Below are 81535 nucleotides of genomic sequence, written 5' to 3'. Positions count from 1 at the left end.
AGCACCAGTCTGAGCGCTTAAACCGCGCAGAACCGAATTGATCATCGCTTCCTTAGATAACAATATAATTCCGTCTCAATTAGGTGATGTTATATATGTTTCAAGTAAAAGTTCGCATAAAAAATCTACCCCCACTATAGATGAGCTTTTTGAGATAGGTACTTCTTCCTTAAAGTTTTCTCCTACTTCATATAATATTATGAAAAAAGCTTTTTTGTATAAATCATTAGAGTGGGCATACGAGGAAGAGGTTAGAGTTGTTAAGAGTCTTAATGATGTTGTAACTAAAGGTGATGAGTCATATGAGTCCCAAGGCTCATGGAGTATATTAGAAAATAGGGGGCAAAAGATATACTGCTATAAGCTCGTTGAAAATTCAATCAAGGAGGTTTATTTGGGGCGTAATGTTTATGAAAATGTGAGTAAATATAAATCAGTTTCTTGCCATGAGCTGAATAGTATAATTAAAAGTTGGAAAGATGCTGGAATGAATGTGTATGCATGCGATGTGAGTAGAGATAGCTGGTCAATTTCAAAGAAAGAGTGGTCGCCAAAGCATTAATCCGAGGTTTTTCTTGCATTTATTTGGTTGTTGTTTCTGGTAGTATTAATTATTCTTCCAAGTATAATTGCATTAGAAATACTCCCCATCTTTTCAGTAGAGGTACTGTCAGGATGGGTGCCTTCCAGCCAGAGCATGCCGTCTGGCTGTATCGCGCGGATACGCTTGATGATACGGCCGAAGTGGGGGTGCTGTGCCACCACGATATCGCCGATGCGATAGCGCGATTTCCAGCGTTTCAGCGTCACGACATAATCTCCCGGCGCAAGGCCGGGAGACATGCTGAGTCCATTGACGCGATAGAGTCCGATGGGCATCCGTTCACTCTTGATCAATTCATTCTTCATCAGTTCTTTGGCGCGTCATGTCGTTGCCTCAATCCATTACGATAAACTCGACATGGGCGGCTAACATGACGCCAAAAGAGATGAAACTGCGCTTTACCGCATTGCCTGAGACTGACTTGTGGATGGCCTTGAGCCCTTTGCCCCCTCAAGATACGAGAGCGGTATTGTCATGAGAAATGGCGGGGCTGCTGACGCAACGGCGAAGACTCCGCCACGCTACCTTCGCAGAGGGGTATCAGTCGCCAATTGCAGATACTGAGGGTGATATGGTTCATGCCAGCAGGTCATGCCCTTCGGGGATTGGAAGGGTGCAGGCGCAGCAATCAAGGAAAGAATGGGGAAGGCGGTAAAGCCGCCAGGCAAGAAATTCATGGCAGGAAATTCATGGCGGGGCATGCATGGCTGGGAATGCACATTCATGATCTGTGTCAGGCGCAGCATGAAGATTGATGCAGTGTCTTGCGATGCAGTGCATCGGTGTTCAGAGTCCGAGGTATGATGCAATGCAAGAGCGAATATCGAGCACAGGAATCCATTTCATGTGGCTCGCAACAAGGAGAGAACAATGGCACTGAAGATTCTGGTCTTTCTGGGGTCGGTGCGGACCAGCACACCCCCCGCACCTGCACGTCTTGGGGAAAGGGTCGCCAGGTGCTGCGTCGCACAGCTCGAGGAAAGTGGCCATGAGGCGGTGCTGATCGATCCACTCGATTACGATCTGGCAGACCCCTTCAAGCCGCTGTTCTCCTATGCGCAGCGCAATGCCCCCCAGGACTTGCTCAATCTCGCCCAGCAGATCGAAGCGGCGGATGGTTACGTGATGGTCAGCCCCGAGTACAACCATTCCATGAGTCCGGCGCTGGCCAATCTCCTGAATCACTTCGGCAGCTCGCTTTACTCCTACAAGCCCTCGGTGATCGCGACCTATTCCGCAGGACAGTGGGGCGGGGTACGCGCAGCGGTCAACATGCGCACCTTCCTCTCGGAGCTGGGCTGCTTGCCGGTCTCGGCGATGATTCACGTGCCTCGGGCGCAGGAAGTGCTCAATGAAGATGGCGGCTACGCCGAGAATCAGGATGCCCAAGAATGGGGCGGCTATCTCGAGCGCGCCTTCGAACAACTTGCCTGGTGGGCGAATGCCGCCAGGCGTTATCACGAGAGCGAAGACGGTGAGAAGCGCCCCGGCGCCTTCACGCGCAGCCCCTCTCAGCGCAACGCGCCTTGAAGGGGCGATAGCGTTCCACGCCTCGATAAATGGGTGACGCAGCAAAAAGGGACTGCCTGAGCAGTCCCTTTTTGCATATTCCTTCAAGGTTCTCGCAAATTCAATCCGTCAGTGCTTTCACGTCAGCGCCGCGCCACCATCACTGCGCGGGTCGTGGGCCGCCTCGACCTGACCGTCCGGGTGGCGCATCACGGCGCCGGCGTGCCCCAGGGTGTCGCTGAAGGCCTCATCGAGGACTTCCACTTCATGGCCCATGGCTGCGAGTGTCTGAGCCATCTCACCCGCGAGGCGCGATTCGAGCTTGAGGCTGGTGCTGACATCGCCCCAGGTGCGACCGAGCAGCCAGCGTGGTGCGCTGATCGCGGCCTGCAATGACATGCCGTGGCGGGCGATGCGCGTGAAGACAGCCGCCTGAGTCTGCGGTTGGCCTTCACCGCCCATGGTGCCGAAGGCCATCACACGGCCATCATCGAAGCAGGCCAGTGATGGATTGAGGGTATGGAAGGGCTTGCGGCCCGGTGCCAGGCTGCGCAGTCTGTCCGGTGCCAGATCGAACGCCAGCCCACGGTTCTGCCACATCACGCCGCTGCTCGGCAGCACCATGCCACTGCCGAACTCCCAATAGACGCTCTGGATGAAGCTGACGGTGGTGCCGTCACTGTCCGTCGCGCCCATCCAGATGGTGTCGCCTTCGGCGGGCTCGTGCGGCCAGCCCAGCGCGGACTGCATGTCGATCATCTCGGCCTGGCGGGCGAGGGCCTCCGGAGAAAGCTGTGCCTGTTGCGTGGCGATGCTGCCTTCGAGGCTATCCTCGAGCGCCCCCTCGATGCATTCCGGCGAGGTAATCAGGCTGTCGCGTACCAGGAAGGCGCGCTTGGTGGCTTCGATCAGCGCATGCAGGTGACGCGGTGTGTTGCCGTCCGCCTCGCTGATGCCGTGCGTCGCGCTCAATGCATCGTAGAGCCCCAGAATCATCAGCGTCGCGAGGCCCTGGGTCGGGGCGGGCAGGTTGTATACCTCACTGTCGCGCAGGCGGACCTTGAGCGGCGTGACGCGCTGGGCGCGATAGCCGTTGAGGTCTGCCAGGCGCAGTGGACTGCCGGCGGCTTCCAGCTCCTGTGCCATGCGGGTCGCAAGTTCACCACGATAGAAGTCATCGAGTCCGGCATCTGCCAGACGCGAGAGCGTTGCGGCCAGCGCCGGCTGACGCAGTCGCGCGCCTTCTTCCAGCGCGATCGGCTCACCTGACTCACTCTGACCCAGATAGCGCTCAGCGAAGCCGGGCTGCTGCGAGAGCACGGCCAGGTGTTTTTCGCTGAGTGCCTTCTGGCTGGCGCTGACGGCCACGCCATCATTGGCATGCCGGATGGCATGGCTCAACAATGTCGAGAGCGGCAGGGGCGAGCGCTCATCCGCCGAGGTCTCGGCAGAGAAGGCCAGCGCCTCCTGCCAGCCGCCGATGGTGCCGGCCACCGTCAAGGCCGACAGCGGCCCGCGGGTCGGGATGCTGCTGCCGTTGGCGAGGGGAGCAGCCCCCTCACTGTCAGCTGCATAGCCATGGCCGTGCTCGGCATAGAACTCGCGGCTGGCAAGCCCTGCCGCCGGGCCACAGGCATCGATCGCCAGTGGCGCCAGCCCCGGGCGCTTGATCAGCCAGAAGCCATCACCGCCGATGCCGTTCATGTGGGGGTAGACCACCGCGATGGTTGCTGCCATCGCGACCATCGCCTCGATGGCGTTGCCACCATCGCGCAGGATATCGCGGCCCGCTTGCGCCGCCAGATGATGGGGCGCGGCGCAGGCGCCGCCAAAACCACGTCGGGTATGAATCATGGCGTCTTGCTCCTGAGGATTCCGTTGTTGTTATTGAGCGTCCAGTGCGGCTCAGCTACCGGTGAACAGGTCGTAGAACATGCGCAGTGCCGTGAACATCAGGAAGATGGCGAAGACCTTCTTGAGCTTGGCGGCGTCCATCGCGTGGGCCAGCTTCGCACCGATCGGAGCACACAGCATGGTCGCCGGCACGATGGCGGCGAAGCCGAGCAGATTGACGTAGCCGATGGAGCCCGGCAGCAGGTTCGGTTCGCCGATGCCATTGAGCAGGAAGCTGGCGGTGCCCGGCAGGCTGATGACCAGACCCAGCGCCGCGCCCGTGCCGACGGCCAGGTGCATCGGGGTGCCCAGGGTGCTCAGGGTCGGCACGCTCAGGGTGCCGCCGCCGATGCCCATCAGCGTCGAGACGCCACCGATGAAGGTGCCCAGTGCGCCACTGCCCAGCGGGCCCGGCAGGCCAGTGCCCAGCACGGTGGACTGACGGCGGAACATGTTGAGCGCGACCAGGAAGGCCACGGTGGCAAACAGCCCCATCAGTACCGCACCGCTGAACAGGTTGGACAGCAGGCCGCCGATGATGACGCCGATGATCACGCCCGGCAGCAGGCGCTTGAGAATTGCCGGGTCAAGATTGCCCTTGGCGTAATGCGCCCTGGCCGACATGATCGAGGTGGGAATGATGGTCGCCAGTGAAGTGCCGACGGCCTGGTGCATGCGCACCGCTTCATCGACGCCCAGCAGGCTGAAGAGGTGAAAGAGCACGGGCACGATGACGATGCCGCCGCCGACCCCCAGCAGGCCGGCCATCACGCCGGCAATCATGCCGGTGACGATCAGTGCGGCGATCAGGCCGAGAATCCAGTGCAGTGGATAGGCTGAGAACAGTTCCATGGTGTTTCCTTGTCGTCCCCGTATGGCGCGGGGTGGTTCATTGCTGATGAAGGTTGCCGATGAACGCCATCGGCAGTCGATGCATGTCCCTGGAGCGCTGGCGGGTGTGCTGTCTCCAGGGGAGGCGAGCCGGTGGGCAGGCCACAAGACATTACGCGTTGCTGAATTACCTTTCCAATGGCCTTTGCGCTGAATCCCTCGTCAAGAGTCCCGAAACGCGCCGGTACATGGATTGCCGGCTTACCAACCGATCGCCTCCGGCAGCCAGGTAGCGAGCCCCGGGAAGCAGAACAGCAGCACGACTGCCGCAGCCTGCAGGCCGACGAAGGGCAGCACACCGAGATACAGATGGCGGGTGGTGACTTCGGGGGGAGCGACGCCCTTGAGGAAGAACAACGCCCAGCCAAAGGGCGGCGTCAGGAAGGACATCTGCAGATTCATCGCCACCAGCACGCCCAGCCACACCATGTCGGTGCCATAGCCGATGAAGACCGGCAGAAACATCGGCAGCGCGATATAGCTGATCTCGATCCACTCGAGGAAAAAGCCGAGCACGAACAGTATCACCATCAGGAAGATCAGCGCGCCCAGCTCGCCGCCCGGCAGCAGGTTGAACAGATCATGCACCATGTTCTCGCCGCCAAGGCCGCGGAAGGCCAGCGAGAAGGGCTGCGCGCACAGCAGGATGAAATAGACCATGGCGGTGATGGTCAGGGTCGAATGCAGACAGGCCTTGAGCATGGTGAAGTTGAGACGCCGCGCCAGCAGCGCGATCAGCATGCTGCCCAAGGCCCCCATCGAGGCCGCTTCGGTGGGAGCGGCCACGCCGCCCAGGATCGAACCGAGCACCGCGAACACCAGCATCAGCGGCGGGATCACGCTACGCGCCAGATCACGCAGCAATTCCTTCAGGCCACCGGCAGCGGCGCGCTCCTCTTCCGGGATGGCCGGGACGAGGTCCGGCTTCCACCAGCCCAGCACCAGCAGATAGACGATATAGATGACGGCGATGGCCAGCCCCGGTACGAAGGCGGCGGCAAACAGGGTGCCGACGGATTCGCCGAGAATTTCCGAGAGCAGGATCAGCACCAGACTCGGCGGAATGATCTGCCCCAGGGTGCCGGAGGCGCAGATGGTGGCCGAGGCCACGCCCGGGTGGTAGCCGCGACGCAGCAGGGTCGGCAGCGTCAGCATGCCGACGGTGACCACCGTCGCGCCGACGATGCCGGTGGAGGCGCCCATCAGCACGCCGACCAGGATGATCGCGATGCCCATGCCGCCATTCACGCCGCCCATGGCGCGCCCGATGGTCTCGAGCATGTCCTCGGCGACCCGCGATTTCTCGAGCATGACCCCCATGAAGACGAACAAGGGGATCGCCAGCAGGGTGTAGTTGGTGACCACGCCATACAGACGGGCCGGCATCAGACTGAACAGCAGCGGGCCAAAGCCCGCAAGCCCCGCCACGAAACCAGCCACGGCCAGGGAAATCGCGACCGGAATGCCGATCAGCATCAGGACCAGGAAACCGCCGATCATGGCCAGCGCGATCCACTCGTTCGGGCTCATGGCGTCACCTCGCGTTCCAGATCACCGTCGACGGGTTTGCCCGTCAGCACCAGCAGCGCGCGCAGGCAATCTGCCACGCCCTGCAGCGCAAGCGCGGCGAATCCGAGGGGAATGAAGGCCTTGAGCAGATAGCGATAGGGCAGGCCGCCGGGGTCGGGCGAGCCTTCCATCAGCTGCCAGGACTGCTCGGTGTAGCTCAGGCCCAGCCAGGCGATGGCGGCGCCGATGGCGATGGTCATCAGCGCACCGATCAGATCCACCAGCGCGCGGCCCTTGAGGGAGAAACGGTCGTAGAAGACATCGACGCGAACGTCGGCGCGATGCTTGAGGGCGTAGGAGATGCCCAGCAGCGCGATGGGAGAAATCAGGTGCCACTCGAATTCCTGGAGTGGCACGGGGCTGATGCTGAAGAAGTAACGCAGCAGCACGTTGCTGGCGACCAGCAACACGAGCGCCAACAGCGAGTAACGGGCGATGACGCCCAGTCGCTCGATGATGCCCTCGAGAAAATGGATGACGTACAGCATGGCATGGCCTCATGAACGCCACGACGGGACAGGTCGTGGCGTTGGACAGGGAAGCAGCAAGACGGAAAAAGGCGTTTGCGCTCGGGGCTTGTACCTTGAGTTCGCCCCCGCAGCGCAGCGAAGGGCGAGTTCATCGGGCGACGGGTCTGAACGCGAGACGTGAGACGTGAGTCGACAGGTGCGAGCCGCGAGACCCGAGACACCAGGCGTCAGAGCGCCAGGAAGGTCTTCTCGCTGACGGCGGCCCATTCCTTGTGCTGGTCGCGGAAGGCCATGAAGGACTCGTGGACGCGCGCGGTGTCCGGATCGGCCGCCGCCATGTCGGTCAGCGTCTTCTCGGTGACTTCCTTGAGACGCGCTACTACCGCCTCCGGCAGCGGCTGGGCGGTGACGCCTTCGTTGTCGACCAGGTCATTGAGCGCCTCGGCATTCACCGATTCGCACCAGGCCTGGCTCTCGACGTTGCACGCCTGGGCGGCGGCCTTGACGATGGCCTGCAGGTCTTCGGGCAGGCCCTCCCAGGCCGCCTTGTTGATCATCAGCTCGGTGACGTTGGTCGGCTCGTGCCAGCCGGTGGTGTAGTAGTACTTGGCGGCCTTCTGCAGCCCCAGACGGCGATCCTGATAGGGGCCGACGAACTCGGCGGCATCGATGACGCCGCGTTCCAGCGCCGGGAAGATCTCTCCGCCGGGCAACAGACGCACGGCCACGCCCAGTTCGGCGTAGACCTTGCCGGCCAGCCCCGGGATACGCATCTTCAGGCCCTTCAAGTCCTCGACCGTATTGATCGGCTTGCGGAACCAGCCGGTCATCTGCACGCCGGTATTGCCCATCGGGAAGGCGATCAGCCCCTTGGGGGCGTAGAGCTCATGCCACAGCTCCAGGCCGCCACCGTGATACAGCCAGGCATTCATGCCCTGGGTATTCATGCCGAAGGGCACGGTAGTGAAGTACTGGGCGGCGGGAATCTTGCCGGCCCAGAAGTAGGCATTGCCGGCGTTCATCTCCACCACGCCACTGGCGACGGCATTGAAGCCCTCCAGGGCCGGAATCAGCTCACCGGCCGCGAAGTGCTGGATCTTCATGCGCCCGCCCGACATGGCCTCCACCTTGCGGCAGAAGTCGGTCGGACTGCCCGGGCCCTCGACATAGAAGGGCGAGCCAGGACCGTAGGCATTGGTCATCTTCCATTGATAGGTCTTGTTGGATTCCGCGCGCACGATGGCGGGCGCACCCATCACGAGTCCAGCGGTTGAGGTTGCCAGTGCGGCACCCAGGAACTTGCGACGATCGAATGTCATGGGAGGATCTCCTGCGGACGGATGACCAGTAATGCCCTTGCGACAGACTGCTTTGAATGCTCTGTGTGAAAGAGTCTTCTGTCTCAAGGGGGGCGCCTGTACGGCATGCCGACATTGAGGCCGGCGATCTTGTTGTGTAGGTGTTTCTGCATGTTCTTGAGTAGCGTTGCCTGTCATTTGTCAGCCAGAAGGCTGCCATTTGTCAGTGGGCTACGTGGAAGACATTGCAAGGCGTGTGCCATTTGGCGCGCAGGGAGATTTATTCTTTATTTTCAATCGATTGCATGGAAATTCTGGGCGTTGTGTTTCGCTGATAGAGCGTGAGCGCGCCCCTGGCGTTGCCCAAGTGAGGCCGTGGCAGCGCTGATTGGCAAAGTTCAGGGCCTGACAAATGTCAGAAGATGACGCCTGGCGCGGCATTTGTTCACCGATAGCGACGGGGAGGGTGACATCTGGCTCACGAATGTGGGGTAGGGATGATCAATTGTCATGCTCGCGACCTGATGGTGCGTGCGATCGATCATGGTGCACCTGGATAGGGGCGCTCAGAATCGGTCAATCAGAGCAGGTCAATAAGACTCGGTACGCCCACATCGAGTCTTCATGCGAGGCGCCATAGACGACAGTCTGAGTGGCTGGTGGCATCATGCGGCTTTGTCCTGATGGAGCGTTAGATGTCACCTCATGAGCCTGAAGAGCCCGCCACCCGCTCGGAGTCTTCGCCTGCCGCCGCATCCACCTGCGTGACGAAGACTGCCGGGCCTCGCCTGCCCGCCACGCCCGGGGCACCAGGAGGGGCTCAGGTGCCGCGCATCCTGCTGGTCGCCATCCTGGTGGTGATGGCGGTGCTTGCCTGGTGGGAGATGCCGCAGCAGTGGGCGCTGGATTTCCTCGACGCCACTCTGGGTCAGGCGTTCAGTGCCTTCGCCATCGCCAAGGGCCTGAACGCGACCATCTCGGTACTGCAGTCCTCGACCATCGATCTGCAGGTCTTTCAGGTCTCGCCCGGGGAAGCGCTGGACCCCGCCAATGACATGATCGAGCGCTTTTCGTGGGTGATGTTCGCGGCGACCGGCTCGCTGGCGCTACAGAAGCTGCTGCTGGGCATCTCCGGCTCGCTGATCATCAAGGCCTTCGCCAGCGGTGCCTGCCTGCTGGCGGCTCTCGGGCTACTTACCGGCAGTCGCCAATCGGTCGATGGGATGCATCCCCGCCAGCGCTGGTGGCAGGTGGCTATCCTGCGCGTGGCCCTGTGGGGCATCGCACTGCGCTTCGCGGTGCTGAGTGTCGCGCTGGCCAGCGGCGCCGCGGGTCAGGCCTTTCTCGATGACAGTCGCGATACCCAGATGGCGCAGTTGAGCGTGACGCAGCAGCAGCTGGCGGAAGTCGCCGACAAGCAGGTAGGTGGCGCGCACGAGGAGCGCAGCTGGTGGCAGCAGTTCAAGGGCAGCATGGAAGGCTGGGTCGGCGGGCCGATCACCAGTGTCACCCAGGGCTTTGATGCGATGACCGACAAGGTGATCGACCTGACCATGCTGTTCATCACCCAGACGGTACTGTTCCCGCTGGGCTTTCTGTGGGTCGCGCTACGGCTGCTGCGCGGGCTGGCAAGGTTGCAGTGATGCTTGCAGTGACGCTTGCAGTGATATGTGAGGTGACAAGTGAAATGACAGCCCCGGCGCCGTCCGGTGCTGCGGCGTCAGAGGCAGAGACAGAGGCAGAGACAGAGGCAGAGACAAAGACAAAGAGAGACAGAGATGTCATAGCCGCGCGCCACCACGCCGATGCTTCACGCGCGTCATCAGCGACTTGCAGTCGACGGAGAGAATCTCGTCGCGATTGAAGATATGCGCGCGCACGAAGGCATCGAAGGCCTCGTAGCTGTCGGTGAGGGTGTGGATGTGCAGGCTTTTCAGGTCGCTCATGATATAGAGGCTGACCACCTCGACGCAGGCGGAAAGCTCCTCGGCGATGCGTTCGATGGCGCTGGGAGCGACGGTCAGGTCCACGAAGGTGGAGATGCCCTTGCCGAGCTTGTCGGGGTTGATGACGGCGGTGAACTGTTCGATCACGCCGCTCTCGACCAGCGCCTGGACGCGGCTGCGCGCATGGGCACGCGAAATGCCGAGCTTGCGGGCGATATCGGCGTAGGACATGCGACCGTCCTTGATCAGCAGGTTGAGCAGCTCACTGTCGGTGCGGTTGAGGTTCATGGGCCAGGGTCTCGACGGTCTTTGTTGTAGTGGTGCGCATGTCGTATCAAACCTGTGCGATCCGCACTTGTATAGTCCGACTGCAGCCCTGGCGAGGATATTCCGGCTCTGGAAATGACAACGGGACGCCAAGGCGTCCCGTTGTCATGTGCATGTTTAGAGCAGAAGCCTCAAGCGTCACTGATAGACGATCTCGCCCTGGGGCGCGTATGCCGTGACGTCGATCGGGCTCTGCTCGGCAAGATAGGCCTTGAGCACATCGGCATCGACGAAGCCGGTATCCAGGTAACCCGGCAGGTCAGTGACCTTCGGATAGCCATCCCCGCCGGCGGCATTGAAGCTCGGGACGGTGAAGCGATACTGGGCGTCCATGGCCAATGGCTGGCCCTGAATCATCACGTCGGAGACGCTGCCTTCTGCGCGATTGACGCGCAGGCTGACGCCGGCGAACTGGGCATAGGCGCCGGAGTCCACCGGTTGGGTGGCCACCGCCTCGAGATACTCGAGCACCTCGCTACCTGACATGGTCACGACCCCCACGGTGTTGCCGAAGGGCAGCACGGTCAGCACATCCTTGTAGGTGATCTCGCCCGCGGGCAGCGAGGCGCGTACGCCACCTGAGTTCATCACGCCGAAGTCGGCCTTGCCGGCCTGCATGGCGGCGGTGGCGATCAGACGTCCCAGGTTGGTCTGGGCAAAGCGCACCACGTCGCGATCGCCTTCCAGCTTGCCGTTGCTCTGCGCGACCGTGACGTTGAGCTGCGCCTGACCCTTTTCCTGATAGGGGCGCAGGAATTCGCGCAGCTCGCTGTCTTCGGCAATTTCCTCCGCGACCAGCACCTTCCTGCGCTCGCCATTCTCCTCGACGGTCTTCTTGAGATTCACCGGAATCAGCTGATAGTTGACCATGGTCAGCTCGCCATTGCGGAACTCGTAATCGGCGCGTCCCACGTACTTGCCCCATTCATGCGCCTGCACGATGTAGGTGCCGTTCTGGCGGTCCGGCTGGCAATCATCGCCGGGTGCAAAGTCCGCCATCCGGTTGGCACCCTCCATGCAGACCGGCTCCTGGGAGTGGCCACCGACGATCATGTCCAGTTCGCCGTAGGGCAGATAGCGCGCCAGCGAGACATCGCCCGGCGCATTGATGCCATGCTCGGCATTCTGATAGTGGCCCATGTGGGTGACGGCGAAGATCAGGTCCGGCTGCTCATGCTCGTTGAGCTCCTCGATGGCCTTGCGCGCCTCTTCCTTGGGGTCACGGAAGTCGAGATCGCTGAAGTATTCGGGGTTGCCGATACGCACGGTGTCTTCGGTGGTCAGGCCGATCACCGCGATCTGGATGCCATGCTCATCGAAGATCTTCCAGGGCGCGAACAGGCGCTCGCCGCTGGTCTTGTCGTAGATATTGGCGGCCAGCATCGGGAAGTCGGCCCAGTCGCGCTGCTTTAGCAGCACCGCCAGCGGGTTGTCGAATTCATGGTTGCCCACCGCCATGGCGTCGTAGCCGATGCGGTTCATGCCCTTGAAGTCGGGTTCGGCCTGCTGGAGATCGGATTCCGGCACGCCGGTATTGATGTCGCCACCCGACAACAGCAGCACGCTGCCACCTGCGGATTCCACCTCGGCGCGGATGCGGTCGACCAGCGTCTTGCGCGCCGACATGCCGTATTCGCCATCACTGCTCTGCCAGAAGCGGCCGTGGTGGTCGTTGGTGTGCAGCACCGTCAGGTGATAGGTGGTGTCGGCCTGCCATTCATGGCCCGCCTGGCTGGCACAGGCACTCAGCGTACTGAGCAGTGCAGCCCCCAGCAGGGCCTTCAGCGCCATGCGCGAGCGGGTAGGCGCGCACAAGCCCGGCGCATTTGATGAGATGAGTCGAGTATTCAGCATGAGCGATACGTTCCTTGTGTCTGGCTCCGGTGCGCAATGGCGCGTTCAAATCTGTGAGTGCTGATTGTCAGGGTGCTGATTGCAAGAGTGTTGATGGTAAAACTGCTTGAAGGGTGGGGACGGCATGAACAACCCCATGCAGTCTGCCTCATTGCTGTGGAGATTGGACGACCGACGCCCGAAGTGCGAGGCTGGCGCCGCTTGTGAGCGTCATCGACTGGCATGAAGAGGGAGACCGACATGAAAAAACCGGCCAATGATGCGCCGGTCTTTTCATGTCTCATCGCTGCGCCTGCGGGTCAGGCGTGTTCCTGGTCCGCGCTGATGCTGTCGGTGGACTCACGCTCACTCGCTTTTGGGTTGAACACCTCGGCGTCTTCCATCTTCGGCAGCAGCAGCTCGGCGATGATGGCGGTCAGGCCGCCCATGGTGATCGGCGAGCGCAGCGCATCGGCGAAGGCGCCCGGAATGGCGTTCAGCACATCCGGCACCATGCCGACGCCAAGCCCCAGCCCCAGGGCCAGCGCGATGATCATCATCTCGCGACGCCCGATGGGCTGCGCCATCAGGATGCGGATGCCGGACACCGCGATCAGCGCGAACATCAGCGTGGTGGTGGCACCGAGCACCGGGCGCGGCATCTGGGTCAGCAGGGTGGCGATGAAGGGCGACAGGCCCAGCAGCAGCAGGAAGCCGGCCACGTAGCGGCCCACATGGCGGCTGGCGATGCCGGTCAGCTGGATCACGCCGGTGTTCTGGCTGAAGGTGGTGTTGGGGAAGGTGCCGGCCAGCGCGCCGAGTGCGGAATTCAGGCCATCGCCCAGCACGCCGCCGCGCAGACGCTTCTGGTGTAGCTCATCATCCACGGCGAGACCCGAGGCGCGTGCGCTGCCGGTGAGGTCACCGACCGTCTCGATGGCGGTGATCATGAAGATGAAGGCCACCGGCAGGAAGGCGGCCAGCGAGAAATCGAAGCCTGTATTCAGGGTCGCCGGATGCGGCAGGGCCAGCAGGGCGGCATCGGCCAGCTGCGGTGCATCATAGAGGCCACCGATGGCGGCGATGATGCAGCCGACGGCCATGCCGATGAAGATGGAGGCGATTCTCAGCCACGGATGACGCGAGACCTGACAGGCCAGCACCGTGATCAGCACACAACCGGCCAGTGCCAGATTGGCGGGCGCACCGAAGTCCTCGGCGCCGAAGCCGCCGCCGATGTCCGTCATGCCCACCTGGATCAGGCTCAGGCCGATCAGCATCACCACCACGCCGGTGACCACGGGCGTGATGACCCGCTTGAGCCACGGCAGCACCGTGCCCAGCGCCATCTCGATCAGGCTGCCGGCCAGGCAGGTGCCGAACAGCACCGCCAGTACCTGTTCGTCACTGGCATTCTGCGAACGAGCGATCAATCCGGCGGTGATCAGCGCGGACACGAAGCTGAAACTGGTGCCCTGGATGCTCAACAGCCCTGAGCCGAACGGGCCGATGCGCTGGGACTGGATCCAGGTGGCGACCCCGGAGACCACCAGTGCCATCGACAGCAGGCTGGCGGTGTAGGCATCGAGGCCCAGCGCGCTGGTGATGATCAATGTCGGTGCAATGATACCGGCCAGACTGGCCAGCAGATGCTGGGCGCCGGCGAGGGCCGAGATGGGGACCGACGGGCAGCTTTCGAGGCCGAGCAGTGGTTCGTCGATCCCCTTGGAATCGGAAGAGGATTGGCTCATGTGACGCTCCTTGTTCTGCTCGCGGTGCAATGGCGGAAATGGTGTCGGGCACTGGATTGTTCAGCGCGGGCAGCCAATTATAAGCAAGATGTGAACCAAGTTCAGTGCTCGTATCGATTTTTCCATCACTTGTTGCGTGTCCCGCGGCCAGGCCAGGGGATGAGCAGGCCAGGCCCGTGTGCCACAAACGCAAGATCCCCGCCGGGCGTGATGCCCGGCGGGGATCTGTCTTTGCTCTCGCGGCGCCTTGTCTGAGCGAAAGTACGCCCAGCGGCTCAGGGCGTCAGCAGGCGCTGGATATTGAGGCTGATCTCACCTTCGCCGAAGGTGCTCAGGAAGCCCTGGAAGTGCTCGGTGGCCACGTGGGCTTCGATGGCGTCTTCATCCCACCATTCTTCCAGTACCACGAAGTCGCCTTCCGGTACTGGCTCACCTTCCGCGACGTTCTTGTCGATCGCGAAGAATTCGTACTGCAGGCAGCCCTTGTCGGACTGGCTCTTCTCGACCAGTTCGGCGAGAGCATCGCGTGCCTTGTCCTGCTGGTCGGCGGGGAAGGTCAGTGTCGCGATAAGCTTGATGGACATGGCATGAATCCTGTCGTGGGCGTAAGAAGTGGACGTAACGGATGGGCGAAATAAATCAGGCACGCAAGCCGGCCATCGCCGCCGGGAATGCACTGCGCTGGTCTGCCTCGAAAAGGTGGCATGTCCGCCATCGGGATGCAATGCGGCGGGCACGGGCAGCGACTTGCCCCCCCCGTGCCCGCCGTTGGCCCGCAAGGCGGACACGTCGATGTCTTGCGGACAGCTGCTGTGAACAGATCTTCAGAATCCGCTCTTGAGCGCCAGCTGCTGAGAGCCCGGCCTTGAGAGCGAGCTTTACAGGCGAGTGAAGATCTCGTCTGCCGGCAGACGGGACTTGGGCAGCTCGGCATTGAAATCGTCAGCGGCGCGGTAACCCAGGCTCACGGCGACCAGGGCGTTGAAGCCTTTCTCGCGCAGGCCGAATTCCGCATCCAGTGCCACCGGGTCGATGCCTTCCAGCGGCACCGCATCGATGTTCAGGCTGGAGGCGGCATACAGCAGGCTGCCGTAGTTGAGATAAACCTGCTTGTCCATCCAGTGCTGCAGGTCCTTGAGGTCATGACGGTGCAGGTCGATGAACAGACGACGCGCGCCGTCCATCATCGCGCTGAACTCGTCATCCTTCTTGAAGCGGCCATCAGACGCTTCGGTGTCCAGCAGGTGGTTCAGGTAGTCGTCGTCCAGGGTGGAGCGAGTGCAGAACAGCACGACGTGAGACGCATCGGTGATCTTCGGCGAGTTAAAGGCGTACTTGTCATCGGTACCGGCGCGCGCGAAGCGCTGCTTGGCATCGTCGGATTCCAGCACCAGGAAGTGCCACGGCTGGGAATTGACGCTGGAGGCGCTCAGGCGCATCACGTTTTCCAGTTCCTGCCAGTCGGCGGCGCTGATCTTGCGTGCCGGATCGAAGGCCTTGGTGGAATAACGACGTTGCATGATGGCGGTGGGAGTCATGATGATGGTCCTCGTAGTGGCAGGCCAGTCGCTGAGCGTCCATGACCTTGTGAGAAGCCTTGTGGAAAGACTTGTAGAAGAAGATGTCGCCATCATAGCGAGTGGATTCAGCGTTGAGTATCCGCGTTGCGCGCATCTTTAAGATGAAAAAATGGCACCAATCCCGAGAATTGGTGCCATATGTCAATTACTTGTCATCGCTGTGATGCTTTCATGGCATTAATGCTGCGGCAGGCTCTCTGGATGGCGTCTCAGAAGAAGCACTCAGCATCAGGCCGTGCAGCTTGCGGCACTGGCCCGCCACATGGACTTCGCGTATCACGCGGTCGTCGCCCAGCATCATCAATGCGAACAGCACCTCCTGCAGCGATACCTGGCTGGACTGACCCCAGCGCGTGCGCCGTGCCAGCAAGGGCGTGGCAGCGGGGTCGAGCACGATGACATCGGCTTCCATGCCCGGACGCAGGTTGCCGACCTTGTCTTGCAGACGCATGGCCCGCGCATTGCCCAGCGTCAGTTGATAGAAGCCCTGCCAGGGTGTCAGCGGTTGATTGGCGCGTGACTCAAGCCCCGCCACATCATGGGCGACAGCGCCGTGAAGCTGGCCGATCTGATAGGCGGCCTTGAGGCTCTCCAGCTGACACAGGCTGGAGCCACCGCCGACATCGGTGGCGATGCTGATGTTCATGCCCACGGCGCGGGCACTGGCGCGATCGAAGAGTCCGCTGCCGAGAAACAGGTTGGAGGTCGGGCAGAAGGCGATGCTGGCGCCCTGATCCGCGATGCGCTGACGCATGCCATCGTCCAGGTGGATACCGTGGGCGAAGGTGGTGCGCTCATGGCTCAGGCCGACATCCTCATAGACCGCCAGATAATCCCGAGCGTCGGGGAACAGCTCGGCGACCCACTTCACCTCATCGAGATTCTCGGCCAGGTGGGTCTGCAGGTGCAGGTCCGGCTGGCTCTTGAGCAGTTGGCCGGCAGCCTTCAGCTGCTCGGGCGTGGAGGTCGGCGCGAAGCGCGGCGTCAGCACATAGCCGAGGCGGTCACGCCCGTGCCAGTCGGCGATCAGGCGCTCATCGTCCTTGAGCGCGGTGACCCCGGAGTCCAGCAGAGCGGGCGGGGCATTGCGGTCCATCATCACGCGCCCGGCGTGTACGCGCATGTCGCGCGCCCGGGCAGCCCGGAACAGGGCATCGGCACTGGTGGCATGTGAGGTGGCGAACACCTGGGCGCTGGTCGAGCCATGACACAGCAGCGCATCGAGGAAGGCATCGGCGACCTCGGCGGCATGTGCGGGGTCGGCGAAACGCTGCTCGGCGGGGAAGGTGTAGGTATTCAGCCAGTCGATCAGGCAGTGGCCGTAGCTTGCGATGATATCCAGCTGCGGGAAGTGCACATGGGTATCGATGAAGCCCGGCATCATCAGGCCTTCGACGTTACGCGGCGGAGACAGGCGCATCAGCTCGCCCACGGCCTCATGTCGGACAAGCGAGCGATGATCCCCCACGGCGACCACATGGCCTGCATGCATCACCAGCAGCGCATCGGTGTAGTGTTCGACGGCGCGTGCCAGGGTCGCCGCCATGTCAGAGGCTCGGCTGTTGCTGTTTCCTTGATTGCTATCTTGCTTATCGTTGCCATCGCTCGAGACCGCCTCACTCAGCATGGCGTCTGCAGGGTCGGCGACGAAATGCAGCAGCGCTCCGCGCAGTAGGCTGACGCAGGAAGCGTCCTTGGCGGCCGCGCGCAGGGCAGCCGTCAGGCGCTGCTCATCCAGGTGGCAGGCCGCAGTGTGCGACGTGTCTTGGTCAGTCATCATTCGGCCTTCTGTGTCGTTTCTGTCTGGTGCATCGCGTCAGGAGCAAAATGGGCGCGCAGCTGGCGGGCACCCTGACGCGTCAGCCCATGGCTGTCCAGTGACGTGCCCTGGGCTGACGTGCCTTGGAGAGACGCGCCATGTCCGGTGGCCTTGTCGGGCGAGTTCACGGCCGCTTCGTCACTGCGCCGCGCCTCGATCTGCAGCAGTTCCGCGACGACGCCAATCGCGATTTCCTCAGGGCGTTTGCCGGGAATGCCGGGCACGCCAATCGGACAGCGAACGCGGGCGATCTGATGCTCCTCGAGATCGCTGCGCAGGCGCTGGCGAAAGCGCGCCCACTTGCTGCTGGAACCGATCAGCCCCAGCGAGGCCAGGTCATCACGTGGTGCGAGCGCGGCGATCAGCGCCTGGTCCTCGACATGGTCATGGGTCAATACCAGCACATGGCTGCCCGCCATCACGGGCAGTGATTCACTGGCGGGCGCGGCTTTCGCGGTCGGCAGGTCAGTCAGGATATTGAACGCCTGACGTTCTACACGACCCTCGCAACCCGCGGGAGTCGTGGCGGCCGTGAGCTGCTCGGGGCGTGAGTCCCGCCAGTCGATCTGCCAGCCCAGCGGTGCCAGCAGCGTGACGATCGCCTGCCCGACATGGCCGGCGCCGAACAGGGCCAGCCGTGGCGCAAGTGCCGGGTACAGCTCGATCAGCACCTGCACATGGCCGCCACAGCATTGCTGGGCATGCTGGCCGAGCGCGATCTCCTCGAGCAGGCAGCCAGATTGTCCCCGGGCCAGCATCCCGCGAGCGCGCTCCACCACCAGCTGCTCCAGCCGACCGCCGCCGAGGCTGTCGTGCAGCGTATCGGGGGTGATCAGCATCTTGCTGCCGGCACCACGCGGGGCAGAGCCCGCCACCGTCACCACGGTGGCCAGTGCATGCGCCGTCAATGCTGCCTGGGCCTCGGCGAGCGCCTGATACCAGCGGCCGGTCGCGGCACTCTTTGCATTCATGACGGCACTCTTGTCGACATTCATGACGGCACCTGCGTTGGCTCTGCGCCAGCAGTGTCGTGCTGCTCCTGCCAGTCACGCTGTTCGCGCGCCGCCAGCATCACGCGCTCCGGCGTGGCCGGGGTATCCAGGCGCACCGCGCGGCGATAGTCGGTCAGCGAGGCCAGCGCATCGCGCAACGCCGCCCACACGCTGATGGCGAGCATGAAGGGCGGCTCGCCGACCGCCTTGGAGCGATAGATGCTGGCGGCCGAGTTGGGATGTCCCTCCAGCAGGCGCACCTTGAGCGCGCCAGCCGGCACGTCACTGATCGCCGGAATCTTGTAGGTCGCCGGGCCATCGGTGAGCAGCCGGCCATCCTCGTTCCACTTGAGCTCCTCCGTCGTCAGCCAGCCCATTCCCTGCACGAAGCCGCCCTCGATCTGGCCGATGTCGATGGCCGGATTGAGCGAATCACCGACATCGTGCAGGATCTCGGCGCTTTCCAGGCGGTATTCACCACTCAGCGTATCGACGACCACTTCGCACAGCGCCGCGCCGAAGGCGTAGTAGTAGAAGGGGTGACCGGTGCCGCTGGCGCGATCGTAATGGATATCCGGGGTGGCATAGAAGCCCTTATCGGACAGTGAGATGCGTTCCAGGTATGCCGCCTGGATCAGCTCGCCCCAGGTCATCAGTACACCGCTCGGGCCATGCAGCTCGCCATCCGTGAGGCTCAGGCTGACGCGTGGCTGGGCGAGATGCTCGGCGGCGAAGTCGAGCAGGCGCATCTTGAGGCGCAGGCAGGCATCACGCGTCGCCATGCCGTTGAGGTCCGCGCCGGAGCTTGCCGCCGTCGGCGAGGTGTTGGGCACTTTGTCGGTGCGGGTGGCGGTGATGCGTACCTTGTCCACGCTCAGCCCCAGTTCACGCGCCGCGACCTGGGTGATCTTGGTGTGCAGGCCCTGGCCCATCTCGGTGCCGCCGTGATTCACCTGCACGCTGCCATCGGTGTAGACATGCACCAGGGCGCCTGCCTGATTGAGGTGCTTGGCGGTGAAGGAGATGCCGAACTTGACCGGTGTCAGCGCCAGCCCCTTCCTGACCACCGGATTGGCGGCATTGAAGGCGCGTATCTCGGCGCGGCGCGCCCAGTAGCGGCCACTGTCCTCGAGCTGATCGATCAGGGTCGCCAACAGCGGGTGCTGATTGACGTGTTGGCCATAGTGCGTGGTCTCACGGCCCTCGCAGTAGAGATTGCGCTTGCGGATCTCCAGCGGGTCACGCCCCAGACGCCGGGCGATATCCTCCATCGCGGACTCGACCGCCAACATGCCCTGAGGGCCGCCAAAACCGCGGAAGGCGGTATTGGACGCCACATTGGTGCGTGCGCGAATGCCGCGCACGTGGGCATTGCCGAGGTAGTAGGCATTGTCGGCATGGAACATGGCGCGATCGACGATGGCATCCGAAAGATCCGGCGAGTGGCCGCAGTCGCCGGTCAGCTCGATGATGGCGGACTCGATGCGCCCGCTGTCATCGACACCGAATTCATAGCGGTGGTGGAAAGGGTGGCGCTTGCCGGTCAGGCGCATGTCATCTGCGCGTGCCAGCCGCAGGCGTGCCGCGCGGCCCGTGCGCCGAGCGATCATCGCGGCCAGACAGGCCACCGGTGCGGCCTGGGTTTCCTTGCCGCCGAAGCCGCCCCCCATGCGGCGGGTCTCCACCGTGATGGCGTGGAAGGGCACGCCGAGCACTTCGGCGATCAGCTTCTGGACTTCGCTGGGGTGCTGGGAGGAGCTGTGCACCAGCATCTCGTCATCTTCGCCGGGCAAGGCCAGTGCGGCTTGACTCTCCAGATAGAAGTGTTCCTGGCCGCCGCTTTCCAGCTCACCGCTCAATTGCCAGGCGGATTTGGCGAGTTTGTTGCTGATGCTGTCGAGATCGCCGGCGCGACCATTGGCAAGCCGTGCCTGGGTGTGGGTCGGGCGCACCAGATCACCGCGGTTGGCCGCCTCGCGCGGGTCGAGGCACACCGGCAGGGGCGTGGTGGCGACCTTGGCCAGTCGCGCCGCCTGACGTGCCGCGCGCTCGCTGTCGGCGGCGACCACGAACAGTGCCTGACCATGATGGCTGATGATGTCACTGACCAGCAGCGGGTCGCCGGGGAAGACCGGCCCCACATCGCTGTGACCGGGGATGTCGGCGGCGCTGAGCACGCAGACCACGCCGGGGGCACGGCGCACCGCTTCGAGATCCAGCGCATCCAGAGTGGCGTGCGCGACCTCGCTCATGCCGATGGCCAGATGCAGCGTGCCGGTGGGCAGTGGCAGGTCATCCACATAACGCGCCGAGCCGCTGACATGGCGCTGGGCGCTTTCATGCTGACGTGACTGGAGAACGGGGGCGGCCGGCGCGGCGCTGGCGTCGGACTCAAGACTGTGCAAGGTACGCATCGAGGCTCTCCAGTGGCGTGAGGGAAGTCGTGGTCTGACGCTCATTCAGGATGCGCTGGGCCACGCGGGGAATCAGATGGCTGGCGGCCAGCAGGCGATACTCGCGTGAGCCGCGCACGTCACTGAGCGGTGAGAAATCGGCCTGCACGGCCTGCTCGATCTGCTGGCGAGTCTGCGCCGTCAGCCTGGCGGGAGTGAGAGATTCCAGCGCTTGCAGCGTCAGCAGTGCTTCCAGGTGCGGGGCGCGGGCCGGAACCCCGGCCATGCCGCCGAAGGCCACGCGCCAGTGCTGGGCGCGCCCGCTGGCGTCACGCCGCCAGGCGAAGACGCCGAGCAGGGTGGAGATGTCATCGTCACGCCGCTTGGACAGCTTGTGTACCGCCAGCCGCTGGTTGGGCAGCGGGCGCGGCAGGAAGACCGAGTGGATGATCTCGTCCGGCATCAGCTGGGTACGCTTGTAGTCGAGGAAGTAGTCCTCGAGCTTCAGGATGCGCTCGTTGTCCTGGCTCATCAGCTGGATATAGGCGTCCAGCGCGATCAGCAGCGGCGGCATGTCACCGATGGGCGAGGCATTGCCGATATTGCCGCCCAGGGTGCCACGATGGCGGATCTGTTCACTGCCCAGTCGCGTGAGCAGCTCCGCGCCATCCGGGTAATGCTCCCGCAGCAGCGGCATCAGCTGGTGATAGCTGACCGCTGCCCCGATCCACCAGCCTGCCTGACCGGCGTGCTCGCCTTCCTCTATCTTGCCAAGCGCCGCGACCTGGGTGGTGTCGATCAAGGCCGGGAAGTCGCGCAGGCGCTGGGTGTGCTCCAGCATCAGGTCCGTGCCACCGGCGATCAGCGTGGCATCCGAGCGCTCGGCGCGCAGCGCCAGCAGGGCCTGCAAGGTGACTGGCCGATAGAAACGCCCGGTGTCTCGCTCGTCATCAGGGGCGGTGTCGTGCGCTTCCGCTGTGCTATCGCCAGCGTCCTGCAGGCAGGCTGGCCCGAATTCGCCTTGCAGCAGACGGTGAGCGGCCTCGCGGATCGGGCGATAACCGGTGCAGCGACACAGATTGCCGCCCAGTGCATGGTCGATCATGGTGTCGCGTTGCCGGGCATCGATCACTTCGCCCTGATCGATCTGGCGCTGATGACGGGCATGCAGCACCGCAAGGCTCATGGCGATGCCCGGGGTGCAGAAGCCACATTGGCTGGCGTGTGTGCTGACCAATGCCTGCTGCACCGCCGAGAGGGTTGGCGCCTGGCTGGCATCCGCCAGACCCTCGACGGTGATCAAGTCACAGCCGGCCAGCTGGTGGGCGGGCATCAGGCAGGCGTTGGCGGTGCTCACATTGTGGCCCGGCCCCTGCAAGGCAATGGTGCAGGCGCCGCAGTCGCCGGAGGCACAGCCTTCCTTGGTGCCGTCTTGCCCAAGTGAGGTGCGCAGCACTTCGAGTACGCTCGTTCCCGGTGCAGGTGTGGGCAGTCGGCACGCGCGCCCGTTCAAGGTGAAGTCGATCATGCGGGCATCCTGTCAGGTCGTATTGTCATTGTGGTGCCTTGTTGCGTACAGCGTACTTCCAACGCTCAAGTCCTCTGTTCTACGCTGCCGGCGGGCTGGGGCTGTCTTGCCAGCGGGCCTGTTCTATCCAGGCGACGAGCGTTGATCTGCAGGCTGTTGTCTCTATCAATGTAACAGGTCGTATTGTGATTCCTGCAAGAATCTGACCAAATGGTCAGTGCATGTTGTGGTATTTTGTTCGCCGGTGTCTCAACGGGCTGTTTTCACTGCTGTTCCAACGCCACGTGATAGTCGCTTGACCAGAGCCTCCTGCTTGCGCACATCGTCGCTGACTGGCGAGTGAGACAGACAGGGGACTGTCGCCAAGAGACTCGAATGCTTTTTTCTGACCTGATGAGTGATGCCGATGCCCGCGGATTCTCCTTCTTCCCTTTACGCTGAAGTCCGTCGTACCCGTAGCGCGGAATTGAGCGTGCCGCCTGCCAGCTCTCCGCGTGAGCAAGCCGAGAGCCGTATTCTCGAGGCCGCCGAATGCGTATTCGCCTGTCACGGTTATCGCGGCAGCACCTTGAAGCAGATTGCGGAAGTGGCCGAGTTGCCCAAGGCCAATCTGCTCTATTATTTCGGCTCCAAGGAGAAGCTCTACGTTCACCTGCTGGAGCAGACCCTGACGCGCTGGAATGCTTCGCTCGAGGATATCTCGCCCGATGACGAGCCACGTGAGGTGCTGGAGGCGCTGGTGCGCGTCAAGCTCAAGCTGGCACGCCAGGCACCGCAGGCCTCGCGTCTGTTCGCGGCGGAGGTGATCAGTGGGGCGCCTTTCCTGCGCGATTATCTCAGTGGCGACCTGCGCGACTGGGTGCAGGCGCGCTGCGATGTCATGAAGGCCTGGATGGCCGCGGGCAAACTGCGCGAGGCGGAGCCGATGTGGGTGATCTACCTCATCTGGTCCACCACTCAGCATTACGCGGATTTCGCCGCCCAGATCGATCAGCTGGGGGGAGCGCCGCAGAGCGATGAAGACTGGGAGCAGCTGGCGGATTTCGTGGCCAGCACGCTATGTGATGGTCTGTGCCCGCGACAGCCATGAGCGGCATGAGCGGCATGAGCGCTTGAGCCGGCGGATTCGGCGCTCTGTCGGTCGCCTGTTTCAGCTGTCTGTTGTCAGTACCTCGCCGCACAGCAAAAAGCCCGCCCCGGTATCCGGGGCGGGCTTTTTTGGTTCTTGAGTCTAGAGTCGTTCTTGCGTCGCTCGCTCTTGCGTCATTCTGGAAATGTGAAGGATAAGGCCATCAGGCGATCAGCTTGCCATCTCCAAGGGCATGCCAGCATCGCGATCCAGCACTGCTTCTTCCTCTTGCTTGGTCCCCGACAACTCGGCTTTCTCCAATTGAGAGATGTCACAGTGTTGATGCATCTGCCAGCCATCGCGGGCATCGTCGGCAAGATAGATCAGCGCGGCATCGGCGCTTGCCCACAGCCGCGCGAGGTCACGTTGGTGGCGGGTGCGGTTGGCCAGCGGCAGCGCATCGGCGGTGACTACCACCACCGGCGCCTTGCGCAGCCAGCGCGGCGCATGACTCGGCCAGCTGTGATGCACGGCGTCCAGCCAGGGCGCCTGGGGATGGCCGGGCGATGACTGCCAGCGCCAGCCACGCCCGACCTCGGTGATCCCGCGCGCCGTCCAGATCAGGCTGCGCCGCGGCAGCTGCGCCTCCAGGCTTTTCAGCAACGCATCGTCGCTATCCGTCAGCGGCTGGATGGCTCCTGACATCATGCTCAGGTACTCGCCAGCGTGCTGGCCGGCGGTCAGTTCCAGCTTGATGCGAGGCGCCGGGGCGAGGGCGATGCTGTTCTCCAGCGGTATGTGCATGCCGCATTCCATGCCGATGGTATAGACGCTCATGCCAGCATTCCTCGACGCGTCATGCTCTGACGCAGCAGGGTGTGGTGGCGGTGCATCGCCTCCCAGTCAGCGTGAGCCTTGTGGTTGATGTCAGGATTGAAGACGGCTTTCTGCTGCGCGATGGGCGATGCTGTCGGAGTCGGTGTCTCGGCTGAGGCCTGGGCCGCCACGGCCGAGGCGGCAATGTCGGCCTGGCTGCGCGTGTCATGGGCCGGTGAAGGCGTCGTGGGGGCCGTCGTTGTCTTCAGGCTCAGCGGCGGTGCCTCGTAGCCCATCGCCATCACGCCCAGCAATTGAGCGGACTGGGCATTGGCGACATCCTGTGTGGCGCTGCTAGAGCGGGGCAAGAGGGTGAATGTCTGTGTCGTGACCTTGGCTGTCATGGCTCGGCAGGTATCGAGGAGGGCAGTCATCGTTGAGGTGGCCATGAGAATGCTCCTTGCGCATCGCGAGCGCTTTATCGGGAATATTGCAGTCCGGCAAGGGTCGTTGGCGTTACTGCGCGGCGTATGACCTGTCGGCTGGCTAGTCTTGATCAAGCGGCTTGCGTGCCGATTTGTTGTGATGAACAGTAAAAACAGGCGCTTGTGTCTGTCGCGCGGTGCGGATGGTTGGCGTCGTGCAGCGCTTGAGGGCGTCAGAGGCGTTCAGGATGAAGAAAAAGCGCTCATCTCGAGGGTTACGCCTTTCGTCTATGCACTGTCAGTCAGCACCTGGCCCAGGCTTTGCACTGTCTTGATGCAATCGTTGATGCAATCGTTGCTCTGCGCTCACGCAGAATCTTTTCAGGAGTGTGTCTTCATGCCACGAGCGCCCATAGATCACAGCGCGCCCCCCGAGGATGACGTGTCCGGTAAATCCCGGGCAGTGCACCCGGATGGGGAAGCGCCTGCCCCCGATGCCGATGCCAGCGTCAATCTTGCTACCAGTCTCGCTCGCCATGCCGCAAGCCAGGGCACCAGGAGCCTGAGCCTGCATCAGCGTCTGACCCGTTCGCTTGAGGAGCTCACACCGAATGAGCAGCGCATCGCGCGCTTTCTGCTCGCGCATCAGGATGAACTGGCGCTATACAACGCCGCGGAACTGTCACGCCTGACCGACGTCTCCAAGGCGACGGTCAGCCGCCTGTTCCGCCGTCTTGGCTATCAGGACTTCCGTGAGGCGCGGGACCAGGCGCGTAGTCTGCGTCATTCGGGTGTGCCGGTGGCGGCAGCGCCGACGGCAGACCATCACCAGCGCCACTATGAGCAGGAGTGTCGCAACCTGCGTCAGGCACTGGCGGCGCTGGACATGCTCGATATGGAGGCCTTGAGCGGCGCTCTGGCCAAGGCCGAGCGGCTGCAGATCATCGGCTTTCGCAATGCTTATCCACTCGCGCTGCACCTGCGCCAGCAGTTGCTGCAGTTGCGCGAGCAGGTGGCGGTGTTGCCGCAACCCGGCCAATCACTCGGCGAGGAGATCGCACGCCTGGGCGTCGATGACGCCGTGGTGGTATTCGCCATGCGCCGGCGACCGCATGGGCTGGCACGATTGCTTGAATGGCTGGGGCAGGCGCCATGTACGGTGCTGCTGGTCTGCGATGACAGCCTGAGCACCATCCCCGCCGGTATCGAGCATGTCCTGCGCTGCCCGTTGGACAGCGTCAGCGCCTTCGACAGCTACGCCGCAGCCATGAGCCAGATCAATCTGCTGGCCACGCGCCTGCTGCATGACGACCTCGTCGGCGGGCGCAGTCAGATACGCCGCGTGACGGATACCTTCGATGCGCTGGAGGAACTGGGCGACGGCTGATCGTCCAGCTTGAAGTGCTCCTGCCTTTCCTTCCTCTCTATCTATCTCCCTGTGGGCCGCCAGTCTTGCTTCTGATCTGTGCGGCGGCCCGATTCGACCCGGCGCGCTCTGCGCACCCGCAGGGCGCATATGCCTCCCTGACTGCACCATCTGCTGCCATGTCGCTGATGTCGGCGCCCTGATCTCGCCGCCAGGCGAGGGCGTCATCCGCGATTTCGCCTCCCGCAGGCGTGTGTCTCTTCTTATCGTAGCTACTCATTTCTTCTCGCTGTTTTGCTTTCAGGCCTGTTCTCGATCCTGTGCTGAGGCGCGTGCTCAAGTGCGTTCGCAAGCCCATGCACAGGCGTGTGAGCTGCTGGTGACTCTGCGCTGCCTGCAACTCGATCACCTTGTTGAGCACCTGGCGGAAGTGCTTTGGCACACCTGTTGCAAAGATTGATAAGGGAATCACTCGTTTCATTGGTCAGGTTCTGAAGACGAATGCGACAAGGAGTCAATGGACCTGACTCGGCGAGACACTCGGCAAGACGATCAACAACAACCAACAACAATCCACTGCCGCAAGGCACCAGGTGAATGACGAGTCGTCCTCGCATCAGCGCCTGGCATTGACGGATACCGGAGTCGACCGATGAGCAAGCGTCACGAGAGCAAGGCCCAGCAGCGCGCCACACGGACAGGCAACAAGCAGCGTCTTGGCAACTGGGTCCGCAAGGGAATATTGCTGGCCCTGTGGGGCACGTTGGCGTCCACCGCCCTGAGTGCACACGCGGATGCACTGAGTGACATCACCGATAGCGGGGTGCTGAAAGTGGCGGTGCCACAGGACTTCCCGCCCTTCGGCTCGGTCGGCCCGGACCTCAAGCCGCGTGGCTACGATATCGACATGGCGCGCTATCTGGCAGACGAGATGGACGTGAAGCTTGAGCTGGTGCCGGTCACCTCGGCCAATCGCATCCCTTACCTGCAGACCCGCAAGGTCGATCTGGTGATCTCGAGCCTGGGCAAGAATCCCGAGCGTGAGAAGGCGATCGATTTCTCCGATGCCTATGCGCCGTTCTTCCTCGGCGTGTTCGGCGAGAAGGGCAGTGAGGTGGACTCCGCGCAAGGACTGAGCGAGAAGACCATCGGCGTGACACGTGGCTCGGTGGAAGACATGGAACTCAGCAAGGTGGCACCGGAATCGACCACCGTGAAGCGCTTCGAAGACAACAACACGACCTTGTCGGCATTTCTGTCAGGCCAGGTCGAGATGATCGCCACCGGCAATCTCGTCACCGCCGCCATCGCCGAACGCAATCCTGCCCGCGTGCCGGTCAGCGTGCTGCCGCTCAAGAATTCTCCCTGCTATGTGGGCATGCGGCATGACACGCCGGCGCTCAAGGCGCGCGTGAATGAGCTGATCGCCCAGGGAATCGAGGATGGCACGCTCAATACGCTCTCCGAGATCTGGTTCAAGGCGCCACTGCCGTCACTGGATGCCTGACTCGAGACGTCACACGTCTGATCCCTTTGCCCGTGAGGCTTGATCGATGAATTATCTCCCGGATTTCCCGCGCCTGTTGCCGTATTTGCCCGACCTGATGGCCGGGCTGATGACGACGGTCTGGCTGACGGCGCTGACCACCACGCTGGGGATACTCGGCGCGGTGATGTGTGTCTGGCAGCGCCATCGTGCGCCGACCAGCATCTTCAGCCGGCTGCTGGGCATGCTGGTGGAGCTGCTGCGCAACACGCCTTTCATCGTCCAGCTGTTCTTCATCTTCTTCGGTCTGCCGGCGCTGGGACTGTCACTCAGTGTCGAGATGGCCGCTGTGATCGCGATGACACTCAACCTGGCGGCCTACAGCAGTGAAATCCTGCGTGCCGGGGTCGATGCCACCGGTCGCGGCCAGTGGGAAGCCGGGCGGGCACTGGGGCTTACCCGCTGGCAGAGCTATCGCCATGTGGTGCTGATGCCGGCGCTGGAACGCATGTATCCGGCGCTGACCAGCCAGTGCGTGATCGTGATGCTGGGCTCCGCCGTGGTCTCCCAGATCAGCGTGGCGGATCTGACCTTCGCGGCCAACTTCATCCAGTCACGTACCTTCCTGAGCTTCGAGAGCTACGTGGTGACGGCAGGCATGTACCTGCTGTTGGCCATCGCGATGCGCGCCTTGCTCAACCGCATCGGGCGTCGCCTGTTCGGCTTTCGCCACCTGACGCCCGCCCCGCGCAGCTGTCTGTCTTCCCATGTCCTGAAAGAGGCCCACTCATGATCGACTTCACGCTGTGGGACATTCTGCGCAACCTGTTGCTGGCGGCGCGCTGGACACTGGCGCTATCCCTGATCGCCTTCATCGGCGGCAGTCTGGTCGGGCTGGCGCTGACCTTTCTGCGCCTGACCCGCTGGCCGGGGGCGGCGCTCTTCTGTCGTCTCTATACCGAGCTGTTCCAGGGCACGCCGCTGTTGATGCAGCTGTTCCTGGCCTTCTTCGGCGTGGCGGTCTTCGGGCTGGATGTCTCGGCCTGGACGGCGGCGGCCGTGGCGCTGACGCTGTTCAGCAGTGCCTTCCTGCATGACATCTGGCGGGGCTGTGTCGAGGCGGTGCCCAAGGGGCAGTGGGAAGGGGCGCGGGTGCTGGGGCTCGGCTACCTGAAGACCATGCGTCACATCATCCTGCCGCAGGCGCTGCGCATGGCCATCGCGCCGACCGTCGGCTTCTCGGTGCAGATCATCAAGGGCACCGCGCTTGCCTCGGTGATCGGCTTCGTCGAGCTGACCAAGGCCGGCACCATGCTCAACAACGCCACCCTGGAACCCTTCACCGTCTTCGCGCTGGTCGCGTTGCTGTATTTCGCCATGTGCTATCCGCTGTCGCGGCTGGCTCGCCACCTGGAGGCACGTCTCAATGTCACTGCTCGCTGAAGTCTCTGCGCTGGATAGCGCCTCATCCGACGCTGCTGTCTCCGAGAAGGCCGCCGTCACCGAGAGCGCTCCCGTCTCCGACAGCGCCCTTGATACCGAGAGCGCCAAGGCACCGCTGGTCAGCCTGTCGGCGCTGACCAAGTCCTTCGGTGACGTGGCGGTCCTCAAGGGGATCGATCTCGAGGTGCGTCCGGGTGAGGTGGTGTCGATCATCGGGCTCAGCGGTTCCGGCAAGAGCACCTTGCTGCGCTGTATCAATCAGCTTGAACAGCATGACGGCGGCGCCATTCATGTCGCCGGCAAGCTGCTGGACGGTAGCGAGATGGACGCCGCCGCCCTGGCGCAGGATGTCGGCATGGTGTTCCAGAGCTTCAATCTGTTTCCCCACAAGCGCGTCGGCGAGAACGTGATGCTGGCACCGATGCTGGTCAAGGGTGTCGCCCGCGATATCGCCGAGCGCGAGGCCCGCGAGATGCTGGCCAAGGTCGGGCTGGGGGAGAAATTCGATGCCTGGCCGAGTCAGCTCTCCGGTGGTCAGCAGCAGCGGGTGGCGATCGCGCGCGCCCTGGCGATGCACCCCAAGGTGCTGCTGTGCGATGAGATCACCTCGGCTCTGGACCCGGAACTGGTTGGCGATGTGCTCAAGGTGCTGGAACAGCTCAAACGTGAGGGCATGACGCTGATTCTGGTCACCCATGAGATGAATTTCGCCCGTGATGTGGGCGATCGCGTGATCTTCATGCACCAGGGGCGTGTGCATGAGTCGGGCGACCCCGCGACACTGTTCGCCAATCCGGCCACGGAAGAGCTGCGCCAGTTCCTCGGCGCGGTGCTATGAGTGCAGCGTCTTGAGCGTGCAGCGGTGGACCACATCATGAGTCGAAAGGAGTCGCTCCCAGTGGACAAGCGTATCTATGTAGCGCCGGCACGTTTCTCGGGGCCGCGGGGTCAGGGGTGGCAGGAAGAAGGCCCGCTGAATGGCCAGCGACTGGTGGTCAAGGACCTGTTCGCGATCAAGGGCGAGCGCATCGGCCAGGGCAACCCTGACCTGCTGGCCAGCGCCCCCATCGAGCGGCAGACGGCGCCTGCTGTCCTCGCGCTTCAGCAGGCGGGGGCCGATTATCGTGCCCGTACCACCACCGATGAGCTGGCCTACAGCCTCAATGGCACCAATGCGCATTTCGGCACGCCGCAGAACCCTCGCGCGCCGCTGAGGTTGCCGGGCGGCTCGAGCGTGGGCTCTGCGGTGGCGGTGGCGCGCGGTGAGGCGGAGGTCGGACTGGGCACCGATACCGGCGGCTCCATCCGCGTGCCGTCCAGTTACTGCGGGCTTTATGGGCTGCGCCCGACCCATGGTCGTATCAGCATGACCGGGCTCAAGCCGCTGGCGCCGCGCTTCGACACCGTCGGCTGGATGACGCGGGATCTGGGGACGCTGACGCAGGTCAGTGAGGTGCTGATGCCGGCGGCGACAGCCACTCGACTGCCGGCGCGCATCATCCTGCTGGTGCCGGAAGGGCTCGCCGCTGGGCCTTATCAGCGCCTGCTCGGGTCGCTGTCTCGGCGCCTTGAGTCACTCGGCTTTCAGTGCGAGCGGCGCATGCTGAGTCAGACCTTCATGGCGCGCGCCAGTGAAGCCTTCCGGATTCTGCAGGGCTGCGAGATTCGGCGTACTCACCAGGCGTGGTTGAGTACGCCGGAGCAGGGGCCCGAATCGCGCTGGCCGCGCCTCAACCCGGATATCGCGGCGCGTCTCAAATGGTGCATGACGCTCAGCGATAGCGACGAGCAGGCAGCAGAAGCCAAGGCGGATACCGTTCGCCGCTGGTTTCGCCAGCAGCTGGCAGCCAGTCAGCCGGCCAGCCAGGCAGCCAGTCATCAGGAAGGCAGCGAGGCACCAGCGGAGGCTGGCAGTCGCGCGCTTCACGCCCAGGCCGAAGCTACCAGCGAGGCGGTCTTCATGTTGCCCACCACGCCGGGCGCCTCACCGCTGCTGGGTGCAAGCCTTGAGGTAATGGAGGCCTATCGTCATCGCCTGATGGGACTCACCGCACTGGCGGGCTTGAACGGTGCGCCGCAGCTGAGTCTGCCGTGGCTTGCCGACTCGGCGGCACGTCTGCCACAGGAAGCCGCGCCCCCGCCCTGGGGCGTGTCATTGCTGGGCCTGCCGGGACGTGATGAGAGTCTGCTGGCACTGGCCAGCATGTTGGAAAACTGACCTGCATGTTGGAAGACTGATCTGCATGTTGGAAAACTGACCAGCGCTGCCTTGCATGTGCGATTGCAGACATTGTCTGGAGTTGAACAGAAACGCCGCATCCCGAAAGGGCTGCGGCGTTTCTGATGCTGGCACTTGGGATTGAGGTGATGGTTCGTCAGCTGGCGGGGGTATAGGGATGCTCGCGTTGCCAGTGCTCGGCGATATCGATGCGTCGCGTGATCCATACATTGTCGTGGGACTGGATGTAATCGAGGAAGCGTTTCAGCGCCGCGAAGCGTCCCGGGCGGCCGGCGATCCGACAGTGCAGCCCGACGGAGAGCATCTTGGGCGCCGTGTCGCCCTCGGCATAGAGCACATCAAAGGCATCGCGCAGGTACTGGAAGAAATCCTCGCCGCTATTGAAGCCCTGGGCGCTGGCGAAGCGCATGTCATTGGTGTCCAGGGTATAGGGCACGACGAGATGCGGCACCTGTTCACCATTGGCGGTAGTCACCTCCATCCACAGCGGCAGGTCATCGCCGTAGTAATCGCTGTCGTAGGTGAAACCGCCGTGTTCCACCACCAGTCGGCGGGTATTGGGGCTGTCGCGCCCGGTGTACCAGCCCTGTGGCGCATGACCGACCAGCTCGCGATAGCTTTCCACCGCGCGTTCCAGGTGGGCGCGCTCATGGGCCTCATCCATGTGCTGATAATGAATCCAGCGCCAGCCATGACTGGCGATCTCGTGACCATCCTCCAGGAAACGCGCCACCAGATCCGGATGGCGCGCCAGCGCCATGCCGACGCCGAAGACGGTCAGCGGCAACTCGCGGCGCTTGAATTCATCCAGAATCCGCCACACGCCACTGCGCGAGCCATATTCGTAGATCGACTCCATGCTCATGTGCCGCGCGGGGTAGGCCTCGGCACCGATGATCTCGGAGAGAAACTTCTCGCTCTCGCTATCGCCGTGCAGCAGGCAGTTCTCGCCGCCTTCCTCGTAGTTGAGCACGAACTGGACCGCGATCTTCGCGCCACCCGGCCAGTTGGCATGCGGTGGCGTGTCGGCATAACCGATCAGGTCACGCGGATACTCATCGCCCCACAGGGCATTGTCGGTGTCTGGCATCGTGCGGCTTCCTTGCGGGTGGATAACGAAGACAAGAGCGTAATGAAGAGCGAAGACAAGAGCGAAATGAAGTGCGAAATGAAGACCCAATCACATCTCCATTGATGTGCAGGCTTTGTGCCATCACGGCGCATCGTGGCGGCGTCACGCTTGCAGCCCGCATCAATTCGTCGGTGACCACCAGCGTGGCAGCAACCGTGCGACTTCCGGGCGCATGAAGCGGTCATCGATCAAGTGGATCACGCCCTGATCCTGCTCGCTGCGAATCACTCGGCCGGCAGCCTGCACCACTCTGGTGAGCCCCGGGTACAGATAGGTGCAGTCATCGGCATTCAAGGGCTGGATGACCGGGTACGGTGCGCGCGTATCGTCGTGTGGGTCGCCTTCAGCCTGTTCCGGCTGGCTACGCCGCTGTGCGTCGTTGTCGAGCCACGTGGCAAGACGCTGCTTGAGTGCTTCATTCTCGGGACTGAAACCGGCCAGTCCGAGGGTGGCGATGAAGGCCCCGATCAGACGCGAGCCGGGCAGATCGATCCCTTCGCCGAAGGCGCCACCCAGCACCGCGAAGCCGATGCCTTGTCCCTCGGGCGTGAAGCGCTGAATGAAGCCGGTGCGCTCCGCTTCCGTCATGGCGCGGGTCTGGCGCCATTGGGGAATCTCCGGCGCCAGCTGTTGCAGGGTGCTGGCGACCTGTTCCAGATAGGCGAAGCTCGAGAAGAACGCCAGATAGTTGCCCGGGCGTTGCCGGTATTGGCGCGCCATCAACTCGGCGATCGGCCGGCAGGAGGCGTCGCGATCCCGCAGGCGTGTCGAGAGCCGATGACGACTGACCTGCACCTGGGCCGCGCTGAACGGGGAATTGACACTCAGCCAGACGGCATCGTCCGCCAGACCCAGCAGGCGATGGTGATAGGCCGGTGGGTTGAGTGTGGCCGAGAACAACAGGATGGCGTGACTGGCGCGCAGGCGGGGTGCCAGCCACGGCGCCGGACTGACGCAGCGCAGTCGCGGCTGGATCTGGCGCACGCTGCGCCCGCGGGCCTTGTGTGGCCGGGCTGACGCGTCAGCTTCTGTTCCTGCATCCGATGCTGCGCCGGAACTCGAGCTTGAATCGCTGGCAAGCGACGCCTGCCGCGCAGGGGGCGTGGCGGAGAGTTCGACCTCGAACAGCGAGTGATCGCCAAAGCCTTCGGCGAGTCGCGCCAGGGTCAGTGCCGCAAAGTAGGCCTCCATCATCTCGACATCGGGTTCCACGCGGCGCCTGGCCGTGGAAGAGGCCGAGCCGGAGACTGTCGTTGCAGTGCCTGTATCGGTAGCACTCGGAGCAGCAGAGGGGGCATCGCTTGCGATCAGGCCCAGCTGTTCGGGGGCTTGTGTGGCTGTCGCTGGCTGTTGCCTGGCCGCAGCAGGGTTTGCGGCCTTGTCAGGCTCCGCCAACCAGTCGCCCATCGCGCCGGTCCATTGGCTCAAGGCCTTGAGGAAGTCGCCGGGTAGCGCCTCCAGTGCAAGGCGCTGCGCCTTGTGGCCTGCGTCCTTGCTATCGACCTTGCTTGCCTGTGTCTCGCCGTCAGCACCCTGCTGGAGCTGCTCCAGCGCTCGCCATTGCCGAGCCAGTGCGCGTGAAGCCGAGCGCAGCGGGGCCGGATGGCCCTTGCGGCTCAACTGCTTGAGCAGGAAGTGGAACTGGCGGGCGTCGAGCTCGGTGCTGTACATGCCGCGGGCGCGCTCGATGAGGTTGTGGCTCTCATCGACCAGCACCACCGTGCGCCAATCATTGGCCTGGCTCAGGGCGAACAGCAGCGCATGACTGTCGAAGTAGTGGTTATGGTCGCCGATGATGACATCCGCCCAGCGCGAGAGCTCCTGGGCGAGAAAGTAGGGGCAGATGTCGTGGGCCAGGGCGTGGCGGCGTGTCGTCGCCAGATTCAGGAGGCGTTGGTCGGCGAGCGCGGCGTCGCGTGCCGCGGGCAGGCGATCATAGAACCCGCGCGCCAGCGGGCAGGACTCGCCATGACAGGCGAGGGACGGGTGCTCGCAGGTCTTGCTGCGCGCGCCCAGTTCCAGAATGCGCAGCGGTGTCGCCGGTGTCTTTTTCTGCCCCTCGCTGTCGTCAGCGGCTGGTGCCAAGGTGGCCAGCGCGTCGAGTGCCAGCGCGCGGCCCGGGGTGCGGGCGGTGAGGTAGAAGAGTCTGTCCGTGCCGCTTGCGGGCATCGCGCGCAGTGCCGGATACAGCGTGGCCAGGGTCTTGCCGGTACCGGTCGGCGCCTCGGCGAGCAGCTCGCGGCCGGTCATCACCGCCTTGTAGGCATGCTCGGCCAGTTGGCGTTGACCGGGGCGCCAGCTCGGCCACGGAAAGGCCAGGCGGCTCAGCGCGCTGTCGCGGGCACTGCGATGGGCCAGCTCATTGGCGGCGAACTCGCTGAAGCGTGCCGCCAGACGTGCCAGCTCCGCCTCCAGCGCCTCACGGCTCCACCAGGCTTCCAGACGCTGCTCATCAGGCTGTGCCTTGCGGCTTTTGGGGTCAGCCTGGTCAGTCTGCTCGTTCTGCTCGTTCTGCTCATCATGCTCGCTCTTGGTGCCCCTGGGCGCATCCGCCGCGATGTCCAGATAGACCAGCGCGAGCGTGATACCTTCGAGGTCCCGGCTGCGACACATCAGTGCGCCGTAGACGCGTGCCTGGGCCCAATGCAGGGCGCGATGGTGCGCGGGCTGGCGGGAGAGGTCGCCGCGATGGGTCTTGATCTCCTCGAGGCAGTTGCGCTTGGGATCATAGCCATCGGCGCGCCCACGGATGGTCAAATTGCCGATGTCACCGCTGAGCGAGATCTCGCTTTCATAGTCCTTGCCGCGTCGGCGCACGATACGCTGATGACCACGGATGCCCTGCTGGGCGGTAGGCGATGGCGTGAAGCGCAGGTCCAGATCGCCCTCGCGCGCGGCAAAGGCACACAGTTCGCGTACTGCGATCTGGTAGCGTGCGGGCTCAGCGTGGGTCTCGTCCGCCTTGATCATGATGCAGGAGGTGCCTTGTGCCGGGAGCATTCGTCCGCTGAGGCCTCGGTCGCGCTCAGCCATTCGACTCGACATTCCAGCGCCGGAATCGCATGGCGTGCGAACAGGGCCAGCCATTGACGCTGGTTGTCCTGCAGACGGTCGGTGGGCGCCTTGACCTCGATCAGCCGATAACGGTCGCTGCTGTGCTCGGGGAAGAACTGGATCAGGTCCGGCAGGCCAGCGCGATGTTCACGAGGGTTGGCCAGCAGGTGGCGGAAACAGGCTTCCAGATGCGCGGGCGGAATGCAGTCCAGTGCGTGGTTCAGCAGTTCCTCGCTCAATAGCTCCCAGTGCACGAAGGGTGCCTGAATGCCCTGTTTCTGCTGATGGCGTTCACGGATCACCGTCCGGTAGCTTTCGTCCTTCAGGCGCGCGAAGCAGGCCTCGAAAGCGGCCTGGCGATGGCTGACGAAATCAGGGCGATAGAGGTCCGCCGGGCCGGTGTGGAAGGCGTGGAAGAAGGCCCCCGGCAAGGGGGCGAACAGCACCTCCCAGCACAGCAGGGTGAAGAGCGCGGGAATCAGGCCATTCTCGACATAGAAGACCGGTGCCTCGGGCGTGGCCAACGCATGGGCGGCCGCGCGCTCGACCCCGTGGATACCGTCAGCCGCCGAGGTGGCAAGGTCGGGCACCGTGAGGGCGATCTGTGGCGTGGTCGGCGCCCTGGCGCGTCTGGGCGCGGGCAATCCGAGGCCACGGCACAGACGCGGCAGGGCGCGTTCGAGTGCCAGCTGCTCGTCCAGCGTGATCTCGGCGCGCGCCAACCGCTCGCTGGCCAGCGCGTGAGCTGCGCTGATATCGCCCGACAGCTCCAGTGCTCTCACCCGGCGCGGCATGGCACGCGGGGCATATGCGGAATCCTCGAGACAGGCGTACTGGCGGGCAGCCGCCTGATGCCAGCCCTGACGCTCGGCGTCGCGGGCCAGCGAGAAGCGCAGCCGGTCACGCCGCTGCGCCAGCCAGGCATTGGCACGATCATCAATAGCACGCCCGCCAGTGGCATGAGCGTCAGTGAGCTGATGAGTCGCGGACGGCTCACTGTGGAGCTCGTTTGCCGCTGCAGGCGCCGTCGCATCCAGCGCCGCGACAATGCGCTGCCAGTGCCGCTCAAGTTCAGCGTTCGCCGTGCGGTCCAGCCGCTCGCTGGCTTGCTGCCAGTCCTCACGCAGTTGCTCCAGCGCCAGATAGCGATCCACCTCCCAGCGATGGGTGAAGGCGCGAGAGGCCGGCGACAGGGCGACCGTCTCGCAACGCAGCAGGCCCAGCTCGCTGAGTACGAAGTCCGACAGATTCTGGCGCAGGTTGCCGAAGAACATCAGGCTCAGGCGTCGCGACAGCTCACCCAGCCCGACACTCAAGGTGTCGGCTGCGGGGTCGTTCAACCAGGCTGGCAGTGGCCGTGGCGTGACGTCACCCAGCAGCTCGCTGATGGCATCATGCATGCGGCGCTTGGGCGTGCTTCTGGGCAGCTCGGCAAAGGCTGCCCGGAGGCGCGGCAAGGTCACCAGCGCCAGCATCTCGTCCAGACTCAGGTCGGCATTGTGGCGGCACAGGCCGTCAGGCGTGGCACTGTCGGCGAGCGGTGTGATCAATGGCTGGCATGCGGCCTCGATCGCACCGATCTCGGGATAATGCAGCTGCGAGCGTTCGAAATGATCGCCCTTGCGCATCAGCAGTCGCACCAGCAAGGCCCGCGAGGCATCCGGCAGGCGAGTGATGGCGTCCACCGTGGCACGCTCCGCCTCTGTCAGCAGATCGGCGTGACACTGGCAGACCCAGTCGATCAGGGTGTCGAAGTTGGCCAGGTAGTAGCGCGGATTGTCGAGGGGAGCGGCTTGCATGGCGACCTGTCGAAGTGGCGGGCAGTGCGGCAGTTTGCCCGAAAGCATGGGGTTATATACAGTATATGGCCATCTGTCGCGCTGCAATCTCTTGCAAAGCCTGTCACGAGTCACCACCTGACTGTCATCCAGTGGTAAAATCGTTTCATCTGCATGTCTTGAAAGCTTCATGACACGACAGGTGGGCAGGCGTGACAGCGCGTCGACCGCGATTCCTCCCCTCGGAGGCATTTCCGCGATGGTTCAGGACGGACCATCGATCATCATTCAAGCAGGGCAGGAAGGCAGTCCATGTTTCTTGATCAGTTTCACCGGGTCGAAGATGGCCGCGTGCGGATCACCGCCGAGCAGGCAAGTCGTTTCGCCAAGCAGATGGCGGGGGATTACAACCCCATTCATGACCCGGACGCGCGACGCTTCTGTGTGCCCGGCGACCTGCTGTTCTCCCTGTTGCTGGCGAAATTCGGTCTGTCGCAGTGCATGACCATCCGTTTCTGCGGCATGGTCGGCAACGATGTGCCCTTGATCTTCGAAGCGCTGGACGCCCCCGACGAGAATGGCGTGTCCCTGCTGGTGCGCGATGAAGCCGGCAAGGTCTACCTGACGGTCGAGCGCAGCGGCGATACCACCCATGACGAGGAAGTGGTCGCCAATTTCACTCGCCAGTATATCGCCTTCTCCGGGCGCAACTTCCCGCACTTCCTGCAGCCGTTGATGCTGGAGAAGGGCGTGATGTTCAACCCGGCCCGCCCGCTGGTGATCTACGACAGCATGGGCTTCTGTTTCGAGCGCCTGGATATCGCCGACCTGCACCTCGACTTCGTGGGGTCCTCGCTCGAGGTCAACGGCAAGCGCGGCGATACCCTGCTCGAGTTCAGCATCCATGATGGCGAGCAGTGCATCGGCAGTGGTTCCAAGAAGCTGGTCGTCAGTGGGCTGCGGGATTACTGCGCCGAGACCATGGATGCGTTCGTGGAGTCCTTCGAGGCGCTCAAGCGCGAAGCCGAAGCCTGAGGTAGCCGGTCAGTCTGAGGCTTGTTGCCAGACGCCCCGCGCATGAGTCGCCAGTCATGAAGATGCCCGCCAGAGAATTCTCTGGCGGGCATCTTGGCATCTGAATGTCACAACGCTTAATGTCACAACGCTTGTGAAGCATCGCTGGGTGTCGCCGGTTGTCATTGACCGCCAACTGGCTGGCTCACCGTGTGACCCTCTAACCGTGCTCAGTGCTTGATGCTGATCGGCGCCAGTGCATCGCCCTGGGGGGTGATGCGCCCGATGATGGCGCTGGCGTGATAGCCAGCGGCCTTGAGCGCGGCCAGACAGGCCTCGGCTTCCCCGGGCGGCACACTGGCCAGCAGGCCACCGGCCGTCTGCGGATCGAACAGCAGCGGATAGCGCGGATGATCGATGACGCCGGCTTGGTCCTTCAGGGCACGCTTGAGGCGCAGATTGGCCGGTTGCAGCGAGCTGACCACGCCGCGGGCGACACAGTCCTCGGCGCCGTCGAGCACCGGCAGGGCATCGATCTCGAGCTCGGCATCCACGCCGCTGGCGCGGGTCATCTCGACCAGATGGCCGAGCAGACCGAAGCCAGTGACATCGGTGGAGGCGCTCGCCTGATGCGTGCTCAGAATATCCGCCGCGCGCTGACTGGATTGCTGCATGCTGTCCAGCGCGGCGTCGATCCAGCGGCCGCGGGCTTCCAGGCGTGCGTGCGCTGCCAACAGCGTGCCGGTGCCGATGGCCTTGGTAAGCAACAGCACATCACCCGGCTGCATGCCGCCCTTGCAGGTGACGCCGGCCAGGCTCTCCTCCACCAGACCATTGAGCGCGAAGCCCAGTGCCAGCTCCTGACCTTCGCCGGTATGGCCGCCGACCAGACTGCAGCCCGCCTCGTTGAGCACCTCGGTCGCGCCTTGCATCAGCTCGCGTACCAGCGGCTCGACCTTGCGCTCGACCCCCTGTGGCACCGTGGCCACCGCCGTCGCCGTATGCGGCGTCGCGCCCATGGCGTAGAGATCGCCCAGCGCGTGATTGGCGGCGATGCGCCCGAACAGATAGGGGTCATCGATGAAGGCGCGGAAGAAGTCGACGCTGTGCACCAGCGCCTGTCCTTCGGGCACGCGCACGATGGCGGCATCATCCGGGGCATGCAGCCCGACCAGCACGTCCGGGTTCTCGCGCGGGGCCAGACTCTGCAGCGCTCGCGACAGCACGCTGGCGCCGACCTTGGCCCCGCAGCCGCCGCAGCGCATCGCCAGTGCGGACAGGGCCTGGTGTGCCTCCTGCTCATCCAGCTCGGCTGTCAGGTGCGGATGCAGCTTGCCAACGCGTCCCCTGAGTGCCTGCCAGGCAGCGCTGATGCGCTGGTGCAACCCGGAAAGGTCGCCGGCATTCGCGGCGTCCTGCATGCTGGGCAGTTCATTGAAGCGAGCCATGAACTGGCGGTCGATATGGTCCTTCCAGCGCCACAGCCACGGGCGCAGACGCGGCGCGACCAGCCCCAGCTTGCCGCGTGAGGCGATGGCATCGCGATCCCCGGTGCTGATCAGCGCCAGCCAGCGCGACTGCGGCACATGGTCCTTGAGTGGCTCGCCGCGCACGGCCCGTCGCAGATTGTCGGCCAGCGGCCGGGCCTGGCGCACGGCAAACACGCCGGCCTTCTCGCGGGGATGGTTGAGCTGATGTGCGATATCGCCCGCGGCGAAGATGGCGTCATCCTCAAGTGTCTGCAGGCTATCGCGAACCTTGAGGAAGCCATCCTCGTCCAGGCTCAGTCCGGTCTTCTCCAGCCAGCGCGCACCACCGGCCCGTGTTACCCAGATGGCCTCATCGGCCTGATGGCAGGCACCGCTGGCACTGATCAGCTGGCGCTGGGCGGTCGAGGATGCGCGTTCGACGGCCGTGATCTCCTCACCGAAATGCACCTGGATACCGCGCTCGTGCAGGGTAGTGGCAAGCGCCTCACTGACCGTGTGCGCATGGGTGGGCAACAGACGCTGACCGCGGGTGATCAGCGTCAGGTTCGGCGCGAGCGCATCGGGCAACTCGGTGGCAAGGCGCTGCTGGATGGCCAGCAGCAGTTCGACACCGCCGGCACCGCCGCCGACCAGCACGATATCGAGCGGACGCTCGGCGCTCCTGGCGCGCTCGAGCAGACTCAGCCAGCGCTGCTGGAAGGTGCTGATCGGCTTGACCGCCACCACGGGGGCGTCTGCGGCTTCAGGGTCACCGATACCATCGATGTGGGACAGGCGAGGCGTGGAGCCGATATTGATCGACAGCAGGTCGTAGTCCACCGCCGGGCGCTCGGCGCAGATCACGCGGCGCTCGCGGCGGTCGATGTCGATCACCTGATCGCGATAGAAGCGGGCGCCGGCGAACTGACACAGCCGGCGCAGGTCGATATGCACATCGTCGAACGTATAATGACCGGCGACGTAGCCCGGCAACATGCCGGAATAGGGCGTGTCGGTGTCGCGACAGATGACGGTCAGGCGGACACCGGGCTCTGGCTGCATGGCAAAGCGCATCAGCACGCCGACGTGGCTGTGCCCACCGCCGATCAGGACGATATCACGCACGATAGGCGCTTTGACTGGCATGGAAGCGGACGGCATCGTGAATCTCGATAGTCAGTAGAGTTGGGAAACAGGAGCAGGGTATGCAGAGCCAGGGCGCGCCAGATGAGACCGGCGACAGGATTCGCAAAAGCAGGAGTCTAGCAACTTGAACTTTCTCGGTCATGCACGCCTGAGTCTGGCGGGCAGCGATAACTTCCTGTTTGGCAACCTGATTGCCGATGGCGTGCGCGGCAGTGACCTGAGCGGCTGGTCGCCGGAGGTAGAGGCGGGCATCCGCTTTCACCGCCGCTGTGACGCGGTGATCGACGCTCATCCCGAGACACGCTGGTTGTTGACCCAGGTGCCGCCTTCGTCGCGACGTGTCGCCGGTATCGCCTTCGACATGATGTGGGATCACCTGCTGGCCGCCGAGATGCACGATGACGATATCGACCGCCTCTATCGCCTGCTGGCGCGTGAGGAGGTGCCGTCGCGCCTGTCGAGCCTGATCGAATGGATCCAGGTGCGCGATGCACTCAGGCGCTATCAGGAGCTGGAGTTCACGCTCGCGACCATTGCCAGCATCGGCGAGCGTATGACGGCCAGACGCCGCTTGCGCCAGACAAGTGATACTCGCAATGGAAGGCATACGCACAAGGTGGGCAATTTGGATGCAGGCACCAATCCGCTGGCGGACATGACGCCGTGGCTGGCGGATAACCGCGCGATGCTCGAGGACAGCTTCGCGCGGTTGTGGCCGGACATGTTGGCATTGCGCCAGCCGGCCTAAGTAGACGTGTTTTTGTCAATCAGCGCTGAAGGGGGCGGGCATTCTCTCCGCCTTGCCATTCATGGTAGGCGTCGATCTGTGCTTGGGAGGCTTCGATCGGCGTCTGCATGACAAACCAGGTGACGGGCTCAGAGCATGGCGGGGTGGTAAGCGAGCCGGAGTACTGCCAGCCGGCATGTTCGCGTGGCAGCAGCAGGTTGGCAGACAGGCCGCTTGTCAGGGTCTCGGAGAGGCCGCGCTGGGGCAGACGGCTCAACAGGCGGCTGAGGGCCAGGTTGTCATGCCCTTCCTCGACCAGTACGGCCAGCACGGCCAGCTTGCCTTCCGGCGTGCTGTGCACCAGATGAATTTCCATGGCGGCACGCTTGCCGTCGATGGCGTGCTCTGACGGCACATGCAGGTGCACCTGCGACAGGGTGTACTGGGTGCCATCCAGCGTCATGGTATTGCCGCTGGCCCCTTCGATCTGCAGGGTGTGGCCCGTATCGCGCGTGACGAGCAGCGGCGAATGGTAGTCGAGTTTCGGGCCCGCTTCATTCAGCGTGCGTGACTGGCTGTCGATATCGATCGGCGACTGCTGGCTGCCGACCGAGCACTCGGCATAGCCCGGGGTGAGCTCTCCCCAATGCTCGGGGCCATTGGCTCCGGCGTTGGTGTCATCCGCGGATTCACTCGCATAGCTCCATTCGGTGACCGACGTGCCCGGCGCAGGCGACGTGGCAATGTCATCGGCGAGTGCCGGCAAGGATGACGACGTGGTGGCAAGCAGCACAGCCATGGCAAGTGGGCGTAACAGCGCGTGGGGCGACGAGGAAGAGGCTGGCATTGAGTTGTCCTTGCTCAAGAGTCCGTAACCGATCAGTGTCCTGAGCCGCCGTAGGCAGTCAGAACTCAGATGAATGAAGGCAGTCAGTGTGCCGGACTCAGGGGCGAGGTCAAGATGACGCTGGAGTGTCACTAGGGTGTCGCATTCCAGCGTCAGTTGTCGTGACAGTTATCGCGTCAGTAGTCACGACAGTTGTAAAGACAGTTGTCAAAACAGGGAGGGGGGAGCGGTGTCAGCGCTCGAGCCACAGGCATTCCACGCTGTCGCCGTGGTTGAGCTGTGCATGGGGCGGAATCACGGCCAGTGCCTGAGCACCGGCGCAGGAGGAGAGTACCGCCGAGTTCTGGTCCGGGAAGGCATGTGCCTCAAGCTGTCCATCACTGCCGGTGGCCAAGGTGACACGCAGATGGTCCTGACGGATGGCGGTGCGGGCTGAGAAGGCCGCGCGTACCGTGAGACGTTTCAGCTCGCGCAATGCAGAGCAGTCGGTCATCTCGCCCAGTAGCGGACGAAGGAACAACCAGCCACCGACCCAGCTGGAGACCGGATTGCCCGGCAGCCCCACGACACGCACCGTGTCACCCCGGGGGCTGTTGATACTCCCCAGCGCCAGCGGTTTACCCGGTTTGATGGCCAGGCGCCACAGATCCAGACTGCCGAGCGCCTCGATGGCGGGGCGGACGTGGTCTTCCTCGCCGACGCTGACCCCACCGCAGGTGACGATCAGGTCAGCCTGTTGCGCCGCCGAAGCGAGAGCATCACGGGTGGCCTCGAAGGTATCGGCCACATTGAGTGGCGCCAGCACCACCTCAGCCCCGAAGTTGCTGAGCATCTGGCTGAGCATCACGCGATTGGAATTGTAGATCTGGCCGGGCTTGAGCGGCTGGCCGGGTTCGATCAGTTCATCGCCGGTCGCGAACAAGGCCACTCGTACCTTGCGGCGCACCAGCACGTGACTTGCCCCCTGGCCACACAGCAGGCCCAGCGCGGCAGCGTCCAGTCGTGTGCCCGCCGCGAGCAATCGATTGCCCTTGCTGACATCCCGGCCTTGAACGCGAATGTTGTCGCCGCGGGTGCGAGGCCCGGGCAGCCAGGCCAGAGTGGTGCCACCTTCGCCTTCACGCAGTGTCACCTCTTCCTGCATGACCACCACGTCACCGCCGTCTGGGATTTCCGCTCCGGTGAACAGGCGCGCACAACTCGCCACGGCCAGCGGCGTGGCAGGCTGGCCTGCCGCGATACGCTGACTGATCGGCAGCCAGGCACCGTCACCGATGTCCGCCACCCGGGCGCAGTAACCATCCATCTGGGAGTTGTCGGCAGGCGGCACGTCAAGCTCGGCATGCACGTCCTCGGCGAGCACACGTCCGGCGGCGTCACTGACTGCCACGCGCTCGGCTGGCATCAGCGGGCAGCTGTCACGTAGCGCTGCGAGTGCACTGGCCAGGGGCGCCAGCCCCTTGGCGCCGGCAGGCACGGCGTCGCAGCCACATTCTGCCGCCGCGGAAGGCGACGGCTGGGAATGCGGGTCTTTACTGGCGTCAGTGGGCATGGGTTCCGCGCTCCGGAATCACCAGGTTGGCGAAGTTGCAGGGGCGGTGACGGCTGTCGAGCTGCTCCTTGAGGATGCCGTTCCAGGCCGTCTTGCAGGCGCCGGTGGAGCCGGGCAGACAGAACACCACGGTACGGTTGGCCAGCCCTCCCAGACAGCGGCTCTGGATCGTCGAGCTGCCGACTTCCTGGTGTGAAAGCTGACGGAAGAGTTCGCCGAAGCCCTGGATTTCCTTGTCGAGCAGCACGCGAATGGCTTCCGGTGTGGAATCACGCCCGGTGAAGCCTGTGCCGCCCGTCGTCAGGATGACCTGCACGGCCGGGTCCGCGATCCACTCGCTGACCACGGCGCGCAGTTGGTAGACGTCATCGGGCACGATGCGCTTTTCATGCAGGCTGTGGCCAGCCGCCGTCAGGTTGTCGACCAGGGCGTCGCCGGAGCGGTCATTCTCTGCGGTGCGTGTATCCGAGACGGTCAATACCGCGATGGTGAGGCCGATCTGTTCGTCATTGCCGCTCATGATCAGTCCTTCTTGCCTTGTTGACGTGCCTCGAGCGCTGCCAGCTGCTCAGGTGTCGCCTTGGCCTGGTGATGTGTCTTCCACTCGGAATAGGGCATGCCGTAGACATGCTCGCGCGCCGCATCGTAATCGAAGCTCACGCCGCGCTCCTCGCCAGCGGCCATCAGCCACTTGGACAGGCAGTTGCGGCAGAAGTCGGCGAGGATCATCAGATCGATATTCTGGACATCCTTGTTGTCATCCAGATGCTTGAGCAGACGACGGAACGCGGCCGCTTCCAGCTCGGTGCGGGTCTGTTCGTCCAGTTGGCTCAGGTCTTGTACGGCTTGAGGGGTCGGGTCGCTCATCGAATTCTCCTGAGAAGGCGCAGCCAAGCGCCAGCCTTCATGCTGTCGGGGTGCCTGGTGGGCCCAGGCGGGATATCTGAAACTTTACGCAACTAATGCAGAGCTGTGAACCAGTGCTGCACGCCTGTGGTTTGGTCTGTGGTTTGGCAGACGGATTGGCAGGCGGGTTGGCCGGTGGAACGCCAGTGGGTGGCAGAGTCGCGAAAGAGTGTGCGCGGGCAAGCGAGAGAGCAGGCGCTGGCAAGCGAAAACGCCCGGCAGGCGAACCTGACCGGGCGTATCTTCACTCATCCAGCGGATGTCTGACGCCGCGCTAATTCGGACGTTGCTGACGTGCCAGGCTATCGTCAGGTGCCGTGGCGGGGTCTGCTGCCGGGTCTGCCGCTTCGGCCTGCTTGACCTCGTCGTACCACAGATTGTGGTGCTGCTTGGCCCAAGTCTCATCGACGTAACCGGTCTTCATGCCCTCGAAGGCACCCTCGGTACCAGCGGTGCCGATATAGATGTGGCCGAAGGACACCGCGATCAGCATCAGCGAGGCGATGCCGTGGAAGACATTGGCCCACTGCATGTTGTCACGCGTCTGGCCGAAGATCGGGAAGTCCAGTACCAGCCCGCTGGCAATCACTACCAGGCCGACCGTCGCCAGAATCCAGTACCAGGCCTTTTCTCCACCATTGGCGAAGCCGGCGTCCGGATGCTTGCCCTTCATCATGCCGCCACCCTGACGGAACCAGTCAAGGTCATGCTTTTTGGGAAGATTGAGCTTCAGCCACTTGGCCAGCACCAGGATCAGCATGATCGAGAACAGGGGCCCCACATAGTTGTGGATCACCTTGGTCGCCATGATCATGTTGGCCCAGAACACATCCCCGAATACATTGCGGAACACGAACTTGCCCCACAGCAGATTGATGCCGGTGATGGCCAGCGTCAGGAACAGCGTCGCCAGCGTCCAGTGCATGGCGCGCTCCAGTGCCGTCCAGCGCAGCATCAGCTTGCCGCTGCGCGGATGGTCCAGATTGTTGCGTCCCACCAGCAGGTAGAAGATCACCAGCACGGCCAGCATGCCACCCAGTGCGATCAGGCCGCCCGGTGAGATCCAGCGATTGCGGATCTGACGCCAGGTCTCGCCGCTCTGGTTGATCAGGCTGTAGTTGGAGTCATGTCGGCTGTCTATGGAGTTGCCCCCATTCTTGACCTGCCGCCAGGTATCGGCGTCCACCGTGCCGACCGCCTGACCGATCTCGCCGTCAGGGTTCGCGGCCAGTGCCTGAGGAGCCAGCCAGAGACTGGCCAGCATCAGGCACAGGAACATGGCGACCACGGTCAACCGTGAAGCTGTAAAGTGCGCGCGCATGTCGCCTCCTTACCCCTTGCGGGCTGCGTCGTAGGCCAGGTGGTCCGCCTGCTGAACGCTGCTGGTGGTCAGGTTGGCAGAGGTTTCCGGATGGCTGGCCTTGTCGACCGGCGACCAGGCGCCGTCTTCATGGCCCCGATAGACCACACGCTGACGGAAGATGTCGGAGACGGTCTCGGCATCGCCGGCCAGCAGGGCCTTGGTGGAGCACATCTCGGCGCACAGCGGCAGCTTGCCTTCGCTGATGCGGTTGGCACCGTACTTCTCGAACTCTTCTTCCGGGCTCTCGGCCGGGCCACCGGCGCAGAAGGTGCACTTGTCCATCTTGCCGCGCTCGCCGAAGGCGCCTTGCTGCGGGAACTGCGGGGCGCCGAACGGGCAGGCGTACAGGCAGTAGCCGCAGCCGATGCAGATGTCCTTGTCGTGCAGGACGATACCGTCATCGGTCTTGTAGAAGCAGTCGGTGGGGCAGACCGCCATGCACGGCGCGTCATCGCAATGCATGCACGCCACCGAGATGGAGACTTCACTCGGCTTGCCGTCGTCCAGGGTCACCACGCGGCGACGCTGAACGCCCCATTCGGTCTCGTTGGCGTTCTTGCAGGCTGTCACGCAGCCATTGCACTCGATGCAGCGCTCTGCATCACACAAAAATTTCATCTGGGCCATGGTGCTTCTCCTTCACGGCCTGTCGCCGGGTTCCTCGGTCAACAGGCCGGATGATTCTGGTAACGGATACGTCCGATCGTGTCTTGCGCTGCGTCCGGGCCGCGTCATCGGGACGCGGCCGTCACTCGAGTCAGGCGAGGCTGACGCGGCTGACGCGGCACAAGGTGACCTTGGTTTCCTGCATCAGGGTCACGGGGTCGTAGCCGTAGGTGGTCGCGGTATTGGCCGATTCACCGAGCACATAGGGCACGGTACCTTCCGGATAGCGGGACTCGAGGGATTCGCCCTCGTAATGCCCACCGAAGTGGAAGGGCATGAAGACGACATCCGGGCCGACACGCTCGGTGACCATCGCCATCACCTTGACGCGGCCGCCCTCGGCGCCCTCGACCCAGACCATGTCGCCGTCCTTGATGCCCTGGTCATTGGCCAGTGCCGGATTGATCTCGACGAACATCTCCTGCTGCAGCTCGGCCAGCCACGGAATGGAACGTGTCTCTTCGCCACCCCCTTCGTATTCCACCAGGCGGCCCGAGGTCAGGGTGATCGGGTACTTGGCGCTGACGTCCTTCTCCTGGATGGAGGCGTAGAGCGTCGGCAGGCGATAGATGGACTCGGAATCCGGCCAGGTCGGGTAGTCCTTCACCAGGTCGCGACGCGCGGTATACAGCGGCTCGCGGTGCTTGGGGATCGGGTCCGGGAAGGTCCACACCAGGGCACGCGCCTTGGCGTTGCCATACGGCATGCAGCCATGCTTGATGCACACGCGCTGGATGCCGCCAGAGAGATCGGTCTTCCAGTTCTTGCCTTCCGCCGCCTGCTTTTCCTCGGCCGTCAGGTCATCCCACCAGCCCAGCTGCTTGAGCAGCTTGTCGGTGAATTCCGGATAGCCATCCTCGATCTCGGCGCCCTTGGACCAGGAGCCTTCCGCGAGGATGTTGGTGCCGTTGTGCTCCACGCCATAACGCGCGCGGAAGTTGCCGCCACCCTCGGCCACCGTCTTGGAGGTGTCATACAGGATGGGCGAGCCCGGGTGACCCATCTCCGGCGTGCCCCAGCACGGCCAGGGCAGGCCGTAGAAGTCGCCGTTGGCCGGGCCGCCACGGGCCTTGAGCGTCTCGAAGTCGAAGGTGTGCCAGTTCTGCTGGTGAGCCTTCAGGCGTTCAGGGCTCTGGGCGGTGTAACCCACCGTCCACATGCCGGCATTGAACTCGCGCGTGATGTCCTCGACGACGGGCACGCTGCCCTCGACCTTGATGTTGCGGAACAGCTCGTCGGCGAAGCCCAGCTTGCGAGACAGCAGGTACATGATCTCGTGGTCAGGCTTGGACTCGAACATCGGCTCGATGACCTGATCGCGCCACTGCAGGGAGCGGCTTGAGTTGGTCACGCTGCCGGTGGTCTCGAACTGGGTCGCGGCCGGCAGCAGGTAGACGCCGTCGGTACGGTCGTGCATGACGGCGGCGATGGTCGGGTAGGGGTCGACCACCACCATCATGTCCAGCTTGGCCATCGCCTTCTTCATCTCCGGCCCGCGGGTCTGGGAGTTGACGGCATGACCCCAGTAGAACATCGCCTTGAGCGCGGTGCGCTGGGAGATGCGGTCCGGGTTCTCGAGCACGCCATCGACCCAGCGCGAGACGGTGATGCCGTTGGTGTGCATCGGCTTGCCGTCGTGATATTCGGTCTGGTCGTAGCGGTTCTGGATCCATTCGTAATCGACGTTCCAGACCTTGGACCAGTGCTTCCACGCGCCTTCTGAGAGGCCGTAGTAGCCCGGCAGGGAGTGGGACATCAGGCCCAGATCCGTGGCGCCCTGGACGTTGTCGTGGCCACGGAAGATGTTGGCGCCGCCACCGGACTTGCCGATGTTGCCCAGCGCCAGTTCCAGGATGCAGTAGGCGCGGGTGTTGTTGTTGCCGGTGGTGTGCTGGGTGCCGCCCATGCACCACACGACGCTGCCCGGACGGTTCTGGGACAGCCGGCGCGCGACGTCGAGCATGTCGGCCTCGGCTACGCCGGTGATGCGCTCGACTTCCGCCGGCGGGAACTTGGCGACTTCGGCACGCACTTCATCCATGCCGTAGACACGCTGCTGGATGTAGGCCTCATCTTCCCAGCCGTTCTCGAAGATGTGCCACAGCAGGCCCCAGATGTAGGCGACATCGGTACCCGGACGCAGGCGCACGTACTTGTTGGCCTTGGCGGCGGTCCGCGTGAAGCGCGGATCGACGACGATGATCTCGGCGTTGGAGCGCTCCTTGGCCAGCAGGATGTGCTGCATGGCCACCGGATGCGCTTCGGACGGGTTGGAACCGATGAACAGGATCGAACGACAGTTGTGCATGTCGTTGAAGGAGTTGGTCATCGCCCCGTAGCCCCAGGTATTCGCGACCCCGGCCACCGTGGTGGAGTGGCAGATACGCGCCTGGTGATCGACGTTGTTGGTGCCGAACAGGGCCGCGAACTTGCGCATCAGGTAGGCCTGTTCATTGCTGAACTTGGCCGAGCCCAGCCAGTAGATGCTATCGGGGCCGTGCTCCTTGGTGAGCTCGAGCACCTTGTCGCCGACTTCCTCGATGGCCTGCTCCCAGGAGAGCTTCTTCCACTTGCCACCTTCGAGCTTCATCGGGTACTTGAGGCGACGGTCAGAGTGACCATGCTCACGCAGCGATGCGCCCTTGGCGCAGTGCGCGCCACGGTTGAAGGGGTGATCGAAGGCGGGTTCCTGCTTGGTCCAGACACCTTCCTGGACCTCGGCATAGACGCCGCAGCCCACGGAGCAGTGTGAGCAGATGGTGCGCTTCGTCTCGACCGGCGCATCAGACACTTCGGTCTTGGCTTCGGCGCGTTTCATCATCGGGGCGGCCATGAAGCTCGCGGCGGCAAGGCCGCCGGTGGCGACACCGCTGCGTTTCAGGAACTGGCGGCGGTTGATGCCGAGTCCTGAGGTCTCTTTGGCAGAGGGGGTGGGGGTCAGTCGCATGACATCATCTCTCCTCGTCACCCGAATCATTGCCCGGGCCGCGTGAGCGGGTCAGGGGGCAATGTCGGGAGCGGCGGTCTTTCAGATCAGGGGCAGTCCTGATCCGTGCCGACTTGTCACTGTCGATGGCGGGCGGAAACCTCTCCGCGCTGCCCGTTGTTCAGGCCGCTGGCCGCGCGCATGGCGCAGGCTCGGGGCACTGTCTGTCTAGCATTCAGTCACGCAGCGTGGCGTAGAAGGCCTTGACGTGATCACTCTCGCGATAGTTGTCACTGCCCTTGTCCTTGACGGGGGCCTCTGGCGCGGCCTGGTCCGGAATCACGGCACCGGCCAATGACCCTGCTGCGGCAACCCCTACGGTGCTGGCGCCCAGTACACGCAGGAATTTGCGGCGCCCCTGGCGCGCCTGGTTATGGCTGTCTTTTGCGTCATCAGTCTTCATGCTGATCTCCTGTCGGCAATGCTGCTGGGTGATGCGAGATGGATAGCGTTGCAGTCTCGAATGTTGCTTCACGTCATGCGTGACATCAGTGTCTTGCGTCGGGCGCCACACTGGCTGGCGTGACGAGCTGGACGGCCTCGGCCGTCACCTGCACGCCAGAGTTGTTTTCGGTCGCCGCATGCAGCGGGATCGAGTCACCGAGGTTCAGGCGCTCTGCCCGCAGGAAGGCCTGCCCCAGGTAGCCGACGGCGGCATAGAAGGGGCTCTCGCGTCCCGCGAGGTCGGCGCAGCAGCGCTCGCCCCAGCTGGCCACATGGCGGCGGAAGAAATTGACCTGCTCGCCGGGCACCTCATCGATCAGCATGGCCATCACCTCGCACAGTGCGCCGAGGTGATCCTCGGGCTCATGCACATCGCTCTGGCGTTCGAAGCCGAGACGTTTCAGGTCCTGGCGCAGGGCGACCAGCGGCATTTCCATCAGCGAGCCGGTGAGGTACCAGCTGGCGTAGGGCACTACCTCGCCCTGCACCACGCCTACCAGGCTCTGGAAGAAGTCGTCTTCCAGACGGCGCGAGTCGCTGACGCGGGCGGCCAATGACAGCGACGCCAGCGCGCGCGGCAGTTGTTGCTCGGCGGCCCCGGGCAGGCTGATTGCGTCATGGTCGAGTTCGGCCAGAAAGTCGATCAGTTCCGCATCCGGTGCCGCGCGCAATAGCCGCGCCAGCAGCCGGTAGAGGTCGGCGCGCAATGCCTGCTGTTCTTCACTATGGCTTATCAGAGAGTCGGCCGCAGTGGTGTCAGGTGCACGATCGTCAGTCCCACCTGCTGCAAAGTCGTCGGGAGTCGACGTGGGTGATGTCATTGGCTCAAACCTTGAGTTGGGCATCGGGATTGCGTGCCATTTCGTGCCAGATGTCCTTGACGCGGCAATCGCTGCACATCTTCAGGCGCAGTGCGCCATCGCCCTGGAAGTAGGCATGCGAGGCCAGTTTGGTCTGCATCGCCGTGATGGTGGCGGTGGAGCCGAACGGCGTGCCGCAGCTGATGCAGGGGAAGGGCACATCCTGCTTGATCAGCTGCGGTTCGCGCCGCACGTCGGGCTGCGGGGCAAAGCCAGGCGTCAGGGTGATGACCTGCTCTGGGCATGCCTGCTCGCACAGGCCACACTGCACGCAGTCACCTTGAGTGAAGGATAGTGCAGGCGACGTGCGATTGGCCGAGAGGGCGCTGGTCGGGCAGACGGCGACGCAGCCCTGACACAGCGTGCAGTTGTCGCTGTCGACGTTCACCACGCCGAAGGGCGCGCCTGTCGGCACGGCGACGCTGTCCTGCGCCAGGTCCGCGACCGACAGGGTCGCCAGGTGATCGAGCACCCGATTGAGGCGTTCGCGCTTGCCGGGGCGTGCCTGCGGCTGACCCAGCAGCCAGTCACGGGCGATCGGCTGGCTGGGCTGCTGCTCTTCTTCACTGTCCGCGCCCGGTGCCAGAGCGACACACAGCGGCGTGATCAGGGGTAGGGCTTCAGTCTCGTAGCTATCCATTTGTGGCAGGGGGGATGGCAAAGAGACGAAGCGAATGCGCGGCTCGCCACTGTCCGCATTGGCAAGCCCCATGCTGTCGAGCAGGGTCAGTGCCAGGCGACGTTCGCTATCGAGCTGCTGGTGCTGGCCTGCGGGCAGGTCGTGGGGCAGTTCGACGATGACCTGCGTCGCGCCGAGTGCGAGAGCGGCCAGCCACTCGTCGTGCCCGGTGGCGGAGATTTCCTCGAGGGTGATATCGAGGCAGCGCTCTTGGTCGACACTCGCCAGGGCAGTCTGCGAGGCAGGGGATTGCTCCAGGCGATAGCGCAGCAGCGGGTAGAGGCCACCGCCATCCTGATAGCGCTCCAGCAGGCGCTGGATCTGCTCCATGCGCTGCTCGGCCGGGGGCTGGGTGAAGCTCAGCGCGCCGGTCGGGCAGGCGCTGACGCAGCTGGCCGCGCCGTGGCACAGGTAAGGGTCGATCTCGATATGCGCATTGCGACGACCGGCCACCGAGAAGATGGCATCGGCGCTGCACGACGACAGGCAACGCGTACAGCCGATATTGCCGGCACTGGAGTGCGCGCAGGTATCGAGATTGACGGTCACGTAATTCGGTTTGTCGAAGTTGCCGATCAGACCCGCGAACTGCATGGCCCAGGCGGTCAGCTGTGACAGTGATTCCTGAGAGGCCTCAGCATCGGCGACCAGCTGATCCAGCTCGGCGATGACGTCCGCGCCGGCTTGCAGATAGCCGGGCGGTGGCAGTTCCGCCTGGTTGAGCGGCTGGCTGGACAGGTCGGCGATCAGGTCGAAATGGGTCGCGCTGCCAGCACCTTGCGGCACCAGCGCGGCAGCCAGATTGACGCCATCACTGGCAAGGCTGAACTGGCCGAGGTGACCGCTCAGCGCGAGCATGTCACGCGGGGCACTGTGCACAGGCAGCGACTCACTGGCGGCGAGATGCTGTTCATCCATCGTCACCAGCGCACTGTTGTCCTGCTCACTGATCAATAGTGCCAGCGGCAGCTGAGCGGTGGCCGGCAGGCGGGACAGCAGACTCGCCAGTGCTCGCACTCGTGCTTCGCTGCCGATGATCACGGTGCGTCCCTGACTGTGATAGCGGATGGGGGCGCTACCGGCATCCGTCGCCAACAGCGGCAGACTTGAGGCAGGCGAGCCACCCATGGCGGATGACAGGGCGCGTTGGCGTGCTTGTTGATTGAGGGCGCGCTGAGCGCTCTCGAGGCTTGAGCTGAGCATCCTCATCCTTATTCGGTCGTGGCGGACCTTGCATGCAAGCTGCCGTCAGGTGGCAGGCGGATGATGCAGGTCCCGGTCGTCGCTGATTCTCGCGGTCTCTCGCGGTCAGAGCCGGGTCGGCGATCGACAGTCGTTCAGTGGGGGATTCATGACAGGCCAACCATCTTTGCATGCTGTTGATGACATTGCCGTTTTCACGCCCGGCGAGAAGAGGGGCGCGGTCAGGTCGCGCAGGCACTCATCAGCGCAGGCGGTTGACGCCAGTCATCATCTTCAAGGGTTGGCATGTCATGCTGAATCTTGCATGTGCGTTGCAGTCAGTGCGCCTTGATGAGGCGCGTCAGGGTGACCCATGAGGCATCAGGATGACCTCGGTCAGACGTATCCGGCTTACTCGTGGGTCATAATGACGCATGTTGATTGTGCGGCGCGTCATCCTGACGCCTTGGCGCTGGAGGCGTCTGTGGGGCCAGCCCCGGCTCACGGCTTGTGGCGGACGCCGCCGACATCATCTGACGCGGGAGCTGGCTCGCGCGAGTCTTCTGCTCGTATCGCTTGCGGGTCAGGCGACTCGACTATCTCGTCGCTGGGCGTCGCGTGTGACTCGCCCACTGGCGCCTCACCGTCAGGCGCCTGCTCAGCGATCTGGTCGTCTGTCTCCTGCGCCGTATCCGCCTGGGGTGTCTCGCTTGCCTCACCGAGCTTTTCCAGGCCTTCTTCGACCTTGCGGGTCCAGCTGCGCAGCGTGTCGGCGACACCTTCGGCGAGCGGGCGCATCTGGGAGAAGTCCTGGTCGTAGTCATCCAGCCCATCGCGCACCGAGTGCTCGCCCCCCATGAAGATGCGTCGCAGCGCACGCTGGCGTAGCGCCGGGTCCACGCCGCTCTGCATGAAGGCGCTGATGTCGGCGTCTGGGGTCAGGGTGTCCGGGGCTGGCAGCTCGATGACTGGCACTTCAGCGTTGTCAGCGTCTGCTGCCTGCTGATCGCTCTCGGCGGTTGCCTGCTCTGCTGCCTGCTCTGCTGCCGAGGAGGGGCTATCGCCGCTCAGGGATTCGTGCTGCGAGCCGCGCGCTGCAGGGGTGTCAGCGCTACTTTCAGAGGCGACTCCCACCTGTGACGGCGGAAGGCTGTCGGCTTTACTCACCTCGGTGCTGTCCGGCTGTGACAGTTGGTCTTCACGGCGGCTGTCGCCTTGCTTGCGGCGTGACCAGCGCGAGAACAGGCCTTCATGGGCAGGGCTTGCGTTGTCGTCGTGCTGGCTCATGACGTGCTTTCCGTACCATCACCGGGCTGATGAGTCTTGTTGGGCGTCACGGCGTGCTGCTCTGCCTGACTGGCGCGCCCGGCGCCCTTGCGTTTCTTCTTCTTGCCTTCGTCGAGTCGTTCGCCGTGACGCGCGAGGTAGGCTTCCAGCCACACCATCAAGGCCGGGGGCATCGGCACATCCAGCACCAGCTGGTCGCCATCCATCCAATGCGATGCTACCTCCTGACAGGCCGTCACCACGCGGGGCTGCATGCCGTCGGCTTCACGCTCATCGCATTGGACGAACAGGCGCGGCTGCTCGCAGCGCAGGTTGTAGCGGTAATCGGTGCGCTCGGTGAGGTGAAGCTGCAGCGGCAGGATGCGGCGATGCGCTACTTCATCAGCGGCGGCAGGCTCCGCTACGTGCGATTCCGTCTCTGGCGTTGCAGAGGGCGAGAGGTCGGCAATCCGCCAGGTGTCGATGCTGAAACGCCCCAGTTTCTGCGTGGTGGGCGCCAGGGTGACGCTCAACCAGCGGGTGTCGTCACTGCGGGGAGGGATGGATTCAGACATGGCTTCCTTGTTCACTGCTGTACCCGCAAGCGGGTCTGAAAAGAATGCTGCGATGGTGCTGGTGTGCAAGATACATGCCGGCGCATGCGATATCAGGGTTACCGTCAGTCAGTGCGGGGACAGCTCTGCCATCAGACTGGTACTCTACGGCGATTCAGCGCAAGAATTGCCATTCCAACCGGCTCGATCAGGGAGACCCGAGTTCATGATGCCCTCTGCACGGCCAGCGATCAGTCGCGCCACACTACCCACTACGCTGGACATCGAAGTCATGGATGAGCGCGGTGAGCGCCATCAGCAGTCCATTGCCGCCGAGCGCTCGCTGACCATCTATCTCAATCGTCGCGAGATCGTCACCTTGATGACCCTGGGTGCCGAACCTGAGGCGCTGGTGGCCGGTTATCTGCGCAATCAGGGACTGCTGGGTGAGCTTGAGGACCTCGAAGCGCTGCAGGTGGATTGGGAAGTCGAGAGCGCCTCGGTGGTGACGCGTCATCTACCCGAGGATATCGAGCAGCGCCTCGGCAAGCGCACCGTGACTACCGGCTGTGGGCAGGGCACGGTATTCGGCAATCTGCTGGAGCGCCAATCACTGGCTGCGCTGGATGCAGGCCCCTTCAGTCAGGCCCTGTTGTATCGCCTGCTGGAGGCGCTGGCGGCGCACAACGCGACTTATCGCAAGGCCGGCGCGGTTCACGGCTGCGCCCTGTGTCGGGATGATGAAGTGCTGGCGTTCATCGAGGATGTCGGCCGCCACAACGCCGTCGATACGCTGGCGGGGCTGAGCTGGTTGGCGCCCCTGAGTGATGATGCCAGTGATTATCAGGGGGCCAACATCTTCTACACTACCGGTCGTCTGACTTCCGAGATGGTACTGAAGGTGGCTCAGGCGGGGGTCTCGGTGCTGGTCTCGCGTTCCGGCGTCACGCAGAAGGGAGTGGAGCTGGCGGAACGCTTTGGCGTGCTGTTGATCGCGCGCGCCAAGGGGCGCCACTTCCAGGCGGTGGACCCTGCCGGGCGGCTGGTGCTGGATGCCATCCCGCCGCTGCGTGCCGGCGACGCTCTCAAATCATCGCGCCATGACGCGTCAGGCAAGCCATCTTCAGCAGACGGCGCAGCCGGACATGACAAGGGGGCGCAGTGATGAGTCGTCTTTCTTCGCCGCTGGGCGTCATACCCTCACAGGGCTTTTCCTCTGAACTCGGCGCACCTTCGGGCGGCTCTACCGCTGAGTCTTCAGGCGAGGCCCTGAATGCGGCCACCGGCCGGCAGGCTCCGGTTCCCCACGACAACCCCTTTCTGACGGTGCAGGAAGTCGCGCGCCTTCTGCACCTCAACGAGAAGAAGATCTATCAGCTGGCCAGTGACGGCACCATGCCGGCGACCAAGGTGACCGGCAAGTGGCTCTTTCCGCGGCGCCTGGTGGAGCAATGGATTCTCGAGTCCAGCCATCATGGTGTGCTGGCGGATCGCCTGATGATCACCGGCAGTGATGACCCGCTGCTGGCCGCGCTCTCCATGCGTCTCAATCAGCAGCATGCCGGTAGCGCCTTCTATGGCATGAGCGTCACCGGCACGCGTCTGGGGCTTGATCTGCTCAGCCAGGGGCGTGCTGACGTCTGCGCCATTCACTGGGGGCGCGCGGAGGAGGCGGCGCTGCGTCATCCGGCGCTGATTCGCGGCCATGATGGCTATCGTCAGTGGGTGATGGTGCGGCTTGCGCGCCGTACCCAGGGGCTGATCATCCGCAATGATGATCGCCATCTGTCCATCGACCCCAGCGGCCTTTTCGGTTCGCAGCGGCGTTGGGCGGTGCGACAGGAGGGGGCAGGTTCGCAGCGCTTCCTGCAGGAGTGGCTGTCCGGCCATCAGATGCGTGCCGAGCAGCTCAACACCCTGGCGATCGCCTATTCCGAGCGTGAGGTGGCCTCGATGGTGGCGCGCGGCGAGGTGGATGTCGGCCCCGGTACGCTGTCGGCCGCCAATGAGTTCGGCCTCGGCTTCGTGCCGGTCTGTGAAGAGGCCTTCGACCTGGTGGTACCGCGCAATGTCTACTTCCGCGATCTCTTCCAGGGGTTGCTGGACTATCTTGCCACACCGAATGGCATCCAGCTGGCGCAATCCCTCGGCGGCTATGATCTGCGCGAATGCGGTCAGTTGATCTGGCGCGGCGATGCCGCACAGCACGATTGAGACGCTCGGTATCGAGACGCTCTGTAATGAGACGCTCGATAAACTGAACACCCAGTGGATGCTGGCGGTCAGGACTCGGCGCAAGCCATGAGTGTCTTTGCGATATCCAGAAAAATCGCCCATTAGCGCATGGCTAGTGGGCGATTTTTTTATTTCGAGCTGACGGCGAGCATGGTCAAGCAAGTCATTGTTTTGAATGGACCGGCCAGGTGACGCTCGCGTTAAGGCAATCTTTGCGGTTTAGCTTCCTGCCAGTGCGTTACGTGGCTTGTCTCACTTCAACACAGCCCAGCTCACTTCAAATCAGATCAGCTCGGATCCGAATCATTGCGAGTGCACACCGACAGCACGATGGCATCTTCTTCGCTGGTAGAAACCAGAGCGTGCCCCATGTCGGAGTCGAAATAGATGCTGTCACCCTCACCCAGCGGCAAGGGTTCATAGAATTCCGAATAGAGCAGAATGCTGCCCGCCAAGACCATCAGGAACTCCTCGCCGTCGTGACGCACCCAGTCGGGGAAGTCATCGAAGCTGCGCGCACGCACGCGAGTCTTGAAAGGAATCATGCGTTTCTGCGCCAGCTGCCAGGACAGCAGCTCGTGCTCATAGGTCGGGGTCGGGTGTGACTTGCCATCACCGACGCGCGTCAGATCGCGACGCCCGAGTGTGCCACTCTGGCGCTTGGGCGGGCTCAGCAGCTGCGGCAGGTCGATGTTGAGACCATGAATCAGCTTCTGGACCGCCGTGAAGGTCGGCGAGATCTGCTCGTTCTCGATCTTGGACAATGTCGAGCGTGCCAGTCCCGTGCGCTGGCTGACATCTTCCAGCGTCCAGTGATGGGAGAGGCGGATCTGCTTCACGCGTTCGCCAAGCTTCAGGGGCTCAACGAAGGGTTTGCGACCGGAGGCGATCCGGACGGCGGCGTCCTTGTCTGTCGGTGTGCTCATGAGAGTGGCTTCGCTATGGGCGTGATATTGGCGGCGCACGACATCGGGTGTCGCAGCGCTGTCAGCTGGCGATAAAGTTTACTATCGGAAACTTTATCGCCAGCTTATCACAGCATGGCAAACGCGCATCATCCCGACACGTAGCCAACATGGCTGTCCGCGACATGGCTGTCTGTGACATGGCTGTTCGCGACACCGAAGGCTCGCTGGTGCTCCAATGATGCAGCGACAGGTTTCCTGGCTGCGGGAAACCTGTCGTGAGGTGTGGTGTGCGTCAGGGAAAAAGTCACCGGTGCGGGGGATGCCCAGCGCTAGAACAGTCGGGCACTAGAGCAGCCAGACGCTAGAACAGCGGGTGATCACGCTCATCCTCGGCGGGCTTGGCAAGCGACGGCTGGACGCCGTCTGGTGTGCCAGAGGCGGAGCGGGGCGGGAGGGCATCCACGGTGGGAGGCGCGAGATCGAGCTGGTCTGACTCGGGTTTGTTTGACTCGGGTCGCTCTGACATGGGTTGCTTAGAAGGACGATGGCCGCCGGCACGTGCCTCGAGGCCATCCTGCATCGGCAAGCCCGCCAGCGCCTTGAGATGCGCCTCGGTGCTGCGCCCCAGCGCCTCCAGGCAATACCCGCCCTCCAGCACGGAGACGATACGCCCGTGGCAGTGACGCCGCGCGACATCCATCGCCAGTAGGGTGACCCAGTAATAGTCGTCATCTTCCAGGCACAGTTCTGCCATCGGGTCTTCACGGTGCGCGTCAAAGCCCGCCGAGATCAGGATCAACTCCGGCTTGAAATCATCAAGCTTCTTCAGCCATTGGGCTTCAATGGCGCGCCGGAAGGCCAGTGAGCCGCTGCCTTCGCTCAGGGGCGTGTTGTGGATGTGCTCCCAGCGGCTCTCCAGGTAGCGCCACGGGTACATGGCGTCCTGAAAGGAGGAGCACACCAGCGTATCGGGGTCATGCTTGAAGATATCGACGGTGCCGTTGCCCTGGTGTACATCGAAATCGAGGATCGCGATCCGCTTCACGCCGTAATGCTGGCGGGCGTGCAGAGCGCCCACCGCCACGTTGTTGTAGAAGCAGAAGCCCATCGCATCGGCGCGTTCGGCATGGTGGCCCGGGGGGCGCACGGCGCAGAAGACGTTGTCGGCCTGATCACGCATCACCTGGTCGACCCCGCGTACCACCGCGCCGGCGGCCAGTCGCGCCGCGACCAGGCTATCGGCACACATCACGGTGTCTTCGTTGATGGTCAGCAGCTGCCCGGCCTGGGGCGGACATTTCTCCAACGCCTGCAGGTGGCGCATGGGGTGCACGCGCGCCAGCTGCTCAAGCGTTGCCGCTCGCGCACTGTATTGCTGGACATGCTGAATCACGCCGCTCAGCGCCAGCTGACGCTCGATGGCCTGCAGACGCAGTGGGCTCTCGGGATGGGTGGGGCCCATGAAATGCTGACCGCAGTCGCGATGGGATATGTAGGAGGTGATCATCGGCATGCCTGCGTGAGTGTGCGGGTCATAATGGTCTGCACCATGACGTAACAGTAAGAGTCGTCAATGGCATGAGCCAGTCGCCGATGGTCTACCTTGTTTCACGCATGAAGGGCGCGAGGATGGCTGTTCAGACCTGCGCTTTCGCGGCATGCTGCTCATATCGCGCTGACGAGGCGCAACCGCTGACAGGACAAGCCTATGGGAACGCGATTTCTGCGCAATTTCTTCGAGCCCGCCAGTATCGTGGTGATCGGCGCCTCGGAAAAGCCGCATTCACTGGGCGGGCAGGTACTGCGCAATCTGCTTGAAGGGGGCTTCAAGGGCGCCCTGACGGTGGTCAACCCCAAGGGATATGAGACGGTGCATGGCGTGGCGTGCGTCAAGCGGGTCAGTGAGCTAGAGCAGGTGCCGGACCTGGCCATTCTGTGCTCACCGCCGGATACCTTGCCGCGTGTGGTCGAGAAGCTGGGCCGGCGCGGCGTCAAGGCGGCGCTGCTGATTTCGGGAGGTGTCGCGCCGACACCGGTCAGCTCGCTGGCCCGCGTCACCGGCAAGGGGCTTGAGATGCTGTCACGCCGCGACGGGCTGAACTTCACTGCCCCGCGTCTGCCGGGCATTCACAGGTCCACTACGGGCAAGCCAGGCCCCGAACCCTCCGTCACCGAGGCGTCGTCTTTGGATGAGGCCGGCGAGCCTGCCGCGCCGAGCGCCGAGCGCTACCCGCGGATCGCCGACAGCACGGACGACGTGCTGGATGCCTCGCAGGCACGAGAGCCGGGTGTCGAAGTCCCGCGTATCCACCGTGATCAGGAAAGCCTCAACAGTCGGTTGCTCAAGGCCGCCCGAGGCAGTGGGATTCGCCTGCTCGGGCCGGAATGCATGGGCATCTGCGTGCCAAATCGGCACCTGAATGCCTCCTTCAGCGGGCAGCCAGTGGCCAAGGGCAAGGTCGCCTATCTCGGCCAGTCGGGGATGCTGGGCAATGCGATGATCGACTGGGCGGCAGGGCGCGGCATCGGCTTCTCGCATCTGGTGACCCTGGGCGACAGCGTCGATGTGATGCTGCCCGATCTGATCGACTATCTGAACCAGTACGGGCCGTCGCAGGCCTTGCTGTTGCACCTGGAGCGCATTCACGACCCGATGCACTTCATGACCGCGCTGCGCGAGGCGTCCCGCAATCGGCTGGTGCTGGCGATCAAGAGTGGCCGTACCCCGGAAGCCGACCTGTTCGGCACACATGTCACACGTGGCGTGCCCAATCGCGACCGGATCGTCGATGTTGCCCTCGCGCGTGCCGGGGTGGTGCGCGTCAATGACAGCGAAGACATGTTCGATGCGCTGGAGACGCTGAATCGCATGAAGCCGTTGCGCGGTGATCGGCTGGCGATCGTCTCCAATGGGTTGGGCCCGGCCTTGCTGGCCATCGACAAGCTGATGGCGGGTGGCGGCAAGCTGGCCGAGCTGAGCGAGGAGAGCCGCCAGGCGCTGCTCAAGGCCGAGCTGGATGTCAGCCTGCCGGGGCGCAATCCGGTGGATCTGGGCGGCAATGCCACGCCGGAAGATTTCCTGGCCGCGGTCAACATCGTGGCCAATGACCGTGGCGTGGACGCCGTGCTGGTCGTGCATGCGCCGACACGCCTTGCTCCCTCACGGGCAACGGCCGAGGCCCTGGTGGCGCATCGCAAGCAATTCCGACGCAACCTGCTGACCAGCTGGATGGGGCTCGAGCAGGCGCTTTCAGCCCGCCATGAATGCCATCTGGCCGGCATTCCGACCTATCTGTCGCCGGAGAAGGGCGTCAAGGCCTTCTTGCAGATGGTCGATTACCACCGTGTGCAGACACTGTTGCAGCAGACGCCGCCGAGCCTGGCCTTCTCGACCAGTGCCGAGATCCGCGCCCGCGCCCATGATCTGGTGCACAGTGCGCGGCGTGCCGGCCGTGAATGGTTGACCCACTCGGAAACGGCGCAGGTGCTCGATACCTACGGCATCGCGACCGCGCCCAGTCGCTATGTGCTCGACGCCGCCGAAGGCGCGCGCGCCATCGTCGAATTGCAGCGATCTGCCACGGATGACGACAAGCCTTCTCGCCAGGGCCCCTATGCGCTGCGCGTGGTGCATGAACACAACAGCCAGCCGTTCCGCTATCGCCGCTACCCACAGCGGCTGTCTTCCGGCGTGGTGCAGGACCTTTCCGGTCCGGAGGATATCGCGCTGGCGATTCGCCGCATCACCCAGAAGGTGGCGGAGGGCGATGCCGAGCGTGGCCGCGGTGACCACGAGCGCACGCGCATTCATGAGTTCTGCCTGCAGCCGATGCAGCGTGGCAAACACTCGCTGCAGTTGAGCGCAGGCATCACGCGCGATGACGAATTCGGCCCGGTGATCGTGTTCGGTATCGGCGGTTACAAGGTCAATGTGCTGGCGGACCGCCAGGTGGCCTTGCCGCCCCTCAACATGACACTGGCGCGTGAGCTGATCTCGCGCAGCCATGCCTCCCGCCTGATCGCCGAGCACTCGCCGGACCCGGAGCGCGATTTCGAGCGCGTCAGCACGCTGTTGATCAAGCTCTCACAGTTGGCATCGGATTTGCGTGACATAAGAGGGTTGGAAATCAATCCGTTGTTGCTCAATCGCGAGGAGGCCGTGGCAGTGGACTTCGCGCTGGATCTCGGCAAACCGGCCCGTTTCGCGATCATGCCGTATCCGGAGGAGCTGCGTGAATGGGTGTCGCTGGACAATGGCATGCACGTCGAGGTTCGCCCGATACGCGGCGAGGATGCGCCCTTGATCACGGCCTTCCATGCGCGGCTATCCGAGGAGAGCATTCGTTTCCGCTACTTCCACCACAAGGCGGCGCTGACTCAGCGAGATCTCGCGTTGCTCGCCCAGATCAATTACGACCGCCAGATGGCCTTCATCGCCGAGCGTGAAGTGGAAGCCCAGTCAGGTGAGTCGCCGCAGCGCGAGATGCTGGGGGTGGTGCGGGTATGGAATGACCCGGACAACATTCGCACCGAATTCTCCGTCATCATCCGTGATGACATGCAAGGCGAGGGGATCGGCAGTCTGCTGATGGAGAAGATGCTGCGCTATTGCCGCTCGCTGGGCACGCTGGAGATGGTCGGCAAGATCATGATCGACAACCACCCGATGCGCGCCCTGATGAAGCACCTCGGTTTCACCTGCCGCTACAACATGGAGGAGCAGGTCATCGATGCCAGCATCCGTCTCAACGAGCCAGTCAGTGATTGGCAGCGCCTGAGGCTGGAAGCCGAGGCCTGATGCGCCTTGATGGTGCAAGGGCCTGTTGATAGGCGTGTGCCTGGGCTTGTTGATAGGCGTGTGCGGGGGTTGTTCAAGGGCGCGTGCGCGGGCTTGCCAGGCGGTTCTCGGCAACACGCAATGCGTCAGGGAATGGAGAGCAATAGACCAATAACAACATGCAATGTCGTGATTCAGGGAGGTATCAGCAGAAGCGTCAAGGGCATACCACCTTGGTCGTATAAGCGTCTGTTCGTGTTTGAGCGCTTATCAATAAAACTGTATTGTAATTACAAATATAAGAATCCTTTATGGATAATGGCGCAGGGGATGACACAGTATTCTGTCAGCAGGTCGGCAAGCGATGCTTGCGGCCAGATTGCGCGATGTCAGCGGCAGGGCGAGCCATTCTCCCTGCCGGATTGAGTGCGTAATTGACAGAATCCGTGGATATTTCCTGCCCGCTGACGACAGGAAAGCCAATGACTGACACTCGCGACGTGAAGATTCGAGTGCGCAATCTGAGCAAGGTGTTCGGCAATCAGCCCGACAAGGCGCTCAAATTGCGTGATGAGGGCATGAAACGCCCCGAGATTCTCGAGAAGACTGGCCAGACGTTGGGGCTTTCCAACGTGGACTTTGATGTGATGGAAGGCGAGTTGCTGGTCATCATGGGGTTGTCCGGTTCCGGAAAATCGACCCTGATCCGCTGCCTGAACCGGTTGATCGAACCGACGGAGGGCGAGATCCTCATCGACGGCGATGATGTCGCCAAGCTGGATGACAAGTCGCTGCTGCGCTGTCGTCGCAAGCATTTCTCGATGGTGTTCCAGAATTTCGCGCTCTTCCCGCACCGCACCGTGCAGCAGAATGCCGAGTTCGGGCTTGAGGTGCGCGGCGAGGAGAAGGAAGTCTGTTATCAGCGCGGTCGCGATGCGCTCAAGCAGGTCGGCCTTGATGGCTGGGAAGATGCCTACCCCAGCCAGCTCTCCGGCGGCATGCAACAACGTGTCGGCCTGGCGCGAGCGCTGGCCAACGACTCCACGGTGCTGTTGATGGATGAGGCCTTCTCGGCGCTTGATCCCCTGATCCGCAAGGACATGCAGCAGGAATTGCTGGCGCTGCAACACAAGATGAAGAAGACCACCATCTTCATCACCCACGATCTTGATGAAGCCCTCTCCATCGGCGACCGCATCATCCTGCTCAAGGATGGCGAGATCGTGCAGATCGGCTCCCCCGAAAGCATCCTCACTTCCCCGGCCAATGATTATGTGGCGCGCTTCGTCGAAGGCGTCGACATGTCGCGCATCCTCACTGCCCGCTCGGCGATGACCGATGTCCGTGCCACCGCACGCGATGATGATGGCCCGCGCACGGCGCTGCGCAAGATGGGCGACAACGGCCTCGATAGCCTGTTCGTGGTGCGTCGTGATCGCACTGTGCTCGGGATCATCACCGCCGAGGATACCGAACGTGCCGTGCGCGAGAATCTCACCGATCTCTCGAGCATCATCCACTCCGATTGCTGTCAGGTCTCGCCGGAAGAACCGCTGCACAACCTGTTCGCGATGTTTGCCGGTCATCACCATCCGCTGGCGGTGGTCGATGAGCAATCCCGCCTGTTGGGCGTGGTGATCAAAGGGTCCGTACTCGCGGAACTGGCGGAAGCAGGGGAGGCACACGCATGAGCGACGCAACCGGTTTTACCATCCCGAAGATAGAGCTGGGTGACTGGATCGAGACGGGGCTTGATTACCTGACGACCAACTACTCCAGCATCACGCGCGGCATCTCCAAGTTCACCGAGACCGGCATCGACGTCCTGAACGATGCGCTGATGTGGCTGCCCGAGTGGGCGCTGATCGCCCTGGTGACGCTGCTGTGCTGGCGGCTGGCCGGCACGCGCCTGGCCATCGGTTCCGTACTGGGGCTGGGACTGATCTGGAACCTGGATCTGTGGGACCCGATGATCGAATCGCTGACCCTGGTGGTGATCGCCACCCTGGTCGCCGTGGTCATCGCGGTACCGCTGGGGATACTGGCGGCACTCTCTGACCGCTTCTACAAGGTCATCATGCCGGTGCTGGATTTCATGCAGACGATGCCGGCCTTCGTCTACCTGATCCCGGCGATTCCCTTCTTCGGCATCGGCTCGGTCTCCGCTATCTTCGCCACCGTGATCTTCTCGATGCCGCCAGCGATTCGCTTCACCACGCTGGGCATTCGTCAGGTGCCCAATGACCTGATCGAAGCCGCCGATGCCTTCGGCGCCACCCGCAGCCAGAAGCTCTTCAAGCTGCAGCTGCCGCTTTCCCTGCCCACCGTGATGGCCGGCATCAACCAGACCATCATGCTGGCACTGTCGATGGTGGTGATCGCGGCCATGATCGGCGCCGATGGCCTGGGGAATGAGGTCTGGAAAGCCATCCAGCGCCTGCGTCCGGGAGATGGTTTCGAAGCGGGCATCGCGGTGGTCATCCTGGCCATGCTGCTCGACCGCCTGACCCAGACCTTCAGCAAGGAAAAGAAGCCCCGTTCATGAGGGGATTCACCAGCGGCCTCCGTGTATTGCCTGGCCCATGCGGAGGCCGCCTCGAGCACTTCCATACCCGACTCAACGTTTGGCCGTCGACACACGTTTTTCGACAGACGTGCTTCGATAAACAATGAGTAAATTCGAATAAAGGGGAAAATGATGAACAAGCAAGATGCCTCCCACACTACCTTGAACGTCACCGCGAAGATGAATGCCGCCACCAAGGCATTGCTGCTCGGCGCTGTCATGTCCTCCTCACTGGCCGGGGCAAGCGCCGTGTATGCCGCCGGTGACAAGGGCGATGTGACGCTGGCCTACGTCGAATGGTCCTCTGAAGTCGCCTCCACCAATGTGGTCAAGGCGGTGCTCGAATCACAGGGCTACAACGTCGAACTCAAGGCGCTGTCTGCGGCGGCGATGTTCCAGGCAGTCGCCTTCGGCGATGCCGACGGCATGGTCGGTGCGTGGCTCCCCACCACCCACGAAGACTACATGGCCAAGATCGCCGACAAGGTCGACGACCTGGGCGTCAACCTCGAAGGCACCAAGCTCGGGCTGGTCGTGCCGTCCTACAGCAAGCTCGAGACCATCGACGACATCAAGACCCACGCCGAGGATATCGATGAGCGCATCGTCGGCATCGAGCCGGGCGCAGGTCTGACGCGTCTGACCGAGCAGGTGCTGGAGGACTACGATCTCGAGGACATCGACCTGACCACCGGCAGCGGTGCGACCATGACCGCCGCGCTGAGCAATGCGATCAAGGGTGAGCGTGAGATCGTCGTCACCGGCTGGACGCCGCATTGGATGTTCGCCCGCTGGGACCTCAAGTATCTGGATGACCCGAAGGGCGTCTACGGCGGTGCCGAGGAGATTCACACCCTGGCGCGTAAGGGGCTCGAGGAAGACATGCCGGAGGTCTACGCGATTCTCGACAACTTCGCCTGGACCCCGGCTGACATGGGCGAAGTGATGCTCAACAACCAAGAAGACGACGCTGACCCCTACGAAACCGCCAAGGCGTGGGTGGAAAGCCATCAGGATATCGTCAAGGAATGGCTGCCGGCCGCGGCTGAGTGATGCCTGACGCATGACTCGCTGAGTCATGAATGACGAAACGCCCCCACAGGGTCTCCTGTGGGGGCGTTTCGTTGTGTGCCTGCAAATGACGCGTCGCTCACCCCGGGCGAGCGGGAGCGGAATGGCTCAGAACGGACTGGCTTAGCCTGACCTGATCAGAACGGGCGGGCTCAGAAAGGACAGGGACTGCGCACTTCCATGCGCTCACCACTCACCGGGTGATCGAAGCTGATCATCTCGGCATGCAGCATCAGGCGCTCGGCCATGAAGAAGGCCTCATCCGTCGCATAGAGGTCGCAGCCCAGGATCGGGTGGCCGATCTGCTGGCTATGGATGCGCAACTGATGCGTGCGACCTGACACCGGCGTGAACTCGACTCGCGTGCGCGCCGGATTCTCCAGGCGCTCGATGACGCGGAAATCGCTGATGGCGGTCTTGCCGGTCTCGTGGCAGATCTTCTGCAGCGGGAACTGGTCGACGTCCTTGGCGATGGGCAGCGAGATGCGCCCGCTGTCCTCCTCCAGATGGCCATGCAGGATCGCGGTGTAGGACTTGCCGATGTTGCGGTCCTGAAACTGGTGGGTCAGGTTGCCGTTGGCCGGCTTGTTGAGCGCGACCAGCATGATGCCGGAGGTGCCGAAATCGAGCCGGTGCAGCAGCTTGGCGCTGGGGTATTCCTTGACCAGGCGATGATGCAGCGAATCCAGATTGAGCGGATGCTTGCCGGAAAGGCTGAGCAGGCCACTGGGCTTGTGGATCAGCAGGATGTCATCGTCGGCGTACAGCACCGCGTAGGTTTCGTGGCAGACGGGAACGATGAACGGGTCGGCTTGTGGCTGCATAAGGGCTCGTCAGTGACATCAAGGAGGGCGGGGCGAAACGGCAAGTGAGGCAATTGCTGGCGTGCTCTAGAGCGCTGGCGCGGTCTAGAGCGCGATATCCTGCCAATGATACTCGTACTCGTCGTCCTCACCATCCTCTGGCGCACGACCGATGAAGAGGCTGGCGGTGAAGGCGCGCACGAAGATCACCTGGCTGCCATCCAGTGCGGTCAGCAGCTCACCCTTCTTGAGCTTCTTGATCTTGCGCTTGCGTGCTGCGGCGGCATCACGCGCCGCGCGGGTGTCGGCGCGCCACTGGGCGGCAATCTCACCGGGCGCTGTCGACTGTTCGAGCAGCTCCTCGGGGCATTGCAGCGGAATGTCTGGCGTGCCTTCGTCACGGATATGGTATTCCCAGCGGCTGGGGTCACCATTCTTGGGAGCCTGCATCAGGTGCTGGCGAATGAAGGTATGGCCGTGAGGATGTTCCAGCACGGTATACAGCACATTGCCGACCACGGCGTGATCGACCAGCGAGATGCCATGACTGTCGGACGGCGTATAACCGGCCAGCAGACGGTCTACCAGTGTCTGACGTGCCACCTTGGGGGTGCCGCTGTCATCCCAGGCCATGAAGCCTCCAATCTGAGCGTGTCTGGCATCGCAGGCCATGTCGGATGCGCTATGAATGACGCAGGCTGACTGGCGTTCGAGAGGCCGAAAGGGCGGCCATTGTCCGGCTTGTGCCCGGCGAGGGCAAGCCGCTGAACGCGCGAATCTGCGCCGGCGGGGTCTCAAGGAATAGCGCAAGCGATAACACAAGCGGCAACCCGGCCGGCGCCCCGCACGGTAACCCGAACGGCAACGCAAGAGGCCCCGCATGAGCGGAGCCTCGAGAAGAGCGCCTGTTGTGGCGCAGACTGGCTATCGGCACAGACTGGCTAGCGGCAGAGACTGGCTAGCGGGTCAGGGTGCCAGCAGTTGCTTGTGCCATTCGCCGTCTTCCGTGTCCAGGCGCTGGTAGCGTACGCGATCGTGCAGGCGCGAGGGCTGCCCCTGCCAGAATTCGATCATTTCCGGCACTACGCGGTAGCCGCCCCAATGCTCCGGACGCGGCACTTCGGTGGTGGCATAGACCTGCTCGAAGCGACCCTGACGCTCGCTGAGCCATTCGCGATCGGGAATCTCGACACTCTGCTGCGAGACCCAGGCGCCCAGCTGGCTCTCCTTGGGGCGTGAGGCGAAGTACTGATCGGAGGTGGCATCCGCGACCTTCTCGACGCTGCCTTCGATACGCACCTGGCGCTCCAGCGCGGGCCACCAGAAGGTCAGCGCGGCGAAGGGCACATTGGCCAGCTCGCTGCCCTTGTGGCTCTGATAGTTGGTATAGAAGATGAAGCCTTCACTGTCGCAGCCCTTGAGCAGCACGATGCGCGCATGCGGCTTGCCCTGGCTGTCGACGGTGGAGAGCGTCATGACATTGGCGTCGTTGTCATCGGCGGACAGGGCGCTGGTCAACCACTCCTGAAACAGCTCGAAGGGTTCCAGCGGTGTGTTCGCAAGGCTCAGGCCATCACCGGAATAGGTTCTGCGCACATCGGCGATATCGCGGTTCATGGTGGGCTCCCTTGATGAATTGCTCATGTAATGACATGACTGTGACCGCTCACGTGCTGGATCGCAAGCCTCAGACACCGCCCAGCTGCAGCCACGCCATGTAAAGCCCGGTACCGACGGCAATCGAGAGCAGCGCATTGCGTCGCCACAGATGCAGTCCCGCCACGCAGAGGGCCGCGACCAGCATGCCGGCGCCCTCGGCGCTTACGAGCCAGCTTTGCCAGGCCGAGATGTGGTGCGCAGACTCTGACATGTCAGGCAGTTGCATGGCCGACAGCGAGACGATGATCAGCACGACCATGACGATGGCCGGCAGATAGCGGCCCATATGCAGAATCAGCGGATGGGCCGAATGGCGGGACAGGAACACGAAGGGCAGCGCGCGCGTGGCGAAGGTCGCGCCGGCTGACACGGCGATCAACAGCAAGGCCTGCAGGGTCGTCATGGGGTGGTGTGCTCCGAGGCTTGATTGTGTTCAGTCCGGCGCGCGCCAGACTTGCCGTGTGGGGGATGATCGTCACGCGGGGCAGGCGTGACGTGTGGCTGTTGTTTGCCACGCTGGTAATGATACTGCCCGAGCAGGAGGGCGCAGGCTGCCGCGATGCTGCCCAGCAACAGCTGATCTTCCGGCAGCAGCCACAGGCCCGCGAGCGTGACCAGCAGGCCGAGCATGAAGGGCCAGCGCTCGCGCAGGGCGAACCATTGTTCGATGCCCAGCACCACGAACAGCGCCGTCAACGCGAACTCGATGCCGCTGCTGTCAAAGCTGAGCTGTCCGGCTGCCAGACCCAGCAGCGTCCCCAGTACCCACCAGGATTGGTTGAGGAAGGTGATGCGCAACATCAGGCGCTGGTCATCACGGCGCGCCACGGGATCATCGCGTTCGCCGCTGCGTGGCAGGCTGGCCAGCAGCGAGTAGGTTTCATCGGTCAGCCCGAAGATGAGATAGAGCTTGCCAAGCCCCGCCGCGCGGAAGCGCTCCAGCAGCGACAGGCCGTAGAAGAGGTGGCGCGAATTGAGCAGCAGAGTGGCCACAAAGACCTCGGTGATGCCGGCGCCCGCACCGAGCAGCGCTACCGCCAGGAACTGGCCGGCCCCGGCCAGGATGACCAGTGACATCAAAAGGCCCAGCCAGGGGCTCAACGGCAGCTGGGTGAACAGCACGCCGAAGGCAGCGCCCAGCGGGATATAGCCGAACATCACCGGCAGGGTCTTGTTGAGTGCCTGTTGCCATAGGTGACGACTGCTGACTGGCTGCCGGGGAGGCGAGCCCGCACAGGTGGTGTCGTCCCGGGAGGCGTGCGAGGTACCGGCCGTGGAAGGCGATGACATGGCGAGAGTTCCGTTCTGCGCAGGCGGGGTGAAGACGGGCGACACATGCCGGGAGCCTTCAAGAGGCCGAGACCCGGTAAGCCGCAGGCAATCTACGCAGCATATAATGTCATCAAGCGTCAGGCGATGCTGCCAAGGTGGCAGCTGGCAGTGGAAAGTGCTGAATCAGCGCTTCATTGCTGATATTTCACATGTCTCATGGCGGCACGGCCGATTGATTTGCCGTGAGCCGCCAGACCGAGTCCACCTATACTGGCCTGTAGTCGCTCGTTGGCTGCCTATCGCTGCCTGATCACGTGTGCCATCAAAGGTTCATTCGCTGAGGGAGTCATCAGGATGAGTTCGAACCGATTCCGCAAGTCCTCGTCTGAGACGGTGCTTCATGATCAGGGTGAGCCTTCGCCGCTGCGCAGTGTCGTGATCTGGGGGCTGGCCATCCGGCTGTTTCACCTGCTGCTGATTCTGGCGATCACCGGCATGTGGTACACCGCCGAGGTGGGCGCAGGACTCGATTTTCCGATGGTCTGGCACGCACGGTTGGGATATTGCGTGATCGGGCTGGTGGCGTTTCGCGTCATCTGGGGGCTGGTGGGCAGCGGGCATGCTCGCTTCAGCCGCTTCGTGGCGTCACCGCGCACGACCTGGCGCTACGCCGCTGACTTTCTGGCGGGACGCGCGCCACGCCATGCAGGCCACAATCCCCTGGGTGGCTGGATGACGCTGGCCATGTTGCTGGTGCTGGCGATTCAGGCCTCGAGCGGGCTGTTTCTCACCGATGATCTGCTGTTCGAAGGGCCCCTGCATGATCGGGTCCCAGCGAGTGTCGCCGAGGGGCTGGCCTGGGTGCATCACACCAATATCACGCTGCTGTGGGGGCTGATCGCCCTGCATCTGATGGCCATCGTCTGGCATGGCCTGCGCGGTGAGTGGCTGATCTGGGCGATGGTGCATGGCCGCAAGCATTTCAGGCGCGATGAATCGGTAGTGGATGAGGGCGAGCCAGTGCCACCTTTACGCCCACGCAGGAGGCTCGCGCTGGGGTTGGCGATCGGCATTGCCGTTCTGGTCATCTGGCAGGGGGCGCAGTTGCCGTAAGCTCTGCTCGCTTTCACTCATGCTTTCGCTATGACTTTTACTCTCACTTTCGCCCTCATGTATGCCAAGACGCAAAAGCGCCGCCACGAGCAATCTCATGGCGGCGCTTTTGCGTCTTGACGGAGCTTTGGCTATATCAGTCAGCGCGATACTGCTGATGACAGCCCTTGCAGGTCTTGGCTGTCTCGACGAACTGGCTGCGCAGGGCATCAAGGTCCTGACTGGCGGCGGCGTCAGCCAATGCCCGGCTCTGGGTCATCAGCGCCTCGGCACGCTTGTCGAAGCCTGCACGGTCGCTCTCTATCTTGCTCAGCGCGTCGGTATCACCGTCATAGGAATCGGCGATGAAGCCCTCCCATGGCATCTGAGCCAACAGCGCCAGTCGCTCGGCGCGGGTGCGAAACTCCTCGGCATCATAGTCCTGCTTGCCCTTGACCATCGCACCCATCGGACTGAACTGCCACGCCAGCGTCTGGAAGACTGCCTGGCGATACTGGATGGCATCTTCCGTCTTGTCAGCCAGTGCCGCTGGCGACGCCAACAGGCTGGCAAGCACCACGCCAGCCGCCAGCACGCCAGTGGTCAGGCGGTTGCGCGATACGCCCGCAGGGCGCGGGAAAGACAAGTGTGTTGTCAGGCCGATCATGGCAAAGCCTCGCTGTAATCAACTCGCAAAGCCGATACAGCATGGGCGGCTCGCGATGGTTGAGGAGACACGCTGGGAAAAGCAGTGGGTAGCGGCGGGGTAAGTGGCAAGCCGCCGTGGGAGGGCGCAAACCGATACCCGCCATTCTAGTCGGCTATTTTACGGCTATTCTAGTCGCCTATTTTAGTCGGCTATTCTAGCCGCCAATTTTAGTCGATTATGGCGCGACGAGAAGGGCGGGCAATGGAGAGGCCAGGGCTTGATCAGGCCTGCGGCTGACGCTTGAGGTTGCGCGAGCGGAAACGGGCGTAAGCCATGCTGGAAATGAACAGCCCCAGTGCCGCCAGTGCTTCCAGAACGCCGATGACGGCGTGGCCAGGCACACCGGCCAGCATCACGCCCTGCATGATGTAGAGCAGGCTGACGAAGGCCAGCCAGACATGGCCACGTGCCCGGCGGGTGAAGATGGCGGGCAGGAATAGTGCGATGGGCAGCAGGCGGATCAACAGCGGCAGCAGGCCGCTGTTCTCGCTCTGCGCCATTAGCTGAATGCCGCCGATCAGCAGCAGCAGGGCGACGGCCGCAAAACTTGCGATCACACCGCGACGGCTCTTGGCTTCGAGCGTGTCGAGGCCCTGCTCACGTTCCAGTCGTTCAAGCCAGGCGCGCATCTATTTCGTCTCCCTGAGAGGTTGCATGGCAAGGGCCAGGCGAGCGATACGCTTGCCTTGCGCCAGTGCCAGGCGCTGTTCGTTGTCATCGACATCGTTGTCGCCACGCTTGCCGCTGACGTGGGTCGTGCCGTAGGGCGTGCCGCCCTGGGTGGTCTCGAGCAACTCGGTGGCGCTGTAGGGCACACCGGCATACACCATGCCATGATGCAGCAGCGGGATCAGCATGGTGATCAGCGTGGTTTCCTGACCGCCATGCAGAGAGCTTGAGGCGCTGAAGGCGGTGGCAGGCTTGTCGATCAAGGCGCCGTTCATCCACAGCTCGCTGGTGGAGTCCAGGAAGTACTTGAGCGGCGCCGCCATGTTGCCGAAGCGGGTCGGACTGCCCAGCGCGAGGCCCGAACAGTGACGCAGGTCGTCCAGCTCGACGTACATGGCCCCGCTGTCGGGGATTTCCGGCTCGGTCTGCTCGCAGGTGGCCGAGATCTCGGGCACCTGGCGCAGGCGTGCCTCGACACCGCTGATGGACTCGATGCCGGCGGCGATCTGCTCGGCCAGCGTGCGGGTCGCACCATGGCGCGAGTAATAGAGGACGAGGACGTACGGCGTCGCGTCGGGGGGCGTTGCGGACATGAGCTTCCTCAGGTGGATGACAATCTATCGAAAGGGGCAAGCGGGGCTTGCGTGAGCACACTCTGTCATCAGGGGATCAGGCGTCGCTCAACAGCACCAGCACATCTTCGGGCGGGCGACCGATGACGGCACGGGTGCCATCATCGAGAATCGGCCGCTGCATCAATTTCGGCGTTGCGGCAATCGCGTCAAGGCGTTGCGCATCGCTGGGGTCTACAAGGCCCAGCGCCTTCCACTCGGCTTCGTTCTCGCGGGTCAGAGCCCGCGCCCCGCCTTCCACTCGGGCGGCCAGGGCCTCGAGCTGCTCACGATCGAGGGGGTCTTCCAGGTAGCGGACGGTCTCGAAGGCATCGCCCTCGAGGCGCGCGGTCAAGAGCGCCAGTGTTTCCCGTGACTTGGAGCAGCGTGGGTTATGGTAGAGTTTCAATATTGACATGACTGTCTCCGTTTCCGGACAGGTGATGGGTTTCACGCAAGCGCTACTGGCCATGGCCGGCGGTGGCGAATGAATCAGGAACGCATTGTAGAGGGGCGCACAAGAATGCCACAACTGCCAGGGATCTCGCGGGTCATGCCCTCCATCGGCGTCATCCTCAAGCTGGTATCACGTTTCAACTATCACGACGGCAAGAAGACCGCGTCGGCACTGACCTATACGACGCTGTTCGCCATCGTGCCCTTGATGACGGTCATCTATGCGATGTTCGCCGTCATTCCGAGTTTCGACGGCGTGGGCGATCAACTGCAGACCACGGTGTTCTCCCAGTTTCTGCCCTCGACCGGCGCCACGGTGCTCGAGTATCTCAACGAGTTCTCCGGTCAGGCGCGCAATCTGACCTCGGTGGGTCTGATCTTCCTGTTCGTGACCTCGGTGATGATGATGATCACCATCGAAGGCGCCTTCAATGCCATCTGGCAGGTGCCGGAAGGGCGCAAGGGACTGTCGAGCTTCCTGATGTACTGGGCCGTCCTGACGCTGGGGCCGCTGATGCTGGGCTCGGGCTTTCTGCTGTCGTCCTTTCTGACCTCGCTGTCCTTCTTCGACTCGGCCGCCGAGATGCTGGGCGGCAAGGCACTGTTGCTGCGTCTGTTGCCACCGCTGTTGAGCGCTGCGGCCTTCACCTTCATCTATGCCGCGGTGCCCAACTGCAAGGTTCGCCTGCGTGACGCCGCGGTCGGCGCGCTGACCACGGCGCTGGCGCTGGAGCTGGCCAAGGCGGGCTTCTCGCTCTACGTGACGCATTTCCCGTCCTATCAGGCCATCTACGGCGCCTTCGCGGCCGTTCCGCTCTTCCTGCTGTGGGTGTTCCTGTCCTGGTGCATCGTGCTGCTGGGGGCGGAAGTCGCGGCCTGGATGGGCGAGCGCTCCAATGCTGACTGGCATCGCTGGCCACCGTTCTGGCAGACCCTCGGTGCCGTGATGCTGCTCAAGGATGCCCATGAACGCGGTGAGCCGCTGTCCGATGATCGACTCACGGAAGTGCTGGGCAGTCGTTACCGTCGTGTGCTCAAGCCGCTGATCGCCGAGAACATCGCCAGCCAGACCCAGGATGGCCAATGGGTGCTCGGGCGTGATCTCAGTCATTACTCGCTGTGGGAGATGGCGCACGCCTTGCCGTGGGAACTGCCGGCCGGCGAGGCGGGCGAAGCGCCGCATCCGCGCCTGGAACCCCTGCGTGAGGCGCTGGCGCGTGCGCGTGCCGCCGAGAAGGAGCGCATGACCTGCGGTCTGGTCGAGGTGCTGCCCAGTGTCGGTGAGGTGGGTGATGAGGCCATGACTCAGGAGGAAAAAGACCCGCAAGATCCGCGACTTGCGACTTCCTGAGCGGCACAGGAACGTGATTGCAAGGTGACAGCCTGAAGCCGAATGGGCAGAATGCGCACCCTGTGCCGTCTGCTCATCCCGACGGGGGTTGAGGCGGATGCCGATGCCCCGATATCGAAAGCGATGACGGCAATGAAAAGGCCCGACACCTGTTCGGGCCTTTTCCTTTGTCTCTCGCACATCAACCGGAACCGCTCGCCTGCCTTGCCGCAATTCGGCCTGCACGCTGGAGAGCCAGGGTGAGGAGTGAGCGAGGTAAGGGTGAGGCGTGGTCGAGGCATGAATGAGACAGGTCAGCTGGCAGCGGCTCGCCGGGCAGACACGCAAGTGAAAGGTTGGCATGCCAGACTGGCGACGGCGCCTTTCCGCTGTCTGATGTGACCTTTGCGCGACCTGCGCGCCAGCGCCAAAGCGAGCGGCGAGAGCTGGCAGTCAGCCGGTGGCCAGGCACGATGGAATTGACGATGTGGCGTGCCAGTCCCTGGCGCGCCTGACATGCATGAGGGTGCCGTTCGCGACGCCCGCTGGAGGTGACAACCCGCCGATGAAAAGCTCTGCTCCTGAGAAGGCCCCGCTGGTCAAGCTGCGTGGCATTTCCAAGACCTTTGGTGATCGCAAGGTGTTGGACAGCCTTGACCTGGATTTGAACGATGGTGAGTTCGTCACGCTGCTGGGCCCGTCCGGTTGCGGCAAGACCACCGTGCTGAGAATGATCGCCGGCTTCGAATCGCCGGATAGCGGCACCATCACGCTCGAGTCGACGGCCTTGCATGAGCGTCCCGCTCACCAGCGCCCGGTCAATACCGTCTTCCAGAGCTATGCGCTGTTTCCGCACATGAACCTCTACGACAACGTGGCCTTCGGGCTGCGCATGGAAAAGGTCGCCAAGGCCGAGATTCATGAGCGGGTGCGCGAAGCGCTGGAGATGGTGCAACTGGCCCATCTGTCGGACCGCCGCCCGGACCAGCTCTCCGGCGGGCAGCAGCAGCGCATCGCGATTGCCCGCGCCGTGGTCAAGCGTCCCCGCGTCCTGCTGCTCGATGAGCCGCTCTCGGCGCTGGATTACAAGCTGCGCAAGCAGATGCAGAACGAGCTCAAGCGCCTGCAGCGTCGCCTAGGCATCACCTTCGTGTTCGTCACCCACGATCAGGAAGAGGCGCTGTCGATGTCCGATCGCGTGGTGGTGATGCGCGAAGGCGGTATCGAGCAGATCGGTACGCCGCGTGAGGTCTATGAATCGCCGAGCACGCTGTTCGTGGCGCGCTTCGTCGGTGAGATCAACCAGCTGGCGGCGCAGGTCGTGCGCCCCGCGGCGACGGCCGGGCGCATCGAGATCACGCTGCTCGGTCAGACGCTGGAACTCAGCAGCCATGGTCGCACCTATCAGGGCGGAGAGGCGGTGCAGGTGTTGCTGCGCCCGGAAGACATGCGACTCAAGGGCGCCGAGGACAGCGAAGGTTTCCCGGCGCGCGTCATCGAGCGCAACTACAAGGGCATGACCCTGGACACGGTGCTGGAGCTGGACAGCGGTCAGCAGTTGTTGGCCAGCGAGTTCTTCGACGAGGATGACCCTGACTTCGATTACCGCCTCGGCGAGCGCGTGCGCGTCAGCTGGGTACCGGACTGGGAGATCATCCTGCCCGATGATGAGCCGGCCGTGACGGGGGCGGGTGCATGAGTCTGGTGCGCAATCCCTTCAAGACCGCCACCCTGACCATCATCTGGGGCTGGCTGATCGTGCTGGTGCTGGCCCCGACGCTGCTGGTGGTGCTGGTCAGTCTGATGCCGGAAAACACCGGCCAGCTGCTGGGCGGTGAGCTGACGCTGAGCACGCTTTGGCAGGGCTTTCTGACCAACTATGGCCAGATGGTCAGTCCGGTGTATCTGAGCGTCTTCGGCCATTCGCTGTGGATCGGCCTGATCACGACGCTGATCTGTCTGCTGCTCGGCTATCCCTTCGCGTGGATGATCTCGCGGGCCAGCCCGCGCCTGCAGCCCTTGCTGCTGCTGTTGGTGATCATTCCGTTCTGGACCAACTCGCTGATCCGCATCTATGCCCTGCGCACGCTGATCGCGACACGCGGCCTGCTCAATGATGTGCTGATGAATCTCGGCCTGATCGATGCGCCGCTGCGTCTGCTGTATACCGAGGAGGCGGTGATCGTGGGGCTGGTCTACATGCTGCTGCCGTTCATGATCCTGCCGCTGTATGCCGTCTTCGAGCAGCTGAGCCGCCCGACGCTGGAGGCGGCCCGCGACCTTGGTGCCAATGGCCTGGCCACCTTCCGCCATATCGTGCTGCCGCTGACCATGCCGGGCATCATCGCGGGCGTGCTGCTGGTGTTCCTGCCGGCGATGGGCATGTTCTATGTCTCGGACCTGCTGGGCGGCTCGCGCCATCCGCTGATCGGCAACATCATCAAGGGCCAGTTCCTGGAGGCCAACAACTGGACCTTCGGCGCGGCGATCAGCGTGATGCTGACACTGGTGATGGCGTTCCTGCTGCTGGCCTATTACCGCAGCGTCAAGCTCTTCAAGCGTGAGGTGACCCTATGAAGGCGAGCGCCGCGCTGCGTTGGTTCAGCCGCTGTTACCTGACGCTGATCTTCACGCTGTTGTATGTGCCGATCCTGGTGTTGATCGGCATCTCGTTCAATGACTCACGCAATCCCTTCGTGTGGGGCGGCTTCAGCCTGCGCTGGTACGACAAGCTGCTGGGCAATGGCAATCTGATGGAGGCTGCGCTCAATACGCTGTGGCTCGGGGTGACGGCGGCGACGCTGGCGACCCTGATCGGCACGCTGACGGCCACCGCGCTTTATCGCTATCGCTTCCGCGGCAAGCCGCTGCTCAATGGCATGCTGTTCACGGTGATGATGATGCCGGACATCGTGATGGCGATCGCCTTCCTGGCGCTGTTCATTGCGTTGGGTATCCAGCTGGGCTATTTCTCGCTGCTGGTCTCGCACGCCACCTTCTGTCTGCCGTTCGTGGTGATCACTGTCTATTCCCGCCTGACGGGCATCAACCCGCAGTTGCTGGAAGCGGCGCGTGATCTCGGTGCCAGTGAAGCCCGCGCCGTCTGGCACGTGCTGGTACCGGCGCTGATGCCGGCGATCGCCTCCGGCTGGCTGCTGAGCTTCACCCTGTCGCTGGATGATGTGGTGATCTCGACCTTCGTCACCGGGCCGACCTTCGAGGTGCTGCCGCTGCGCATCTACTCGATGGTGCGACTGGGGCTCAAACCTGAAGTGAATGCATTGGCAACCCTGCTGTTGGGGCTGTCGCTCTGTCTGCTGTTGATTTCACAGTTGTTGCTCAAGGAGAAAAAATAACATGCAAGGTACCCGTTTCCCGCTGCGTGCCGCTGGCCTGATGGCTGCCGTCAGCCTGGCTTCCGTGGCCACATCCGCCCCCGTTCTGGCCGCGGATGACAGCGACAAGGTCCTTTACGTCTACAACTGGACCGAGTACATGCCCGATGAGGTCATCGAGCGCTTCGAAGAGCAGACCGGCATCGATGTCGTCTACTCCACCTTCGATTCCAACGAAGCGATGTACGCCAAGCTCAAGCTGCTGGACAGCGACAACAGCTACGACCTCGTCTTCCCGTCGACCTATTACATCGACAAGATGGCGCGTGAAGGTCTGCTGCAGAAGCTGGATGTCAGCAAGCTCGACCATTTCGAGGACCTCGACCCCAACCTGGTCGATCGTGACTTCGACAAGGGCAACCAGTACAGCGTGCCTTACATGTGGGGCAGCGCCGGTATCGGTTACAACCCGGACTATGTCGAAGAGGGCGCACTGACCAGCTGGAACGACCTGTGGAACGACAAGTATCGTGACAAGCTGCTGCTCTCCAACGACATGCGTGAAGTCTTCCATGTCGCACTGGCAAGCCTTGGCTTCAGTGGCAACACCACGGACCCGGACGAGATCAAGGCGGCCTACGAGAAGCTGACCCAGCTGATGCCCAACGTGCGTGCCTTCAACTCCGACGCGGCGCGCGTGCCCTTCATGCAGGGCGAGGTCGATGCCGGTCTGATCTGGAACGGTGAGGTCTATCAGGCGAACCAGGAAGGCGTGCCGGTCGAGTATGTCTATCCCAAGGAAGGCATCATCCTGTGGATGGACACCATGGCGATTCCGTCCAACGCGCGTCACGTCGATGCGGCCTATCAGTTCATCGATTACCTGATCAGCCCGGAAGTCAGCAAGGAAATCAGCGAGTACGTGGGTTACACCACGCCGAGCCTGGCGGCCAAGAACATGATGGACCCGGAAGTGCGTGACAACCCGGTGGTCTTCCCGACTCAGCAGGATCTCGCCCGCGGCGAATTCCAGACCGATGTCGGCGATGCGCTGTCGATCTATCAGAAGTACTGGGAGCAGCTCAAGACCGGGCATTGATCCGCCCTTTAGGCGTGATGACGCAAGAAATCACGTCAGCGACTTGAGCTGAACCGACGCCCCGAGGCATGCTCTGTCTCGGGGCGTCGTCGTTTGTCGACCTTGGCTGCGCGCTCCACGTAATTGACACGTCCTGGTGAAGACTGGAGGGTGCCATGTCACGTTTTTCCCCTGCAATGATGTCGGCGGCGCATGCCCGTGAGTTGAGCAGTGCCGAGGCGGATGATCTGTTCAGTCGTGAGATGCAAGGCGTTGCTCCCCTGACGCGCGGCAAGGACCGCGCCGATGTCACCACGGCCCGCAAGGGCCCCAGCGAGGCTCAGCTGGCACGGCGTGAAGACGCGCAGAAGACCCTGGGCAATGAGCTGGACGGGCTGTCCGACAGCTACGTGGAGCATCTCTCGCCGCATGACCCGGTCGAGTTTCGCCGTGATGGCATCCAGACCGGTGTGCTGGAGCGCTTGCGCCAGGGCGGCTACCCACCCGAGGCGCAGCTCAATCTGATGCGTCGTCCGCTCATCGAGTGTCGCCGTGAGGTGCACCGCTTCATCCAGGATGCCTGGCGCAGCGAGTTGCGCTGCCTGCTGGTGATTCATGGCAAGGGGCGTGACAGCGAATCGCATGCCGCCTTGATTCGTGCCTACCTGGTGCACTGGCTGGAGCAGATGCCCGAGGTGCAGGCCTGGAGCAGTGCCACGCCGCGCCACGGTGGGCTGGGGGCGACGCTGGTGATGTTGCGCAAATCCCGCGCGGCGCGTGACACCAACCGCGAACGGCATCAGAAGCGGCGCGGCTGATCGCCACGAGCAGCAAATCCCGCAAGCAGTCAAATCCCGCAAGCAGTCAAATCAGACAGCAGAAAGCCGACAATGGACACAAGAAAGCCCCGCCAGGCCGCGATCATCGCGAGCTGGCGGGGCTTTTTCATGCTCATGGCTCAAGCAGACTATTGCACGCAGTAACCGCGACCGGTGAAGCAGGCACTCAGCGCGCGGCGATAGGTGTCTGCGTTGCTGGCGGTCACGGGCGGCGCCGCGGAATTGGCTTCGGCGCCACTCTGCTGATTGGCCCAGCGATGGCACTCATAGCGATCACGCGCTTGCTGGTCTTCGCTCTGGCCCTTGGTGGGGTAGGCGATGACATCGACTGCCGCGGCCGTGAGTGTCGCCTGAGCGGGGGCCTGGACGGGCAGATACTGCTGCTGACTCTCTTCCCACAGGTAATAGGTGCCTGCCGCCAGGAAATACAGCGTAGCGCCCACCCAGACACCGCGCGCCCCGGCGGGCAGGCCATGACCGTGCCCAGGGCCACCCGGTGCCCAGCGAATCAGCCGACCGGGCTCACCATGCCCGATCACGATGTCGGGGCCTATGTAGCCCGGCCCATCGAAGCGCCCATGCCCCGGGCCCGCCATGGCGGACGTGGTCGGCAGGGCACTCAACAGGGCGAGAGACAGCGCGAGCGCGCGCAGGGGGGCCTTGCCGGAATGACGATTGCGACTCATGCGTTAACTCCTGTGTGACCAGCATGGCATTTGAGTGTGCCGATGACGTTGGGTGCCAGCGTGCAAGCATCAAGAAAACAAATGGCATCCTGCGCCATGTGTACGCCGAGAAGTTGGACGGTAGTTGGACAAGACATTGGTCATGTAGGCATCAGGTGATATTATCCGCGCGCAATCTGATCATGTTTTTTCATTATAGTGTTGTTTGCCAGCAGGGCGCCGAGACAGCTCACGGCGTCTCTCCCGGACACTCACAAGGAAATCTCCATGCGCAATACCCCTGCAGCGGGCGGTGGCGAAGATGCCAGTGCCGAGCCGCGCACCGGCTTGTTTGCCAAGGTCAACCCGCCGGTCTTCTTCGGCGCGAATGCCATCATCCTGTTATTGGTGATCTTCACCGCGGTGTTCTCGGATACGGCCATGTCCGTGTTCGAGTCGGTCCAGCATTGGATCACCAACACCGTGAGCTGGTTCTACATCCTGTGCGTGGCCATCGTGCTGATCTCGGTGGTGTATGTCGGCTTCTCACGCCATGGCGAGATTCGCCTGGGGCCGGACCACTCACTG

At 63.3% G+C, this 81535-nt stretch carries 70 protein-coding genes and 1 pseudogene (1 of these 71 running past the window's edge); 26 read left to right on the top strand and 45 right to left on the bottom strand.

Annotation, left to right across the window (positions count from 1 at the left end):
- The first annotated feature begins 37 nt into the window (after positions 1-37).
- Positions 38-562 carry a hypothetical protein gene (locus QD208_RS08705; protein ID WP_279836518.1) on the top strand — a complete coding sequence of 175 codons (525 nt, stop codon included), beginning with the start codon at positions 38-40 and terminating at the stop codon, positions 560-562.
- Here the strand turns inward: QD208_RS08705 and sodX are convergent.
- Positions 559-909 (bottom strand): nickel-type superoxide dismutase maturation protease, encoded by a 351-nt coding sequence (gene sodX / locus QD208_RS08700; RefSeq protein WP_279836517.1) that lies wholly within the window; start codon positions 907-909, stop codon positions 559-561. The genes QD208_RS08705 and sodX overlap by 4 nt on opposite strands.
- A 565-nt stretch (positions 910-1474) precedes the next feature.
- Between sodX and QD208_RS08695 the strand changes: the two genes are divergently transcribed.
- Positions 1475-2134, top strand: coding sequence for an NAD(P)H-dependent oxidoreductase (locus QD208_RS08695; RefSeq protein ID WP_242007785.1), 660 nt, complete (start codon positions 1475-1477; stop codon positions 2132-2134).
- A gap of 117 nt (positions 2135-2251) precedes the next feature.
- Here QD208_RS08695 and QD208_RS08690 read toward each other — a convergent pair whose 3' ends face one another.
- The 5 genes from QD208_RS08690 to dctP all read right to left on the bottom strand — a co-directional run bounded on the left by QD208_RS08690 (position 2252) and on the right by dctP (position 8255).
- Positions 2252-3967: a gamma-glutamyltransferase family protein gene (locus QD208_RS08690; RefSeq protein WP_279836516.1), complete on the bottom strand. Its 1716-nt coding sequence runs from the start codon at positions 3965-3967 to the stop codon at positions 2252-2254.
- Positions 3968-4018: 51 nt separating this feature from the next.
- Positions 4019-4858, bottom strand: coding sequence for a sulfite exporter TauE/SafE family protein (locus tag QD208_RS08685; RefSeq protein WP_054556070.1), 840 nt, complete (start codon positions 4856-4858; stop codon positions 4019-4021).
- Between the two features lie 240 nt (positions 4859-5098).
- Positions 5099-6427, bottom strand: a complete 1329-nt coding sequence (locus tag QD208_RS08680) for a TRAP transporter large permease subunit (RefSeq protein WP_248378538.1) — start codon at positions 6425-6427, stop codon at positions 5099-5101.
- Positions 6424-6954, bottom strand: coding sequence for a TRAP transporter small permease subunit (locus QD208_RS08675; protein WP_279836515.1), 531 nt, complete (start codon positions 6952-6954; stop codon positions 6424-6426). Before QD208_RS08675 ends, QD208_RS08680 begins: the two co-directional genes overlap by 4 nt.
- A 209-nt stretch (positions 6955-7163) precedes the next feature.
- Complete coding sequence (gene dctP / locus QD208_RS08670; RefSeq protein WP_279836514.1) at positions 7164-8255, bottom strand: TRAP transporter substrate-binding protein DctP; 1092 nt, start codon at positions 8253-8255, stop codon at positions 7164-7166.
- Positions 8256-8929: 674 nt separating this feature from the next.
- On the opposite strand from dctP, the gene QD208_RS08665 reads away from it, so the two are divergent.
- Positions 8930-9877, top strand: a complete 948-nt coding sequence (locus QD208_RS08665) for a hypothetical protein (RefSeq protein WP_279836513.1) — start codon at positions 8930-8932, stop codon at positions 9875-9877.
- A 138-nt stretch (positions 9878-10015) separates the two neighbouring features.
- Here the strand turns inward: QD208_RS08665 and QD208_RS08660 are convergent, their stop codons facing one another.
- The 9 genes from QD208_RS08660 to QD208_RS08620 all read right to left on the bottom strand — a co-directional run bounded on the left by QD208_RS08660 (position 10016) and on the right by QD208_RS08620 (position 22403).
- Complete coding sequence (locus tag QD208_RS08660) at positions 10016-10468, bottom strand: Lrp/AsnC family transcriptional regulator (protein ID WP_043332694.1); 453 nt, start codon at positions 10466-10468, stop codon at positions 10016-10018.
- Positions 10469-10645: 177 nt separating this feature from the next.
- On the bottom strand, positions 10646-12361 hold the full coding sequence (ushA, locus tag QD208_RS08655; RefSeq protein ID WP_279836512.1) for a bifunctional UDP-sugar hydrolase/5'-nucleotidase UshA: 1716 nt from the start codon (positions 12359-12361) through the stop codon (positions 10646-10648).
- Positions 12362-12660: 299 nt separating this feature from the next.
- On the bottom strand, positions 12661-14091 hold the full coding sequence (locus QD208_RS08650) for a solute carrier family 23 protein (RefSeq protein WP_063124266.1): 1431 nt from the start codon (positions 14089-14091) through the stop codon (positions 12661-12663).
- A 275-nt stretch (positions 14092-14366) separates the two neighbouring features.
- Positions 14367-14675, bottom strand: a complete 309-nt coding sequence (locus QD208_RS08645; protein ID WP_052384416.1) for a putative quinol monooxygenase — start codon at positions 14673-14675, stop codon at positions 14367-14369.
- 294 nt (positions 14676-14969) lie between these two features.
- Positions 14970-15629 carry an oxygen-insensitive NAD(P)H nitroreductase gene (gene nfsB, locus QD208_RS08640; protein ID WP_131431993.1) on the bottom strand — a complete coding sequence of 220 codons (660 nt, stop codon included), beginning with the start codon at positions 15627-15629 and terminating at the stop codon, positions 14970-14972.
- Between the two features lie 211 nt (positions 15630-15840).
- Positions 15841-17448 (bottom strand): guanine deaminase, encoded by a 1608-nt coding sequence (gene guaD, locus QD208_RS08635; RefSeq protein WP_279836511.1) that lies wholly within the window; start codon positions 17446-17448, stop codon positions 15841-15843.
- Positions 17448-18461, bottom strand: a complete 1014-nt coding sequence (gene xdhC / locus QD208_RS08630) for a xanthine dehydrogenase accessory protein XdhC (RefSeq protein WP_153635706.1) — start codon at positions 18459-18461, stop codon at positions 17448-17450. Before xdhC ends, guaD begins: the two co-directional genes overlap by 1 nt.
- 20 nt (positions 18462-18481) lie before the next feature.
- The gene (xdhB, locus tag QD208_RS08625) at positions 18482-20896 is read right to left on the bottom strand and encodes a xanthine dehydrogenase molybdopterin binding subunit (protein ID WP_153635707.1); all 2415 of its coding nucleotides are present in this window, start codon (positions 20894-20896) and stop codon (positions 18482-18484) included.
- The gene (locus QD208_RS08620) at positions 20874-22403 is read right to left on the bottom strand and encodes an FAD binding domain-containing protein (protein WP_225348053.1); all 1530 of its coding nucleotides are present in this window, start codon (positions 22401-22403) and stop codon (positions 20874-20876) included. The genes xdhB and QD208_RS08620 overlap by 23 nt, the downstream gene beginning before the upstream one ends.
- 406 nt (positions 22404-22809) lie before the next feature.
- Here QD208_RS08620 and QD208_RS08615 point away from each other — a divergent pair, with 406 nt between their 5' ends.
- Positions 22810-23493 carry a TetR family transcriptional regulator C-terminal domain-containing protein gene (locus QD208_RS08615; RefSeq protein ID WP_153635709.1) on the top strand — a complete coding sequence of 228 codons (684 nt, stop codon included), beginning with the start codon at positions 22810-22812 and terminating at the stop codon, positions 23491-23493.
- Between the two features lie 210 nt (positions 23494-23703).
- Here QD208_RS08615 and QD208_RS08610 read toward each other — a convergent pair whose 3' ends face one another.
- Together QD208_RS08610 and QD208_RS08605 are read right to left on the bottom strand one after the other, a co-directional pair.
- A complete protein-coding gene (locus QD208_RS08610) occupies positions 23704-24309 on the bottom strand; it encodes a hypothetical protein (protein WP_153635710.1) in 606 nt (201 codons plus the stop codon).
- Positions 24306-24737 (bottom strand): hypothetical protein, encoded by a 432-nt coding sequence (locus QD208_RS08605; protein WP_153635711.1) that lies wholly within the window; start codon positions 24735-24737, stop codon positions 24306-24308. Before QD208_RS08605 ends, QD208_RS08610 begins: the two co-directional genes overlap by 4 nt.
- A 373-nt stretch (positions 24738-25110) precedes the next feature.
- Here QD208_RS08605 and QD208_RS08600 point away from each other — a divergent pair, with 373 nt between their 5' ends.
- From QD208_RS08600 to QD208_RS08575, 6 genes are all read left to right on the top strand, one after another.
- Complete coding sequence (locus QD208_RS08600; RefSeq protein WP_175088720.1) at positions 25111-26100, top strand: MurR/RpiR family transcriptional regulator; 990 nt, start codon at positions 25111-25113, stop codon at positions 26098-26100.
- 631 nt (positions 26101-26731) lie between these two features.
- Positions 26732-27586 (top strand): transporter substrate-binding domain-containing protein, encoded by an 855-nt coding sequence (locus QD208_RS08595; RefSeq protein WP_279836510.1) that lies wholly within the window; start codon positions 26732-26734, stop codon positions 27584-27586.
- 46 nt (positions 27587-27632) lie between these two features.
- The gene (locus tag QD208_RS08590) at positions 27633-28358 is read left to right on the top strand and encodes an amino acid ABC transporter permease (protein WP_279836509.1); all 726 of its coding nucleotides are present in this window, start codon (positions 27633-27635) and stop codon (positions 28356-28358) included.
- Positions 28355-29008, top strand: a complete 654-nt coding sequence (locus tag QD208_RS08585) for an amino acid ABC transporter permease (protein WP_077376658.1) — start codon at positions 28355-28357, stop codon at positions 29006-29008. Before QD208_RS08590 ends, QD208_RS08585 begins: the two co-directional genes overlap by 4 nt.
- Positions 28992-29846 carry an amino acid ABC transporter ATP-binding protein gene (locus QD208_RS08580; RefSeq protein ID WP_279836507.1) on the top strand — a complete coding sequence of 285 codons (855 nt, stop codon included), beginning with the start codon at positions 28992-28994 and terminating at the stop codon, positions 29844-29846. The genes QD208_RS08585 and QD208_RS08580 overlap by 17 nt, the downstream gene beginning before the upstream one ends.
- A gap of 60 nt (positions 29847-29906) precedes the next feature.
- Positions 29907-31226 (top strand): amidase family protein, encoded by a 1320-nt coding sequence (locus QD208_RS08575; protein ID WP_279836506.1) that lies wholly within the window; start codon positions 29907-29909, stop codon positions 31224-31226.
- A gap of 157 nt (positions 31227-31383) precedes the next feature.
- Here QD208_RS08575 and puuE read toward each other — a convergent pair whose 3' ends face one another.
- From puuE to QD208_RS08560, 3 genes are all read right to left on the bottom strand, one after another.
- The gene (gene puuE / locus QD208_RS08570; protein ID WP_225348057.1) at positions 31384-32337 is read right to left on the bottom strand and encodes an allantoinase PuuE; all 954 of its coding nucleotides are present in this window, start codon (positions 32335-32337) and stop codon (positions 31384-31386) included.
- Positions 32338-32499: 162 nt separating this feature from the next.
- Positions 32500-35349 carry a helicase C-terminal domain-containing protein gene (locus tag QD208_RS08565; protein ID WP_279836505.1) on the bottom strand — a complete coding sequence of 950 codons (2850 nt, stop codon included), beginning with the start codon at positions 35347-35349 and terminating at the stop codon, positions 32500-32502.
- Positions 35346-37232 (bottom strand): VRR-NUC domain-containing protein, encoded by a 1887-nt coding sequence (locus QD208_RS08560; protein WP_279836503.1) that lies wholly within the window; start codon positions 37230-37232, stop codon positions 35346-35348. Before QD208_RS08560 ends, QD208_RS08565 begins: the two co-directional genes overlap by 4 nt.
- A 291-nt stretch (positions 37233-37523) precedes the next feature.
- Between QD208_RS08560 and QD208_RS08555 the strand changes: the two genes are divergently transcribed.
- Positions 37524-38246, top strand: coding sequence for a DUF3581 family protein (locus tag QD208_RS08555; RefSeq protein ID WP_054556084.1), 723 nt, complete (start codon positions 37524-37526; stop codon positions 38244-38246).
- Positions 38247-38455: 209 nt separating this feature from the next.
- Here QD208_RS08555 and selD read toward each other — a convergent pair whose 3' ends face one another.
- Positions 38456-40819 carry a selenide, water dikinase SelD gene (gene selD, locus QD208_RS08550; RefSeq protein ID WP_197738735.1) on the bottom strand — a complete coding sequence of 788 codons (2364 nt, stop codon included), beginning with the start codon at positions 40817-40819 and terminating at the stop codon, positions 38456-38458.
- Between the two features lie 145 nt (positions 40820-40964).
- Between selD and QD208_RS08545 the strand changes: the two genes are divergently transcribed.
- The gene (locus QD208_RS08545; protein ID WP_279836502.1) at positions 40965-41588 is read left to right on the top strand and encodes an ACP phosphodiesterase; all 624 of its coding nucleotides are present in this window, start codon (positions 40965-40967) and stop codon (positions 41586-41588) included.
- 19 nt (positions 41589-41607) lie between these two features.
- On the opposite strand, the gene QD208_RS08540 is transcribed toward QD208_RS08545, so the two are convergent.
- From QD208_RS08540 to QD208_RS08485, 12 genes are all read right to left on the bottom strand, one after another.
- Entirely contained in the window at positions 41608-42414 is an 807-nt protein-coding gene (locus QD208_RS08540; RefSeq protein ID WP_153635721.1) for a carbonic anhydrase family protein, read from the bottom strand.
- 232 nt (positions 42415-42646) lie between these two features.
- Complete coding sequence (gene glp, locus QD208_RS08535) at positions 42647-43966, bottom strand: gephyrin-like molybdotransferase Glp (protein WP_153635722.1); 1320 nt, start codon at positions 43964-43966, stop codon at positions 42647-42649.
- On the bottom strand, positions 43956-44486 hold the full coding sequence (gene moaB / locus QD208_RS08530; RefSeq protein WP_054556718.1) for a molybdenum cofactor biosynthesis protein B: 531 nt from the start codon (positions 44484-44486) through the stop codon (positions 43956-43958). Before moaB ends, glp begins: the two co-directional genes overlap by 11 nt.
- A gap of 2 nt (positions 44487-44488) precedes the next feature.
- The gene (locus QD208_RS08525) at positions 44489-44833 is read right to left on the bottom strand and encodes a DUF1244 domain-containing protein (RefSeq protein ID WP_054556717.1); all 345 of its coding nucleotides are present in this window, start codon (positions 44831-44833) and stop codon (positions 44489-44491) included.
- A gap of 313 nt (positions 44834-45146) precedes the next feature.
- Positions 45147-46151, bottom strand: a complete 1005-nt coding sequence (locus tag QD208_RS08520; RefSeq protein ID WP_225348130.1) for a formate dehydrogenase subunit gamma — start codon at positions 46149-46151, stop codon at positions 45147-45149.
- Positions 46152-46202: 51 nt separating this feature from the next.
- Positions 46203-46862 (bottom strand): formate dehydrogenase FDH3 subunit beta, encoded by a 660-nt coding sequence (fdh3B, locus tag QD208_RS08515; RefSeq protein ID WP_043333544.1) that lies wholly within the window; start codon positions 46860-46862, stop codon positions 46203-46205.
- Positions 46863-46992: 130 nt separating this feature from the next.
- Positions 46993-49848: a molybdopterin-dependent oxidoreductase gene (locus QD208_RS08510; protein WP_225348061.1), complete on the bottom strand. Its 2856-nt coding sequence runs from the start codon at positions 49846-49848 to the stop codon at positions 46993-46995.
- Between the two features lie 214 nt (positions 49849-50062).
- Entirely contained in the window at positions 50063-50290 is a 228-nt protein-coding gene (locus tag QD208_RS08505; RefSeq protein ID WP_153635725.1) for a twin-arginine translocation pathway signal, read from the bottom strand.
- An 85-nt stretch (positions 50291-50375) separates the two neighbouring features.
- A complete protein-coding gene (locus QD208_RS08500) occupies positions 50376-51152 on the bottom strand; it encodes a molecular chaperone TorD family protein (RefSeq protein WP_153635726.1) in 777 nt (258 codons plus the stop codon).
- Positions 51153-51156: 4 nt separating this feature from the next.
- Positions 51157-53073, bottom strand: coding sequence for a 4Fe-4S dicluster domain-containing protein (locus QD208_RS08495; RefSeq protein ID WP_172978662.1), 1917 nt, complete (start codon positions 53071-53073; stop codon positions 51157-51159).
- Between the two features lie 480 nt (positions 53074-53553).
- Positions 53554-54339 carry a DUF3306 domain-containing protein gene (locus QD208_RS08490; protein ID WP_279836501.1) on the bottom strand — a complete coding sequence of 262 codons (786 nt, stop codon included), beginning with the start codon at positions 54337-54339 and terminating at the stop codon, positions 53554-53556.
- Complete coding sequence (locus QD208_RS08485) at positions 54336-54893, bottom strand: DUF3305 domain-containing protein (RefSeq protein ID WP_153635729.1); 558 nt, start codon at positions 54891-54893, stop codon at positions 54336-54338. The genes QD208_RS08490 and QD208_RS08485 overlap by 4 nt, the downstream gene beginning before the upstream one ends.
- 208 nt (positions 54894-55101) lie before the next feature.
- On the opposite strand from QD208_RS08485, the gene QD208_RS08480 reads away from it, so the two are divergent.
- Both QD208_RS08480 and QD208_RS08475 read left to right on the top strand, forming a co-directional pair.
- On the top strand, positions 55102-56037 hold the full coding sequence (locus QD208_RS08480; protein ID WP_225348131.1) for a formate dehydrogenase accessory sulfurtransferase FdhD: 936 nt from the start codon (positions 55102-55104) through the stop codon (positions 56035-56037).
- Positions 56037-57086, top strand: a complete 1050-nt coding sequence (locus tag QD208_RS08475) for a helix-turn-helix transcriptional regulator (RefSeq protein ID WP_153635730.1) — start codon at positions 56037-56039, stop codon at positions 57084-57086. The genes QD208_RS08480 and QD208_RS08475 overlap by 1 nt, the downstream gene beginning before the upstream one ends.
- Before the next feature lie 308 nt (positions 57087-57394).
- Here the strand turns inward: QD208_RS08475 and QD208_RS08470 are convergent, their stop codons facing one another.
- Positions 57395-58033: an XRE family transcriptional regulator gene (locus QD208_RS08470; protein ID WP_054556712.1), complete on the bottom strand. Its 639-nt coding sequence runs from the start codon at positions 58031-58033 to the stop codon at positions 57395-57397.
- Positions 58034-58595: 562 nt separating this feature from the next.
- Positions 58596-59522, bottom strand: a pseudogene (locus tag QD208_RS08465) (histone deacetylase family protein); the annotation flags it as partial.
- Positions 59523-59723: 201 nt separating this feature from the next.
- On the opposite strand from QD208_RS08465, the gene QD208_RS08460 reads away from it, so the two are divergent.
- The 4 genes from QD208_RS08460 to QD208_RS08445 all read left to right on the top strand — a co-directional run bounded on the left by QD208_RS08460 (position 59724) and on the right by QD208_RS08445 (position 66411).
- Positions 59724-62813: a bifunctional acetate--CoA ligase family protein/GNAT family N-acetyltransferase gene (locus QD208_RS08460; protein WP_225348062.1), complete on the top strand. Its 3090-nt coding sequence runs from the start codon at positions 59724-59726 to the stop codon at positions 62811-62813.
- A gap of 461 nt (positions 62814-63274) precedes the next feature.
- Positions 63275-64483, top strand: a complete 1209-nt coding sequence (locus QD208_RS08455; RefSeq protein WP_043333554.1) for a glycine betaine/L-proline ABC transporter ATP-binding protein — start codon at positions 63275-63277, stop codon at positions 64481-64483.
- Positions 64480-65337 carry a proline/glycine betaine ABC transporter permease gene (locus QD208_RS08450; RefSeq protein WP_043333557.1) on the top strand — a complete coding sequence of 286 codons (858 nt, stop codon included), beginning with the start codon at positions 64480-64482 and terminating at the stop codon, positions 65335-65337. The genes QD208_RS08455 and QD208_RS08450 overlap by 4 nt, the downstream gene beginning before the upstream one ends.
- A gap of 153 nt (positions 65338-65490) precedes the next feature.
- Entirely contained in the window at positions 65491-66411 is a 921-nt protein-coding gene (locus tag QD208_RS08445) for a glycine betaine ABC transporter substrate-binding protein (RefSeq protein ID WP_225348063.1), read from the top strand.
- A 170-nt stretch (positions 66412-66581) separates the two neighbouring features.
- Here QD208_RS08445 and QD208_RS08440 read toward each other — a convergent pair whose 3' ends face one another.
- The 5 genes from QD208_RS08440 to QD208_RS08420 all read right to left on the bottom strand — a co-directional run bounded on the left by QD208_RS08440 (position 66582) and on the right by QD208_RS08420 (position 70181).
- Positions 66582-67253, bottom strand: a complete 672-nt coding sequence (locus tag QD208_RS08440) for an RluA family pseudouridine synthase (protein ID WP_153635733.1) — start codon at positions 67251-67253, stop codon at positions 66582-66584.
- Positions 67254-67337: 84 nt separating this feature from the next.
- Positions 67338-67865 (bottom strand): hypothetical protein, encoded by a 528-nt coding sequence (locus QD208_RS08435; protein WP_153635734.1) that lies wholly within the window; start codon positions 67863-67865, stop codon positions 67338-67340.
- Between the two features lie 333 nt (positions 67866-68198).
- The gene (pdxH, locus tag QD208_RS08430) at positions 68199-68849 is read right to left on the bottom strand and encodes a pyridoxamine 5'-phosphate oxidase (protein ID WP_043333565.1); all 651 of its coding nucleotides are present in this window, start codon (positions 68847-68849) and stop codon (positions 68199-68201) included.
- A 70-nt stretch (positions 68850-68919) separates the two neighbouring features.
- Complete coding sequence (locus tag QD208_RS08425; protein ID WP_153635735.1) at positions 68920-69294, bottom strand: AzlD domain-containing protein; 375 nt, start codon at positions 69292-69294, stop codon at positions 68920-68922.
- Positions 69291-70181, bottom strand: a complete 891-nt coding sequence (locus tag QD208_RS08420; protein ID WP_215824395.1) for an AzlC family ABC transporter permease — start codon at positions 70179-70181, stop codon at positions 69291-69293. The genes QD208_RS08425 and QD208_RS08420 overlap by 4 nt, the downstream gene beginning before the upstream one ends.
- A gap of 336 nt (positions 70182-70517) precedes the next feature.
- Here QD208_RS08420 and QD208_RS08415 point away from each other — a divergent pair, with 336 nt between their 5' ends.
- Complete coding sequence (locus tag QD208_RS08415) at positions 70518-71276, top strand: cytochrome b/b6 domain-containing protein (RefSeq protein ID WP_215824396.1); 759 nt, start codon at positions 70518-70520, stop codon at positions 71274-71276.
- Between the two features lie 136 nt (positions 71277-71412).
- Here the strand turns inward: QD208_RS08415 and QD208_RS08410 are convergent, their stop codons facing one another.
- From QD208_RS08410 to QD208_RS08395, 4 genes are all read right to left on the bottom strand, one after another.
- Complete coding sequence (locus QD208_RS08410; RefSeq protein WP_279836500.1) at positions 71413-71922, bottom strand: cytochrome c; 510 nt, start codon at positions 71920-71922, stop codon at positions 71413-71415.
- 263 nt (positions 71923-72185) lie between these two features.
- Positions 72186-72593 (bottom strand): DUF2069 domain-containing protein, encoded by a 408-nt coding sequence (locus QD208_RS08405; protein WP_153635739.1) that lies wholly within the window; start codon positions 72591-72593, stop codon positions 72186-72188.
- Positions 72594-73226, bottom strand: a complete 633-nt coding sequence (gene wrbA / locus QD208_RS08400; protein WP_153635740.1) for an NAD(P)H:quinone oxidoreductase — start codon at positions 73224-73226, stop codon at positions 72594-72596.
- A 76-nt stretch (positions 73227-73302) separates the two neighbouring features.
- The gene (locus tag QD208_RS08395; protein WP_043333573.1) at positions 73303-73662 is read right to left on the bottom strand and encodes an arsenate reductase family protein; all 360 of its coding nucleotides are present in this window, start codon (positions 73660-73662) and stop codon (positions 73303-73305) included.
- A gap of 105 nt (positions 73663-73767) precedes the next feature.
- Here QD208_RS08395 and QD208_RS08390 point away from each other — a divergent pair, with 105 nt between their 5' ends.
- The 6 genes from QD208_RS08390 to smrA all read left to right on the top strand — a co-directional run bounded on the left by QD208_RS08390 (position 73768) and on the right by smrA (position 80261).
- Complete coding sequence (locus tag QD208_RS08390) at positions 73768-75051, top strand: YihY family inner membrane protein (protein WP_172978664.1); 1284 nt, start codon at positions 73768-73770, stop codon at positions 75049-75051.
- 544 nt (positions 75052-75595) lie between these two features.
- Complete coding sequence (gene potA, locus QD208_RS08385) at positions 75596-76729, top strand: spermidine/putrescine ABC transporter ATP-binding protein PotA (protein ID WP_153635742.1); 1134 nt, start codon at positions 75596-75598, stop codon at positions 76727-76729.
- Entirely contained in the window at positions 76726-77607 is an 882-nt protein-coding gene (gene potB / locus QD208_RS08380; RefSeq protein WP_153635743.1) for a spermidine/putrescine ABC transporter permease PotB, read from the top strand. Before potA ends, potB begins: the two co-directional genes overlap by 4 nt.
- On the top strand, positions 77604-78386 hold the full coding sequence (potC, locus tag QD208_RS08375) for a spermidine/putrescine ABC transporter permease PotC (RefSeq protein ID WP_043333579.1): 783 nt from the start codon (positions 77604-77606) through the stop codon (positions 78384-78386). The genes potB and potC overlap by 4 nt, the downstream gene beginning before the upstream one ends.
- A 1-nt stretch (position 78387) precedes the next feature.
- Complete coding sequence (locus QD208_RS08370; protein WP_197738736.1) at positions 78388-79464, top strand: extracellular solute-binding protein; 1077 nt, start codon at positions 78388-78390, stop codon at positions 79462-79464.
- 155 nt (positions 79465-79619) lie between these two features.
- The gene (smrA, locus tag QD208_RS08365; protein WP_225348067.1) at positions 79620-80261 is read left to right on the top strand and encodes a DNA endonuclease SmrA; all 642 of its coding nucleotides are present in this window, start codon (positions 79620-79622) and stop codon (positions 80259-80261) included.
- Positions 80262-80410: 149 nt separating this feature from the next.
- Here smrA and QD208_RS08360 read toward each other — a convergent pair whose 3' ends face one another.
- Positions 80411-80968, bottom strand: a complete 558-nt coding sequence (locus QD208_RS08360) for a hypothetical protein (protein ID WP_279836499.1) — start codon at positions 80966-80968, stop codon at positions 80411-80413.
- Between the two features lie 267 nt (positions 80969-81235).
- On the opposite strand from QD208_RS08360, the gene betT reads away from it, so the two are divergent.
- Positions 81236-81535 carry the beginning of a choline BCCT transporter BetT gene (gene betT, locus QD208_RS08355; protein ID WP_153635745.1) on the top strand. Its footprint extends 1728 nt past the window's final position, so only the first 300 of its 2028 coding nucleotides appear in the window; it begins with the start codon at positions 81236-81238; the stop codon falls past the right edge of the window.

The sequence above is a fragment of the Cobetia sp. 29-18-1 genome, from assembly GCF_029846405.1.
GTDB lineage: Bacteria > Pseudomonadota > Gammaproteobacteria > Pseudomonadales > Halomonadaceae > Cobetia > Cobetia amphilecti.
This window is presented reverse-complemented; position numbering and strand designations above follow the sequence as displayed.

Coding starts and splice junctions, on each gene's coding strand:
- QD208_RS08585 (WP_077376658.1), top strand. CDS start 28,355: ATGATCGACTTCACGCTGTGGGACATTCTGCGCAACCTGTTGCTGGCG.
- QD208_RS08645 (WP_052384416.1), bottom strand. CDS start 14,675: ATGTCCATCAAGCTTATCGCGACACTGACCTTCCCCGCCGACCAGCAG.
- QD208_RS08595 (WP_279836510.1), top strand. CDS start 26,732: ATGAGCAAGCGTCACGAGAGCAAGGCCCAGCAGCGCGCCACACGGACA.
- QD208_RS08680 (WP_248378538.1), bottom strand. CDS start 6,427: ATGAGCCCGAACGAGTGGATCGCGCTGGCCATGATCGGCGGTTTCCTG.
- QD208_RS08555 (WP_054556084.1), top strand. CDS start 37,524: ATGTTTCTTGATCAGTTTCACCGGGTCGAAGATGGCCGCGTGCGGATC.
- pdxH (WP_043333565.1), bottom strand. CDS start 68,849: ATGAACCGCGATATCGCCGATGTGCGCAGAACCTATTCCGGTGATGGC.
- ushA (WP_279836512.1), bottom strand. CDS start 12,361: ATGCTGAATACTCGACTCATCTCATCAAATGCGCCGGGCTTGTGCGCG.
- QD208_RS08435 (WP_153635734.1), bottom strand. CDS start 67,865: ATGGCCTGGGATGACAGCGGCACCCCCAAGGTGGCACGTCAGACACTG.
- QD208_RS08565 (WP_279836505.1), bottom strand. CDS start 35,349: ATGATCAAGGCGGACGAGACCCACGCTGAGCCCGCACGCTACCAGATC.
- QD208_RS08505 (WP_153635725.1), bottom strand. CDS start 50,290: ATGAAGACTGATGACGCAAAAGACAGCCATAACCAGGCGCGCCAGGGG.
- QD208_RS08460 (WP_225348062.1), top strand. CDS start 59,724: ATGGGAACGCGATTTCTGCGCAATTTCTTCGAGCCCGCCAGTATCGTG.
- QD208_RS08475 (WP_153635730.1), top strand. CDS start 56,037: ATGAGTCGTCTTTCTTCGCCGCTGGGCGTCATACCCTCACAGGGCTTT.
- QD208_RS08390 (WP_172978664.1), top strand. CDS start 73,768: ATGCCACAACTGCCAGGGATCTCGCGGGTCATGCCCTCCATCGGCGTC.
- QD208_RS08490 (WP_279836501.1), bottom strand. CDS start 54,339: ATGAGCCAGCACGACGACAACGCAAGCCCTGCCCATGAAGGCCTGTTC.
- QD208_RS08520 (WP_225348130.1), bottom strand. CDS start 46,151: ATGTTCCTGTGCCTGATGCTGGCCAGTCTCTGGCTGGCTCCTCAGGCA.
- sodX (WP_279836517.1), bottom strand. CDS start 909: ATGAAGAATGAATTGATCAAGAGTGAACGGATGCCCATCGGACTCTAT.
- QD208_RS08360 (WP_279836499.1), bottom strand. CDS start 80,968: ATGAGTCGCAATCGTCATTCCGGCAAGGCCCCCCTGCGCGCGCTCGCG.
- QD208_RS08580 (WP_279836507.1), top strand. CDS start 28,992: ATGTCACTGCTCGCTGAAGTCTCTGCGCTGGATAGCGCCTCATCCGAC.
- dctP (WP_279836514.1), bottom strand. CDS start 8,255: ATGACATTCGATCGTCGCAAGTTCCTGGGTGCCGCACTGGCAACCTCA.
- QD208_RS08620 (WP_225348053.1), bottom strand. CDS start 22,403: ATGATCGACTTCACCTTGAACGGGCGCGCGTGCCGACTGCCCACACCT.
- QD208_RS08455 (WP_043333554.1), top strand. CDS start 63,275: ATGACTGACACTCGCGACGTGAAGATTCGAGTGCGCAATCTGAGCAAG.
- QD208_RS08675 (WP_279836515.1), bottom strand. CDS start 6,954: ATGCTGTACGTCATCCATTTTCTCGAGGGCATCATCGAGCGACTGGGC.
- QD208_RS08405 (WP_153635739.1), bottom strand. CDS start 72,593: ATGCGCGCCTGGCTTGAACGACTGGAACGTGAGCAGGGCCTCGACACG.
- QD208_RS08605 (WP_153635711.1), bottom strand. CDS start 24,737: ATGGCCACCTCAACGATGACTGCCCTCCTCGATACCTGCCGAGCCATG.
- QD208_RS08415 (WP_215824396.1), top strand. CDS start 70,518: ATGAGTTCGAACCGATTCCGCAAGTCCTCGTCTGAGACGGTGCTTCAT.
- QD208_RS08440 (WP_153635733.1), bottom strand. CDS start 67,253: ATGCAGCCACAAGCCGACCCGTTCATCGTTCCCGTCTGCCACGAAACC.
- QD208_RS08410 (WP_279836500.1), bottom strand. CDS start 71,922: ATGATCGGCCTGACAACACACTTGTCTTTCCCGCGCCCTGCGGGCGTA.
- QD208_RS08540 (WP_153635721.1), bottom strand. CDS start 42,414: ATGCCAGCCTCTTCCTCGTCGCCCCACGCGCTGTTACGCCCACTTGCC.
- wrbA (WP_153635740.1), bottom strand. CDS start 73,226: ATGTCCGCAACGCCCCCCGACGCGACGCCGTACGTCCTCGTCCTCTAT.
- QD208_RS08600 (WP_175088720.1), top strand. CDS start 25,111: ATGCCACGAGCGCCCATAGATCACAGCGCGCCCCCCGAGGATGACGTG.
- QD208_RS08500 (WP_153635726.1), bottom strand. CDS start 51,152: ATGACATCACCCACGTCGACTCCCGACGACTTTGCAGCAGGTGGGACT.
- guaD (WP_279836511.1), bottom strand. CDS start 17,448: ATGACTGACCAAGACACGTCGCACACTGCGGCCTGCCACCTGGATGAG.
- QD208_RS08690 (WP_279836516.1), bottom strand. CDS start 3,967: ATGATTCATACCCGACGTGGTTTTGGCGGCGCCTGCGCCGCGCCCCAT.
- fdh3B (WP_043333544.1), bottom strand. CDS start 46,862: ATGGCCCAGATGAAATTTTTGTGTGATGCAGAGCGCTGCATCGAGTGC.
- QD208_RS08425 (WP_153635735.1), bottom strand. CDS start 69,294: ATGACGACCCTGCAGGCCTTGCTGTTGATCGCCGTGTCAGCCGGCGCG.
- QD208_RS08485 (WP_153635729.1), bottom strand. CDS start 54,893: ATGTCTGAATCCATCCCTCCCCGCAGTGACGACACCCGCTGGTTGAGC.
- QD208_RS08495 (WP_172978662.1), bottom strand. CDS start 53,073: ATGCTCAGCTCAAGCCTCGAGAGCGCTCAGCGCGCCCTCAATCAACAA.
- QD208_RS08650 (WP_063124266.1), bottom strand. CDS start 14,091: ATGAGCCAATCCTCTTCCGATTCCAAGGGGATCGACGAACCACTGCTC.
- xdhB (WP_153635707.1), bottom strand. CDS start 20,896: ATGCGTACCTTGCACAGTCTTGAGTCCGACGCCAGCGCCGCGCCGGCC.
- moaB (WP_054556718.1), bottom strand. CDS start 44,486: ATGAGCGGCAATGACGAACAGATCGGCCTCACCATCGCGGTATTGACC.
- QD208_RS08370 (WP_197738736.1), top strand. CDS start 78,388: ATGCAAGGTACCCGTTTCCCGCTGCGTGCCGCTGGCCTGATGGCTGCC.
- QD208_RS08395 (WP_043333573.1), bottom strand. CDS start 73,662: ATGTCAATATTGAAACTCTACCATAACCCACGCTGCTCCAAGTCACGG.
- potA (WP_153635742.1), top strand. CDS start 75,596: ATGAAAAGCTCTGCTCCTGAGAAGGCCCCGCTGGTCAAGCTGCGTGGC.
- QD208_RS08480 (WP_225348131.1), top strand. CDS start 55,102: ATGCCCTCTGCACGGCCAGCGATCAGTCGCGCCACACTACCCACTACG.
- QD208_RS08560 (WP_279836503.1), bottom strand. CDS start 37,232: ATGCAAGCCGCTCCCCTCGACAATCCGCGCTACTACCTGGCCAACTTC.
- xdhC (WP_153635706.1), bottom strand. CDS start 18,461: ATGAATGCAAAGAGTGCCGCGACCGGCCGCTGGTATCAGGCGCTCGCC.
- QD208_RS08420 (WP_215824395.1), bottom strand. CDS start 70,181: ATGTCATCGCCTTCCACGGCCGGTACCTCGCACGCCTCCCGGGACGAC.
- potC (WP_043333579.1), top strand. CDS start 77,604: ATGAAGGCGAGCGCCGCGCTGCGTTGGTTCAGCCGCTGTTACCTGACG.
- QD208_RS08615 (WP_153635709.1), top strand. CDS start 22,810: ATGCCCGCGGATTCTCCTTCTTCCCTTTACGCTGAAGTCCGTCGTACC.
- QD208_RS08445 (WP_225348063.1), top strand. CDS start 65,491: ATGAACAAGCAAGATGCCTCCCACACTACCTTGAACGTCACCGCGAAG.
- QD208_RS08660 (WP_043332694.1), bottom strand. CDS start 10,468: ATGAACCTCAACCGCACCGACAGTGAGCTGCTCAACCTGCTGATCAAG.
- smrA (WP_225348067.1), top strand. CDS start 79,620: ATGTCACGTTTTTCCCCTGCAATGATGTCGGCGGCGCATGCCCGTGAG.
- QD208_RS08695 (WP_242007785.1), top strand. CDS start 1,475: ATGGCACTGAAGATTCTGGTCTTTCTGGGGTCGGTGCGGACCAGCACA.
- potB (WP_153635743.1), top strand. CDS start 76,726: ATGAGTCTGGTGCGCAATCCCTTCAAGACCGCCACCCTGACCATCATC.
- glp (WP_153635722.1), bottom strand. CDS start 43,966: ATGCCCACTGACGCCAGTAAAGACCCGCATTCCCAGCCGTCGCCTTCC.
- QD208_RS08450 (WP_043333557.1), top strand. CDS start 64,480: ATGAGCGACGCAACCGGTTTTACCATCCCGAAGATAGAGCTGGGTGAC.
- nfsB (WP_131431993.1), bottom strand. CDS start 15,629: ATGACTCCCACCGCCATCATGCAACGTCGTTATTCCACCAAGGCCTTC.
- QD208_RS08590 (WP_279836509.1), top strand. CDS start 27,633: ATGAATTATCTCCCGGATTTCCCGCGCCTGTTGCCGTATTTGCCCGAC.
- QD208_RS08685 (WP_054556070.1), bottom strand. CDS start 4,858: ATGGAACTGTTCTCAGCCTATCCACTGCACTGGATTCTCGGCCTGATC.
- QD208_RS08610 (WP_153635710.1), bottom strand. CDS start 24,309: ATGAGCGTCTATACCATCGGCATGGAATGCGGCATGCACATACCGCTG.
- QD208_RS08525 (WP_054556717.1), bottom strand. CDS start 44,833: ATGAGCGACCCGACCCCTCAAGCCGTACAAGACCTGAGCCAACTGGAC.
- QD208_RS08510 (WP_225348061.1), bottom strand. CDS start 49,848: ATGCGACTGACCCCCACCCCCTCTGCCAAAGAGACCTCAGGACTCGGC.
- QD208_RS08470 (WP_054556712.1), bottom strand. CDS start 58,033: ATGAGCACACCGACAGACAAGGACGCCGCCGTCCGGATCGCCTCCGGT.
- puuE (WP_225348057.1), bottom strand. CDS start 32,337: ATGCCAGACACCGACAATGCCCTGTGGGGCGATGAGTATCCGCGTGAC.
- QD208_RS08665 (WP_279836513.1), top strand. CDS start 8,930: ATGTCACCTCATGAGCCTGAAGAGCCCGCCACCCGCTCGGAGTCTTCG.